At 50.5% G+C, this 115343-nt stretch carries 106 protein-coding genes and 1 other RNA gene (2 of these 107 only partly in view); 54 read left to right on the plus strand and 53 right to left on the minus strand.

Going from position 1 to position 115343, the window contains the following annotated elements; genetic code table 11:
• From ABDW72_RS00915 to ABDW72_RS00930, 4 genes are all read right to left on the minus strand, one after another.
• On the minus strand, positions 1-866 hold the 5' portion of the coding sequence (locus ABDW72_RS00915) for a proline iminopeptidase-family hydrolase (RefSeq protein WP_347156553.1). It extends 193 nt beyond the left edge of the window; only the first 866 of its 1059 coding nucleotides appear in the window; its start codon is at positions 864-866; its stop codon lies beyond the left edge, outside the window.
• 248 nt (positions 867-1114) lie between these two features.
• Complete coding sequence (locus ABDW72_RS00920) at positions 1115-2557, minus strand: amidohydrolase family protein (RefSeq protein WP_347156554.1); 1443 nt, start codon at positions 2555-2557, stop codon at positions 1115-1117.
• A 93-nt stretch (positions 2558-2650) separates the two neighbouring features.
• On the minus strand, positions 2651-3130 hold the full coding sequence (locus ABDW72_RS00925) for a GNAT family N-acetyltransferase (RefSeq protein ID WP_347156555.1): 480 nt from the start codon (positions 3128-3130) through the stop codon (positions 2651-2653).
• Between the two features lie 106 nt (positions 3131-3236).
• A complete protein-coding gene (locus ABDW72_RS00930) occupies positions 3237-3530 on the minus strand; it encodes a DUF1330 domain-containing protein (RefSeq protein ID WP_347156556.1) in 294 nt (97 codons plus the stop codon).
• A 279-nt stretch (positions 3531-3809) separates the two neighbouring features.
• Here ABDW72_RS00930 and ABDW72_RS00935 point away from each other — a divergent pair, with 279 nt between their 5' ends.
• Positions 3810-4922 carry a DUF3667 domain-containing protein gene (locus ABDW72_RS00935; RefSeq protein ID WP_347156557.1) on the plus strand — a complete coding sequence of 371 codons (1113 nt, stop codon included), beginning with the start codon at positions 3810-3812 and terminating at the stop codon, positions 4920-4922.
• Between the two features lie 206 nt (positions 4923-5128).
• Here ABDW72_RS00935 and ABDW72_RS00940 read toward each other — a convergent pair whose 3' ends face one another.
• A complete protein-coding gene (locus tag ABDW72_RS00940) occupies positions 5129-5347 on the minus strand; it encodes a VF530 family protein (RefSeq protein ID WP_347156558.1) in 219 nt (72 codons plus the stop codon).
• Positions 5348-5497: 150 nt separating this feature from the next.
• On the opposite strand from ABDW72_RS00940, the gene ABDW72_RS00945 reads away from it, so the two are divergent.
• On the plus strand, positions 5498-6442 hold the full coding sequence (locus ABDW72_RS00945) for an NADP-dependent oxidoreductase (RefSeq protein WP_347156559.1): 945 nt from the start codon (positions 5498-5500) through the stop codon (positions 6440-6442).
• Positions 6443-6526: 84 nt separating this feature from the next.
• On the opposite strand, the gene ABDW72_RS00950 is transcribed toward ABDW72_RS00945, so the two are convergent.
• The gene (locus tag ABDW72_RS00950) at positions 6527-7672 is read right to left on the minus strand and encodes an outer membrane beta-barrel protein (protein ID WP_347156560.1); all 1146 of its coding nucleotides are present in this window, start codon (positions 7670-7672) and stop codon (positions 6527-6529) included.
• A 132-nt stretch (positions 7673-7804) separates the two neighbouring features.
• Here ABDW72_RS00950 and ABDW72_RS00955 point away from each other — a divergent pair, with 132 nt between their 5' ends.
• A complete protein-coding gene (locus tag ABDW72_RS00955; RefSeq protein WP_347156561.1) occupies positions 7805-8320 on the plus strand; it encodes a DinB family protein in 516 nt (171 codons plus the stop codon).
• Between the two features lie 83 nt (positions 8321-8403).
• On the opposite strand, the gene msrB is transcribed toward ABDW72_RS00955, so the two are convergent.
• Both msrB and ABDW72_RS00965 read right to left on the minus strand, forming a co-directional pair.
• Positions 8404-8961: a peptide-methionine (R)-S-oxide reductase MsrB gene (msrB, locus tag ABDW72_RS00960; RefSeq protein ID WP_347156562.1), complete on the minus strand. Its 558-nt coding sequence runs from the start codon at positions 8959-8961 to the stop codon at positions 8404-8406.
• A 550-nt stretch (positions 8962-9511) separates the two neighbouring features.
• Complete coding sequence (locus tag ABDW72_RS00965) at positions 9512-10711, minus strand: phosphoglycerate kinase (RefSeq protein WP_347156563.1); 1200 nt, start codon at positions 10709-10711, stop codon at positions 9512-9514.
• Between the two features lie 891 nt (positions 10712-11602).
• Here ABDW72_RS00965 and ABDW72_RS00970 point away from each other — a divergent pair.
• The 5 genes from ABDW72_RS00970 (at position 11603) to ABDW72_RS00990 (ending at position 18120) form a co-directional block, all read left to right on the plus strand.
• Entirely contained in the window at positions 11603-14305 is a 2703-nt protein-coding gene (locus ABDW72_RS00970) for a D-alanine--D-alanine ligase family protein (protein ID WP_347156564.1), read from the plus strand.
• 191 nt (positions 14306-14496) lie between these two features.
• Positions 14497-15273 carry a PASTA domain-containing protein gene (locus tag ABDW72_RS00975; protein ID WP_347156565.1) on the plus strand — a complete coding sequence of 259 codons (777 nt, stop codon included), beginning with the start codon at positions 14497-14499 and terminating at the stop codon, positions 15271-15273.
• A gap of 211 nt (positions 15274-15484) precedes the next feature.
• Positions 15485-17299: a T9SS type A sorting domain-containing protein gene (locus ABDW72_RS00980; protein ID WP_347156566.1), complete on the plus strand. Its 1815-nt coding sequence runs from the start codon at positions 15485-15487 to the stop codon at positions 17297-17299.
• Positions 17296-17601 (plus strand): rhodanese-like domain-containing protein, encoded by a 306-nt coding sequence (locus tag ABDW72_RS00985; RefSeq protein ID WP_347156567.1) that lies wholly within the window; start codon positions 17296-17298, stop codon positions 17599-17601. Before ABDW72_RS00980 ends, ABDW72_RS00985 begins: the two co-directional genes overlap by 4 nt.
• 234 nt (positions 17602-17835) lie before the next feature.
• Complete coding sequence (locus tag ABDW72_RS00990; protein WP_347156568.1) at positions 17836-18120, plus strand: antibiotic biosynthesis monooxygenase family protein; 285 nt, start codon at positions 17836-17838, stop codon at positions 18118-18120.
• Between the two features lie 245 nt (positions 18121-18365).
• Here ABDW72_RS00990 and ABDW72_RS00995 read toward each other — a convergent pair whose 3' ends face one another.
• The gene (locus ABDW72_RS00995) at positions 18366-18698 is read right to left on the minus strand and encodes a tetratricopeptide repeat protein (protein ID WP_347156569.1); all 333 of its coding nucleotides are present in this window, start codon (positions 18696-18698) and stop codon (positions 18366-18368) included.
• Positions 18699-18763: 65 nt separating this feature from the next.
• Here ABDW72_RS00995 and ABDW72_RS01000 point away from each other — a divergent pair, with 65 nt between their 5' ends.
• The 4 genes from ABDW72_RS01000 to ABDW72_RS01015 all read left to right on the plus strand — a co-directional run bounded on the left by ABDW72_RS01000 (position 18764) and on the right by ABDW72_RS01015 (position 22527).
• Complete coding sequence (locus tag ABDW72_RS01000) at positions 18764-19504, plus strand: electron transfer flavoprotein subunit beta/FixA family protein (RefSeq protein ID WP_347156570.1); 741 nt, start codon at positions 18764-18766, stop codon at positions 19502-19504.
• Positions 19505-19508: 4 nt separating this feature from the next.
• Positions 19509-20489 carry an electron transfer flavoprotein subunit alpha/FixB family protein gene (locus tag ABDW72_RS01005; RefSeq protein WP_347156571.1) on the plus strand — a complete coding sequence of 327 codons (981 nt, stop codon included), beginning with the start codon at positions 19509-19511 and terminating at the stop codon, positions 20487-20489.
• 15 nt (positions 20490-20504) lie between these two features.
• Complete coding sequence (locus tag ABDW72_RS01010) at positions 20505-21122, plus strand: bifunctional nuclease family protein (RefSeq protein ID WP_347156572.1); 618 nt, start codon at positions 20505-20507, stop codon at positions 21120-21122.
• A 100-nt stretch (positions 21123-21222) separates the two neighbouring features.
• Entirely contained in the window at positions 21223-22527 is a 1305-nt protein-coding gene (locus ABDW72_RS01015) for a NupC/NupG family nucleoside CNT transporter (RefSeq protein WP_347157067.1), read from the plus strand.
• A gap of 136 nt (positions 22528-22663) precedes the next feature.
• Here the strand turns inward: ABDW72_RS01015 and ABDW72_RS01020 are convergent, their stop codons facing one another.
• Both ABDW72_RS01020 and ABDW72_RS01025 read right to left on the minus strand, forming a co-directional pair.
• Positions 22664-23452 carry an ABC transporter ATP-binding protein gene (locus ABDW72_RS01020; protein WP_347156573.1) on the minus strand — a complete coding sequence of 263 codons (789 nt, stop codon included), beginning with the start codon at positions 23450-23452 and terminating at the stop codon, positions 22664-22666.
• A 15-nt stretch (positions 23453-23467) separates the two neighbouring features.
• The gene (locus ABDW72_RS01025) at positions 23468-24199 is read right to left on the minus strand and encodes an MlaE family ABC transporter permease (protein ID WP_347156574.1); all 732 of its coding nucleotides are present in this window, start codon (positions 24197-24199) and stop codon (positions 23468-23470) included.
• A gap of 113 nt (positions 24200-24312) precedes the next feature.
• Here ABDW72_RS01025 and ABDW72_RS01030 point away from each other — a divergent pair, with 113 nt between their 5' ends.
• From ABDW72_RS01030 to ABDW72_RS01085, 12 genes are all read left to right on the plus strand, one after another.
• Positions 24313-25020: an SDR family oxidoreductase gene (locus ABDW72_RS01030; RefSeq protein ID WP_347156575.1), complete on the plus strand. Its 708-nt coding sequence runs from the start codon at positions 24313-24315 to the stop codon at positions 25018-25020.
• A 170-nt stretch (positions 25021-25190) separates the two neighbouring features.
• Positions 25191-25844 carry a phosphoribosylanthranilate isomerase gene (locus ABDW72_RS01035; protein WP_347156576.1) on the plus strand — a complete coding sequence of 218 codons (654 nt, stop codon included), beginning with the start codon at positions 25191-25193 and terminating at the stop codon, positions 25842-25844.
• Between the two features lie 201 nt (positions 25845-26045).
• Positions 26046-26966 carry a gliding motility-associated ABC transporter ATP-binding subunit GldA gene (gldA, locus tag ABDW72_RS01040; RefSeq protein ID WP_347156577.1) on the plus strand — a complete coding sequence of 307 codons (921 nt, stop codon included), beginning with the start codon at positions 26046-26048 and terminating at the stop codon, positions 26964-26966.
• A gap of 140 nt (positions 26967-27106) precedes the next feature.
• Positions 27107-27253: a hypothetical protein gene (locus ABDW72_RS01045; RefSeq protein WP_347156578.1), complete on the plus strand. Its 147-nt coding sequence runs from the start codon at positions 27107-27109 to the stop codon at positions 27251-27253.
• Positions 27254-27333: 80 nt separating this feature from the next.
• Complete coding sequence (gene gldF / locus ABDW72_RS01050) at positions 27334-28062, plus strand: gliding motility-associated ABC transporter permease subunit GldF (RefSeq protein ID WP_347156579.1); 729 nt, start codon at positions 27334-27336, stop codon at positions 28060-28062.
• On the plus strand, positions 28056-29747 hold the full coding sequence (gene gldG, locus ABDW72_RS01055) for a gliding motility-associated ABC transporter substrate-binding protein GldG (RefSeq protein WP_347156580.1): 1692 nt from the start codon (positions 28056-28058) through the stop codon (positions 29745-29747). Before gldF ends, gldG begins: the two co-directional genes overlap by 7 nt.
• Positions 29748-29853: 106 nt before the next feature.
• Positions 29854-30978: a DNA polymerase III subunit beta gene (dnaN, locus tag ABDW72_RS01060; protein WP_347156581.1), complete on the plus strand. Its 1125-nt coding sequence runs from the start codon at positions 29854-29856 to the stop codon at positions 30976-30978.
• A gap of 276 nt (positions 30979-31254) precedes the next feature.
• Positions 31255-31794, plus strand: a complete 540-nt coding sequence (locus ABDW72_RS01065) for a hypothetical protein (RefSeq protein WP_347156582.1) — start codon at positions 31255-31257, stop codon at positions 31792-31794.
• Between the two features lie 77 nt (positions 31795-31871).
• Positions 31872-32354 carry a hypothetical protein gene (locus ABDW72_RS01070; RefSeq protein ID WP_347156583.1) on the plus strand — a complete coding sequence of 161 codons (483 nt, stop codon included), beginning with the start codon at positions 31872-31874 and terminating at the stop codon, positions 32352-32354.
• Between the two features lie 192 nt (positions 32355-32546).
• A complete protein-coding gene (locus ABDW72_RS01075; protein ID WP_347156584.1) occupies positions 32547-33245 on the plus strand; it encodes a hypothetical protein in 699 nt (232 codons plus the stop codon).
• 137 nt (positions 33246-33382) lie between these two features.
• Complete coding sequence (locus ABDW72_RS01080) at positions 33383-33949, plus strand: dihydrofolate reductase family protein (RefSeq protein WP_347156585.1); 567 nt, start codon at positions 33383-33385, stop codon at positions 33947-33949.
• An 87-nt stretch (positions 33950-34036) separates the two neighbouring features.
• Positions 34037-34444: an RDD family protein gene (locus ABDW72_RS01085; RefSeq protein ID WP_347156587.1), complete on the plus strand. Its 408-nt coding sequence runs from the start codon at positions 34037-34039 to the stop codon at positions 34442-34444.
• Between the two features lie 167 nt (positions 34445-34611).
• Here ABDW72_RS01085 and ABDW72_RS01090 read toward each other — a convergent pair whose 3' ends face one another.
• On the minus strand, positions 34612-35664 hold the full coding sequence (locus ABDW72_RS01090) for an endonuclease/exonuclease/phosphatase family protein (protein WP_347156589.1): 1053 nt from the start codon (positions 35662-35664) through the stop codon (positions 34612-34614).
• 76 nt (positions 35665-35740) lie between these two features.
• Between ABDW72_RS01090 and gldC the strand changes: the two genes are divergently transcribed.
• Positions 35741-36079 (plus strand): gliding motility protein GldC, encoded by a 339-nt coding sequence (gldC, locus tag ABDW72_RS01095; RefSeq protein WP_347156590.1) that lies wholly within the window; start codon positions 35741-35743, stop codon positions 36077-36079.
• Positions 36080-36146: 67 nt separating this feature from the next.
• Here gldC and ABDW72_RS01100 read toward each other — a convergent pair whose 3' ends face one another.
• The 5 genes from ABDW72_RS01100 to guaA form a co-directional block, all read right to left on the minus strand.
• Positions 36147-36599, minus strand: coding sequence for a DUF4890 domain-containing protein (locus ABDW72_RS01100; protein WP_347156591.1), 453 nt, complete (start codon positions 36597-36599; stop codon positions 36147-36149).
• A 172-nt stretch (positions 36600-36771) separates the two neighbouring features.
• A complete protein-coding gene (gene dcd / locus ABDW72_RS01105; RefSeq protein ID WP_347156592.1) occupies positions 36772-37308 on the minus strand; it encodes a dCTP deaminase in 537 nt (178 codons plus the stop codon).
• A 291-nt stretch (positions 37309-37599) separates the two neighbouring features.
• A complete protein-coding gene (gene hemL / locus ABDW72_RS01110) occupies positions 37600-38916 on the minus strand; it encodes a glutamate-1-semialdehyde 2,1-aminomutase (RefSeq protein ID WP_430438136.1) in 1317 nt (438 codons plus the stop codon).
• A 16-nt stretch (positions 38917-38932) separates the two neighbouring features.
• Positions 38933-40633, minus strand: a complete 1701-nt coding sequence (locus tag ABDW72_RS01115; protein WP_347156593.1) for an ABC transporter substrate-binding protein — start codon at positions 40631-40633, stop codon at positions 38933-38935.
• Between the two features lie 167 nt (positions 40634-40800).
• Positions 40801-42330 carry a glutamine-hydrolyzing GMP synthase gene (gene guaA / locus ABDW72_RS01120; RefSeq protein ID WP_347156594.1) on the minus strand — a complete coding sequence of 510 codons (1530 nt, stop codon included), beginning with the start codon at positions 42328-42330 and terminating at the stop codon, positions 40801-40803.
• 337 nt (positions 42331-42667) lie between these two features.
• On the opposite strand from guaA, the gene ffs reads away from it, so the two are divergent.
• From ffs to ABDW72_RS01140, 4 genes are all read left to right on the plus strand, one after another.
• Positions 42668-42764, plus strand: an RNA gene (gene ffs, locus ABDW72_RS01125) — signal recognition particle sRNA small type.
• A 104-nt stretch (positions 42765-42868) separates the two neighbouring features.
• Positions 42869-43525: a fructose-6-phosphate aldolase gene (fsa, locus tag ABDW72_RS01130; protein ID WP_347156595.1), complete on the plus strand. Its 657-nt coding sequence runs from the start codon at positions 42869-42871 to the stop codon at positions 43523-43525.
• A gap of 105 nt (positions 43526-43630) precedes the next feature.
• Positions 43631-43834 (plus strand): fructose-6-phosphate aldolase, encoded by a 204-nt coding sequence (locus ABDW72_RS01135; protein WP_347156596.1) that lies wholly within the window; start codon positions 43631-43633, stop codon positions 43832-43834.
• A 5-nt stretch (positions 43835-43839) separates the two neighbouring features.
• Positions 43840-44550: a cell division ATP-binding protein FtsE gene (locus tag ABDW72_RS01140; protein WP_347156597.1), complete on the plus strand. Its 711-nt coding sequence runs from the start codon at positions 43840-43842 to the stop codon at positions 44548-44550.
• Positions 44551-44560: 10 nt separating this feature from the next.
• Here ABDW72_RS01140 and ABDW72_RS01145 read toward each other — a convergent pair whose 3' ends face one another.
• A complete protein-coding gene (locus ABDW72_RS01145) occupies positions 44561-45226 on the minus strand; it encodes a hypothetical protein (RefSeq protein WP_347156598.1) in 666 nt (221 codons plus the stop codon).
• Between the two features lie 155 nt (positions 45227-45381).
• Between ABDW72_RS01145 and ABDW72_RS01150 the strand changes: the two genes are divergently transcribed.
• Positions 45382-46500 carry a DegT/DnrJ/EryC1/StrS family aminotransferase gene (locus ABDW72_RS01150; RefSeq protein WP_347156599.1) on the plus strand — a complete coding sequence of 373 codons (1119 nt, stop codon included), beginning with the start codon at positions 45382-45384 and terminating at the stop codon, positions 46498-46500.
• A gap of 29 nt (positions 46501-46529) precedes the next feature.
• Here ABDW72_RS01150 and ABDW72_RS01155 read toward each other — a convergent pair whose 3' ends face one another.
• From ABDW72_RS01155 to pseB, 10 genes are all read right to left on the minus strand, one after another.
• Complete coding sequence (locus ABDW72_RS01155; protein ID WP_347156600.1) at positions 46530-48020, minus strand: oligosaccharide flippase family protein; 1491 nt, start codon at positions 48018-48020, stop codon at positions 46530-46532.
• 87 nt (positions 48021-48107) lie between these two features.
• Positions 48108-50111 (minus strand): LamG-like jellyroll fold domain-containing protein, encoded by a 2004-nt coding sequence (locus ABDW72_RS01160; protein ID WP_347156601.1) that lies wholly within the window; start codon positions 50109-50111, stop codon positions 48108-48110.
• Positions 50112-50157: 46 nt separating this feature from the next.
• Positions 50158-51438, minus strand: a complete 1281-nt coding sequence (locus ABDW72_RS01165; protein ID WP_347156602.1) for a hypothetical protein — start codon at positions 51436-51438, stop codon at positions 50158-50160.
• A 3-nt stretch (positions 51439-51441) separates the two neighbouring features.
• A complete protein-coding gene (pseI, locus tag ABDW72_RS01170; protein WP_347156603.1) occupies positions 51442-52485 on the minus strand; it encodes a pseudaminic acid synthase in 1044 nt (347 codons plus the stop codon).
• A 3-nt stretch (positions 52486-52488) separates the two neighbouring features.
• Entirely contained in the window at positions 52489-53976 is a 1488-nt protein-coding gene (gene pseG, locus ABDW72_RS01175; protein WP_347156604.1) for a UDP-2,4-diacetamido-2,4,6-trideoxy-beta-L-altropyranose hydrolase, read from the minus strand.
• Positions 53966-54793 (minus strand): cytidylyltransferase domain-containing protein, encoded by an 828-nt coding sequence (locus ABDW72_RS01180; RefSeq protein WP_347156605.1) that lies wholly within the window; start codon positions 54791-54793, stop codon positions 53966-53968. The genes pseG and ABDW72_RS01180 overlap by 11 nt, the downstream gene beginning before the upstream one ends.
• A complete protein-coding gene (locus ABDW72_RS01185) occupies positions 54787-55575 on the minus strand; it encodes an SDR family NAD(P)-dependent oxidoreductase (RefSeq protein ID WP_347156606.1) in 789 nt (262 codons plus the stop codon). The genes ABDW72_RS01180 and ABDW72_RS01185 overlap by 7 nt, the downstream gene beginning before the upstream one ends.
• Complete coding sequence (locus tag ABDW72_RS01190; protein ID WP_347156607.1) at positions 55572-56462, minus strand: aldo/keto reductase; 891 nt, start codon at positions 56460-56462, stop codon at positions 55572-55574. Before ABDW72_RS01190 ends, ABDW72_RS01185 begins: the two co-directional genes overlap by 4 nt.
• A complete protein-coding gene (gene pseC, locus ABDW72_RS01195) occupies positions 56459-57670 on the minus strand; it encodes a UDP-4-amino-4,6-dideoxy-N-acetyl-beta-L-altrosamine transaminase (RefSeq protein WP_347156608.1) in 1212 nt (403 codons plus the stop codon). The genes ABDW72_RS01190 and pseC overlap by 4 nt, the downstream gene beginning before the upstream one ends.
• Positions 57671-57754: 84 nt before the next feature.
• Positions 57755-58774, minus strand: coding sequence for a UDP-N-acetylglucosamine 4,6-dehydratase (inverting) (gene pseB / locus ABDW72_RS01200; protein WP_347156609.1), 1020 nt, complete (start codon positions 58772-58774; stop codon positions 57755-57757).
• Between the two features lie 298 nt (positions 58775-59072).
• On the opposite strand from pseB, the gene ABDW72_RS01205 reads away from it, so the two are divergent.
• The 6 genes from ABDW72_RS01205 to ABDW72_RS01230 all read left to right on the plus strand — a co-directional run bounded on the left by ABDW72_RS01205 (position 59073) and on the right by ABDW72_RS01230 (position 63646).
• Entirely contained in the window at positions 59073-60083 is a 1011-nt protein-coding gene (locus tag ABDW72_RS01205; RefSeq protein ID WP_347156610.1) for a glycosyltransferase family 61 protein, read from the plus strand.
• A gap of 398 nt (positions 60084-60481) precedes the next feature.
• Positions 60482-61048 (plus strand): hypothetical protein, encoded by a 567-nt coding sequence (locus ABDW72_RS01210; protein WP_347156611.1) that lies wholly within the window; start codon positions 60482-60484, stop codon positions 61046-61048.
• A 76-nt stretch (positions 61049-61124) separates the two neighbouring features.
• Complete coding sequence (locus tag ABDW72_RS01215) at positions 61125-61757, plus strand: hypothetical protein (protein ID WP_347156612.1); 633 nt, start codon at positions 61125-61127, stop codon at positions 61755-61757.
• Positions 61758-61909: 152 nt separating this feature from the next.
• A complete protein-coding gene (locus ABDW72_RS01220) occupies positions 61910-62455 on the plus strand; it encodes a VanZ family protein (protein WP_347156614.1) in 546 nt (181 codons plus the stop codon).
• 118 nt (positions 62456-62573) lie between these two features.
• Complete coding sequence (locus tag ABDW72_RS01225; RefSeq protein ID WP_347156615.1) at positions 62574-63143, plus strand: DUF1572 domain-containing protein; 570 nt, start codon at positions 62574-62576, stop codon at positions 63141-63143.
• Between the two features lie 38 nt (positions 63144-63181).
• A complete protein-coding gene (locus ABDW72_RS01230) occupies positions 63182-63646 on the plus strand; it encodes a hypothetical protein (RefSeq protein WP_347156616.1) in 465 nt (154 codons plus the stop codon).
• A gap of 130 nt (positions 63647-63776) precedes the next feature.
• On the opposite strand, the gene ABDW72_RS01235 is transcribed toward ABDW72_RS01230, so the two are convergent.
• Positions 63777-65111, minus strand: a complete 1335-nt coding sequence (locus ABDW72_RS01235; RefSeq protein ID WP_347156617.1) for a glycosyltransferase — start codon at positions 65109-65111, stop codon at positions 63777-63779.
• Between the two features lie 142 nt (positions 65112-65253).
• Positions 65254-66804, minus strand: a complete 1551-nt coding sequence (locus tag ABDW72_RS01240; protein ID WP_347156618.1) for an FG-GAP repeat domain-containing protein — start codon at positions 66802-66804, stop codon at positions 65254-65256.
• Positions 66805-67133: 329 nt separating this feature from the next.
• Here ABDW72_RS01240 and ffh point away from each other — a divergent pair, with 329 nt between their 5' ends.
• On the plus strand, positions 67134-68471 hold the full coding sequence (ffh, locus tag ABDW72_RS01245) for a signal recognition particle protein (RefSeq protein ID WP_347156619.1): 1338 nt from the start codon (positions 67134-67136) through the stop codon (positions 68469-68471).
• A 247-nt stretch (positions 68472-68718) separates the two neighbouring features.
• Here the strand turns inward: ffh and ABDW72_RS01250 are convergent, their stop codons facing one another.
• On the minus strand, positions 68719-69195 hold the full coding sequence (locus ABDW72_RS01250) for a nucleoside deaminase (RefSeq protein WP_347156621.1): 477 nt from the start codon (positions 69193-69195) through the stop codon (positions 68719-68721).
• A 131-nt stretch (positions 69196-69326) separates the two neighbouring features.
• Here ABDW72_RS01250 and ABDW72_RS01255 point away from each other — a divergent pair, with 131 nt between their 5' ends.
• Positions 69327-69800, plus strand: a complete 474-nt coding sequence (locus ABDW72_RS01255; protein ID WP_347156622.1) for a hypothetical protein — start codon at positions 69327-69329, stop codon at positions 69798-69800.
• Positions 69801-69951: 151 nt separating this feature from the next.
• On the plus strand, positions 69952-70557 hold the full coding sequence (locus tag ABDW72_RS01260; RefSeq protein ID WP_347156623.1) for a hypothetical protein: 606 nt from the start codon (positions 69952-69954) through the stop codon (positions 70555-70557).
• A 2-nt stretch (positions 70558-70559) separates the two neighbouring features.
• Here the strand turns inward: ABDW72_RS01260 and ABDW72_RS01265 are convergent, their stop codons facing one another.
• The gene (locus ABDW72_RS01265) at positions 70560-71171 is read right to left on the minus strand and encodes a hypothetical protein (protein WP_347156624.1); all 612 of its coding nucleotides are present in this window, start codon (positions 71169-71171) and stop codon (positions 70560-70562) included.
• Between the two features lie 137 nt (positions 71172-71308).
• Here ABDW72_RS01265 and ABDW72_RS01270 point away from each other — a divergent pair, with 137 nt between their 5' ends.
• Positions 71309-72262, plus strand: a complete 954-nt coding sequence (locus ABDW72_RS01270) for a PhzF family phenazine biosynthesis protein (protein WP_347156625.1) — start codon at positions 71309-71311, stop codon at positions 72260-72262.
• On the opposite strand, the gene ABDW72_RS01275 is transcribed toward ABDW72_RS01270, so the two are convergent.
• The 3 genes from ABDW72_RS01275 to ABDW72_RS01285 form a co-directional block, all read right to left on the minus strand.
• The gene (locus ABDW72_RS01275) at positions 72216-73049 is read right to left on the minus strand and encodes a polysaccharide deacetylase family protein (protein WP_347156626.1); all 834 of its coding nucleotides are present in this window, start codon (positions 73047-73049) and stop codon (positions 72216-72218) included. The two genes, ABDW72_RS01270 and ABDW72_RS01275, sit on opposite strands and share 47 nt — an antisense overlap.
• A 353-nt stretch (positions 73050-73402) precedes the next feature.
• The gene (locus ABDW72_RS01280; protein WP_347156628.1) at positions 73403-74104 is read right to left on the minus strand and encodes a VIT1/CCC1 transporter family protein; all 702 of its coding nucleotides are present in this window, start codon (positions 74102-74104) and stop codon (positions 73403-73405) included.
• Between the two features lie 80 nt (positions 74105-74184).
• Positions 74185-74718, minus strand: coding sequence for a DinB family protein (locus tag ABDW72_RS01285; RefSeq protein ID WP_347156630.1), 534 nt, complete (start codon positions 74716-74718; stop codon positions 74185-74187).
• Between the two features lie 230 nt (positions 74719-74948).
• On the opposite strand from ABDW72_RS01285, the gene ABDW72_RS01290 reads away from it, so the two are divergent.
• Positions 74949-75674 (plus strand): class I SAM-dependent methyltransferase, encoded by a 726-nt coding sequence (locus ABDW72_RS01290; RefSeq protein WP_347156631.1) that lies wholly within the window; start codon positions 74949-74951, stop codon positions 75672-75674.
• A 216-nt stretch (positions 75675-75890) separates the two neighbouring features.
• A complete protein-coding gene (locus ABDW72_RS01295; protein WP_347156633.1) occupies positions 75891-76799 on the plus strand; it encodes a YihY/virulence factor BrkB family protein in 909 nt (302 codons plus the stop codon).
• Between the two features lie 697 nt (positions 76800-77496).
• Here ABDW72_RS01295 and ABDW72_RS01300 read toward each other — a convergent pair.
• Both ABDW72_RS01300 and ABDW72_RS01305 read right to left on the minus strand, forming a co-directional pair.
• Positions 77497-78480, minus strand: coding sequence for a pyruvate dehydrogenase complex E1 component subunit beta (locus ABDW72_RS01300; protein WP_347156634.1), 984 nt, complete (start codon positions 78478-78480; stop codon positions 77497-77499).
• A 73-nt stretch (positions 78481-78553) separates the two neighbouring features.
• Complete coding sequence (locus ABDW72_RS01305; protein ID WP_347156636.1) at positions 78554-80338, minus strand: tetratricopeptide repeat protein; 1785 nt, start codon at positions 80336-80338, stop codon at positions 78554-78556.
• A gap of 138 nt (positions 80339-80476) precedes the next feature.
• Between ABDW72_RS01305 and ABDW72_RS01310 the strand changes: the two genes are divergently transcribed.
• Positions 80477-80695: a PspC domain-containing protein gene (locus tag ABDW72_RS01310; RefSeq protein WP_347156637.1), complete on the plus strand. Its 219-nt coding sequence runs from the start codon at positions 80477-80479 to the stop codon at positions 80693-80695.
• 192 nt (positions 80696-80887) lie between these two features.
• Here ABDW72_RS01310 and ABDW72_RS01315 read toward each other — a convergent pair whose 3' ends face one another.
• The 6 genes from ABDW72_RS01315 to ABDW72_RS01340 form a co-directional block, all read right to left on the minus strand.
• A complete protein-coding gene (locus tag ABDW72_RS01315) occupies positions 80888-81898 on the minus strand; it encodes a glycosyltransferase family 2 protein (RefSeq protein ID WP_347156638.1) in 1011 nt (336 codons plus the stop codon).
• 1 nt (position 81899) lies between these two features.
• Positions 81900-82235 carry a YbaB/EbfC family nucleoid-associated protein gene (locus ABDW72_RS01320; RefSeq protein ID WP_347157069.1) on the minus strand — a complete coding sequence of 112 codons (336 nt, stop codon included), beginning with the start codon at positions 82233-82235 and terminating at the stop codon, positions 81900-81902.
• Positions 82236-82423: 188 nt separating this feature from the next.
• Entirely contained in the window at positions 82424-84352 is a 1929-nt protein-coding gene (locus ABDW72_RS01325; RefSeq protein WP_347156639.1) for a T9SS type B sorting domain-containing protein, read from the minus strand.
• Between the two features lie 125 nt (positions 84353-84477).
• The gene (hutH, locus tag ABDW72_RS01330) at positions 84478-85968 is read right to left on the minus strand and encodes a histidine ammonia-lyase (protein WP_347156640.1); all 1491 of its coding nucleotides are present in this window, start codon (positions 85966-85968) and stop codon (positions 84478-84480) included.
• A gap of 9 nt (positions 85969-85977) precedes the next feature.
• A complete protein-coding gene (hisS, locus tag ABDW72_RS01335) occupies positions 85978-87375 on the minus strand; it encodes a histidine--tRNA ligase (protein ID WP_347156642.1) in 1398 nt (465 codons plus the stop codon).
• Positions 87372-87623: a hypothetical protein gene (locus ABDW72_RS01340; protein ID WP_347156643.1), complete on the minus strand. Its 252-nt coding sequence runs from the start codon at positions 87621-87623 to the stop codon at positions 87372-87374. Before ABDW72_RS01340 ends, hisS begins: the two co-directional genes overlap by 4 nt.
• A gap of 502 nt (positions 87624-88125) precedes the next feature.
• Here ABDW72_RS01340 and ABDW72_RS01345 point away from each other — a divergent pair.
• Complete coding sequence (locus ABDW72_RS01345) at positions 88126-88554, plus strand: hypothetical protein (protein WP_347156644.1); 429 nt, start codon at positions 88126-88128, stop codon at positions 88552-88554.
• Positions 88555-88753: 199 nt separating this feature from the next.
• Positions 88754-89743: an L-glyceraldehyde 3-phosphate reductase gene (gene mgrA, locus ABDW72_RS01350; RefSeq protein WP_347156646.1), complete on the plus strand. Its 990-nt coding sequence runs from the start codon at positions 88754-88756 to the stop codon at positions 89741-89743.
• A 70-nt stretch (positions 89744-89813) separates the two neighbouring features.
• Here the strand turns inward: mgrA and ABDW72_RS01355 are convergent, their stop codons facing one another.
• A complete protein-coding gene (locus ABDW72_RS01355; protein WP_347156647.1) occupies positions 89814-91244 on the minus strand; it encodes a sugar MFS transporter in 1431 nt (476 codons plus the stop codon).
• Between the two features lie 414 nt (positions 91245-91658).
• Positions 91659-92981 carry a glycoside hydrolase family 2 TIM barrel-domain containing protein gene (locus tag ABDW72_RS01360; protein ID WP_347156648.1) on the minus strand — a complete coding sequence of 441 codons (1323 nt, stop codon included), beginning with the start codon at positions 92979-92981 and terminating at the stop codon, positions 91659-91661.
• A gap of 311 nt (positions 92982-93292) precedes the next feature.
• On the opposite strand from ABDW72_RS01360, the gene ABDW72_RS01365 reads away from it, so the two are divergent.
• Together ABDW72_RS01365 and ABDW72_RS01370 are read left to right on the plus strand one after the other, a co-directional pair.
• The gene (locus tag ABDW72_RS01365) at positions 93293-95443 is read left to right on the plus strand and encodes an FUSC family membrane protein (protein ID WP_347156649.1); all 2151 of its coding nucleotides are present in this window, start codon (positions 93293-93295) and stop codon (positions 95441-95443) included.
• Positions 95444-95510: 67 nt separating this feature from the next.
• Entirely contained in the window at positions 95511-96134 is a 624-nt protein-coding gene (locus ABDW72_RS01370; RefSeq protein ID WP_347156650.1) for a hypothetical protein, read from the plus strand.
• Between the two features lie 172 nt (positions 96135-96306).
• On the opposite strand, the gene ABDW72_RS01375 is transcribed toward ABDW72_RS01370, so the two are convergent.
• Together ABDW72_RS01375 and ABDW72_RS01380 are read right to left on the minus strand one after the other, a co-directional pair.
• Positions 96307-97380, minus strand: a complete 1074-nt coding sequence (locus ABDW72_RS01375; RefSeq protein ID WP_347156651.1) for an NADH:flavin oxidoreductase/NADH oxidase — start codon at positions 97378-97380, stop codon at positions 96307-96309.
• A gap of 564 nt (positions 97381-97944) precedes the next feature.
• Positions 97945-98661: a DUF8091 domain-containing protein gene (locus ABDW72_RS01380; protein WP_347156652.1), complete on the minus strand. Its 717-nt coding sequence runs from the start codon at positions 98659-98661 to the stop codon at positions 97945-97947.
• 227 nt (positions 98662-98888) lie between these two features.
• On the opposite strand from ABDW72_RS01380, the gene ABDW72_RS01385 reads away from it, so the two are divergent.
• From ABDW72_RS01385 to ABDW72_RS01400, 4 genes are all read left to right on the plus strand, one after another.
• Positions 98889-100139: a glycosyltransferase family 1 protein gene (locus ABDW72_RS01385; protein ID WP_347156653.1), complete on the plus strand. Its 1251-nt coding sequence runs from the start codon at positions 98889-98891 to the stop codon at positions 100137-100139.
• Between the two features lie 21 nt (positions 100140-100160).
• Positions 100161-101408: a UDP-galactopyranose mutase gene (gene glf / locus ABDW72_RS01390; protein WP_347156655.1), complete on the plus strand. Its 1248-nt coding sequence runs from the start codon at positions 100161-100163 to the stop codon at positions 101406-101408.
• Positions 101365-102897 (plus strand): glycoside hydrolase 5 family protein, encoded by a 1533-nt coding sequence (locus tag ABDW72_RS01395; RefSeq protein ID WP_347156656.1) that lies wholly within the window; start codon positions 101365-101367, stop codon positions 102895-102897. Before glf ends, ABDW72_RS01395 begins: the two co-directional genes overlap by 44 nt.
• 215 nt (positions 102898-103112) lie before the next feature.
• Positions 103113-103997: an alpha/beta fold hydrolase gene (locus tag ABDW72_RS01400; RefSeq protein WP_347156657.1), complete on the plus strand. Its 885-nt coding sequence runs from the start codon at positions 103113-103115 to the stop codon at positions 103995-103997.
• 730 nt (positions 103998-104727) lie between these two features.
• Here the strand turns inward: ABDW72_RS01400 and ABDW72_RS01405 are convergent.
• The 4 genes from ABDW72_RS01405 to ABDW72_RS01420 form a co-directional block, all read right to left on the minus strand.
• The gene (locus tag ABDW72_RS01405) at positions 104728-105267 is read right to left on the minus strand and encodes a hypothetical protein (RefSeq protein WP_347156658.1); all 540 of its coding nucleotides are present in this window, start codon (positions 105265-105267) and stop codon (positions 104728-104730) included.
• Between the two features lie 4 nt (positions 105268-105271).
• Positions 105272-106774 carry a PQQ-dependent sugar dehydrogenase gene (locus tag ABDW72_RS01410; protein WP_347156659.1) on the minus strand — a complete coding sequence of 501 codons (1503 nt, stop codon included), beginning with the start codon at positions 106772-106774 and terminating at the stop codon, positions 105272-105274.
• A 391-nt stretch (positions 106775-107165) separates the two neighbouring features.
• On the minus strand, positions 107166-107690 hold the full coding sequence (locus ABDW72_RS01415; protein WP_347156660.1) for a DUF2911 domain-containing protein: 525 nt from the start codon (positions 107688-107690) through the stop codon (positions 107166-107168).
• Positions 107691-107807: 117 nt separating this feature from the next.
• Positions 107808-108638, minus strand: coding sequence for an MBL fold metallo-hydrolase (locus ABDW72_RS01420; protein ID WP_347156661.1), 831 nt, complete (start codon positions 108636-108638; stop codon positions 107808-107810).
• A gap of 393 nt (positions 108639-109031) precedes the next feature.
• On the opposite strand from ABDW72_RS01420, the gene ABDW72_RS01425 reads away from it, so the two are divergent.
• From ABDW72_RS01425 to ABDW72_RS01435, 3 genes are all read left to right on the plus strand, one after another.
• Complete coding sequence (locus ABDW72_RS01425) at positions 109032-110099, plus strand: fatty acid desaturase family protein (protein ID WP_347156662.1); 1068 nt, start codon at positions 109032-109034, stop codon at positions 110097-110099.
• Positions 110100-110509: 410 nt separating this feature from the next.
• Entirely contained in the window at positions 110510-112198 is a 1689-nt protein-coding gene (locus tag ABDW72_RS01430) for an ArnT family glycosyltransferase (protein ID WP_347156664.1), read from the plus strand.
• Positions 112199-112557: 359 nt separating this feature from the next.
• Complete coding sequence (locus tag ABDW72_RS01435; RefSeq protein WP_347156665.1) at positions 112558-112983, plus strand: transmembrane 220 family protein; 426 nt, start codon at positions 112558-112560, stop codon at positions 112981-112983.
• A gap of 36 nt (positions 112984-113019) precedes the next feature.
• Here ABDW72_RS01435 and ABDW72_RS01440 read toward each other — a convergent pair whose 3' ends face one another.
• Positions 113020-114420 (minus strand): alkaline phosphatase family protein, encoded by a 1401-nt coding sequence (locus ABDW72_RS01440; protein ID WP_347156666.1) that lies wholly within the window; start codon positions 114418-114420, stop codon positions 113020-113022.
• Positions 114398-115343: the 3' portion of a metabolite traffic protein EboE gene (gene eboE / locus ABDW72_RS01445; RefSeq protein ID WP_347156667.1), read on the minus strand. 293 nt of this gene lie beyond the right edge of the window; the window shows 946 of its 1239 coding nt (coding positions 294-1239); its start codon lies beyond the right edge, outside the window; its stop codon occupies positions 114398-114400. Before eboE ends, ABDW72_RS01440 begins: the two co-directional genes overlap by 23 nt.

The raw sequence follows: 115343 nt of genomic DNA on the forward strand, positions 1-115343 counted from the left end.
GCACCCACCGTTAAGGTAGGCACCGTGATCTGCTTCAGGTCATTCCAGCGGTCCCATTTTTGCAGGATGCCGCCGGGCACAAATTCGCTCGGCCCCTGCATGTACTCGTATACTTTTTGGTTCACATGGCCCAGGCTGCGCATCACCGCTTCCGGCCACACCGGCAGGCGGCACAGGTGCTTGCGGTAATAATTGTCGAATACCAGCTGCTGGTAAACCGGGTTCATAAAGTCATTTTTCTGCTCGTATACTTCCAGCGAGTCGATGAGCGAAGGCCGCATCTCGGCCCGTAGCTTGGCATTATATACCGCATACTTCGGGAAGCTGGCCGTCATGTTGCAGATGATGAGGCCTTTGAGCTGGTCCTGGTGCTTTAGCGCGTACTCCATGGCCAGCATACCGCCCCAGGAGTTGCCCAGCAGGTAAAAGTTGTCCTTGTTCATGCCCAGCTGCTGGCGCACCTGCTCTACCTCTTCTACAAAGCGGTCGATGTTGTAGAGGCTCATGTCGTCGGGCTGGTCGGAGTAGGCAGAGCCAAGCTGGTCGTACTCGTAAAACTCGATGTTGGCCTGCGGGAAAAAGCTTTCGAAAGCTTCCATGTACTCGTGCGTCATGGCGGGGCCGCCGTGCAGCAGCAGCACTTTCATGGTGGGGCTGTTGCCAAAGCGCTTGGTCCATACTTTGTAACCTTCTTTTAGTTGCACCATCTGCACGCCTCCTGCCTGCACGTCGCCAGGTGTTTTAAAGTTGAGGTAGTCCGCTGTAGGTGCTTCTGCTGTGGCAGTATCATCCATCCGCTGGCAGCCAGAGGTTGAAAGCGCCAGTGCACCGAGTAAAGCGGCCAGCAAAGAAAAATGCTTTTTCATGTATACAATGTAAAGTGCAATTGATTTGAAAGGTACCGCTACCGCTCAAGGCCAACGGAAGATAAAAGATACTACTATTTTGCTTCACTTAGCAGTAGTGCAGGTAAATTTTACTTTGGAAATGGAGTAGCGATCAAATTCTGAAAGGATGGAGCCGGGGTTGCACGTATCTGCCAACATAAGGCTGCGTAGGAGCCCGCTTGTGCTTCGCTTCTGAGTGACTGCAGCGGCGACAGGATTTAGCGCTGTTACTTTTTCAGCCAGCTCAGCAACTGCTTCAGCTCGGCCGAAGTATACAGTTTTCCTCCAAACACCACCGCCTCGATAGCCTCCGTATTTTTGATGTCGGCCAACGGATTTTTGTTCAGCAGCACCAGGTCCGCTACTTTTCCAACAGCTACGGTGCCATACTTGTCGGCCCGGCCCATGGTGGTGGCGCCATTAATGGTAGCTGTGCGTAAGGCCTGCGCAGGTGTCAGGCCGGCCTGCTGCAGCATCTCCAGTTCCTTGTGCAGCGATTGCCCCGGGTATACGTAGGAGTTGTAGGCGCCTGCATCCGAGCCGGCAAGTATGGTAACACCTGCTGCCTGCATTGCCGGGATCATCTGCTGAAATTTCATTTCCAGGTTGTGTATGAATGTAACTGCTTCCGGCGATTGTCGTTTGGCGCTGTTGATTCTGCCGGCATAGGTTTTAATGATGCCGTCGTTGATGTAAGCTAGATACGCATCGTGGGTATGGTCCTGCTGTTGCAGGTTGCTGAGCACGCTGCCGATGTATAACGTAGGGGTAACAGCCGTATGATGCGCAGCCATTTTACGGTAAAAGCGTGCAGCAGTGGCCGTGTCGAAGGAGGCGTCGAGCCAATGTAGTGCCGTATAGAAGCCGACGGGCTTGTCTGTTCCCTCGCTGGCACGGATCACATTCGTAATGCTGTCTTCTTTGGTTGAGCCAGCTTTAAACGTATAGTACAGGTGTTCGGTAATGTCGAGGCCGTTGTCAATCGCATCGCCGAGCTTTACGCTGAAGGGCATGTGCCCCGCTGTTAGCATGTCCCGGGCTTCTGCCTGTTTGATAATCGCCAGAAAAACGTCACCGGAAATAGTGCTGTCATAGATCTTCACAAAATCAACACCGATCTTTTGCAGTGAGTCAAGTGCTGCGGGTACGTTGGCAACGGTGGCTACTTCAATAGAGCCTGCCCAAGTTGGCGTCGGACCGTCCAGTTTCGGGCCGGCTGAAATAATGTGTGGCCCCACGAGCCGATCGGCAGCGATATCTTTTTGCCATTCCTGTACAGCAGGATATAGGTCGCCGCCGGCGTCGCGCACGGTTGTGATGCCATTCACGATGTAGAGCGGAAGCAGGTTTTTAGTAGCTTCTTCCAGCTCGGGGCCACCGCGCAGGTGTATATGGTTGTCCCACAAGCCCGGAATCACATACTTGCCTCGCGCGTCTACCGTGTTACCAGCTTTATACTTCTTGCCTTCGCTGCTTTTGCCGATCTCTTTGATCAATCCATTGTTGATCACAATCGTCTTGTTGCGGAGCAGCTTGCCTTGTTCTACGTCTACTACATTGGCATGCGTTAACACCAGGTCAGGGGTATGTGCCTGCTGTAGCGTCGTACAGCTGTAGAAAGCGGTGCTCAGCAAAAGGAGCAAAGTATAGCGTAACTTTAAAAGCGTCATCTGGAGGCGTTGTTCGGGTACAGTATACGCAAGATAACAAAAACGAAAGAGGAGAAAATTCAGGTAGAATAAAACTGTTGTAGCAGTGGGCTGCTACTTTTTACGCGCAGGAGGCAGCTCCAGCACCATGTGTTGCGTGGAGATGGTGAAGCCCTGCGCCTCCCAGAACCGGATGCCCGATGTGTTCCTGATAGATACTTGCAGTTCCAGGTGATCAGCACCACAGTCGGTCAGCCATTTTTTGGCCGCCTCAAACAGCTCCTTGCCAACGCCGGTGCCCCTGTATTTCTCCCGCACCACTGTTTCAGCAATGTATCCTTTGTGGGCGAGTTTAAACCCGGGTGCTGCCTTGCGTATACTTGCCACCAGCAAACCCTGCCATTCGTCCTCCTGCACAAAAGCAAAAACGCGGGTATCCCTGTCTTTGAGCCTGTACAGCAGTTCAGCCTTCAACGCCTGCGTTTGGTCCGGCTTGTAGGCAAATACCCGGTGCAGTGGCTGGTGGTAGTCCAGCAGCTCGCGCCATAGGTCAAAAACATCTTCCAGGTCATCTGGCTCCGCTACGCGTATCATGGCAAATTGGTCTATTCTACAGCTGTGCTAACGCGGACAGTTGCAGAAAGATACTCTGGATAACAGCAACGCAGGGTAGGCGTGAGGAGGAAAGCTTCTACTTGTTCTAACCGGGATAGCCCTCCACCAGCAGCATGTTTGTAGTAGCCGCCTGCTGCCGCATGGCTTTGGCCGGGGCATACTCCGGTGAGTTCCACCAGGCCTTTGCCAGTTCTACGGTCGGGAACTCCAGCACTACCAGGCGGCTGGGTTGCCAATCGCCTTCCAGCGGTTCGGTTTGGCCGCCACGCACAATAAATCTGCCCTGGTAGGCCACCAGCGAGGGGGGCGTTAACTTTTTATAGTCTTCGTACGTGGCAGGGTCTGTCACATGGATATCCACAAGTATGTAAGCCGGCATAAGCGAACTTTGATAAAGATTTATATTTGTTTATTTGTATATATATAATGCAGCTGAATTATCTTAGCTGGACAAAGTACGAATATCGAAAAACTCCGCAGCAATCAAAAGTGCCTGCAAAAAGGCAGCTGCTGCTGAAGCGACTTTTTATGATGCTGTTGCTTTTGTATTGATTCATTTTTATTTAAATTTTAACTTTATAAGGCACACAGTGGTGTATGTGGTTTTATTTTCAAGAAAGTACTTTCAGAAGGCAAGATCCGGTATTTGATTACAACTATGAAAAAACATTATCGTTCTGAGAACAACTGCCTGAACTGTGGCGCTTCCATTTCCGGGAATTACTGTTCGAACTGTGGCCAGGAGAACCTTGAACTGCACGATAGCTTCTGGCACCTGGCTGCTCATGGCATAGGCCACTACTTCCACTTCGACTCCAAATTTTTTAACAGCATTATTCCACTACTCACAAAGCCTGGTTACCTGACGAAAGAGTATTTTGCCGGTAAGCGGGCCTCGCACCTGCACCCGGTAAGCATGTATCTTTTTATCAGCGTTACGTTCTTTTTCCTTTTTTTAAGCGATATCAATAGCGGTGATAAGAACGAAGAGGCCGATACAGAACAGGTACAGGAACTAAGCAAGGCGGACCTGCAGAAAGAAAAGGAGCAGCTAGCCCGGGCAAGAGAAAGTATGGCGCAGGCGAAGCAGAAAATGCCCGCAGCTGTTGCTAACTCGGGCGTCGCCAATCTAACGACTAACATCATTGACAAATCATTAGACTCGAGCCGCTTTGCTGGTCTGGATGGAAATGAGGCTGATGCTGTGGTGCTAAAGAAAGAGGCCGACAAGCAAGTTGGTGAATTCTTCGGCTTTGAACTTACGTCTGTAGAAAAATACGAGGCAAGGCAGCAGGCTTTACCCGCGAAGTCGCGCGACAACATGTTAGTGCACTATATTAATAGAAAGCTGCTGAAGATTTTTAACGACAAAGAAGCTGCAGCGGCCTTTAAGGAAACACTGGTGCACAACGTCCCGAAAGTGATGTTTATCCTGCTGCCGCTTTTTGCGCTGATCATGATGGTGGCCTTTCCGCGATCGAAGAAATATTACATTGAGCACCTGGTTTACTCTATTCATATCCATGCGTTCATCTTCCTGTTCGGCTCTATCCTGATCGTGTTTGCGATGATCTTTCCGTCGTTGGAGGATTACCTGCAGACGTTCGGCTTCTTTGTTATCCTGTGGTACATTTATCGCTCTATTCGGGTGGTATATCAGAACTCGCGGCGCAGAACCATCTTTAAATTCATTGCCCTTTCGCTGGCTTATTCCTTTGTGCTGTGTGTCAGTGTTCTCGTGTTGGTGTTCGCTACCTTTATGTTAGTTTAATTGTCTAATATACAGTAAGTTACAAAATTATATATCCACAATACTAGCTTAGGGATTGTAGTCTGCGCCCGTACAATGACCGGCGTAATCAAGTATAGCTATATCTGATTTGGCGCGAGCGGGGATGTCGCTCCAGTGACTACTATCCTGTGGCTGGCAGAAGTCTTTTTCCAGGTTTTTAGCTAAATAGATAAGCGTATACTATACTAGCGGCGGACGGTTTTCAGGTACAGTTCTTCCACTTTCTGGCGTGCCCAAGGCGTTTTGCGCAAAAACGAGAGGCTCGATTTTATACTTGGATCATTATTAAAACAGTTGATATTTATTTTGTAGCCCAGGTGTTCCCAGCCATAAAAATCGACGAGGTACTCCAGTATCATCTGGAGCGTTTTACCATGCAGGGGGTTGTTCTTCTGATCTTCCATGAGCTGCAAAACTAGCAAATCCTGCTGATAATACGCACGCCACCCAGGCGCAGGTTCTGCTGGAGGCTGTTACATGACTAGGGCTAAAACCTTTTGCGCTGGCTGAAGTTGAATAAAATATACAGAAGACCAACATCCAACCAAGATAAAATGAAAGCAATTGTTCTGACTGAGCCGGGCGCACCGGACAACCTGCAGCTGAAAGAAATAGAGAAGCCATCGCCACAGAAAAAGGAGGTGCTGGTACGGGTAAGAGCCGTTAGTGTAAACCCGGTAGACACGAAAGTGCGTGAGGGAAAAGCCCTTTATACTTCGTTGAAAGATGAGGACCCAATCATACTTGGCTGGGATATTTCGGGCGTGGTAGAGGCGGTAGGCGATGAGGTGGAATATTTTAAAGTGGGAGATGAGGTGTTCGGGATGGTTAATTTTCCGGGGCATGGCAAGGCGTATGCCCAGTATGTAGCAGCCCCGGAAGCGCACCTGGCGCACAAACCTGCCAACATAACGCACCACGAAGCTGCAGCGGCTACTTTGGCTGCGCTGACCGCCTGGCAGGTACTGGTGCATCAAGCGGGTATAAAAGCTGGGCAGCGTGTGCTCATACATGCGGCGGCAGGCGGGGTAGGCCATTTTGCTGTCCAGATCGCCCGGTATTTTAATGCCATTGTAATCGGTACTGCCTCTGAAGAAAACCATGAGTTCCTGAAAACCCTGGGTGCCGATGAGCAGATCGATTACCACAAGTATAACGTGGAAGACGTGCTGCAGAACGTAGACATTGTGCTGGACTCGCTGGGAGAGGAAAACACGCGGCAGTCGCTTCAGACGCTGCGACCGGGCGGTAAAGTGATATCCATACTTGGTGGCGCCAAAGAGCAGGTGCAGGCAGCGGCAAAAGCAAAGGGAGTGGAGGCCAGCAATTACCTGGTACATTCCAGCGGTGAAGACCAGAGCCAACTAGCTGATCTGATGCGGCAGGGGCACCTCCGGTCTCACGTGTCGCATGTATTTGATTTTAAGGATATGGCCAGCGCCCACGAACAGGTAGAAACGCACAAGACCCAGGGCAAAGTAGTGGTTACGGTGGATTAAAACACAAAGCTGCCGCCGTCAACACTTACGGCGGCAGCTTTGTTATCTGATCACGCTGCAGCGAATGCTGCGTTGCCTTAGTGCTTAAAAGCTGATGCTGGCCAACAGCTGGCTCGAGATTAGGGTACCGCAGGCGTTTACACCGGTATACAGCGTGGTGTGATTGTAACGCCCTTCCAGCTTCAGCTCGCTTTTGTTTGCAAATGGCGAGAGCGCCATGCCCAGGCCACCGCTCCAGCCTGCAGCCAGTTTGTTCACATCAGGCGAGTAGCCAAATTCGATGTTGCTATACTTCCGGTTGCCGCTCTGTGAAATTCGCCGGTCAGCATGCGGACCGGCATTTGCAAAGAACTTGATCTTTCCGGTGGTGGTATACTTGAACAGGAGCGGCACCCGGACATACTTCATGGCGATATGAATTTCATCCGGATAAAATGCATCCGGCGAAAGAAGCTCTCCCTTGTAGCTGTGGTACTGGAACCCGAGAATGGAAGATAGGTGCAGGCCCACGTGAAGCTCTCCGAACACACCAGCATTAGGGTTGATGTACGTGCCGTAGTTGTCAGGTTTGGCCACCACGTTGTTTAGCTCCACGGTGCTGCTTGCCATACCTGCTTCTATCCCTTTGGTAAAGTAAAACTGCGTTTTGTTGCGGTGCTCCACAACAGGGGCATCAGGGGTGGCGCAGGTGTTGTAAGCAATAAAAAACTGCGATAGCCCCCTGGCACCGTAGCTGTACTGCCGCATAAAGTTAGAATCGTCGAATTTAATGGAAGGGCAATCGGGGAGACTGACTTTGAGGCGGCCACTATACGTTTGCTGCTGCAGGGGCTGCAGTTCGCCTTCCGCTTTCTGAAACAGGAAGTGTGCTTTACCATCTTTATCCGTCATTTTATAGAGACTCACGTTGCTCTCAATCAGCTGCTTCAGAAACACCTTTTCTCCCGAAGCTGCATTTGGCAGGGAAGCAGCGACAAAGCGTTCGTTGCCGTAAACTACCACGTTTACATCCTCAGGCCTTAGCTCTTGCTGCACTTGCCCCTGCTGGGCATTATTGTAGTAAAAGCGGTGGGTGTTCTTTTTGTCACTTCCTCGCAAAATAACTGCTTGCACCGTGTCACCTTGCAATGTTACGTAGTAAGAAGGCTCTCTGGTCTGTGCCTGGGTATGGCGGGTTGCGAAAAGCAACAGGCTGCTCACAGCAAGGACAATCGTAAAGTTCATTTTCATGTATGGCATTTAATAGAGGTTAAGCAACAGGATGTAGGGCTTCCGGTATACTACTAACACCGAGGGTGCCTTTTTGTGGGTAAATATAAGGATATTGTTATAAAGTAATATAAGTGAATAATCTATTCGGATATGGAGACTAAACCAGCGCTAGAAGTATGGCTGCGTGGGCCGCTGCCGGACATGCCGCCTTTGCTACAGCCGATGGCACACGCCCTGCTGCAGGCCAGGGAAGAGGTAAGAAGTTTGATGGCTGCTTTTCCGGAAGACAAGCTGTGGCAACGGCCGGCTGGGGTGGCCTCAGCAGGTTTTCATCTGCAACACCTAACCGGCGTGCTGGAACGGCTCTTTACCTATGCGCGGGGCGAACAACTAACGCCCGCGCAATTGAGCGCACTAGCCGCTGAAGGAAAACCGCCGGAAACAGGAGGAAGTGTACCGGTATTAGTGGAGGCTTTTGCGCGCCAGGTAGACCAGGCGCTGGAGCAACTGCGCCAAACCGATCCGCAGATCCTGACAGACCCGCGCGGGGTAGGACGCGCGCAAACCCCATCAACGGTGGTTGGCTTGCTGGTGCATGCCGCCGAACACACCATGCGCCACGTGGGCCAATTGCACGTAACGGTGCGGGTGCTGCAGGCAAGCTAGTCCGACGCGGCTAAGTATAACGGGAGTATAAAAAAGGCAGCTTCCGATCAGAAAGCTGCCTTTTTTATAAGATTGAAGGAGACTCAGAAGCCCAGTGGCTTGCCTGGCTCAAAATCCAGCGCGATGGAATTCATGCAGAAACGCTTGCCGGTTGGTTTCGGGCCATCATCAAAAATATGGCCGAGGTGTCCGCCACAACGGCCGCACAGTACCTCCGTGCGCTCCATGCCGTACGATCTGTCTTCTTTATACACAACGCTGTTTTTACGGATGGGCTCATAGAAACTAGGCCAGCCGCACTCACTCGCAAACTTGGCATCGGACTTGAACAGGGCATTGCCGCAGGCCGCACAGTAGTAGGTGCCAATGCCGGTGGAGTTCCAGTACTTGCCGGTAAAGGCGCGCTCCGTCTCGGCATGCCGGGTCACCTCATACACCTCTTCCGGCAGCACCTTTTTCCAGACAGCATCCGACAGGTGCAGCTTGGTGGTATCCGTGCGGGAGTAGTAAGGGTTATTCGGGTGATCAGCTTGCGTCGTGGTCTGGCTGCTTGGCTTTTTAGCAGTAGGTTGTCCCTGGCTCTGGCAGCTCAGTAGTGAGAAGCTGGACAGGGTAAGTATGAATAGCAGGTATCGTGTCATAGTGTTTTGGAAAAGCTTTCTGTGTAACAAACGATGTAGCAGCAGAGCTGGATTGCCTGCCTTGAGGTTAGATTGCAAAAACTGTGCGGGAATGTAAGGCAGCAGTTTGATGCTCCCCATTAGAATCTTCAAACTCTGGGTAAATCATGAAAAGCATTCCTTTGAGATGCTCTTGATGTCCGTGCCAAAAGCCCTATCTGATTCCTTAAATGGGAGCTGATACCTTCTACCTGCTTCTTGAGAATAAATGCTGTATGTGATCCAAAGTCCGGCTTTCTTTTTGATACTTCTTCGTAGATTCTATACTTTTTAGGGCTGCCAACTACCTAAAATACTAAACTTACGACGCTTAGCGCTACGTGCGAAGAAAATTTTGCTTCTTCAGAGGCGCTTGCCGGAGTATGAATGGTATCGCTTCAAGCATCAATATAGCATTCCATACCAAAACCAGGAGAAAGCAACAACTGCAAGTATAAATAACGCTATCTTAAAACAAAAACGCCCCTGCTTTCGAGGGAGAGCAGGGGCGTTTTTGTTTTAAGATAGCGTCTTAGTAATCGTCGCGTTCGATGGCGGCTACACCGGGCAGTGTTTTGCCTTCCATATACTCCAGCAGTGCGCCGCCGCCCGTGGAGACGTAGGACACACGGTCGGCATAACCCAACTGGTTTACAGCCGCCGCAGAATCACCGCCGCCAATGAGCGAGTAAGCACCGCGGCGGGTTGCGTCTACTACGGCATCGGCAACAGCTTCTGTGCCTACAGAGAAATTAGACATTTCAAACACGCCCATTGGGCCGTTCCAGAGGATAGTTTTAGAGTTGCGGATCACATCGGCGTATAGTTCGCGAGCATCGGGACCGATGTCCAGGCCCATCCACAGCGGGGGAATGTGGTGGCTCAACTTTACGTCTACATTGGCGTCGTTACTGAACTCATCGGCTACCACCGAGTCGACGGGGATCATCAGGTTTACCCCTTTTTCGCGGGCCATGGCAATCAGGCGTGCTGCCAGGTCTACTTTGTCTTCTTCGAGCAGCGAGGACCCCACATTACCGCCATCCGCCTTCACAAAGGTATAAGACATACCCCCGCCAATTAGCAGGTTATCTACCTTATCCATTAGTTTTTCGATGATCAGGATCTTGTCAGATATCTTTGCGCCCCCCATGATCGCCGTGTAGGGGCGCTCAGCGTGCTCGATCACGCGCCGGGCGTTTTCCAGTTCTGCCTGCATCACGTACCCCACTACTTTGTCTTTCGGGAAATAACGCGCAATTACTGCCGTAGAGGCATGTTCGCGGTGGGCAGTGCCGAACGCATCGTTCACGTACACATCGCCCAGGTTGGCTAACTGTCGGGCAAATTCTGCATCGCCTTTTTCCTCTTCCTTGTGGAAGCGTAGGTTTTCCAGCAGCAAGATCTCACCGGGTTTCAGATCGCGGGCCAGCATGGCGGCTTCCGGACCGGTGCAGTCGCTGGCAAAGCCTACAGTGGTGCCAAACTCCCGCGACAGATGATCAACCAGGTGCACGAGCGAATACTTCTCTTCCGGTCCGTTTTTAGGGCGGCCCAGGTGCGACATCAGAATGACAGCGCCGCCATCTTCTAAAATTTTACGGATAGTAGGTACGGCAGCCCTGATCCGGGTATCATCCGTAATATGGTGGTGCTCGTCGAGGGGAACGTTGAAGTCCACGCGCACCAAAGCTCTTTTGCCGGCAAAGTTATACTCGTCTATGGTTCTCATCTGATATGGTTATAGTTTCAGGTATAGATATTCGTTTTTCGTGATTCGTGAGATTTTGTTGCTGTTTCGCAAGTATAAGCAAATATAGTGAAACAGGTATAACCCCGAAAACAAGCTGCACGTTGGGCACCCTTGTGTTTTTGCTTAGGCATGGGGAAAGTCGCTGTTGGTTTAAAAAGGAGTATAAGCGTTGTTGTGCCGGGTCCAACCACCCCTGCTCCTCAGAGCTACGCTCGCAAGCTTCGAACTCGCGTTCTCGCTTATCCAAGGAGGGGAGTTCTGTAGCTGCTTTGGCTGGAGCAAGTGCGTTGTAGTTCTAGCTAATCAGGAACACCTTCCTTGTAATAGTTTATACTTCAGCACAAGTATAAGCTTAAGCTATGAGAATGGATTCCAGTCCTTGGGTTGAGCGCCTCGAGAGTTTCCGGTGCCGAGCTTTTTAGCGAGGCAGCCCGAGGCACGAGGGCAGGAAACGAAAGCAGCGCGATGCCCTTGTCGGGGGCCCCTGCACCCCCAGGACGTGCCCTCGCGGGCTTAGAGCGCACCAAAGCCAAAGATGCAACAGGACAGTATAAAACTGCGCATCAAACAGCTACTAGTACGTATAGCCTGCCTGATAAAGTATAAACTACGGCTAACAAGTATAGCTTGCCAGATAAAGTATAAACCTCATCTACCAAGTATGAACTGAAGTATGAGCAAAGACTTGGAAGTGGCAGCAACCGGTAAACACAGCAAGTGAGGAACTGCCATGACTGCAGCTAAAGGCAACAGCAGAAATCATCCTGAACTCAAGACAAGCAAAACAGCGAAACATCCTACAAACCCTGCTGCTTGCAAACTAAACTTTTAACGCTTCACTTTATCCCGCTGTTTATTACCTTTGCATAGATGAAAGTAGGAATAATTTTCGGTGGACCATCCCGGGAGCGTGAGATCTCTTTTGCAGGTGGCCGTACGGTTTACGATAACTTAGACAAGGCACTGTTCGAGGCTGTTCCCGTGTTTGTGGACAGCCTGGGCAACTTCATACTTCTGGACTGGCAGTATATTTACAAAGGCACGATCCGGGACTTTTACCCGCCAGTGGCAGCCTTGCCGGAAACGGAACATGGCCTGCAGATCTACATGGAATCGCTGGGCGCGCTGAGTATAGCCGAGCAGGACGAGATCATTGCAAAGGCGGGTAAGCGCCTGCAGCCAAACGAGTTTCAGAAGCACTTCGACTTTGCGTTTCTGGCGCTACATGGGCCTTACGGCGAGGATGGCAGCATTCAGGGCCTGCTGGAGTGGTACCACATCCCATACTCCGGCTCGGGCATACTGCCGTCGGCCATCGGCATCGATAAAGCGGCACAAAAGGAGATGCTCCGGCAGAATGGCTTCCCAACCCCTGATTACCGGCTGATACAGTATAACGATTGGTCGGATAGGGAGCAGCGCGAAGCAATATTCCGGCAACTTGTAGCTGACCTGGGGCTGCCGCTGGTGTTAAAGGCGCCGCACCAGGGTTCTTCCATTGGCGTGTCTATCATCAAAGAGGATAACTTTGCCGCTTTTGAGACAGGGGTAGAACGTAGCTTTTTCACCAAAACTATTTACAAGAGCCAATGGCTGGCACTTAGTGAGGAAAAGCAGGTGACCAGCATGAAGCAACTCGTGGACATCCGCGAAGGCATTGGCATGCCGGTCCTGCTACCCGACGGCACCATCGTATATCACCCCGAAGAGCTGCTGCGTCACATCAACCAGACATTCAACCAATCCGCAACAGACAGCATCACCCTGACCAATATAGAGCACGAGCAGCAGGTAGTGGTCGAGGCGTTTATACAAGGCAAGGAGTTCTCGTGCATTGTGGTGCAGGAGGAAAACGGCAATGCCCTGGCGCTGCCGCCGACTGAGATTGTGAAAGGCAGTGAGGTGTTCGATTACCGTTCCAAGTACCTGCCAGGCCTGAGCCGCAAGATCACGCCGATTAACCTGCCCACTGAGCAGATACAGGAGATCCGTCAAGCGACAAGCAAGCTGTTCAAGGCTTTTGGGTTTAACGTATATGCGCGCCTCGATGGCTTTATTACGGAGAGCGGAGACATATTTTTAAACGACCCGAACACGACTTCCGGCATGCTGCCTTCGTCGTTTTTCTTCCACCAGGCCGCAGAGATTGGACTTAACCCTTCACAGTTCCTGACCTACATCATCCGCACGTCGGTGGCGGAGCGCCTGAAGTCGGGTAAGGACACGGTGAAGCTCACGCGCCTGCTGCAGCAACTGGATAAAGCCATCAAAGACGAGCAGACGCACCGCCACGATAAGATCCGGGTGGGGGTGATCATGGGCGGCTATTCCTCTGAGCGCCACATTTCGGTGGAGAGTGGCCGTAACATCTATGAGAAGCTGTCGTCGTCGGTGAAGTATGAGCCGCTACCCATTTTCCTGACGGGCAGCAACGAGGCGCATCGCCTGTACACCATTCCGGTGAACATCATGCTGAAGGACAACGCCGACGATATCAAAGAAAAGATACAGCATTTTGAGCAGGGCGGGAAACCGCACCCGGTGCTGGCACAGATCATGCAGGAGGCCGAAAGCATCACCCGCAAGTATACGGGCCACCCGCTGCAGGAACCGCAACGCATCACCTACGCCCAACTGAAGAACCTGGTGGATGCCGTGTTCATTGCGCTGCATGGCCGCCCGGGCGAAGATGGCGCGATGCAGGCCGAGCTGGAGAAACTGCATATTCCGTACAACGGCTCCGGTATCCGCTCCTCGCAGATCACCATTAACAAGTATGAAACCAACGAAATATTAGCCACACACGGGGTGCCGGTGGCCAAGCATGCCATGGCCCTGAAGGAAGACTGGCTGCAGGACAAAGAAGGTTTCTACCAGAAAGTAGAGGCTGATTTTCCGTATCCCTTTATCGCCAAGCCAGCCGATGATGGCTGCAGTTCGGCGGTGAAGAAGATCAAGAACCGGGCGGAACTGGAGGCATTTAGTACGCTGATGTTCCGTGAAATAGAGGAGCTGGACACCGCCTGTGCCCGCACGCTATCGCTGGGCTTTAAAGAGGAGTTCCCGAACAAAGCAGGTTTTCTGGTGGAAACGCTGATCTCGCGGGACGGCGCGAAACACTTCCTGGAGATCACCGGCGGCTTGCTGACCAAGTATGGACCGGATGGCAATGTAGATTACGAAGTGTTTGAAGCGTCTGAGGCGTTGGCGGAAGGAGAGGTACTGTCGCTGGAAGAGAAGTTTCTGGCAGGCGAGGGGCAGAACATCACACCGGCCCGCTATGCTGTAGATCCGGAGCGCCGGCAGAAGATATCAGATAAGGTAAAGGAAGACCTGAAGCGGGTAGCGCAGATCCTCAACATCGAGGGCTACGCGCGCATCGATGCTTTTGTGCGGGTGTTTGAAAACAATGAGGTGGAGACGATCATTATCGAAGTGAACTCGCTGCCTGGCATGACACCGGCCACCTGCATATTTCACCAGACGGCCATCAACGGGTACAAGCCGTACCAGTTCATCGACCGTATTCTGCAGTACGGTATTGAGCGTACCCGCATGAAAAATATGGAGTAGTTTATTGTTAAATGGTTTGATGGTTACATTGTTAAATCAATATTAGAGAATTAGAGGTGTCTTAGCGCATACCTGAAGTATAAATTAAGGGAGATGAAGCAAAAGCTCTTATTCTAGCGCTTCGCAACCATTTATCATTTTAACAATTCAATCATCCAACAAGTAAGCATCAAGGAATCAACAAGTAAATAATGTTCAGAGCAAGATCATTTTTAGATGTTATCAAACACCTGCTGATCATGGCAGTGCTGGTAACAGCCCTCATCTTCGGGTTCTTTTACCTGTACCTGCCTGCTACCACCAATCATGGCGAGAGCATTTCGGTGCCTAAAATTTCAGGCATGCAGCTGCAGGATGCCGAAGCGCTGCTGGACGAGCAGAACCTTCGCTACTATATCAACGACTCCAGCTACGAGGTGAGCAGAAAGCCGTTTGAGATCCTGACGCAGGACCCGGCACCCGGTGCCAAGGTGAAAGAGGACAGGAAGATCTACATCAGCGTGAACATGAAAAACCCGCCGATGATCAAAATGCCGAAGCTGATTGATGGTTCGGTGCGCAACGCGGAACTGATCCTGAAAAGCTATGACCTGAAGAAGGGAAAGATCACTTACGTGCCAGACCTGCAGCAGAATGCAGTGCTGAAGCAGTTTGTAAATGGCAAGGAAATAAAACCGGGCGACATGATCCCGAAGGGCTCGGTTGTAGATTTAAACGTAGGCGATGGCCTGGGAAATACAGAGTTTGAAGTACCGAAAGTAGTGGGAATGCCTGTGGATGAAGCCTCCGTGCTGCTGGTAGGGCAGGGGCTGCAGATTGGCACCATTATTTATGTGCCGGGCAGCCAGGAGCCGGAAGGCACCGTAATCAAGCAGCGGCCCTTTGCTGATGTGGGCGCTAAAATACGCGTAGGCGAACTGGTAGACTTGTGGGTAGCAGGCGAAGAGCCGGTGCAAGGGATAGAGTAATGCTCCGCAAATTAGAGAAAGCGCCTGCCAGTGATGGCGGGCGCTTTCGTTCCGCGTATTGGAGCTCAGCCGATAACAAACTCAGGACGTGTTGTTTGCAGGGAAGCGGCAGGCAATAACATAGAGCTGTTTGTACGTTGTTGCTGTAAGCAGCAGGCAAGTTTAATGATCATCTGGAACAGCAGGAGCCGATTCTGCCATAAATAAATGTATGAAAAAGCTGGCGCTTATACTTGTAATGCTTCTCGGTGGCGTGGCGGCCAGGGGGCAAGTGGTGCTGCATCCGTTGCAGCAGGAGGTGCGCCAACTGCCGCAACATACTACCCAACTGAGGAAACAGACTTTAGCGGCCCTATCGCTGCCTTTTTTTGATGATTTTGCTAATGCTGGTGTACTCCCGGATCTAACCCATTGGCAGCAGAACGGAGGCGTGTACATCAACAGCCGCTATGCGTTTGAGCCACTCACAAAAAATGTTGCTTCCTTCGACGGGCTGGATGCCAAGGGACAGCCGTATGCGCCTGGCTCAGTAGCGGCAGGTCCGTCCGATACCCTCACCTCCCAACCCATTCAACTGGGCAATCTGTCTCCTTCCGATTCGGTTTACCTGAGCTTTTACTGGCAGTCGGGTGGCTTGGGCGATGTACCCGATAAAACAGCCAGCAACCTGGTATACCTGCAGCTGGAGTTCAAAGATGCTTCAGGCAACTGGCAGCAAGTATGGCGGCAACCCGGAATCGGGCAAAGGTCAGACTTCCGGCAGGTGTTTATCGGATTAAAAGAGGCCCGCTATTTTCATGAAAATTTTCAGTTCAGATTCCGAAGTGTGGGCGTTCGCAATGGCCTGGCTGATGTATGGAACATAGATTATGTGGAGTTGGACCGCAACCGGCGCAAGGGACAGAATACTACCCGCGACATTGCCATCAGCGAAGGTATAAGCCGCCTGTTGCAGCACTACACGGCAATGCCATACAAACAGTTTTTACAGAACCCTGAAAGCGAGTTAGCCCCTGAAGTAACAGCAACGGTGAATAACCTGGGCGGTCTGCCGGGAGCCATCAGCTGGCGGGGCTATGTGCAGCGGCTGGGTAGCGCCACGGCCGATACGTTTCTGCGTGGGCAGGCCCTGGTGCCGGGTGACGCCCGCCAATATGCTATAACAGGTACGCCCCGCGTGCAGAACCTCAACTTGCCGGCAGCCCCCTTCACCCTCGTGCACGGCATCAACCTGATCACAAAAGAGACCAATGCCCTGCAGCGGGCCAACGACAGCACACAACGGAAAACGGTATTTGCCGATTACTTCGCCTATGATGATGGCTCGGCCGAAGCGGGCTTTAGCTTTGTAGGTACCGGCAACACGCAGGTGGCCCAGCGCTATACCCTGCAACTGCCGGACCAGGTGCAGGCTTTCCGCATCTACTTTCCGCACGTTAACCAGGACCTCTCTAACGCCGGTATCACGTTTAAAATATGGAAAGATGCCAAAGGGGTACCCGGAGAACTGCTCTACCAGCAAAACTTTAAGATACAGTACAGCGACACCCTGAATGAGTTTTACGAAGTGGAGTTGAACAAGCAAGTGGCAGTGTATGATACCTTTTACATCGGGTGGTCGCAGCCGGGTAACCTGTTTGTCAATGTCGGATTCGACCGGAACGAGAATGCCACCGGCCAGCGCCTGCTTTTTACCGGGGCTAAAGACTGGCAGCCGGATACGGTTACCGTAGGGGCTCTGATGCTGCGCCCAGTTATGACAGGCAACGTGCTGGGTATAAAAGAAGACCAGGAAGCCGCAAAAATAAAAGTTTACCCAAACCCCGCTGTTAATAACGTATACATCACCGGAGAATACCAGTACTTGGTTCTGTATGATGTAACCGGTAAGCAGGTATATCAGCACACGTTTAGAGATACAGCAACACCTTTGCAACTCGGCGGTCTGCCACCAGGACTATACACCTTGCGTATTACAACCAGGAAATCAATTGTTACTAAGAAACTAATATTGCTAAACCCATGATTGCAGCATCAGATATTACGGTAGAGGAATTAAAGGAGCGCATGAGCAAAGGCGAAGCGCCGGTTATTATAGATGTGCGGGAAGACTGGGAATACCAGGAATCCAGGATTGAAGGCTCCCGTAACATACCCTTGGGTACCTTGCCGCAGCGGCTCGACGATTTGGATGATCTGAAAGACCAGGAAGTAGTGGTACAGTGCCGCTCCGGCAGCCGTTCGGCTAATGCCAAAGCATACTTGCAGCAGCAGGGCTTTACGAATGTACGTAACCTGTTGGGCGGTATACTAGCCTATAATGGCTGATCCGGACTGCAGAAACAGCGCCGCCGCGGAGCATCTGCAGTAGCTTAGTTGCCTGCAGCGGGCATGTTCTATTCTGTTGCGAAGTGGCAGAAAACGACAGTTCGTTGCTGGTGTCGGAAATAGTAAAAAGAAGCATACGATGATACTGGGAGGGTATGTAGCTTTAGGGAAAGATCATTTATACTTCGGCGTCTCAGGGCCGGTTAAGCAAGAATTTACTGCATGTTTATTGCGATGAGTACCTTTGAGATAGCCAACGACATGGCATCTGATGTAAGAGAAGCTTTTATCAACAGGCCGCATTTTGTTGACAATGCGCCTGGGTTTGTGAAGATGGAAGTGCTGACGGCACATGATAACCCACAGGTAATCTGCTTGCTGACGTACTGGGAGAACGAAGAACTGTTTAAAACCTGGTACAAGCACCATATGAACGAGTCGCATAAGGATATACCCAAAGGCTTGAAATTAGTGCCGAAGAGCACCAGGGTGAGCTACTTCAATTATATCTGCAATTAAGGCCTGTCGGCTCGCCATACTGCATGTGCAGGCCCAAATGCCTGCACATGCAGTATGGCTGATATCCTCATCAGCAGCAAAGCGTTTGCATCCGCTGCTGTATAGCTAGAGGTAGCAGTGCCGCGCATAGCCAGGTGCCTTTTACAGAATAAACGCAACAAATTGTGTTGCGCAGCGGTTTATACATATATCGCTTGCTAATATGCTGCATGCATACTATTTTTGAACAAGCTGGTAGAGGGCGTTTAATCATCCTCGTAGTCAAGGCCCATCAGTTTGTTGTACGCCTGCTGCAGTTCTGAGAAAGCGTGGAGGTTGCCTTCCTGGCGGCTGATCTGCATTCCTTTCTTATAGGTGCGCTCCGCTACTTCAGCCTTGCCAAGTACTTCGTATAGTTTGGCAGCGTGGTAGTACGTGCCGACATAGGTCTCATGGTCTGCCAGTAATTTCTCATAATATTCCATTGCCTTTTCCGGGTCAGCGGAGCGGTATTCAGTGGCAATGGCGTATAACGTGAAAGGGTCGTTAGGGTCCTCTGCCAAAAAGTGGAGGAGTTGCTCTAATCTGGTTCCGTTCATTTCAAATTGGCTATATTTTAATTAAATTCGCACAAATCTAAATTTAAAAGCTAACATTTCTAACCATGAAAATATTAGTTTGCATCAGTAACGTTCCGGATACAACGTCCAAGATTAATTTTACAGCTGACAACACGGCATTTGATAAAAATGGCGTACAGTACGTAATCAATCCCTGGGATGAGTATGCGTTAACAAGAGCTATTGAGCTGAAAGAGGCTAAAGGAGGCTCCGTAACCGTATTAAACGTAGGTGAGGCCGATACGGAGCCAAATATTCGTAAAGCACTGGCAATTGGTGCCGATGACGCCATCCGGGTGAACGCACAGCCGAAAGACGCTTTCTTTGTAGCACAGCAAATTGCTGCCGTCGCTCGCGAAAACAACTATGACATTATCCTGATGGGCAAGGAGTCAATAGACTACAACGGCTTTCAGGTGCACAACATGGTAGGCGAGTTGCTGGGCATTCCGGCGGTAACGCCAGCCTTTAAGCTGGACATGGTAGATGATACCACTGCCCGCCTGGAGCGTGAGATTGAGGGTGGCAAAGAGATTGTGGAGGTGGCATTGCCTTTTGTAGCCAGCGCACAGCAGCCCATGGCAGAGCCCCGCATTCCCAACATGCGCGGCATCATGACAGCCCGTACCAAGCCCCTGAAAGTAGTGGAGCCAACCGGCGCTGAGGCAAAATCGGATTACGTGAACTATGCCAAGCCCGAAAAGAAGGGCGGCGTAAAGATGATCGACCCGGAAAATGCCGGAGAATTAATAACATTATTACGAAACGAAGCTAAAGTACTTTAACGATATGTCTGTATTAGTATTTGTAGAAGGACTGAACGGCGAGATCAAGAAATCATCGCTGGAGGCGGCATCTTACGGCAGCCAGGTAGCCAATACCCTGGGCACAAGCGCCACGGCTGTGGCTATTGGCGACGTGAACGAGGCGGCCCTGACCAAACTGGGCGAGCAGGGCATCAGCAAGGTGTTGTTTGATTCTGATGCTCGCCTGAAGCAGTTTGTGGCCGATGCATATGTAAAAGTGATTGCGGCGGCGGCGCAAAAAGAAAGCGCGAAGGTGCTGGTGTTCTCTAACACCAACATTGGTGCGGCTGTAGGCTCTAAGCTGGCCGTGCGCCTGAACGGCTCGCTGGCTACCAACGTAACGGCACTGCCTAAAACAGAGGGAGGTGCTTTTACGGTTACCCGCAGCGTTTTCTCGGGTAAGGCCTTTGCCGACGTAGCGCTCACGGCAGACGTGAAGATCATCGCCGTAAAGAAAAACGCCATTGACTTCAGCAGCAATGCCGGCGCTACGGCTTCAGTAGAGAACTTCTCTGCCGATCTGAGCGATGCAGACTTCGCCGCAGCACCCAAAGAAACGGTGATGCAGGATACAGAAGGCGGCGTACTGCTGCCCGAAGCGGAGGTGGTAGTATCAGGAGGAAGAGGCCTGAAGGGACCGGAAAACTGGCACCTGGTAGAGGATCTGGCCAAAGCGCTGGGAGCAGCTACTGCCTGTTCCAAACCTGTGTCGGACCTGGACTGGCGGCCCCATCATGAGCACGTAGGCCAGACCGGTATTACAATCAGCCCGAATCTATACATTGCTATTGGCATCTCCGGGGCCATTCAGCACCTGGCAGGGGTTAACTCTTCTAAAGTGATTGTCGTTATTAATAAGGATCCGGAAGCGCCGTTCTTCAAAGCCGCAGATTATGGCATTGTGGGCGACGCTTTTGAAGTAGTTCCTAAATTAATAGAAGCTGCCAAAGCTTTAGACAAATAGACGTAGAAGAAAACTGTGAAGAAAATTCAGCTAGAGATTCTCGGACTCTCCTCCAGCCAGTCCCAAACGGGATCGTTTGCACTTGTATTGGGTGAGAGAGATGGAAACAGAAGGTTACCGATCATCATCGGTATGTTTGAGGCGCAATCCATTGCTATTCAGATAGAAAAAATAAATCCCAACCGGCCACTTACCCATGACCTGTTCAAAACATTTGCAGAGCAGATGGATGTAAGTATAACCGAGATTGTGATCTCTGATCTAAAAGAGGGCGTATTTTACTCCAAGATCATGTGCACCAATGGTACCAAAGATTTTGAGTTGGATGCGCGCCCTTCTGATGCCATCGCCATTGGCTTGCGCTTTGGGGTGCCTATTTACACGGTAGAGAGCGTGCTCTCAGAGGCCGGCATCATTCTGAGCGACCTGGAAGATGAAGAGGAGAACGAAGAAGTGTCGCTGAAGAGCAGCAGTTCCAGCAGTTCTGCCTTATCTTCAGGTAGCTCCGGAACCAAAGAATCTCTGAGCCAGACACCGATCGATGAACTGAATAAAATGCTCAACGAAGCACTGGAAAAAGAGGATTATGAACGTGCCGCCAAAATTCGGGACGAGATAAATAAGCGTAATTAAATCTAACACCACGTAAACAACCAAAGTCCTGCACCCAAACGTGCAGGACTTTTTGTTTTATGAGATAATCCGTTTACTTTTGGCAAATTTTGCCGCTAACATGTTCGACATTCTCAGAGGGCTCGGAGGCTTGATAGCCTTACTTGCTATTGCCTTTCTCTTCTCAAAAAACAAAAAAGCTATCGACTGGAAGCTTGTAGGATTTGGGGTCTTCCTGCAGGTTTTTTTCGGAGTACTGGTGACCCAGGTGCCTTTGGTAGCTGATGGCTTTGCCGCCGTGAGCCGGGGCTTTGTTACCTTCCTTGATTTTTCGCAGGCAGGGGCCGAGTTCCTGTTCGGCAACCTGACTAAACCTGACAATAACGCTGGCCTGGGTTATATTTTCGCCTTTTCGGTGCTGCCCACCATTATCTTCTTCTCTACTGTTTCCTCCGGTTTATACTACCTGGGTATTTTGCAGAAGATCGTGTTTGGCATCGCCTGGGTTATGTCGAAGGGTATGCGCCTGTCGGGGGCCGAGAGCTTGTCTGCTGCAGGCAACATCTTCCTGGGCCAGACCGAAGCGCCGCTGCTGGTGCGCCCTTTTATACCTCGTATGACACAGTCAGAACTCATGTGTTTGATGACGGGTGGTATGGCGACGCTGGCAGGAGGGGTGTTGGCCGCTTACGTTTCTTTCCTGGGCGGCAACGATCCGGCATTGAAGGCGGTCTTTGCCGCGCACCTGCTCACCGCCTCCATCATGAATGCACCAGCTGGTATTGTGCTGGCTAAAATGCTGGTACCTGAAACCGAGCCGGAGAAGATCAACACGGAACTGGAAGTAAACAACGAGCAGCTAGGCGTAAACCTGATCGATGCTTTATCGCGTGGTGCCGGCGATGGCTTGCGGCTTGCAGCAAACGTAGGAGGCATGCTGTTGGCCTTTATTGCGGTAATTGCCCTTGTAAACTACATGCTGACAGACATGCTGGGCGCCTGGACAGGCTTAAACGGCTGGGTTGTATCTTCTACCAGTGGTCAGTTCGACGGATTTTCGCTGCAGTACATCCTGGGACAAATATTCCGGGTATTTGCCTTTATCATGGGCGTTCCGTGGCAGGATACGTTGCAGGTAGGTAGCTTGCTTGGCCAGAAGACGGCCATCAACGAGTTTGTAGCTTACCTGGACCTGGCACAGATGAAGAATGCAGGCACGTTGTCCCCCAAATCTATTGTGATGGCCACTTACGCGTTGTGCGGCTTCTCTAACTTCAGCTCTATTGCTATCCAGATCGGCGGCATTGGCGGCATGGCACCTAACCAGCAGGGCAACCTCTCTAAGTTGGGCTTTATTGCCTTGCTTGGCGCTTCGCTGGCTTGTATGATGACGGCTACTGTAGCCGGGATGCTCTATACTCTATAGTCTATAACATTTGTAAGTATACTTAAACAGCACGGCCTGCCGCTAAGATTAGTGGCAGGCCGTGCTGTTTAGAAGGTTATCAGACAAGTATGAATTTGTCTCCCGAATAAGTATGAGAGAAGTATAAGAAGTATGATCAGGAGAGTTTCTGCTGTTCTTCCTGCTCCTCCTGTTCTTCTACCTTCTTGGCATCGCGCATCAGGCGGTTGGCAAAAATAAAGTCTTTCAGCTCCCGCACGTCGTTATCCATGATATCATGGCTGGTTCCTTCCCAGAGCTTTTGGCCCTCATAAAGGAACATGATCTTGTCACCGATCTCGATAACCGAGTTCATGTCATGCGTTACCACAATGGTAGTAATGCCATACTCCTCGGTGATCTCGTGAATCAGTTCGTCGATTTTTATGGAAGTCTGCGGGTCAAGTCCTGAGTTGGGCTCATCGCAGAAAAGGTACGTACAGTGCGGGGCAATGGCGCGTGCAATACCAACCCGTTTCTTCATGCCACCACTCAGCTCGGCCGGCATTTTGGTGTTGGAGTTCTCCAGTCCCACGCGCTGCAAACAGAAGTTCACCCGGTCCAGGCGTTCTTCGCGACTCATGTCGGTGAGCATCTGCAGCGGAAACTCCACATTTTGCTCTACGGTCATAGAATCAAAAAGGGCCGATCCCTGGAAGAGCATGCCAATTTTGCGGCGGATCTCCTGCCGGATGTCGAGCTTGTTGTTGGTGAAGTACGTACCGTCGAAGGTGACGCTGCCCAGATCAGGCTTTACCAAGCCCACAATGCACTTAAGCAGCACACTTTTACCAGTGCCGCTGGAGCCGAGCAGCAGGTTGGTTTTACCTGTCTCAAACACGCCACTGACACCATCCAGCACCTTTTTACCGCCAAACGATTTATGTATATTGTGAATTTCTATCATAGTATAAAATTAACTTTACAGCAGTAATTGCGCGCATACAAAGTCTGCAATCAGCACGGCTATCACGCTGTTGGTTACAGCGGCCGTACTGGCTGCGCCCACTTCTAAAGCTCCGCCCGAGGTAAAATATCCCCGGAAAGAAGAAATAGTGGAAATCAAGTATGCAAAAACCACTGATTTGATCAGCGCAAACAGGATGTTGTATCCTATAAAATCTTCGCGAATACCAGTGATATACTCCTGTGCGGTCAGCTCGCCGGATAAAGTACCCGCTACATAGCCACCGGCAATAGACAGGAACATGGCCAGAATTACCAGCATAGGAAAAACCAGCAGCGATGCCAGAATTTTAGGCAGCACCAGGTAAGAGGACGAGTTGATCCCCATCACCTCCAGCGCGTCTACCTGTTCCGTGATTTGCATGGTACCCAATCCGCCGGCTATACTGGAGCCTACTTTACCGGCCAGTACAATGGACGTGATAGTAGGAGCCAGTTCCAGGATCGTCATCTCGCGCACCATAAAGCCGATCGTAGACCGCGGGATAAAGGCATTGTTCAGGTTGTAGGCTACCTGCACACACGTTACCGCCCCAATGAAAGTAGCCACAATAGCCACGATCATAATAGAGTTGATGCCGATCAGGATGGCTTCATCTATGGTTCTGTTAAACAGAATGCGGGGCGACTCCCCTCGTGAAAACAGGCTGGTTATAAAGAGTAAATACTTTCCGAAAGGTTGCAGCATAAAGGGTTTAAAGGAAGTTAAATCAAGGGTTAATAACGTGATTCCAAACAAAAATACTGTTTAATACCTATATTACGTTTAAAATTGTAAAACATACAAACACGTAGATTTTTATGCAACGATACATCCTGGTAACCGGCGGTACCAAAGGGATCGGCAAAGCAGTGATTGAACAGTTTGCCCGCGAAGGCTTCCACATCATCACCTGTTCCCGAAACGAAAAGGACCTGCAAAAGTTAAAGTTAGAGATGGAGCAGAGCTATACTTTCTCCAAGCTGTTTTACCGGGAGGCCGATTTAAGTGACAAGCAGTCGCTGCAGGAGTTTGTGCGCTACGTGGAAGGACTTAACGTGCAGGTGGACGTGCTGGTGAACAACAGCGGCCTGTTTATACCAGGTAAGATCACGGAAGAAAACGAAGAGGCGCTTCCTTTTATGATTCATACCAACCTGTACAGCGCCTATTACCTAACCCGCGCGTTTGTGCCTGCGATGATCGCGCGCCGGGCGGGGCATATATTCAACCTTTGCTCCACAGCCAGCATTACGCCTTACATCAATGGCGGCTCCTACTGCATCTCCAAGTATGCGCTCTATGGCATGACCAAAGTGCTGCGTGAGGAACTGAAAGAACATAACGTCCGGGTAACTGCTATACTTCCGGGGGCCACCCTTACCGCCAGTTGGGACGGCATAGACCTGCCGCCGGAGCGCTTTATAAAACCTGAGGATGTGGCGATGGCTATCTACAACGCCTACAGCCTATCAACCCATAGCGTGGTAGAAGAATTATTGATAAGGCCGCAATTGGGAGATTTGTAAGGTAAGTATGGCAAAGCGGTGTAATAGCTATGGCACGAAGCCTGGCAAGGAAGTATAGTTTGCCTTTGCTGTCTTACGCCAGAGTATAACATTTAAGATGTTTTACCGGCTCTAGAACAGTTCTAAAGTATACAGTAGTATAAAATGCCGAAGGATAAGCTGTGTTACATATGAGGCCGAAAGTGAAGATCTGCTGCATCAGCAGTATAGAAGAAGCCCAGATAGCTATACAAGGCGGTGCTGCTGCCTTAGGCCTGGTAGGCGACATGCCCAGCGGGCCTGGTATGATCAGCGATGAACTTATACTTGAGATCACCCAAACCATACCGCCGCCTATCGCTTCGTTTCTGCTTACGCGGCACACGGAGGAGGCTTCCATTGTAGCACATCATCATCAGGTGCATACCAGTACCATACAGTTGGTGGATGCAGTAGCGCCGGCAACATACCGCCAGTTGCGGCAGGCACTGCCCGGCGTAAAACTGGTGCAGGTGGTGCATGTGCTGGGCGAGGCGAGTGTGGAGGAGGCGCAGCAGATGGCCGAAGTAGCAGACGCCCTGCTGCTGGACTCTGGCAACCCGCACCTGCCGGTGAAGGAGTTAGGTGGTACCGGCCGCATCCACGACTGGATCGTGAGCCGCAGGATTCGGGAAAGTATAAACAAGCCTGTTTTTCTGGCGGGCGGCTTGCATGCCGGCAATGTGCGGGAGGCAATAGAGGTAGTGCAGCCTTTTGGTGTAGACCTGTGTAGCGGCGTGCGCACCAACGGCCACCTGGACCCTTACAAACTGGAGAAGTTTTTTGAGGCCGTGGAGAAAGTATAAGCATGCTCTCAATACCTGAAAACCATAAAAATTTGTGCTGATAAGTAAGCAGTAATTTCTGAGGAAGTTCTAAACAAAAAGGAGGAACTCTAGCAGGAACAAGTATAGAATGGCTTAGCTTTTGTAGCTTTACGCCAGAAGAAACAATCCTGCAGGTTTTCAGAACCTACCAGTTTAGTTAATACCTAACGCAGCAATAACTTGTCTATAGAAGTAAAGCATCTTACGAAAGTGTTTGGCACGCAGCATGCTGTGGAGGATATCTCCTTTACGGTGGAGCAGGGGCAAATCCTGGGTTTTCTGGGGCCGAATGGCGCCGGCAAATCCACGACTATGAAAATTGCGACCTGCTATCTGCCGCCCAGCACCGGCACTATACTAGTAGACGGCTACGATGTAGTGCAGGACCCGATAACAGTGCGCCGCCACGTGGGCTACCTGCCGGAGCATAACCCCCTTTACCTGGACATGTATGTGCACGAGTACCTGTATTTTACTGCCTCAGTGTATGGCCTGAAAGGGAAAGCTGCCAAAGCGCGGGTACAGGAGATGGTGGAGCTGTGCGGCCTCACGCTGGAGCAGGGCAAGAAGATCGGAGCGCTCTCCAAAGGATACCGGCAGCGGGTGGGGCTGGCGCAGGCGCTGGTGCACGATCCGCCAGTGCTTATACTAGATGAACCTACCACTGGCCTCGACCCGAATCAGATCGTGGAGATACGCTCACTTATTAAGCGCGTGGGGCAAAACAAAACGGTGATCTTCTCTACCCACATCATGCAGGAGGTTGCCGCCATCTGCGACCGCGTGGTTATCATCAACAGGGGCAAACTTGTTGCGGATAGTGATGTGGCAAGTCTGCAGGCCGGTAACCGCCACCAAAAAGTAACGCTGGTGGAGTTTGAACAGCCGGTAGAGGCCAGCGCTCTGCAAAATATACCGGGTGTGTTGCAGGTGGAAGCTGCGCCGGGCCATACCTGGCGCGTTACTTCAGATACCGATGCCGATATTCGCTCCAGCGTGTTCCGTATTGCTGCCGAGCATAACTGGCCCCTGGTTGGGCTGCGCCAGGAAGAAAACTCACTGGAAAAGATCTTCCAGGAGCTCACGAAAGGAAATGTCTGAATCAGGATTTAAAGGATATGCAGTTGTTTAAAGCAGAACCTTACATTAAGCAGCGGTACTGATTTCAATTCGGCTTAATCAGTCCTGAACATTTTTATATCCTGCAGCTCCTGACTCAGACAAACAATTATACACTATCAATGGAAAAAAAGAACGACCTATACCTGAAAGCAGTGCTAACCGTTGGTGCCGTAGCACTTGCCGGCATTTTTGTGCAAAATCAATTTCTGTTAAGCAAACTCAAAAAGAAGCGGAAGTATTACAAAGAAAAGTACTTTCGTGCCTAACTATTTGCCTCAGGCAAAAGAGGAGGAGCTTTGTGTTTTTCCACAGCTTTCCTGATTTCGAATTCCTAATTCAACTGAAAGTGTTATCCATTTTAAAAAAAGAAATCAACGGCTTCCTGAACTCGCTGATCGCCTACATCGTCATTGCGGTGTTTCTGGTGGCGACTGGTATGTTTATGTGGGTGTTTCCGGAGAGCAGTGTGCTGGAGTATGGCTTTGCCGACATGCAGACGCTCTTTAACATGGCGCCCTGGCTCTTCCTGTTCCTGATTCCGGCCATCACGATGCGTACCTTTGCTGAGGAGAAACGGGAGGGAACCATTGAACTGCTGCTCACCAAACCCATTACCGACCTGCAGCTGATACTAGGCAAGTATTTCGCGGCGCTGTTGCTGGTTCTGTTTGCCCTGATGCCTACCTTGCTATACTACTTTTCTGTTTACCAACTCGGTAGTCCTACAGGCAACATCGATTCGGCTGCGGTGGTGGGGTCATACATCGGGCTGATGTTTCTGGCAGGTGTTTTTGTGGCTATCGGGGTGTTTGCCTCATCCGTCTCAGACAACCAGATCATTTCTTTTGTGATTGCGGTGTTTTTCTGCTTCATCATTTATACGGGCTTCGACTCCATTGCCTCAATACCTTTCTGGGGCAAGTATAGCTACCTGATTAGCCAGCTTGGCATCTCCTACCATTACACGGCTATCAGTAAAGGGCTGATAGACTCCAGAGATGTTTTATACTTTCTGAGTGTGATTGCGGTGATGGTGCTGGCCACAAAGCTTGTATTGAGGAGCAGAAAATGGTAGCAGCACACAACAAAAGCAGGCGCCGACACGATCTGCTGGTATTTCTGGGCTGGGTAGCCGGTATTGTCCTGCTGAACCTGGTAGCCGCTAATTTCTTCTTCCGGCTGGACCTGACCGAGGACAACCGCTATACTATTGCGCCTATAACCAAGCAGATGCTCGGTAGCCTGCCCGACGAGGTGGTAGTAGATGTTTACTTGGAGGGCGATTTTCCGGCCGGCTTTAAACGCTTGCAGCAATCGGTGCAGGAAACGCTGGACGAGTTCCGCATCTACTCCAATGGCAACCTGCGTTACAACTTCATCGACCCGAATGAAATTACTGATGAAAAGCAGCGGACTGCTTTTATCACCAACCTGGCAAAAAAAGGCATCATGCCCACCAACCTGCACGCCACAGAAGAGGGCAAACAGGTGGAACGGCTGGTGTTTCCCGGCGCTATTGTGAAGTATAAGGGCAAGGAAACAGCCGTGAACTTCCTGAAAGGTAACCTGGCCGCTACACCTGACGAACGCCTGAATCAGTCGGTAGAGGGCGTGGAGTATGAACTGGCAACGGGCATCCGTAAGTTGGCTTTCCAGGGAAACAAAACCATTGGCTACCTGACCGGGCAGGGAGAACTGCCGCTGCCGGAAGTGGAGGACCTGCTAGGCTCCCTGCAGCAGTATTACCGGGTTGCCCGCGGCGAGTTGTCGCAAATCCCGTCGCTTAAAGGGCTTGACCTGATCATCATCGCCAAACCGACAAAGCCGTTTACGGAGGCTGACAAGTATAAAATAGACCAGTTTATCATGAACGGGGGCAAGGCTGTGTTTTTTGTAGATGCCCTGAATGCCAACATGGAAAGTGTAGGGGCTGGCGGTATGTTCGCGCTGCCTTACAACCTGAACCTGGAGGATATGCTGTTCCGCTATGGCGTGCGCCTGAACCCCACGCTGATCATGGACATGAATGCAGGCTTTATCCCGATGGTGACGGGCTATATGGGCGATAAGCCGCAGACGGAGATGCTAGCCTGGCACTTCTTCCCGCTGCTTAACACCTTCAGCAAGCTCCCCATTACGCGCAACCTGGATGCCGTGTATGCCCGGTTTGCAGGTACAATTGATACAGTTCGGGCTGATGGCATCCGGAAAACGCCGCTGCTGTTTACATCTAAGTACTCGCGGGTGCTGCAGGCGCCGGTGCCGCTCACACTGGAGGAAGCACACATGGAAGTAAAGCCGGCGCAATTTCAGGCGGGGCCGCAGCCGGTAGGCTACCTGCTGCAAGGGAAGTTTACGTCGTTGTTCCGTCACCGCCGGGCACCGCAGGGTGTACCCGATACAAAGGTGCGCGAGCAGGGGGCAGCCTCTGGCATAGCCGTATTCTCTGACGGTGACCTGGTGCGCAATGAGATCGACCCGCGCAGCAACCGTCCCTTTGAACTGGGTTTCGACCGCTACAGCAACGTGAAATTCGCTAATAAGGAACTGGCAATGAACACCATTCACTACCTGCTCGACGCAAATGGATTAATTAACGTAAGGAGTAAGGAGATTGTGCTGCGGCCACTGGACAAGATTCGCCTGCGCGAAGAAAAGACCTACTGGCAACTGCTGAACCTGGTAGCACCCATCGTGCTGCTGGTGCTTTTTGGAGTTATTCGGTTCTACCTGCGCCGGCGCAAGTATGAGCGATTCTAAATTTATTGCGCTAAATGCCAGTAAAGAGCGAAAAACCAGAAGGCAATGAAGTAGCATAAATGCGAAATATTTATAACTTTGTCCAAATCACATTATAGGTAGAATAATGAAATTTATCGTCTCTTCATCTGCTCTCCTGAAGCAGCTCGCCAGCATAAACGGGGTAGTTACCAACAATCCGGTGGTACCAATCCTCGAAAACTTCCTGTTCGAAATAAACAACAGCACCCTCACCATTACCGCCAGTGACCTGGAGACATCCATGATCACGGAGCTGCCGGTAGAGGCGCGCGAGAACGGCCGCATTGCTGCGCCAGCCCGTATCCTGCTGGACACGCTGAAGAACCTGCCCGACCAGCCGGTGACCTTCACGATAGACGAAGAGACTTATACGATCGAGATCAGCTCCTCTAACGGCCGCTACAAGCTGTCGGGCGAGAACGCGACAGACTTCCCGCGTGTACCGGTGGTGCAGGGCGCGAATGCGATAGAGATCCCTTCTAACGTGCTGAGCCGCGCAATTAATAAGACCATTTTCGCGGTAAGCAACGACGAGTTGCGCCCCGCTATGACAGGTATTTACGTGCAACTGCGCAAAGATAACGTGACCTTTGTTGCCACAGATGGGCACCGCCTGCTGCGCTACCGCCGCACAGATATTTCTACCAGCCAGGAGGCTTCCCTGATCATTCCGCGCAAGGCGTTTACCCTGTTGAAGTCCACGCTGCCTTCTGAAGGAACAGCGGTGCGCGTGGAATTCAACCAGTCGAATGCATTTTTCAGCTTTGACAACATCCGGATGGTTTGCCGCCTGATCGATGAGCGTTACCCGGACTATGAAAACGTAATACCGGTGCAGAACCCTAACAAGCTGGTGATCGATCGCCAGGACCTGTTAAGCTCCGTGCGCCGTATCTCTATCTATTCTAATAAAACCACACATCAGATCCGCCTGAAGCTGAATGGCTCTGAGTTGCAGGTTTCGGCTGAAGACCTGGACTTCTCAAATGAAGCCAATGAGCGCCTGACTTGCCAGTATGAAGGCGAAGACATGGAGATCGGTTTTAACGCCAAGTTCCTAACCGAAATGCTGAACAACCTAGACTCGGATGAGATCACCTTTGAACTCTCGACACCGAACCGTGCCGGCTTGCTGATGCCGCTTGCCAACGAAGATAACGAGAACGTACTGATGCTGGTAATGCCGGTGATGCTGAACAACTACGTATAGTATAACACATAAAGATAATACAAGAAAGGCGGGCTGAAAGGTCCGCCTTTCTTGTATTATAGGGCCGCGGCTAGTTAATAGGATGTGCACTGATAACGAAGCAGTCAATATATATACTTAGCTGGGAAGTCTAGCAAATCTGTTATATTAGCTAAATCTTATATATGTATAACGGCAACGGAAAAGTAAAAGCCTGCTTGTAGGAGCAAAAGAAAACACCACCCTAAAGGCCAACTGGAATAACTCCCTATTAACAATAGTTAGCAGCAATATATAATGGAAAGGAACACGTCAAAAAAAAATGCAATAATACTAGCTCTTATAATATTGACTTTATTGTTTGGAAGTATGTTTTTAGCAATAATAGCTTTTCAAGATATTCCAAAATATAACAGACCATACTTGTTTGCTGCTGCTATAAGTGCAATCGGTATATTAATAGGGTACTTACTATGGAAAAAAATAAAACCCGTTATTTTGCGGTATAGCTTACAAAGTTATGATGAAGGAGCAATTGGTTTTGCTGTGATAATGACAGTTATTGGAACATTATTATTTGTTGTTAACGAATTAAACACTTCTTCGGCATATAAAACAAGTTGCAGTTCATTTTTTATTATAAACAAGTATCGGCAAGAAAGTGGGTTTAGAAGGCCTGAAGTTAATACTCTTGTGGTTAACGATGGGAATAAACATGAAACGATTGTATGTGACCAAAATTTATGGTTAAATAAAAAGCTCGGAGACAAAATTAGCCTATGCTTTTATGAATCATTTCTGGGATTTGATTATATCGAAATAAATGAAGGAAATTAAGCTGTTAGCAATGCGTAAACGTCAGCTTCGGCTTACAGCCTCACAGTCGTTTTCACCAGTACATTAATACAAAAAAGATGGAAAAATTTTATTTAAGTGATATAAAGCTAAAAGAAGAAAAGAAAAGGCTTTATTTAATGAGTTTCATAGATATCGGGGTTTTTCAAGCAATAATTTTCTATTGTTTATTCATTGGGAAAACTATGGCTTTCGATACCAGAGATGCTATTGTGCTTTTTTTCACCTTGATTGTTGTTGGGCTTATTGCCTCTGAACTTGTAATTAGAGGTAAAATAGAAGCAATGAAATCATTTTCCTTTGCATTTACAGAACATAATATATTGAAGCTGAAGGATGAACATACCATTGATGATACGTTAATGCTAAACCAGATCACAGGTTTTATTGAGTTAAATAGGGGCATTATGCTAAATTCATTAAGTAAACAAAAGTTCTTTATTCCAAAAGCAGTTGAGAACTATGAAGGCATAATACTGAAATTAGAAGCAATAACTAGTGCAAACAACACCCATAAATCTATTTTGACCGAAGTACAATAGCAAAACCTTAGCATTATTATTAATCAGGCTACTTCTTCATTCTACATGCAGCACCTACTCCAGATGTCATATAGTAGGATGTATGCTTTAAATGCGGCTATGGGTTAGAAAATCAATCCTTTGGCTAACCACACCCTTACGTTAGCTTCGCCACGGCATAGCCAAACCCATTAGGTTCAATAGAAAGTAAAAATGAAAAGGACAATTTACATTCTGTTTATGTGTTTGTTTGCTTGTAGCCAGAGTGAAAAGCTACCTAAAGATGATATTGTTGAAGAAGGAAAGGTACAGGCTTCTGAAGAAGTGTTATTGTCTGCTGGCGGTCCAGAATCTATAAAGTCAGAAGCGCCACAAGAAGCGCTACAATATGATACTTGGACTTTTAAAAAAGTGGATGGCAGTAACCTGATATTCAAAGAAGGACCTGTTTTTGATACAGAGCTTCACGAACTTGAGTACATCGGGCAAATTGACATTGACGGTAAAGCTCCGTTTCTAATCTTTTCAGGCAGGCATTGTGATGAATGTGACGCTAATACATCTATTTACTTCCACTCCCCAAGAAATAGGTTTCAAAATGTAAGCTATGGTGAAAACAGGTATTTGTATCCAGGCAAAGAAAGAGACTATGAAACTGACTCCTTGCTCTATGAAGCCCGAGCATTCTATGGGGAAGTCCTCGATGGTGTTAAAGGTGTGATTTGGTTTCAGAAGACGCTTTTAGAAGATAACAGCTTTCAAAATTCTGTATACTTAGCTAAGATTGATGGAGGTAAAGTAGTGGCTGAAGAAGTGAAAGACTTTTATGGCAGACTAAAAAAAACTTTGGCGTTGAATAAAGTAGGCAAGAACAAGGAAATCAAAGGGCGGGAGTACACGAGTGAGCCATAAAACTACAAAACCCAACGGTACTCGTGCATAACATAGGTGAGGCATAGCCAAAACCAAAGCTTATATTATGCACGAGCACCATTAGGTTCATTGTAAAATGTTCGCAAGTAACTAAAAGCTACTAATTGAAATCAGGTATGAGAAGAATAGTTGCGGCGATTAATATGACTCTTGATGGGTTTTGCGACCATACAGTATTAATGCCAGATGAGGAAATACATCAACATTATACTGAACTGTTAAGGGAAGCAGATGCCATTCTGTACGGCAGAATAACATTTCAACTTATGCAGTTTTGGCAACCGCTACTAGAAGATCCTTCAGGTGATAAATCAATGGACGATTTTGCCAGAGCTATAGACGATATCCCAAAAATTGTTTTTTCGCGTACACTGAAAAATGCAGAATGGGAAAGTGCTAAAGTGTCAGACCGGCCGATTAAAGAAGAAGTTTTAGAACTTAAACAACATTCCGATAAAGACATTCTCGTGGGCAGTCGGAGTTTGATCATACAACTGATGAAGCTTAATATGATTGATGAATACCAGCTTTGTGTACACCCAATTGTTGCAGGAGGCGGATTGCCATTATTTGAAAATACAAACATCAGGACTGTTCTTAAACTTACAAAGACTAAAGTATTTCGTGGTGGAGCTGTAATACTTTATTATGAACCGACAAACGAAGAAACAACGAGCCGCTAGCATTGCTTAAATACCTTTCTTTGGCCGGATTGGCCTTGCACGTTGATCTTATGAAGCCATTCACATTCGTTTTAAAGTTCAGGGAATATGGCAGGGGAAAATTATCCAGGCGTTTTTGACAGAGCCAAGGCCATAGTTGTTGATGGGGTAGTCATTGTCATTTTCATGTTTGTAATTTCTTACATCTTCTCGCTCTTTAGCAGCGTGCCAGACAATGCTCGGATTATAGCATTCATATTCATTTTCTTTCTCTATGACCCAATTTTCATTAGCCTTTTTGGAGGAACTATCGGACACCTGCTCATTGGAATCCGCGTTAAGAGAGAGTCAAATGAACAGAAGAATCTGCTATTCCCTGTAGCCATTTTAAGATACATTGTGAAAGTCTTTTTAGGCTGGATTTCGCTGCTTACAATCACAGGCAACAAGAAAGGGAAAGCTATCCATGACTACTTGGTTGATTCTGTTGTGGTTTATGCAAATTCAAAAGCATAATAAAACAAATGCAAACAGTTGTGATGCCCACCACCCTTGCAGGAGGGGAATATCCCGCAGAATGTTTGTAGTAAGTGACAGTGGCAAATTCCTCAAAACGGCTACCAAGCATAGCTGCCTAACATTAATCTTGAAAAATTTTAGAACGTTGCCTTGGAGTCAGGGTTTTAGCGTTCCTTCACTTTCCGCAGCTGGATGTATACCGGGAAATGGTCGGAGTAGCCGCCGAAGTAGGTCGTGCCGGAAAAGGTGCTAAGCGGACTATTTTTATACTTGCCATACAAAAACTTGATGCGCTCCGGGTCGAATATTTGCGCTGAGCCACGGATATACTCCAACCCTTCGCCGTCGATCAGCGATTTAGAGACCATGATCTGGTCCAGCATCTTAAAATCCCCGTGGCTAAAGTAGGTGCCCAAGCCATTGACGTAGGGAAGGTAAAATGCATTGAAAAGCTCCTGATCGTAGTAAGGATTAGGCCGTCCGGAGGCCTTCAGAACTTTCTCCAGCACATCCGTACGTGGCTCGGTATCAAAATCACCCATTACCACAATCCGCACCTTCTTATCAGCAGCCTGCAGGGCATCTATTTTTTTGCGCAGGGTAGCTGCTGCCGCACGTAAATGGCTGTCGTCCTGCATACCCCGGCGGGTGCGGGTGCGGGGTGGCCAATGGTTAACAAAAAGCGTGATCGGCTGTCCCTGCAACAGGCCACTTACCTGTAGTATGTCGCGTGTTTGCAGGTTGGAGCCGTTCGCGCTGATCGGGATACGTTGCTGCGCTGTCGGTTTAAAGGCTTTTGGCTTATACAGCAGGGCAATGTCAAGGCCCTGCTCATCAGCCATGTCGTAATGGATGAAGCTATACTTACTTTTCCGCAGTTCCGGGCTGTTAACCAGATCTTGCAGCACCTGCTTGTTTTCCACTTCGGCCAGTGCTATAACTGCGGGGCCGTTTCCGTCACCAATGGTACTAAGCACGGAGGCGATGTTGTGCACCTTGCGGCTATACTTTTCCTGTGTCCATTCCATTTCGCCAGCAGGGGTAAACGCATCGTCGCTGGTAGCCGGATCGTCGGCTGTGTCGAAAAATTTTTCTGTATTGTAAAAAGCAATGGTCTGCGGCTTCCCCTTTTTAGGTGAGCTGACAGGCAATTTAGCACAGCCGGCCAGGAAGATGACAGTAAAAAGAAGAAAGAGGGTTTTAATTCCGTGGTGCATCGTGTAACTTTGTACCTATATATGTCCTAAAACATATTACGAGATATAGATACTACAAAGTTTAAAAATTACGAAAATGAAGAAATCAGAAATATACTTTAGCATTGCCCTCGACGATAACAGTGTACCGGAGGCGATTAGCTGGCGGGCAACAGATGCGGGCGAGAAGATCCATTTTGCCAAAGCGATCAACATCTCCCTCTGGGACCGCGACGAAGCAGGCACGATGAAAATAGACCTCTGGACGAAAGATATGCCGGTGGACGAGATGAAATATTTTTATATTGATACCATCGGTGCTATGGCCCAAAGTATAGCCACCGCTACCAGCGATGACGTGATGGCGCAGAAAATGCGGGCGTTATGTGCCGAACTTTCGAAGCATGTGGAGGAGGAGCAACAGAAAAATAAGTAATGCCTCCATCAAAAAGGCCGCTCTGCAGAGCGGCCTTTTTCATTGAAAGGGTAAAAACTTCCGGTAATTAGTTGATGCTAGCTGTAGCAGGAACTTCCAAGGTAGTATTGCTGGCCATAAAATCCTGCTCAGCCTGGTTATAGGCGTTGCGTGATCCAAAATAGTGGTTATACTGCACGGTACTAAGCACATGCTCCAGCAGGCGATCACGCGTGGCGGTAATCTCTTTTGTTTTCTGGTCGATCAGGTTCTGATTGCCAGCAAATTCGCGCTCTACGGCCATTTTCTTGTTAACCACGTCCAGGTTAATGGCACGCACTTTTCGGGACTGGTATTTATTAAGGCGTAGCTCCCGAATCATCATGTCCGAAAGGTTCTCCGCTCTTTTCTCAACAAGGGCTTCTTTACGGTTTTCCGTAAGCTTGCTTGTGTTAGTTTCAGTTGGACCTGTCATGCTGCTGGCCTGGGCTGCAAAAGCTCCTCCGAACAGCATACAGGTTATTATCAATAGCTTTTTCATAGTCTTTTCCTTTCCTTTTAGTTTGTTTCCTTGCTATCGTCTTTCCTAACATCTCAGTTAAGCAAAGAATTCAAGCAGTAGGTTAAGTTGCGCTTAATATAGTGCAGAAACTATGCCAAAAAGGCCTCAGAATAGCTATTCTGAGGCCTTTTTTAAGATTTTTATGACGCTACTACCACTCATTCTTCCACATCATCGACTCTACTGGCGTGATGGTGCGGCGGTTGTATTTTGCGTCGTTTTTGGTGTTATAGTAATTCTCAATGCCACCGCTAACTTCAAAGTAAATCAGTTGCCCGATAGGCATGCTGTAGTAAACGCGCACCGGGTGCGATACCGATATTTCCAGCGTCCAGGTGTTGCAGAAGCCTACGTCCCCTTTGCCTGCAGTGGCATGGATGTCGATGCCCAGACGGCCAACACTCGATTTTCCCTCCAGGAACGGCACATGCGCGTGGGTTTCAGTATACTCCAGCGTTACACCCAGATATAAAGTGCCGGGGCGCAGCACAAAGCCCTCTTCCGGTATTTCAAACACATCAATCTCGTTGTGTTTACGGGCATCCAGCACTTCGTCTTTGTACGTGGCCAGGTAGCGGCCCAGGTGCACATCGTAAGAGTTGGTGCCGAGGCAGGCGCGGTTAAAGGGTTCTACCAGGATCGTGCCCTTTTCAATCTCAGCTAAAATCTGTTTGTCTGTTAATATCATGGAATAGGAAGGAAAACTTCTGTAAAAGTAATGAATATGACCACAGATGTAAACTGAATTTTTTATTTAGCCGATTTTATACTTCACCTGCCCATTTATGTGTGGCAACAGCTTTCAGGATAGCAATGCTCTAATAAGGAGGGCCTGAGCTGAAATGAGCTTGCGGACTGACTTCGGAGAATCAAAGTATAAGTATAAACAATGCCTTGGAGCTAGCCTTGTTTATACTTATACTTCTTTAAAGAAATCTGCGGGATCTATACTTGCGAGCTCGTGATGATAGCAGGGGAGTTAGCTTTGCGCTGTAGCTAAAGCAGCTTGCAGAGATTCCATATTTGCCTGAACATACTGCGCTACCAAGTCATCCGTAACAGCAGTAGATACAAAAAGTGCCTCGTATTGCGAAGGCGCCAGGTAGATGCCCCGCTGCAGCATATGGTTGAAGTATAGGCCAAATAGCGCCGTATCAGACGTTTTAGCTGATTCGAAGTCTACGACGGGCTGCGAAGTAAAAAATAAGCTGAACATGGAGCCTACCCTGTTGATTGTATACCGTAGCCCCAGTTGCTGCAAGTTCTGCTGCATGCCGGCTTCGAGGCAGGAGGCCGTGTGGTCTAACTGGGTGTATACTTCTGGGTGCTCTTTCAGGTACGTGAGCATGGCCATTCCTGCTGCCATCGCAATCGGGTTACCCGACAGCGTGCCGGCCTGGTACACAGGGCCAGCCGGAGCAACATAGTCCATCAGTTCTTTTTTGCCACCATAAGCACCTACGGGCATGCCACCACCGATGATTTTGCCCAGCGTGGTCATGTCCGGTGTTACGCCATAGAGCTGCTGCGCCCCACCTGGCGACAGACGGAAGCCCGTCATCACTTCATCAAAGATCAGCACAATGCCTTCTTTGTCGCACAGGTCGCGGAGGCCCTGCAGAAAGCCCTCCTGCGGCGGCACCAGGCCCATATTGCCCGCTACAGGTTCCAGGATAATAGCGGCTACCTGGCCTTTGTTGGCTGCGACCAGTGCCTCTACGGTCGCAAGGTTGTTGTAAGGAGCCGTGAGGGTGTCATTCGCAGTGCCTTTGGTTACGCCGGGGCTGTCGGGCACTCCCAGGGTAATAGCGCCACTACCCGCAGAAATAAGGAAGGAGTCGCCATGCCCATGATAGCAGCCTTCAAATTTGATGATCTTATCGCGCCCGGTATAGCCCCGCGCCACCCGTATGGCCGACATGGTGGCTTCGGTCCCAGAATTAACCATGCGCACTTTCTCGATGCCCGGCACCATACTTACTATCAGCTCTGCCATTTCTACTTCTTTGCGCGTAGGAGCGCCAAAAGAGAGGGAGTGCGGTATTGCCTGCTGTACTGCTTCCTGCACCACCTCGGAGGCATGGCCCAGAATCATTGGCCCCCAGGAGTTGATCAGGTCCAGGTAGCGGTTGCCGTCTTCATCATACAGGTAAGGCCCTTTGGCCGATACCATGAAACGGGGATTGCCGCCCACTGCCCGGAAAGCTCTTACCGGAGAGTTAACGCCTCCGGGTATGCTGCTTTGCGCGCGCTGAAAAAGTTCATTGCTCAAGGGTGCTTGTATCATCGGGTTCATCGTTCAGAGATTAAAATTAATAAACAGGATTAACCACAGTAAGTTGCAGGTTATCCAGTTTAGTGATGGGTACATACTGGTTATCCGGGTACAGCTGCATCCGGTGTGTACGTTCCGCATAGCCTATGCCGGGGTAAAAGGCGCCGGGCAGTATACCCGAAGTAGCCAGTTGCTGGTTAAACTGCGGCCCGTAGTTCTGCAGCATCGTTCCGAAGTAGTAAAGCATTTCGAAGCCGGCATAAGCATACATGGAGGGCGGCAGGTTGTATTGGCTACTATATTTTTTGCGGAACCAGTCGTTTACAGGATTCTGCTTGTCCACAAATTTAGGGCTGATAAAGTATACTTCCAGGTCGTCAAGCTGCCGTAGCGTGATCTGGTTGATGTCGAGCCAGCTTTCATACGTCATCAGGGGCAGCTTGGAGGCACTGCCTTGCAGCAGACTTGTTGCGTTTACGGCAGCCGTCATTTTATCAGAGAAAACGGCCAGGTGCCCCACTTCTTGCAGGTTCAGGCTGTTAAAAGCAGCAGCTGTTTCCGTGGTCTGGCTGGAGCTGATCTTTTTGTATACCTTCACTTTACCTCCCAACCGAATAAACTGGCGGCGGTAATTACCGGCAAAGGTAGTATCGTCCTTAGTGTTCTCGTAAAGTATAACGGCCGTTTTAGGACTGAAATTCTGATAGGCATACGTTGCAGCCTGCCGTGCCTGTGTTTCTGCAGACGACTGAAACAGGAACACATGATTGTTGCCACGCGCCATGTCCACATCCTGCGACAGTGGGTTGATGACGTTGATATCATTCTGCGAAGCAAAACGCGCCGCGACTTTGGCCGTTGCTTTGTAGATAGGGCCGATCAGCAGGTCCATTTGCTTCAGTTCAGGCAATTCCAGCACGCGCACTACGCTCATCGTATCGGCGCTGGTGTCATAAGTATACAGGTTGATGTTGATGCCCTGTTGCTTTAAAGAGTCCTGCGCTAGCTTCATGCCGGCATACATATCAGTCACGAACTGATTCTTGCGGGCTGCCTGTGCAGGTGGTTGGTTAAGCTGGAAGGGCAGGAGCAGGGCTACGTTATAGCCTTTGCCAGCCAACGCATTTTTACTCAGGTAGCGGTTGCGGTCCAGGTTAAAGTGTTGCACAATACTTTCCAGCGCCTGGCGGTCTTCCGGCCGGTACCAGCCCCCGATCAGCTTATCAGCATACGCCTGGGCTACTATTTTGTCGGAGTCAAAGCGCTTTAGCAATTGCTCATATGCCGCCCGATTGTTTAGTTTATTCAGGTAAAAGCGCTTCAGGCCATCTGCATCATTTGCTAAGGGTGTACCTCGTAGTTCTTCCAGCTTGCTCAAAGCACGCTCATACTCCCCCTGTTCAAACAGCACGTTGGCCAGCAGGTAGTCTGCATCAGCCATTCCGGTCCAGTCCGGGTGCTGGTTCTGCAACTGCAGCAGCATCTGGTAGGCTTCCTTGGGTTTGTTGCTTTTCAGGGCAGCCAGGGCATAGAAGTAAGACGCTTCCGGCGCATAGGGTGATGCCGCATCAGTAAGAGGTAAAAACTCGGCCATGGCCTGGTCGTAGCGCTGTTGCTGCAGCAGCACTTTGCCATTGCTATACGTGGTAGCGGCATCCTGCATCTGTGCTTGGGCAGGCAGGGCAAGCAAACCCGCCAGCAGCAAGCCGGCCATACTTCTCCAGAAGCTTTTTATCATACAATTGGTTTGAAACTTTGCTGAAAGACAAAGCCTATAAGACCGGCAAGCGATCTTATAGGCACTTACCCGCTGCCGCCCCGGAGCTCAAAAGCGAAGCCTTCCGGAAGAGCGGCAAACAGGTACTTATACTTTATCTTTTACCCGTCTTACGTTCGTCAGAATAATTATTCCCACTCAATAGTAGCTGGCGGTTTGGAGCTGATGTCGTACACCACGCGGTTCACGCCTTTTACCTTGTTGATGATCTCGTTCGATACATCTGCCAGAAACTCATACGGTAAACGGCACCAGTCGGCGGTCATGCCGTCCAGGCTGGTTACAGCGCGAAGCGCCACCACGTTCTCATACGTACGTTCGTCGCCCATCACACCCACCGACTGCACCGGCGTAAGGATGGCACCGGCCTGCCATACTTCGTCATACAACCCGGACTTTTTCAGGTTGCTGATAAAGATATGATCCACCTGCTGCAGGACACGTACTTTCTCAGGGGTAATATCGCCGAGGATACGGATTGCCAGGCCGGGACCCGGGAAAGGATGGCGCCCCAGAATGGTGCTGTCGATGTGCAGTGTTTTGCCCACCAGCCGTACTTCGTCCTTAAACAAGGTCTTCAACGGCTCTACAATCTTCAACTTCATAAAATCAGGCAATCCACCCACGTTATGGTGCGACTTGATGGTAGCAGAAGGGCCTTTTACGCTCATTGATTCGATCACGTCAGGGTAAATGGTGCCTTGTGCCAGCCACTTTACATCCTCAATCTGGTGCGCCTCGTCATCAAACACTTCAATGAAAACACGGCCAATGGCTTTGCGCTTCTGCTCCGGATCGGTTAGGCCAGCCAGTGCCGCATAGAACTTCTCTTTTGCATCCACGCCCTTCACGTTCAGGCCCATGTGCTTGTAGGAGTCTAGCACGGTTTCAAACTCGTCTTTGCGCAGCAGGCCATTATCGACAAAAATGCAGTACAGGTTTTTGCCGATCGCATGGTGGATGAGCATGGCAGCTACGCTGGAGTCTACGCCCCCGGAGAGGCCCAGTACCACCTTGTCGTTGCCGAGTTGCACCTGTAGGTCAGCCACGGTGGCTTCCACGAATTGCTCCGAGGTCCAGTCTTGCTGACAGCCGCAGATGTGCACCACAAAGTTGCGCAGCAGCGTCTTTCCTTCATCCGAGTGCGTTACTTCGGGGTGAAACTGGATGCCGTACGTTTTCTGGCCGCGCAGTTTGTAAGCCGCCACACGCACGCTCTCGGTGCTGGCAATTACTTCTATGTTATCCGGTATTTCTTTAATGGTATCGCCATGCGACATCCACACCACAGCGCCCGGGGTAAGTTCTTTGAGCAGGCGGTCGGCGGTGTGCAGTTCATTAAGGCGGGCGCGGCCATACTCCCGAATGGTGGAAGGCGTTACTTCGCCGCCATATTCGTGTGCGATCAGTTGGGCACCGTAGCAAACGCCCAGCACGGGTTGTTTGCCCAAGAGCTGGTCCAGCGCAATGGTAGGGTGTTCCTGGTCGCGAACCGAGCAGGGGCTGCCCGAGAGGATCACGCCCTTCACATCTTCTGTAAGTTCTGGTATGTTATTGTACGGGTATATTTCGCAATATACATTCAGCTCACGCACCCGCCTGGCAATGAGCTGGGTATATTGCGAACCAAAATCGAGGATAAGAATTTTTTCTGGCATGCGCAAAGGTAAGGTGCTTTTATAGTTTTGCCAATTCTTTACAGATGATTTTCAGCCATACGGCTTACAGCAGGACGCTCTGTGCCGTAATACAGGCGTTTGATTCCAATGCAAGCGCCTGCGGCAGTTGCGGCAACACGGTGTGGGAGCAGGAGCCATCTGCTGTGGCAGCCATACCTTGCAGCAGGCCGTATGCTCCTGAATATGATCACTATACCTGGTGGGGTGAGCGGCACAGCCTTCTATTAGGAAAACCTGTCTTCCGCTGATTCTATACTTGTAGCAGAAATTTTTTGCGTTTTCGTTTGTGCTGAAATAAAATTCAGCTACTTTTGCAACGGCAAATCGGCACGGCCAGCTCCCGCCGAACTCCCCCAGGCACGGAAGTGAGCAAGGGTAGGCGGTTGAGCGGCGCGATGTTGGTTTGCCACTTTTTTTTGCCCTTTCCTCAAAGGCCGCTCCCGGCAATTTTATCCGCATTGCTTTCCGCTTTCTCATTTATTGCGTTAGATTTGTAGGCAAATCTATATCCCACTCTATGAAATTCTTTATTGACACTGCAAATCTGCAGGACATCCAGGAGGCACACGACTTAGGTGTGTTAGATGGTGTTACCACCAATCCGTCGCTGATGGCGAAAGAAGGTATTTTCGGCCATGACAACGTTATCGCGCACTATAAAAAGATCTGCGAGATTGTGGATGGGGACATCAGTGCGGAAGTAATTGCTACAGATTTCGAAAATATAGTGCGGGAGGGAGAGTTTCTGGCAGAGTTGCACCCCAATATTGTTGTAAAAGTACCGATGATCCGCGATGGTATAAAAGCAATTCGCTATTTCAGCGACCGGGGCATCAAAACAAACTGTACGCTGGTGTTTTCGGCCGGACAGGCGCTGCTGGCTGCGAAAGCAGGCGCTACATACGTATCACCGTTTGTGGGCCGCTTAGATGATGTGTCTACGGATGGTCTGCAGCTGATTGAGCAGATGGTGCAGATCTACGGCAACTATGGCTACCAGACGCAGGTGCTGGCTGCCTCCGTGCGCCACGTGATGCACCTGGTGCAGTGTGCCGAAATTGGCGCTGACGTAGTAACTTGCCCGCTTTCTGTAATCACCGGCCTGCTGAATCATCCGCTCACCGACATCGGCCTGCAGAAGTTTTTGGCCGATCACGCTAAAGGCAACAAATAAGCTAATTATGAATGAAGAAGTATGAAACGGTAATGCAGCAGCATGTAGAACATTCTGCGGCGTTTCTGTTTCATACTTCATACTTACTAATTCATAATTCAGAAAATGTACATCATTAAAGTAAAAGGCAAGGCCAAGATTCCGGATTATATCCAGCTGCGCGATGATAATTTTGTGCTGATTGCGTATTTTAGAGCAGATCGCCCACTCAAGAACCTGGACCGCTATGGCCTGGAGGGCAAAGAAGAGGCCCTAGCCCAGCTTATTGAGTCGCTTGCATTTGGCAAACTTCAGAAATTAGAGCTTTAATCTTTATGAGTTTTTCCGCTTCTCCCGTTGTGTCGCTGCGCGACGTAGCCATTTACCAGGACGTGAACACGATCCTGAGCAATGTAAACTTTGATATTGAGAAAGGAGAATTCGTATACCTTGTTGGCCGCACCGGAAGTGGTAAAAGCTCGCTGCTAAAAACACTTTATGCTGACCTGCCGCTGCTGGCCGGCAATGCGTCTATCGCAGATTTCCGGCTTACCAAACTGCCCCGTAAGCAGGTGCCTTACCTGCGCCGTAAGATCGGTATCATTTTCCAGGATTTCCAACTGCTGTTTGACCGGACTGTGGCCGAAAACCTGAGCTTTGTGCTGCGGGCCACCGGCTGGAAAGATAGCTCGAAAGTAAAACAGCGCATCTCCGAGGTGCTGATGCGTGTGGGCCTGGATGCCGCTGCAAACAAAATGCCCCATCAACTGTCGGGCGGTGAGCAGCAGCGCATCGTTATTGCCCGTGCCCTGCTGAATGAGCCTGTCATCCTTTTTGCCGACGAACCGACCGGTAACCTAGATCCGATAGTAGCCGATGGCATCATGAAACTTTTCCTGGAGATCAACAACAGCGGCACGGCTGTACTGATGGCCACGCACAATTACGAGATTATCAACCATTACCCGAAGCGGGTGCTTAAATGTGAGAATGGCAAAGTGCTGGACTCGCAGGTAGAGCAGTTTACACTTACAAACGGCTATTAAGATTCCTTAGCTATTTGGCTTTACGGGCTATCAACTGCTGGTACTGCTTGGCAGCTGCTTCCACAGCGTTTTTATCTGCGGCCGAAAGATTGTCGGCTACCTCAAGCCGGCGGTTATTTAGTGCATTCCACCATCCTTCTACCATTTCCCAGCTTCGGTTGTCCAACTGATCGGCTTTCTGTGCTAACGTTTGTACAAACTGCTGGTAAACCCCGGTAATATTTGCTGCCGTAATTTCGCTCAGGTCATCGGTGCTTACCTCCAGCCCCAGTAGCTCGTTGCGCAGCATATACCTGCGGCTCACGTCATCGTATTGTTGCTGGTGTTTTTCTTCCGCCTGGTTATACCGCTGCTCCAGGTCCAGGATCTCATTGCGTTCTCCCGGCTCGTAAGCTGCTGCGTTTGTCTGCACGTTATCTTTCAATTGTTGAAACTGCTGCTGTCGCATTTGCTTCTGTTCGGCCCAGGAAGTGCTGTCCTTATCTGCCTGCTGCATGGCACGGAGTTCCACTTCAGAAAGAGAGTCCTGCTCGAACTGGGTTACGAAGTTCCGGTATTCGGTAAGTGCCTGCTCCCGTTCGGCGGTTTGTTGGTCCTCTTTGTCAGCTTGTGAACAGGACAGCAGGAACACCGCTAAAAACAGGCTAAGGAAAACGGCGCGAAGAAATGCTTTCATAGTATATTTTGTAGGTTATACTATAATTGTACCCTCACCAGTGCCTTCAGGTTACAGGCCGGAGAGGCAGGCATCGCTCCTTTACTGCGATGCAGCCCGGCTTATTGCGGGCCGGAGTTTTCTTATCTTTGCTGACATATGACGGAAAGGAACGCATGGAAGACATCAAAATGACTGCCCAAAAGGCGCAGTATGCCTGGCTAAAGCCGGAACTGGACGCTGCTTTCAGTGCCGTGATGGGAAGTATGGATTTTACGGGTAGCAGCCAGGTGGCGCAACTGGCGCGACAGCTGGAAAATGTTTTGCAGGTAAATATCGCGGTACCCTGTGCCAGCGGAACAGCGGCCTTAGTGCTAGCCTTAAAAGCCCTGCAGCTGCCTGCTGGCGCAGAGGTCATACTGCCCGCTTTTGCAGACGCTTCTCTGGTAAAGCTGTTGCTGGGTATGGGGCTTATACCTGTATTGGCCGATGTGCAGCCCGGCACTTTCACACTGGATGCGGCTTCAGTGATAGCAGCTATTACGTCTGCTACAGCAGCCATACTTCCGGTGCATCTTTTTGGGCAATGTGCTGCCATGGCGGAGCTGCTGGAGGTAGCCACGAAGTATAAATTGTGGCTGTTGGAGGATGCAACACAGGCATTTGGAGCCGTTTATACCTGGCCCAACGGCCGCAGCCAATCAGCCGGATCGCTGGGGCACGCTGCCGCCACAGCCTTTTACCCGGCAAAGCCGTTGCTGGGGGAGGGAGAGGGAGCCGCATTGCTCCTGAACTATCCCGAACTGGCTTCCACGTTCGGCCTAGATATGCTACACTCACTACCCGCTTTGGACGGTGATGCTCCTGAACTGAATGCCTTGCAGGCGGTGATGCTGGAAGTAAAGGTAAAGTACATTGAAACTTTTAATGCGGCGCGGCAGCAAATTGCCGCATACTATAACAAAGCCTTTGCCCAGATGCCACAGGTGCAGGCGCCGCAGCGGGTACCTTATAGCACGCATACGTATCAGCAATATGCGATTACAGTCGCACCGGAACTTCGGGATGCCTTGCAGGCGCACCTGCGCACGCACTTTATTCCAAGCATTGTATACTATCCGCAGCCCCTGCACCTGCAAGCAGCCTTCACAGAATCAAAGAATAAGCAGGGAGATTTTCCGATGGCGGAACGGCTAAGCCAGTCCATTCTATCGCTGCCCATGCACTCGGAACTGAAAGAGGAACAGCTGCAGTATATCTGTGACAACATACAAGCATTCTTTGCTCAGGTATAGCCTCACAGGTAAGTATAGAAACAGCTGACCTAAAGCTTTATACCCGTAAAGCTATACACGATTTTTTTGAGCCAGGCATTCATTTCCGGGTATACCTGAAGCTGAAGCAGCAGGCCGCCATACACCAGGATGATCAAGCTGGAGCGTACCACAATGTCCAGGATGACATGCCGGAGATGGGGCAGGAGGTAAGATATTCCGAGTGCTGCCGCCGCAATAGCCGTTATCGAGACAGCGCTCCAGCTAAAAGGCTGCATTTTGTACATCCACTGCACAAAAAACAGCCGCGCCAGGTTAATGAGCACGTACGAGAGCATGGACGCGAAAGCGGCGCCATTGATGCCATACCGTGGAATAAAATAGTAGTTGGTAAATACGGTAAGACCGGCCAGCACTACGTTAAACAACAGATCCCACCGATACTTTTCCGAAGTTGCCAGTATGATGCCGTTGAGGCCCGTCGCCAGGTCTACAAGGCGGGCAACCGACAGGAACAGCACCACATACTTGCCAGCACGGTACGAGGCGGGCATAAAGGAAAACACGTTATCGATGTTAGCCCAAATGCCGATGAATAGCAGCAACCCTACAATCATGTTGATAACGGTAATCTGCTGGTAGAGCTTTTCCATTTTCGGCATGTTCTGCTCTTTCCAGTACTCAGCCACCTGCGGCAAAGCAATCTTGAGCACCGACCGCGACGGAATCATGATAGGGCTGGTGATGAAAAAAGCAGTGGTATAGATGCCGTTGTCACCCATGCTATAGGCGCTGATCATGATCTGGTCTACCGTAGTAATGATGGTGACGGAGATGTTGCCCATAAATGTGAAAAAGCCATACGTCAGCATTTCACGCAGGGGAATTAATCTAAGACCTGCCTTTGAGGGGAATAGGAATAGCTGTTTCAGCCAGAATGTATAGCCAATCAGCACCAGCGCAATAATGGAGTTGATGCCAATGTACAGCAGCACAAACGCATGGAAATCCATCCAGCCTAGCGCATACACCGAGATCAGCAACGTAGTGAGCAGGCGCAGCAGAAAATCCTGCACAAACGACGAGATAATCGTCTTGAAGAGTGATCGCAGGTATGCCGTAAAGAGGTTGAAGAGCAGCGTGAACAGCGACAGCGGAATAATATAATAGTAAAACTCCTGCAGCAGCGAGGAGCCGTTGCCGCTGTAATAGTCCATCACCACGGGCCTGAACAGCAGGAAAAGCACCGTAATAACTGCAAAACCCAGCAATGGAATAGCCAGCAGCAGGAACAGAAAGCCGTTATGCTGCTTTTCGCGGTTGCGGAAGTATGGGAAATAGCGCCCGCTCATGTTCACGAAGCCGAGGGCTCCGAATTGCGCAAACATGGTAGAAATGGTGATCAGCAGCCGCGTTAAACCCACCTGCTCCTCATCCAGAAAATTGGGGAATAGGAGAATGGTGTTCACATATCCGATCGCAATACCGGCGTAGGAAATGACGGTGTTCCAGATACCTTCGCGTTGAAGCTGCTTACTCATGGGTTGAAATCAGAACTGCAAAGGTAATCCTAAAAAGAACATCGGGCTGATAGAACATAAGTATAAAATGCGGCTCCGGTGCTGCACTTACTTAACCACCTCTAACCAGCCCTTGTAAGCTTTACCTGTTCGGCTACTGGTAAACAGGTAATAGTAAGTACCTGTTGTTACCCCAACTGCAGCCCAATCGTTAGCATAATGCGCACTTTTATAGATGGACTTGCCCCAACGGTTGAAAATCTCCAGTTGCAGGGTGCCGGGTTCAACGCCATTTACCACAAACGTATCGTTCTTGCCATCGCCGTTCGGAGTGATGATGTTCGGAATTTCCGGGCATTCGTCTGCCGTAACCGCGATGGAGAAGTTGTAGGTGCAACCACTCACAGTATAGAATACCTCATAAGCTCCGGGAGTGCTAACCTTAATTTTTGGCGTGGTTTGCCCGACATTCCACTGGTAGGTGGCGCCGGCTACTTCTGCACCGATGGTGATCTCCTGCCCATAGCAGGTATTCACTTCTTCCGGAAAAACATAGGCCGGCGTTGGAATCTTGGTTATGGTCACTTCGTCGCTGGCCTCGCAGCCGGCGTCGTTGGTAACCGTTAAGCGATAGGTTCCCGGCAGGGTTACAGCAATATTTGGAGTGGTAGCACCGGTGCTCCATAAAAAATGCTTTGTTCCCGGAATTCCTTTTGGAACTGTAAGCATAACCACCCCGCCGGGGCATACGGCTATATCTGGTCCTAAATCCACTTGAGGCGGTGCCACTTCCTGTACTTGCAAGGTGCTCTTGCTGGTGCAGCCATTAGAGGTTCTTACGACTTCATACGTCCCTCCCTGTGTAATTTCTATGCTGTTGCCGGTGGCCCCATTGCTCCAGCTTACCTGTCCCTCCGCTGCATCTATCGACAAAGTAGCTGTAGCGCCGGTGCAAAGGACAGCAGGACCGTTGATTTTAATTGAACCTTCCTGCAGGCTGGTTGCCGCATACTCGCCATAGTTAGCTGTAGTTTGATAGAGCAGGATAGGTACAGGAGTGATAGTCGTGTCAGCCACCTCGGTCCAGGTCGGATCAGCATTATCCTGCCGGTTGAACAGCTTTGGGGCGCAGGAGAGCGAATACTGCTTTAGCCTAAGTTTATACTTACTGCCAGTACTGCCTACTTTAAAAATGCCGTAGTACTCTTTTACTTGACCTGCATTCGTTATTCCGTTTACGGATGCCGGAGCAGCAGCAATCTGGTACAGATGAAAGCCTTTAATGGAAGATTCTGCCTGCCAGAGCGAGAAGTTAGCTATGCCAGTTACTAATTCCAGCGACGATTCCCACTTAGTAGGATATCTGTAAACACTTTTGTCCCCAACAGGCGCTCCTGACAAGGTCCACGCTGTAGCAGGATTCATGTTGCGGAAGGTGCCATTGATGCGCAGTGGACTCAAGTCCTCCGCTATATTTCCGGTGGCATCATCAAACCTATAGTACGCTACCAAACCGGTTTGCTCGTTAGAGGTAAGTTTATGGCACATGTGTTGGCGGATTTCCTCCTGTGTCAAGGCCCTGTTCCATACCCTTACTTCGTCTTCGGTGCCGCTGTAGTTTTCGTTATTGGAGACAAAGTCTTTACCTAAAGCAAACGGGGCCGTGTTGGAAAGCAAGGTACTGGTATAACCCGTTACGTCCTGACTCTGTAGTATGCCATCAACATAGATCTGCCAGGTGCCATTGTTGCAAACGCCAGCTAAATGGTGCCAGTTGTTATCATTTACATATTCCTGCGAGTATCCTGAATTTCGGTATACGCCGGAACCGTCTCTTCCTGCAAAAGCTGCTTTGCCATACTTGATGATCAGGTGATAACCTCTTTCAGAATCTCTGTCATACTTCCCTAGAATCCAATGGTATTTATTGGAACCCGTCTTTACCCAGGCTTCGGCCGTTACCGCGTTAGTGATGCCACGATTACTGCTCGTGCAATCTACATAATCCTCATAGCCATCAAAGTGCAATGCATAGCCCGGGCCTTGCGCAAAACAGGTGTTAATTGATATGAAAAAGAGAAGAGAAAAGGTAATGCGTAGAGAGGTTTTCAAAGCTATAGCAGGAGTTATTATTAATCCTTAAATATATAGCTTATTGCTAATGCGGTACAATAAAATTCTTGATTAATCTGGCCGCTAATTCACTGCTGTGGCCCTCATCAGGCGTGCCGATGGTGGCGTTGTAGTACTGTGCCCGCAGGTATACGTCCGGCTTTTGCTGCTGGTGTTGCTGAAGCAGGTGCGCCAGTGCCGCATAATCTGCAGCTGAATCCACCAGGCCATGTGTTATAAACCCATAGTAGTCGTGCAGCGCCTGCGTTGTGGAAAAGTTATAGTATACAGACCAGACGTTGAGGAGCACAGCTTCCAAGTGAATGCCGGAGGTGCCGCTGATCTGCATGTCCAACTTCCGAAGATAAGCAAAGGTTTGTTCCTGCGCTGCTAACGACAGGCTGATTTGAGGAGAGATAGCCTGCAGCGAAGTAAAATTCCGCGTGTCGCGGGGATGGGGGCGTAGTATAAAGCTGATACCCGGAAAGTCGCGGGTTAGCTGGCGAAGCGTCTGCGCTATCACTGCCATGTCGTCCAGCTGGTTGCAGCCTAAGCCAACGGTGCGGATCGTGTTATGCTGGTTTCGGAAATGTACAAAAGCATCTGCTTTGGGCATGCCGATGAGCTCCACATGCCCCTGTACCGGGCCGCACATTTTATACTTGTCTAAAGAATCCTGGCCTTCGAGCAGGCTTAATCCAAAGTGCAGCGGCGGGAAAATAGGGCTGACACTGGCATGCTGGATGTAGATGGTTTTGATACCTAGTGAATTTGCCGCTAGAAGCATGGCCCGCGCATCCGCATTATGATCGTTGGCAAACACGATAGCCGCCGGTTTATACTTGCGGAGCTTTCGCCGATATACTTCATAGAAGCCTACTGCATCGTATAAAATATCATAAAAGCGCAGCGTGGTATGTGGCTTTTGCTTCAGGAACCGGAAATACAGCGGCAGAAATTTATAATAGTAGAAGACCTTACGGCGCAGCGACAGTCGTTTTACCGTGCTGTTGTAGCGGCCGATCTCTTTGTTTTGTCCGGCTACAAAAACAGCGTCGGGTATACCTTCCTGCACCAATTGCAGGCTATCATAATTGTTCTGGCTCACCACGTATAGCCACACCGCGCCCTGCAGCTTTGTAGGTTGCTCTACCCGTTGCAACAGGTTTCCAAACAGCCGCACGACGGTATAGCCTGCCACCTTCAGGAAACGCTTCAGGGGATTAGTAGGCGAAATTGTATTCTTGGCACTCTCCGGCAGCTGGTAATAACCAGTTGAGAAGTGCAGGTGCAGGATGTTGCTGTAAAGCCTATACCACTCGTTCATGCGCTATACTAAGTCCCAGCGGAGTGGAGTCCCGGCTTTGATGTTCTGGGAAGCCGCTTTGCCGAGCAGCGCTTCATAATGCTTGGGCGCTAATCCGAGGCCCGGACGAATAACCCGGATGTTTTCTTTGGTGAAGACCTCGCCAGCAGTAATATCTTGTGCCGCATACACTGAGCGTTTAAACAAGCGGCTTTTCTCCTCCGCCCGCTGCACGCCATACTGCACGTGCCCCAGAGCCAGCTGCGCTCTTTCAGATTCTACTACCAGTGCACGCAACTCTTCGGGCTCTAAAGAGAAAGCGGAGTCCACCCCGCCATCGGCACGGCGTAACGTAAAATGCTTTTCAATTACGGTGGCGCCTAAGGCTACGGCCGCTACGGCTGCTCCAATGCCCATCGTGTGATCGGAGAGGCCTACCTGCACTCCAAAGAGTTCGCGCATATGCGGAATGGTGACCAGGTTGGTATTCTGAGGTGTGGCCGGGTAGGTGCTGGTACACTTGAGGAGGATAAACTGCTCACAACCAGCTTTGCGCAACACCCGCACCGCCTCATCCAGTTCTGAGATAGTGGCGGCACCCGTGCTGACGATCACTGGTTTGCCGGTGGCCGCTACCTTGCGCAACAGCGGGTGGTCGGTGTTCTCGAAAGAGGCGATCTTGTAAACAGGTGCTCCCAGTTCTTCCAGGAAATCTACAGCCGTTTCATCAAAAGGAGAAGAAAAAGCAATAAGACCATGTTCTTTTGCCCGCTCGAATAGAGGCTTATGCCACTCCCAGGGCGTATAAGCTTCCCGGTACAGATCATACAGCTCACGTCCCTGCCAGAGTGAATTCTCATCCTCGATAGTCAGCGCGCCGGGCAGCGTCATGGTATCAGCCGTATACGTTTGCAGCTTGATGGCGTCTGCCCCGGCGGCAGCGGCAGCGTCCACAATAGCCAGTGCCCGCTCCAGCGAGTGGTTATGGTTGCCCGACATCTCGGCAATGATGAACGGTTTTTGTGCCGGCCCTACGAGGCGACCTGCAATGGATATGTCGTGTTTCATAGTTTATACTTCTTTCGGGGGCGTCAGTTCGAGAACGTAACGATGTGCCCCAGGGTGCTGTGGTGCCGCCGTACCGTTTAAAAATCCGGCTTTTTCGAAGGCACGTATCGAAGCGGTATTTTCTGGCTGTACCAGTCCCTCCACTATCCGGAGGCCGGGACGTTGGTGGTTCAGCTTTCCTATTCCTTTCAGCAGCAATGTATGGCTTAGTCCTTTACCTCGATAGGCTTTGCTGATCAGGTAACTGATGGTAGCAGTCGTACTGTTCAGCTCAAAGCGAAGCTGGGCAGCAGGTTCTCCTTCTACTATTGCAAGGTAAATGATGCTGTTGGGATCGGCAAGTTTAGCCGTAAACCAATGGCTATGACTTTCCAGGGAAATGGGCTCAGGATTAAAAGAACGGCTACGCACCTCTGGATCGTTGTTCCACTGGTGGAGGAGCAACATGTCATTTTCGGTTGCTACACGGAGGCGCAGGCTGGTTTGCAAACGAAGGGCATCAAACACCTGTTTCAGCCGTATGTCGCTTTTACCATCGAAATGCTGCCGCTGTACCGCTACTTGTTCATCAAACACCTGCTTTTCAGGAAGCGTTGTTTGCTTTTCGAGGTGCTCATACGGGCGGGCTATGCCGGTGCTGGTTAAAAAATCATAAAGCGCCTGCTGGTTAGCAGCTGTTTGCAGGATGTAGAGCATGCCGCCAACCGCTGCGTACTCGTAGGCGATCCCACTGGCCGAGGTAACTGCCAGGGCACATACCTGCATCAACTGGCACATGGCGGTGGCGCTCAGGTTTTGGTGTAGTATACAGTTCGGTTGTTGGCCCAGCCACTGCTGTAGTTCCTGCCGGTGTTTATACGCACTTCCAACCACTACTTCTATCGTTGAGATACCAGGCCATTGGGATATGGATTGCGCCACTCGCAAAGTATGATTTTCAGGATCAGCACCTCCCATGTTGAGAAGCACGCGCAACGGAGCAGCAGGAAAGGTTCTAGTGGCCTTGGCTGCCTGCAGGAATGGATGCCGCAAAAGCGCATACGTAGGGCCCAGCAGCAGTTTGGTGTAAGTAGCCGTGGTATACGCGGCAGCTTCTACGCCTCCGGCCTGGTTCAGGACCACATCTGCTACAAAGGGATAGGCGTGAATATCGTCAATGCAAATCAGTAGACAGCCCTTGCTTTTTAGATTTTGCTGATAAGCCGTACCAAAGGTATAACCATCCAGCACCACCAGCACATCGGGGGCAATATAAGCCTCCAATTCATGTATAAAGCGATCTTCTTCGGGGGTACAGGCGGGCAGGATGATGAGGCCGTGGCATACCTGTTTTATCTGCTCCTGCAGCGCCTGGCCCGGCTGCTGTATGGCAAACACACATTCAAATTCCTCCCGCAGCATCTGTGCTAACGCCAGCGAGCGCACCACATGGCCCAGCCCGATCCGGCTGTTGCCATCTGCCCGGAAGATGATACGTGTCTTATTTGTCATGCGTGTTCGATTCTAACTTCTGCAGTACCCTGGTATAGCCTCCCTGCTTCAGAATACGTTTCGCTTCCGCAACTTCTTCCTGCTCACTGGCAAAAGCTTTTCGTTGCGTAATTTCTTCGTTTATGGCAGCCAGCCATGGATTTTCCTGCACTACTTGCTCAAGTTCTGCAAAATCAAAGTTATAATTCTTTTTATACAGCTTACTGTAGAGAAGGGATGCAAGTGCATAGTCTGCTGGATAGTCGATGGTGAGCCGAAGCTTACTAATTGCAGAGACAACGGGCAGCACCTGTGTTGTAAAGTTGCTGCCGCGTTTCATGAAAGGGGTTACATGCTCCCGGTCGGTTGTTTCGGTGGCTTCTTCCATAGCCTGCTTTAAGGCTTTAAAACTAACTACCTCTATGTTTGTGCCCAGGGGAAGGCCTTCTGTTATACTATAATCAACCTGCTTACGAAGGTGCTGCTGTACTGCTTCATTTATAGTTGCAGGCATAATGAACGGATTGTCACCTGTCAGCCGGACTACAACTTCTAACTTGTGTGCAGCAGCAGCCTGCACAAACCGTTCCAGCACATCATCTACAGAACCCCTGAAGCATGTGATCCCGTTTTTATGGCAGTAAGTTTCAACCGGATCATCCGAAGCCAAGATTGTGGTAGCCACAATCACCTGTTGCACCGCTGCCGCCGCTGCTGCTCTTCCGACTACGTGTTCTAACAGGCCAGGACCTCCGCTAAAGGGGAGAGGTAGAAGCGCTTTACCCGGCAAACGCTCTGAGCCTAAGCGAACCTGTATGACAGCTCCCACTTTTACCATGCCGTCCAGCCTCCGTCCAACACTAAGTTCTGACCTGTCATATAAGCTGAGGCATCTGATGCTAGGTAAACGAATGCTCCTTTCAGATCCTGGGGAGTGCCGATCCGTCTTAGAGGGTTCTTCTTCTCCAGACGCGCTATAAAGGCTTGGTCCTGCTGCACCTTTTCATTAGGGAAGGGGCCTGGAGTTACTGCATTGACGTTAATGTTATACTTGCCCAAATAGCAGGCGAAATAACGGGTTAACTGTAACACGCCCGCTTTTGCTGCGCCATAGTGCGGGGGATTAAGAGAAGCCGGGCTTTCCTCATAAATGCTGAAATCCGGCGAAACCAGGCCATACATGGAGGACACATTAATAATCTTTCCGCCCTGTTCCTTTAAAAAAGGTATTACCTCTCGAATGCAACGGTACACGCTATTCAGGTTACCGTCTATCCCGTAAGCCCATTCTTCATCCGATAGCTGTTCTGGCTGTTGCCCTTTCGAGTAGAAGGCATTGTTCACTAATATATCCAGTTTTCCTGCTTGCTGCGCAATGTTTCTGAAAGCCTGCTGCACGCTTTCTGTGCTGGAAATATCGCAATGCTCAAAAGAGATTTTACCTGCAGTGATATATTTAAAAGCTTCCTCAAATTTATCCTGACTTCTACCTAGCACGTATACTTGTGCCCCGGCTTCCACCAGACTTTCTGAAATGGCTGTGCCCAGATAACCATAGCCACCAGTAACTAAAGCAACTTTGTTTTGGAGGGAAAATAGCGCGTTGATGTTTCTGTTCATGTATTCGGCCAATGGTACGGCAAAAGGATAGCCTCGTTTTCTTCCTTAAACTGGTATAGCTGCTTTAGCAAGGTTTTATTAAGGTTCGTTGTGCTATAGTTGACATTTTGCTGCAGCGTCTCCAGACTTTCTACGCCAATCACCACATTTGTGATGTCTGGATTGGCTAATGCAAATCCTAGCAACAAAGCTGCTAAAGGTAGGTTACTGTCATGGGCGAGTTGTTGCAGTTGCGTAAGTTTTGCCTTGACGGGAGCAAAATACGCAGGCAGCTTATCGGGAGCTAGAAAGTATAAGCCCTGCAAGTATACGGACCTGACGTGTGCCTCCATACCCTGCTGTCGAAGACGAGGGAGCACCTCTTCAAACCGCCTGTCGAAAATGCTGTAAGGAAACTGTACAATATCTATTGGTGCTTGCTGCGCCAGAAGTTCTTCTGCCTCCTGCGGGTGGTAAAGTGATATGCCGATTTTATCAACTAACCCTAATGCTTTTACTGCTTGCAGTTCGTTTAGCACCTCTGGGTTTTGTTGGTAGGTGCTGTAGCTGTGTAGCAAATAACCATGAAGCCGCGCTATGCCAAGCCGCTCCAATGATTCTTCCAGTGCTTGTCTTATACTTGTTTGTGGACGATCTGGCGGAAACTTGGAGATGATACAGAATTCTGCTGAATCACTTTGCAATGCGTCACCTATGTTTTGCTCACTTTCGCCATAAGCAGCGGCCGTATCAAGCGTACGGATACTTGCCCTATATGCTTCGTGCAGGATCTGTTTAATTTCCTGCTGCTGTAATTGCCCATACTGGTTGCTGATACCATAGTTCAGGCCAAACTGTACGGTACCAAGTATGAGCTTTTGTGTCTTTCCTTTAGCTGCTAACGTCACTTTTGCACAAACTCCTTTACCTTTTCTATTACAAATTCCTGTTCCTCCTGCGTCAGACTGGGGTACATGGGTAGGCTGAGGCACTGGCTATAATAGCTCTCCGCTTCCGGAAAGTCTCCTTTAGAATATCCCAGGTTGCGGTAGTAGGGCATTGTGTGCGTTGGGATATAGTGGACCTGCGCAAAGATATCTTGCTCCCGCAGAAAGTCGTAAAGGCCTTTTCGATCTGCTACTTTGATGACGTAAAGGTGATACGCATGGCCGGTTTCACCGTTCGGCCCCAGCGCAGCAGGATTGGTTTGCAGCACGCTTATACCGGCTACATCGGCAAAGGCTTCGTCGTATACTTTCGCGATGCCTTTGCGGCGGGCCAGGTTTGCATCGGCGCGTCGCAGCTGTGAGAGGCCCAGGGCGCAGAGCATATCCGGAATCCGGTAATTGTAGCCCAGGTTCTGCATTTCCATGTACCAGCCGCCGTGGTTTTCCTCCAGCAGCTCCGGGTCGCGGGTGATGCCGTGGGTGCGCAGTTGCAGGAGCTTTTGGTATAGCTCCTCGTTGTTAGTGGTGATCATGCCGCCCTCACCCGTTGCAATGTGCTTTACGGGGTGAAATGAGAAGATGGCCAGGTCAGCAAATTGCCCGTTGCCGCACAGCTGTTTGGTACCCTTGCTGTTGTAAAAAAAGCCGCCTGGCGAATGGGCCGCATCCTCTACAATCCAGAGGCCGTATTCATCAGCCAGTTGCCGGAACGCCTCCAGGTTTACGGGGTTGCCCCCGAAATCCACGGGAATGAGGCCGCTGTAGTAGCCCTTAGGCTGGCGCTCTAATAGCTCCCGCACTTTTTGCACGTCGAGCAGCGCTGTGTCGGGGTCGATGTCGGCAAAAGCCACGGTGCCGCCGCAGTAGCGCACGCAGTTGGCCGAAGCGGCAAAGGTAATGGGCGTGGTGATGACGCGGGAAGTTTCGTTTACGCCCAGCGCCAGCGCTGCTAGGTGCAACGCGGCGGTGCCGTTACTAACGGCCACAGCATACGTAGCGTCCACATATCGGGCAAACGCCTGCTCAAACTCAACTACCTTCGGCCCCTGCGTCAGGTAATCCGACTGCAGTGTTTCCACGACGGCATCGATGTCGTCCTGCGTGATGTGCTGCCGGCCATAGGGGATAGGCTTGTGCTGCGACGGTTCTGAAGGTACTGGCGTGGGCATCTGAGTTAGAAAATTAGAGAGTTAAAGCGTTAGAAAATATGCGTTGAGCTCAGGTATCGTTCTAAGCCTTTGAAGGAACATTCCTTAAACTGCAAAGTTCGGATCTACATGCTGGCGGATCTGGTCGCGCAGCTGCTCTACGTTCAGCCACTCGCTGTTCGTGCCGGAGTTATACTTAAAGCCCAGCTCCACCAGCTTGCCCTTGTGCGTTTCCAGAAACTCTTCAGTTGTCCAGGTAGGCGTGGAGGGAAGAATCACATAATACTTGTCCAACTCTACAGTGTTTAGCGAGTCTGTTTCAGTGATCATTTCTTCGTGCAGCTTTTCGCCCGGACGGATACCAACGATCTCCTGCTTGCAGTCGGGACCAATCGCTTCGGCCAAGTCGGTGATCACATAAGAGGGAATTTTAGGCACAAAGATCTCGCCGCCCCAGTGGTGCTCCAGTGCATGAAATACCAGTTGCACACCTTCCTCCAGCGAAATATTGAAGCGCGTCATGTCAGGGTGCGTGATCGGCAACACGCCTTCAGCCCGCTTCTTCAGGAAAAAGGGAACCACCGAGCCGCGGGAGCCGATGACGTTGCCATAGCGCACCACCGAAAACCGGATGTCGCGCTTGCCTTTCATGTTATTCGCGGCTACAAAAAGCTTGTCGGAGCAAAGCTTGGTAGCGCCATACAGGTTGATAGGAGCAGCCGCTTTGTCAGTAGAAAGCGCCACCACGTCTTTCACGCCGCAGTCCAATGCGGCGTTGATGATGTTTTCAGCGCCCAGTACATTCGTTTTAATGCACTCCATGGGGTTGTATTCGGCGGCTGGTACCTGCTTCATGGCGGCAGCATGCACAATGATGTCGATGCCTTCGCAGGCTCGCTTAAAACGGGCGCCATCGCGCACATCACCAATAAAATAACGGATAGAGTTATACTTGCTGTGCGGAAAAACCTGCGACATTTCGAACTGTTTCAGTTCGTCGCGGGAGTAGATCACCAGGCGCTTCACATCCGGGAAACGCGCGTAAACCATCTCCACAAATTTTTTGCCAAACGAGCCCGTGCCGCCCGTCACTAATATAGACTTATGATTGAGGTCTAATGCCATGCTTTCTGTTATACTTGGGGACTATTGCTGCCCATTTGTGTTGCAAGATACTTAATTTAGATACAAGAGATGAATTGTTTGCCGGCGGAATGGTTAAATTGTTATACTTGCAGGTGTGCCGGAAGGGCGAGCCGAGGGATCTGTCTAGGCAGTCTCCTTCACACCAGGAATACTTATCTTTGTACCTTTCGGTTATACTTGCTCCCGTATGCTTAAAATGCTTCTCTTCCGGCTGCTACATGCTGCTGGTTATTATTTTCGCACAGTTTCCGTGTTCCATCATTCATCCAAAAAGATAATGGCTCCCGGTTACCTGGTCAGGTTTAATAAGGAGGAGACCACTTTCCTGGAGCAGGCGGCGGCCAGTTTTAACTATAGCATTGATTATAGCCTGGGGTACCGGCAGCGTGAGCAGTACCTGGTGCCCCTGCAGGATGTAGCGTTTCTGGGTAATTCCGGGGCACTGGTGCAGCAGGGCCGCATTGTGCTGGAGTCGGTGTTTGATGGGAGCCGCCTGGCCAAATCTGCTGCTTTCAAAACACCTGCGCTGCTGCTGCCCAAGTATAAACAGGGCCTTTATACTTCTGTGTTGCACCTGCCCTGGTCGGGCAACAGCAATTACCACTGGTTTATAGATTGCCTGCCGCGGCTCTTCTATGTGCTGCAAACAACCCAAGCACCCCTTTATATTATTATGCGGCAGGACCTGCCGGCCTACCAACTGCAAACTCTGCAATTTATACTACAACCGTACCGTCATGCCTCTGCGGTATTTATCGGCAAGTATGAGAAGTGGCAGGTAGAAGAATTTATACTTCCCTCTTTTGTGGCCGGTGCGCAAAGCGGTTATTTGCCTGTGGCTATCAGCAACTGGCTGCGCGAGAACATCTGGCGGGGTTTTGCTGTGCAGGGCCATACTTCCGGGCGCCGGCTCTATATTAGCAGAGCAAATGCCTCTAAGCGACGTGTGCAGAATGAATCCGAGCTGCTGCCGGTGCTGGAACAGTATGGCTTTGAAGTGGTGCGGGCCGAGGAACTGAGCTATCAACAGCAGGTGCAGCTATTCTACAACGCGGAAGCAGTGGTGGCTCCGCACGGCGCTGGCCTAACCAACCTGCTTTTTGCTGCACAGTGTCAAGTATTGGAGCTTCATCCGGCCAGCCAGATCAAAACGCATTACTTCCTGCTCTGTAAAGGGCTGGGCTTTGGCTATTCGGCAGTAATCGGCTCGCCAGGAGATGCACAGGAGAACTTTACGGTGTGTGTATCAGAAGTGGCGCACTGGCTGCAGGAGCAAGTAAAAGGGTAGTATATAAAAAGCCCAGCGGATTGATACATAGTTCAGCGGATAATGTAATCGGCACTTCCTGCAGCTAAGTATAAATACTTGTTTGAAGCTCCATTTAGCAGGTTTTGGAGGAAAGTATTCAAGGCTACTTCCTATGTTTCACTACTGCTTACGGCTCCATCACTACTTGGCTTTATTCCACCAAACCATCTATTCACTGTAAGAGATCATCAGGCATCTTGAAAACCTGTGATTAATCTTTATATTAGTTAAAGAATATACTAAGGAGAGGATAATTTTGAGAAACAGGCGAAGGATAATCACAGAATGTCTGTTAACAGATTCCCATACGTTCGCACACAATGTCAATAACCGTATGTTCACGCTTTCCTAGTAGTTGGCAAAAATGTAATAGATGAATGAAACAGGTAATTACAGCGATTTTAGTCATGCTAACTCTGGTTGGATGTACAGACGAAGAATCGTTTGTAGAATCTGATAAGTACTATCAGGAAGAGTTAAGGGCATACAATGATGTGTTCAATGAAATTGCGGATACTACTTTCTACTATAGAAAGTTAAGGGAGCAAAATGCTGAGCAGGCTGTCTTCTTTCTTTATAGAAATCTGGAAGCTATAGATAACAGTGGAAAGGAGAAAGAGCCGTTAGAAGAGTTCGTCACAGTAGCGTTGGAAGAGCGACCTCATAATATTACAAGGTTCGTAGATTTCCCCAGGTATAGGTTTACCCCTGCGGCAGAAGAGAAGCTACAGCAGCCTATCCGCTTGGACCTGCAAGAAGGTGAGGAGTGTATGTATAGATGGTTCACGCTATCAAGAGTTCTCTTCGATTCAAATTTCAGGGAAGGGATACTTTACTACAGAAAGTGGTCTGGAGACATGGCTTCTGGTGGTGGAACGCTAAGAATAAAAAAAGTAAAGGGGAAGTGGGTGGTGATGGAAAAAACACTTGCTCCTGTCGCTTAAAAAACAATTGTGCCAACCATAGCTATAAAGTAGCTATGCCACTTCATAGCCAAATCCGTTAGCAGCAATAGAAACGATGAAATTGATTAAAAACATTTTACCCAAAAAATTTGAAGAAATCATCGATACAGGTGAATTCCAAGATGAAGGCGGAATTAAAATCATATCCCTTGACTATTATGCTGATGACCTTAAAGTAGAGTTTTCTCTTGATTTAGGGGATGAAGATAAACCTAATCAATTGTGGGAGCTACAGATAGATGGATTAAGAGACCAGAAGATTGTTGTGGATTGGGCAAATAATCTGGAATTCTATTCTGACCATTTCTTACTGTGGGAGTTCACCCAAAACCATACAAGTCTATACTTCAAAAAGAAAGCTGATAATCCAGATAAGCTTATAGCCGACATCTTTAAAACCCATAGAGCAATTTTTGAGAAGTGGTTTGATGTAGAAAAATATATTAGCTCATTCTTCTTCGGACTTTGTAACGAGAGTAACGGGCTTTTTGCAAATGGACCTATGGAAATACTTGATTACTATCATAGAGTCCTCAAAAAGAATAATACGGAGCCGTATTACTATGGTAGCTCTGAGCCGAAAAGATGGGATGGTGAACAGTGGGTAGTTGAAGATAAAGATTTGAAACTCCTAATTATGGGCGATAGCTACTTTGTCGGAAAAGGATTCACCTTTCAACAAGTATGAAAACTATAACTGCTAACACTGCACAGGTTCCATGTTCGGCTTTGCCTCACTCATAGCCTATACCAATCGTTATGAGCAATTTTTCGAAAACAGAGTGAAAGCTCAAGGTTTTCCTAAATAAGCAATTATAAAAAGCTGAGATATCCATAAACATGAATTTGCAGGACAATCGAACCGATAATACTATAGCGAACAGGTTGACGCTTGTGTTATTTGTTATTTACCTGCTTGCTTTATTTTGGATCTTAGTATTAAAGCTAGGTGTCCGTTTTTCTTATATGGAAAACAGGAGTGTAAACCTGATTCCGTTTCATGAGCCTTTAATCTTAAACGGTAAAGTTGATTTTAGCGAAATGATTCTGAATGTCCTGATTTTTATACCACTTGGTATATATGCAGGCATTTTGTTTAAGCGATGGCCTTTCTGGAAGCAGCTTTTCTTCTTTTTCTTGGTTAGTTTAACATTTGAAGGACTTCAATATATCCTGAAAGTTGGCGCTTTTGATGTTACCGATCTTATTACAAATACTGTAGGTGGTGTTGTTGGATTACTGATATTGAGAGCCATTGAAGCAATCTTTAAAAGTAGCGTGAAAGCACAAAAATTCGTAAACATTGTGGCAGCTACCGGCACCGTATTGATGATTGTATTGCTCTCTCTACTAAAAATGGACATGCTACCAATACGCTATCAATAAGGATGAAATCGTGTTTTAAGAACATGCTGAAAACAAGAATAACGATGCACAACTCTGTGTAAATGCCTGCTTCTTATACTATCCACGAGTACCTGTTTTCGTTTAAATAGAACTTACCATGACAGCAGAGTATCTGATCAGCGTTAGAAAGCAATTCGAGTATTATAAAATGCTCGGTGATAAAACATTTGAACAATTGACAGATGATCAGCTATTCTGGCAGTATAATGAAGAGAGTAATAGCATCGCTGTTATCGTGAAGCATTTATGGGGGAATATGCTGTCTCGGTGGACAGACTTTTTAGCTACAGACGGAGAAAAGGAGTGGCGTGATAGAGAGGCAGAATTTGAGAACAGCATTAAAAGCAGGGCAGAACTATTAGCCAAATGGAATGAGGGGTGGAGTTGCTTATTTAGTGCACTTGGGTCTGTCAATGAAGATAATTTTGGCACTACCATTTACATCCGGAATCAAGGACACACGGTGATGGAAGCTATAAACAGGCAGCTTGCCCATTACCCCTATCATATAGGGCAAATTGTGTTTATAGGGAAAATGGTGCGCAACGCGCAGTGGACATCGCTCTCTATTCCGCGTGGAAAGTCAAAAGCTTTCAACCAGGAAAAGTTTTCGCAGCCAAAACATAACGAACATTTTACGGACGAGTCTCTCCACAAAGAAGTATAATGGGTGCTAACTCTGTTCCAAAATCCATAACCCACAACATGAAAATAATAGCTTCTTTGATCGTGCTTAGTACCGTCCTCCTGTCCTGCGGCACAGAAGCGAAACAAAGTGCGATGAAGCCGTCACCTATGTCGATGGTAGGGACATGGCAGCTCCTGAACGCCACCTTAATAGAGAAAGGTGATACCACAGTGACGGATTACACAAAAAATCAATCTTTTATCAAGATCATCAATGAGACACATTTTGCTTTTTTACAGCATGATCTGGCTCAGGGGAAAGACACAGCTGTCTTTGTTGCCGGAGGAGGTGAATATGCGCTCAAGGATAGCTTGTATACGGAGCATTTGCAGTATTGCAGCGCCAGAGACTGGGAAGGAAATGATTTTACCTTTCAGGTTAGCATTCAGAATGATACCCTCGTGCAGCGCGGCATTGAAAAGGTGGCAGAGGCAGGTGTAGACAGAACAACAATTGAAAAGTATGTTAAGGTGCATCAATAGCTTTCAGTAAGGTGTACCTGAGCAGTTGATCAAAGAACCGGCTTTCCCTATAAAATAGCCGCAAAACTGTAAGCGAACGCATTTCAACAAATCGCCATCAAAGCCATACTTGCTACTCATATTTAACAGCTTACATTCCTTTCACCAACCGCTTGATCACCTCGGCCAGATCCCCGGCCAGCGCCCTTCGGGAGAACCGGGCATAGTTGATGTAGGGGAGGTCCAGGTTAGGGTTCACCTTCCAAGCTTTGCTCAGTTGTGTCATGTGGTCCAGCATCAGGTCATAGGCGGCGTAGTGGAAGAGGCGGCCGGCTCCACATTCGTCTATGATGTGATCCGTGTCGGAATGCACCGGGCCGATGGCCACAATGGGCTTGTTGGAGGCCAGGTACTCGAATAGCTTACCTGGTATCGGAACATTGGCGTATTCGTTTGCCACATCCGGAATACCCAACAGGAGGATACTACTTTCCATCAGGTACTTGATCGCTTCCCCGTGCGGCACATAAGGTACAAACTCCGTAATGCCCAGCACCCCGGCTTTTTCTATGCGGTTTCTGACCCCGTCTGGCACAGCGCCCACAAAGCGTAGTTTATAGTTGATCTCGCTGTGCACCGACGTTAAATGCGCCAGCACCTTCAGGAAAATATCGATGTTGTAGTTCTCCGTAATGGTGCCGGTATACGTAATCAGCAGCGTATCCTTCGGCGGGGCAGAAGGGTACTGGAAGTCGTCTTCATCGTAGCCATTCGGAATTACCAGAATCTTACTGGCATCTACCGCTACAGGCTTGTTCAGAAACAGGCGCTTGGTATCCTCACTGGTCACGATCACGGCATCGGCTTGTTCCAGTACCTGGTGCTCATACTTCTCATCTATGCGTTTGGCTAGCGCTGTGTGGTAAAGCTCCTCATAATAGTAAATGTTTGTCCAGGGGTCCCGCAGGTCAGCTATCCAGGGCAGCTTATACTTCTTTTTAAGTTCCAGGCCGATCAGCTGCGTAGAATGGGGCGGGCTGGTGGTTACAATAGCTTTATACTTGCCGTTGGGCAATAGCTCCGCCGCTTTCTGCAGGGCATGCTTTTTCCAGCCGATGCGGGCATCCGGAATAAACAGGTTGCCACGCACAAATTTAAAGGCTTTGTCCAGCAGCGTGTCTTTGGCTGTTTGGTTGGCAAAGCCGCCATAAGGGAGCTCCTTTTTGCCCGACAGCTTTTTATAATATTCGAATGGCTCCGAAGTAGCTGTGCGGAAAACTTCGAGGCCAGCAGGTACTTCCTCTTGCAACGACGGGTCCAGCAGGGGGTAGGAGGCCTGGTTTTCATCTACTGTAAGTATACTGGGTTGTATACCAAACTGGGGCAGGTATTTGGCAAACTTAAGCCCCCGCTGCACACCAGAGCCACCGGAAGGTGGCCAGTAATAAGAGATATAAAGGATGTTAGTCTGCTTGTCGTTCTTCAATGCGGTTTGTTTTGGTGCTTATATTTCAAATATAGAAAGAATCTTTCAGTTTAGGATTTTACGGTAAAAACCTGTAAACGTATAGCGGCATTAACAAGGGCAGTGTTTACAGGCTGCCTGTATTCTCCGGAGAAGCTACTTTCTACTGCATAAAGCCAAGTAGTTTATCCCAGAATGTTTTTGACTGTCGTTTCTCTGAAATGTTCTTGAAAGCAGTATATGAGATCTTATGCTTGCGCCATTTTTGTTGTAAACTATCCGGAACAGGCATGGTAACCATCGTATTGGCACCTACCACAATGTCTTCGTCACCATCCTGGTCTATATCGCCTGCATCCATTAAAAACCACTGAGTCGATGGCGTTTTTTCGAGGTAAGAGGCTTTAAACTGCAGGTCGCCCTCGTTCTCGAGGTAAACCAGTGTTTCCTGTGCTCTGGAGAATAGGTTCGGGAACATTGCCAGCACGACCAGATCCGGGTCGCCGTCTGCGTCAAAATCGCGGGCTACTACTTTAGCTGCCCCATTCACATGAAAAAAGTACTTTTCCTGAAATGCATTATGCCCGTTGTTTATGAAGATCCGGACGCCATGGTAGGGTTTGTAAATAGTGGAATAGTCGGAGTTGTCGCCATTGGTAAAGATGATGTCCAGGAAGGAGTCACCGTTGATATCTACCAGGTCGAAGCTGTTGGATCCGTAGACTGGCGGGAACTCCAGCAACTGTTTTTCCTCGAAATTTAAGTTTCCTTTGTTGAGAAACAGCAGGATTGACTCTTTGCCCTGGGCAAACAAAGCCATAAAATCGAGTCTGCCATCGTGATTAAAATCTCCTGCCACCGCTTTGGTAGCTCCGGGACTTTCTTTAATAATTTTCTCTTTATACTTGCCTCCCTGCTTGTAAAACAGCGAGAGCCTGCCGGAGTTAACCTTACCCATGGTGGAGCCGAAAGAGGAAATGAGGTATTCCTGATCACCATTACCGTTAAAATCCCGGGCAACGAACTGTACCGGCCGCTTCAGGCTGTCGGCAATCGTCTGCTGATTACCGTCAGCATTGATGGCAACTAGTTTTCCTTTCATCTCCTCAGAAGGGAAGAAATTGCCTAAACCCAGCACCAGCAGTTGATGGTTTGTGCGGTCTTCCTGTACGTCAACGGGCAGTTGGTCCGTATGCACGGTCCTGGTCAGCTCACCTTTTCTGATAATAAACAGGTTGCCAGTGGCATCGCCTATAAAAAACTGTTTGCCCGCTGCGTCATACTTCACCAGGGTGGCGGCCGACTCTTTAGGCAGCACTACTGTCAGGCTATCTGTTTTCCTGAAAATGGTAGCTTGCTGCGTTAAAGTTTCCGGGCCTGGCTCTGTTAGCTTTGCAGGGGCGGCCTGCCTGTAGGAATCCTGAATAGCCAGCCATTCGAAAAGTTTAATCTGGATGCCGCTTTTATCCATCTGCTTCTTCATTTCTGGCAGCACGTTGTTCCAGCTCTCTTTATTTAATAGCTCCGGCTGCGGGTATAAATGGCAGGCGCTACAATACGTTACCGCCAGCTGCTTCCCGGCCAGCACTTCCCCGGTAAGGTTTTTCTGCGAGGCAACAGAGGCAGCCTTTTTGTTCTCGCAGGCTGTCAGCAGTGCGAAACAGAAACAAATCAGCAGGCTTATGGCGGCAATTAACGTATTTCTTGGGCTCATACTGGGGCTACGGGTGCAAAGCGGCGCAGCGCTTAAAAACAAGCGCATCAAAGTTTAACGCTGCAAAGTAACTAATCTTAGACCGGTTTAGTACTGCAGCTGACATACAAGCTGTTCAGATTCTGTATAAGCTTTTGCAAAACCAGGCTTTTATCCGAAATGCTGCTGAGAACCGGACGGATTACTAGCTCTTACAGAAGTTTTTAGCCAAAATGAACTTACAACCGCTTTAAAACACTGAGAATAGAAGAGCAGCAATGGATTTTAGAAGCACTGTTATTAAGTGTAATCTAAAATACGTATTTTTGTAGTGTAAACTGAGAAAAGAGATGTTTGATAATTTAAGTAACAAGCTAGACCGCGCCTTTAAAACGCTGAAAGGCCAGGGAAGTATTACCGAGATCAACGTGGCTCAGACCATCAAAGAGGTACGACGTGCCTTGGTGGATGCCGACGTTAACTATAAAGTTGCCAAAACTGTTACCGATAAGATCAAAGACGAGGCCATGGGCCGCGACGTACTCATCGCTGTTTCTCCGGGGCAGTTGATGGTGAAGATCGTGTATGAGGAGCTGACCGAGCTGATGGGCGGCGAAAAGCAGGACATCAGCATCAAAGGCGATCCGGCTGTGATCCTGATCGCTGGTCTGCAGGGATCAGGTAAAACCACGTTTACGGGTAAGCTGGCGAACTACCTGAAAAAGCAGAACCGCAATGTGCTGGTAGCTGCCTGCGACGTGTACCGTCCGGCGGCGATCAACCAGCTGCAGGTGCTGGCTCAGCAGGTAGGCGTAGAGGCTTACACGGAGCTGGAGAACAAGAATCCGGTGCAGATCGCCCTTAATGCCATCGAGCATGCTAAAAAGACAAATAAGAAAGTAGTCATCATCGACACTGCCGGCCGTTTGGCCGTGGACGAGGCGATGATGAAAGAAATAGCCGAGATCAAAGCAGCTGTAAAACCAACTGAGACGCTGTTCGTGGTTGATTCCATGACGGGTCAGGACGCGGTGAACACGGCCAAGACCTTCAACGAGCGCATCAACTTCGACGGCGTGGTGCTAACCAAGCTCGACGGTGACTCGCGTGGTGGAGCGGCCCTGTCTATCCGTGCAGTGGTGGAGAAGCCAATCAAGTTCATCTCGACTGGTGAGAAAATGGACGCGCTCGACCTGTTCTACCCTGATCGTATGGCGCAGCGTATCCTCGGCATGGGCGACGTGATCTCGCTGGTAGAGCGCGCGCAGCAGGCCTTTGACGAAGACGAAGCCAAGCGTATCAACAAGAAGATCCGCAAGAACCAGTTTAACTTCGACGACTTCCTCACGCAGCTGGAGCAGATTAAGAAGATGGGCGATATCAAAGACCTGGTAGGTATGATCCCGGGTGTTGGCAAAGCCTTAAAAGACGTGGAGATCGATGAAAATGCTTTTAAACCGATAGAGGCGATTATCAAATCGATGACGCCGCACGAGCGGGAGAACCCGGACGTGATCAGCGGCAGCCGCCGTGCTCGTATTGCCAAAGGCAGTGGCACCGACATTACGCAGGTAAACAACCTGATGAAGCAGTTCAACGACATGCGCAAAATGATGCGCTCGATGAATAAGATGTCCGGCAAGCGCGGTGGCCTGAGCAACCTGGCCAATATGATGAAGCAACGCTAAATGCCCATACAGTATAAACGAAAAGCGCCTGTATCGCAAGTACAGGCGCTTTTCGTTTATACTTCGTTTATACTTCGGCTTAGCGGTTTTAAAACGAATGCATTAGCACCGGCATTCAGGCACTTCTCAATTTCAGTGGAAGCGCAGCAAAGGTGCATTTCAGAGGCTAGATTCTTCTTTTGCTGCGTCGGGATATGCAGATGCAGCTAAGTTATAGCTTTGAAAATGCCGGAGCGGGCGCTTAAAGCTAATAATCAGGTTTATCTTCTTTCTGCTTCCACGCTTTAAAGGCTTCCAGTGCTTCAGAGGGCAACAGCTGCTCCATCGGTATCGCTCTCTTGGATAGGTCTTTGTTTAACTGCTGATAGATAAAAGCGTCGTCAAAGCCAATGGCTGCAGCATCGTGTTTGGTATTGCCATAGTATACTTTCCGAAATTTAGCCCAGTAAATAGCGCCCAGGCACATCGGGCAGGGCTCGCAACTGGTATACAACTCACAATCCGATAGGTCCGGGGTATGGAGCGCCTGACTGGCTTTACGGATGGCATCCACTTCGGCATGCGCCGTGGGATCGTTGGAGCGGAGCACATTGTTATAGCCCCTGGCAACTATCTCGCCCTTGCGCACGACCACAGCCCCGAAAGGCCCTCCGTAACCTTCTTTCATCTTGGTAAGCGAAAGCTGTATAGCCTCCCGCATAAATACTTCTTGCTCCTCTTTCATAAACCTGTTTCTGATCTTCTGCCTGCTGTTCCAATTGCCTGCTACACCTTACGGGTTAAGCTGAAATCTGCCTACCACCGTATATTTTAAGTATAGAACCATAGCGAAACTAAGAAACTCTCAGACCAATTATGTTACTGCCAATTATACTACTGAGTTGCCGCCTGCTGGCAGGTGCTGGCGGCGGCAATATACCACCGGCTTACACAACGCACCATACCTTGCTGCCTGCGCTTGCCGATACGGCGGCTATGCTCCATGGCGATTGGGTGTTGCAGCAGCTACTAGTGCAGGAGCAAGACAGCCTAAAACCAGTGCCACCGGTGCAGAAAATGGAGCTATCGTTTGCACCGGATAAAACGTACAAGCTGCTGCGGCACAACATCCCGCCCGGCGCTACCGTTGCCGAAACCGTGATGGAGCAGGGCGACTGGTTCCTTAACCCGTCTTCTGGAGTGATTAATGTGAAAGTACGGCAGATAAACAAACGCCGCATACAGACGCTGCCGGCCAACCGCTGGCAAATTATGAAGTTACAGCCTGACCATCTGGTGCTGCAGTATGTGGGTCAAGCGCAGGTGTACCTGGTATTTGAAAGAAAATAGCAACCACTTCTACAAACTAGTTATTGTGTTTACCGGCAGCTAGCTTGAGGTATAGTCAGGGCCCGGTATTGCCCGGCTGGGATAATGCCTTTTATATCCTATAGGTGATGCCTCTCGTATCTTGGGTAAACGTGAAAAAACAATAGACGATATGAGAAAGCAAATGAATTTATGGATTACCCTGTTGCTGTTTCTGACAGTGCTCGGCGGATGTTCTACCACCAAAGAAGTAGAGAATGATGTGCAGAACGAGCTGGGCGATTTCGGGGATTGGGTAAATAACACCACCGCAAACGTAGCAGACAGAACAGCGGAAGACTGGCAGCAAGCCAAGGAAGATTTTAAGAAGCGCACCCAGGAACTGGACCAAAAGCAGAACAGCTTTTCGGATGATGTGAAACAGCAATATCAGGATTTGAAGCAGAAGTTTACCGAAGCAGACGAAATGTATCAGCGCAGCCACATGGAAGCAGAACGTGCCGAGTGGCAACGCCGGCTACTGGGCCGCTGGGCAGACCAGGCCTCCATTAATGAGAGCAATGTGCAGGAAGCTTATACTACGTTTATGGAAAATGTGCGGGCACTGCACGACAACTGGACTGACCAGGATTGGGAAATGGCCAAAATGGTGCTGAATACGCTCAATGAGCGACGTAAAACAATCACAGGCGATGTCCCGACAGATACAGAAGTGAAGATAAAGGCCCTGCAGATGGAGTTCAACACCCTGGAAACCGCTGCTGATATAACGGATTAAGCTTATACGATAATGCGCCCTTCAGTGGCATCCCCATACAAATGTGCCTCCCCCCGTAAATGGCGGTAGCCGCTGTACCAGGCCAGCAACCCATCGAACTGGTGCCAGTTACGGGGCTGCTCCAACAGCGGAAAAGGCAACAGGTGCTGCAGTGCTTCGGCAAACGCCGGAAGTGCTGCAGCATTCTTTTTATAGCCGTTGAGGTGCGGGAATAACAACTTTACCAGCTGAGTAGGGTACGTTTCAAGCAGGGCAACGCCCTGAGCCGCTAACAAGGTCCGCAACCGGATGGCTCGAGCCGTTAAGCCGCCGATAAACAGCGGCGACATTGCCTGCACCTCGCGGTCAGCGGCCCGGAAAAAGAAATCGGAAGCAGGCGTGGCCTGCACCTGGGCATAGACAGAAGGCAAGGTAAGTGGGGCATCAATAAAGATTAACTTTGTATTGAGTTGATTACTTATGTTAAGTATAAAAGTATCGGCATCTTCGTTCGGCTGGCTTTGCCATACTTGTAACTGGCCATCTACTGTAGCGGCAATGGCGGTGGTGCCAGCTAGTTTGGCGCCAAAATCTATTCCGAGGTGTTGCTGCGGGTTCTGCATAGGTGCTGTCATGAATTGCTATAAGCTACATACGGCAAAATTCCTATCACAGGGCGTTACCTGTATACTAACCGGCCGATTGTCATTTCTCTTGCCGGTCTTGTATGTACGTGCATAGCTTTCGCGTGGGAAACCCGTGGTAGCAAGGTATGGCGATTCAGGCAGCCTCCCGTATCTTTATACTTCAACCACATACTTGTTGTGCCATGACATCTACTACTCCTGCGTTATACCTGGTGAAGGCTTTTACAGAATCGGTAGCTGGCGGTAACGCTGCCGGCGTGGTGCTTAATGCTGATCGTATGACGGCACCACAAAAGCAGGAACTTGCTGCGCGCCTCGGTCTATCGGAAACAGCTTTTGTTTCTGCTTCGGCTGTTGGCGATGTGAAAGTGGAGTTCTTTACGCCTAACCGCCAAATTCCGCATTGCGGGCATGCAACGGTAGCTACCTTTGGGCTGCTGCTGCAAAAGGGACTGGTACAAGAGCCGGGTGCCATAAAGGAATCAATCGAAGGGCCGCGACAGATAGACCTGGTGAACGGAAAGGTATACCAGGCGCAGCTGCCGCCAACGTATACCAGCTATGCAGCAGCAGGCGTAACGCAGGCTCAGATCGCTACGTCCCTGCACTTGCCAGCAGACTACAATTTCCCTTCCGAACTCCTGATCGCGCATACAGGCCTTAGCTTTTTGCTGGTGCAGCTACCCGATGAGCAATCATTACAGGCCCTGCAGCCTGACCAGGCAGGTATAGCCGCTATTTCCGAAAAACTGGGCTTGGTAGGCTACTACGTTTTTACCAGGGCAACCACAGCAGCGCATGCCACCACCCGTATGTTTGCGCCTGGCTATGGCATACCCGAGGAAGCAGCTACCGGAATGGCCGCCGGACCACTGGCCTGCCACCTGCACGACCACCTGGGCTTAAGGCAGGAGCAATTCGTTATTCACCAGGGTTACCTGATGCAGCCACCTTCGCCAAGCCAACTGGAGGTGCAGCTCGAAACAGATGCTGCGGGGCAGATCACCGGCGTGAAAGCCGGTGGGCCGGCCGTTATCGTGCAGCAATTGCCTCTGGAGGCGTCTGGTTCTTCAATTTAAAACTATTCGTCATGCTGCGGTATAGGGTGGGAGCAGTCCAGTTGCCACTAGCAATCAGGCGGCGGATGGTAAATAGCGGCTCCGCTTCGTCCTGGTGCGTAGATAGCTGGAAAGCTGCTACCATGCCGCGTTTCTTCAGCTCCGGAATAGCCTGTGCATTCCACAGTCCGAAAGGATAAGCGAAATACGTAACAGGCTTGCCTGTGATCTCTTCCAATTGCCTGGTAGGCTTGTCTACCTGTATTTCCCAGTCTTTGCCTTCATACTTCTTTACATTGTGGTGGTCCCAGGTGTGGGAGCCGATCACATGGCCTTTGTCAGACAGCTCTTTTACCTGTGCCCGTGTCATGTAGTGTGGCCTTCCCAGCGATACGGTCATCACAAAAAATACGCCTTTATAACCATACTTTTCCAACACTGGCAAGGCGGTTGTATACTGGTCCAGGTCGGTGTCATCAAAGGTGAGCATGACAGGTTTTGCCGGCAGCGCTTTCCCATACAGGAGGTATTCCTGCAGCTGATCGGGCAGGATAGTATGATAGCCACTGTCGGCCAGCATTTGAATCTGCTCTTCGAAGCGGGCTACCGGTACAATATAATCTTTGGCCTGCTTCGAATCGGAACTGCGCCAATCCCGAACCTGGTGATAGCACAATATAGGAACCTGCGGACGGGCTAAGATCGTAGCCGCATCAGCAGGAGTTGCTGTCACAGGAGTACTAGCCTGTGGCGAAGCAGGAGATGTGCTCTCTGAAGCAGGAGTATTGCGGACCGTTGTAGCTTCCACAGGAGCAGTGTCTGACCTATCAGATTTTTGCGATAAGGATGGTTTATTCTGTTCACAGGAAAACAGGGCAACTGCTGCGCCAACGAGCAGCAGGGGTGTAATGCAAAATCGGGTAAGCATAAGGGTGGTATGGATTTGCCCTCAAAATACAAAAAAGAAGTATAACAGCAGGTAATAAAGCAGCTCCAGCAAATTTTTTTTCGGGAGGGGCAGGATGCCTCTGTAAGTATGAGGCGAGCCATACTTGTTCGCGGGTACAAGCGAAACATACCTTGTTCTCCGGTAGAAAATGCAAGTAGCTAAAGTACAATTAATTAAGTTGAGTTGCGGAGGGAGCTTTCAGGCAGCAAGCGCTACAGCAGGCCATCAAATGCTTTGGCGACCATAAACGCAGCAACTGCGGCGGCTACCCCAATGAAAGTAACTTTGAGGGCGCCGGCCACGGGTGGCTGGCCTGTAACTTTGCTTTTGAAATATCCGAAGAGCAGCAGGCAAATGATCGTCAGGATAGCGGAAGTGAGCAAACCCTGATCAGGTGTAGAGGTCAGGATGTAGCCCAGCAGCGGAATCAGCCCACCGACAGCATAGGAGAAGCCAATGGTGGCTGCGCTGTTGCGTGCCCGCATGGGGTGCGGCTCCTCCAGGCCCAGTTCGTAACGCATCATAAAATCGACCCACTGATCTTTATCTCTGGCAAGTTCCTCGGCAATCACCTCCTGCGTGTGCGGGCTCAGGCCATAGGTTGCAAAAATTTCCTTTATTTCAGCTTTCTCCCGCTCCGGTACACGTTCTACTTCCTCATACTCCCGCCGCAGTTCCGATTGGTAATGCTCCTGTTCTGTTTTGCCGGCTAGGTATCCGCCCAGGCCCATGGCAATGCTGCCAGCCACAATCTCGGCAATACCTGCTGTAATGATGACCATGTTACTATCTACTGCTCCGCTCAGGCCGGCGGCCAGTGCAAAAGGCACGGTTAATCCATCCGACATGCCAATGACTACATCGGTGATAAAATCAGAGCTGCGGAGATGCTCTTCCTGGTGATGTGCTACCATAAGGGAAAGTTCGCTGTTTGTATCTTTTTACTGACCCAGCGCATACTTGTTGCGGAGAAGCAGAAAAGAGTGGAAGAGCGCTATTTCAGGAAAGAGCGTTCAAGCTGGTGAAGCTGAGAAAGGTGATGATCAAAATGATCTTGCAGAAAAGTGAGTGTCTGCTGTATGGTAAGCGGCCCCGCGTACGGGTGCTGAAACAGGCATTTGTTCAGCAGGGAGTGGGGAAGATCAGTTAATACATCCTCCAGCTTGAAGCGTACTTCATCCCAAGCTACGCGCAGATCAGCCAGGGCTGCCGTCTGCGGCACAGATGCTACGGAGGCCGGCGCTTTATACTTCTTGCCAGATTTCAGGGCCAGTTTGAGCAGCACAGACCTGATTTCGTTGAAAAAAGTGGAGCTTGGAAGCTCCTTTTGTCCGTTTATCTGGTGCTCTACAACCTTTACTATCTGCTGCTCTACCAGTACCAGGTGGGCTACAATCTGATTCAATGACCATTTCCCTTCAGCCGGAGAGGTGTTCAACAGCTCATTGTCAAAGCCTTCGAGTTCGTCTAATAGGCGGTTGCGGGACTGTTCCAGCCGCAGGTACTTTGCTTCTAGGACTGAATTCATGGAGTGAACATGGCTATAAATGGCAGATTTCATCAACTTTTATAGGCTATTACAAGGATAAAGCTAATCAAAATTTTAATAAATACAACTTGTTCGGCTGCCTAAAGCAGTATAATTAGCTGAGGTATACCTCTGTGCCGGTTTAAGCGATGCCTGTTGTAATTGGATTTGTTTAAGCTGCTGGCGCCTTACGGCTTTTGTTGCTTACTTTGTCTTCTGAACTGATAAAAATGAGCGAAATAAATGACCCCATGGGCACTGCGATGCTGGACTACCTGCAAACCGCGCAAGAGATAGAAATCAGGGTGGAAAGCAACCTGGCAGAAGATGATGTAATTCCTGTGCCTTATCTGTTCCGCCAATGGGATGCGATGCCTGAACTGGAGCGGGTAGCCCTGGAAACATGCTGTGGCAGAGTCCTTGACATAGGCGCTGGTGCCGGTTGCCACACCCTGGTACTGCAGGAGCGCTATTTCGATGTCACAGCACTTGACCAGTCGGTAGGAGCCGTGGAGGCAATGCAGCGGCGAGGCGTAAAGCAGGTGCTGCACCAGGACATTCTGGCGTTGCAGCCGCAGCCGCAGTATGACACCCTGCTGCTGCTAATGAACGGCATTGGTATTGCCGGAAATCTGACTGGCCTGGAGCGATTGCTAGAGCAATTGAAAGCATTGCTGCTGCCGGGCGGGCAAGTGCTGCTGGAGTCTTCCGATATTCTGTATATGTATGAGGAGGAAGATGGCTCAGTGGTGCTGGACCTAAATGCCGGTTATTACGGCGAGGTGAAGTATAACATGAAGTACAAGGAACAGGAAAGCGGCTGGTTTAATTGGCTCTTTATTGATGCTGCCATACTCCAGGACTATGCCGCCAAGCATGGCTTTGTAATGGAAGTGCTGCACGAGGGCGAGTTTGGCAACTACCTGGCAAAACTGACCATAGCCCCGTCATCCTAACTTACCCGGCCCTCTCTTCCAACAGAACAGGTAGGTCTGCTACTGCATCATATTTATGCCTTGTCAATGGGGGTGCAGCCACTGTTCCTGAGCTGCAGGATAAGCCACTGAACAAAGCGGCAGCATGAATCGCCAGCGGGAATGTACCGTATGCTAAAGGAAAGGGGCTTGCTACCAGGACAGCAGCTCCTGTAATGAGCTAAAGCATCCCCACGCATGAAAAGTAAATATTCCTATACCTGGAACCTGATAAAGCATACTTTCAAGAAGTTTATCAATGATAATCCGCTGGACTATGCAGCAATTATCGGGTTCTACACGATCTTCTCCCTGCCCGCTATTCTCATTATTATGATCCGCATCGCCGGCGCCGTGTTTGGGCAGGAGGCGGTGCGGGGCCAGCTGGTGAAACAGATCAGCGGGGTAGTAGGCCATAACAGTGCGCAGCAGATACAGGGCATCATCGAAAATGCCAGCCTGTCGCCAGCCAGTACGCTGGGCACCGTTGTAGGCGTTTGTACCATGATCTTTACAGCCACCACGGTCTTCGTGGCCCTGCAGGACTCGCTGAATGCCATGTGGGAAGTAAAAGCAAAGCCGGAGAAAGGCTGGCTCAAACTGGTCATAGATCGGGTGCTGTCGCTCGCTATGGTGGTGAGCCTGGGCTTTTTGTTGCTGGTCTCCCTCACCATTGATATTCTGCTGGGTTTTGTGAATGATTTTTTGAGGGACAAATTTTCCGGCATCGCTGTCTACCTGATTAATATTGGCAATGTGCTGGTGTCGGTCGTGGTGGGCATTGTTATTTTTGCAGCTATATTTAAAGTGCTTCCTGATGCCAAAATCAAGTGGCACAATGTATGGGTGGGCGCTTCCGTTACCGCTGTGCTCTTTGTGATTGGCAAGTACCTGCTCCACATCTACATGCAATACGATACCATGTCTGATTCTTACGGCGCAGCCGGCTCACTCATCCTGATCTTTGTATGGGTATACTACACGTCCATCATCTTTTTGCTGGGCGCTGAGTTTACGCAGGTCTACTCGCTTAGACACGACCATGGCATTGAACCCGAAGATCATGCGGTGAAAGTAAAAGTAAAGGAGGTAGAAAAGGATAGCTGAGTATTCCGCTCTAGGTCGTCTGCTGTAGTTTTTTTAGAGAGTGTTAGTGTTATTGGTTTAGGCCTTTTTCCTCAAGTATAGGTTGTTTGTTTTCGTAGGCAGCTTGTGAAGTAAATTCCGGCTCCAACCACCCCTGCCCCTCAGAGCTACGCCCGCAAGTTTCGAACTCGCGTTCGCACTTGTCTAAGGAGGGGAGCCTGTAGTCGCTTTGGCTCGAGTATAAGCGTTGTAGTTCTGGCTAATCAGGATTTCCCTTCTACCAAGACCTTTCCAGGATAACAGGAGAAAAAAGGAAAGAAGTAGAAGTATGAGATTTATACTTGAGCTTAAGTAAAAACAGCAGCTATGAGAAAGATTCCAGTCCTTGGGTGGAGCGCCTTGGCGGGTTCCGGTGCCTGCAAGGCAGCGCGCCAGCGCTGGTTCACGCCACCGTGCAATGCCCTTGTCGGGAGCCCCTGCACCCCAGGACGTGCCCTCGCGGACTTAGAGCGCTCCAAAGCTTAAGATGTAACAAGACAAGTATAAAACTGAGGAAGAACGGCAACTAGCAAGTATAGCTTAATAGATAAAGTATAATCTATAGCTAAAAGTATCCACCCGAGCGCAGCTACGACGAGCAAGTATAGTCAGTTCAGCAACAAAAAAGGCGAAGCAGTTAAGCTTCGCCTTTCGGTTTTAAAGTATAAACTAGTAAGGTTTAAGCTTTAGTATACATCACCTGCTTCACAGCGTCAATGGTGCGCTGAATGTCAGGCAGCGATGCTTCGATCAGAGTTGGTGCGTATGGAAGCGGCACATCGCGGCATGTTACGCGCTTTACCGGAGCATCCATGTAATCGAAAGCATTGCTTTGGATATGGTAAGCCAGCTCGGCAGAGATAGACGCCAACGGCCAGGCCTCTTCTACCACCACCATGCGGTTAGTTTTCTTTACGGATTCTACCAGTGTTTTATAGTCGATCGGGCGAACCGTGCGCAGGTCGATCACTTCGGCGTTCACGCCGTCTTTGGCCAACTCTTCGGCAGCGGCCAGCGCTACTTTCATGATCTTACCAAACGATACGATTGTCACATCAGTACCTGCACGCTTTATGTCCGCTACGCCGATCGGCAACAGGTATTCTTCTTCCGGCACTTCGCCTTTGTCGCCATACATCTGCTCCGACTCCATAAAGATCACCGGGTCGTTGTCGCGGATAGCGGCTTTCAGCAGGCCTTTGGCATCGTATGGGTTCGATGGAACTACCACTTTCAGGCCGGGCGTATTGGCAAACCAGTTCTCGAAGTTCTGAGAGTGCTGCGACGACAACATGCCGGCACTACCTGTGGGGCCACGGAAAACCATGGGAGCGCCGTACTGGCCACCAGACATAGACATCAGTTTAGCGGCCGAGTTGATCACCTGGTCGATGGCTACCAACGAGAAGTTGAACGTCATGAACTCGATGATAGGGCGCAGGCCGTTCATGGCAGCACCCACGCCAATGCCGGCAAAGCCAAGCTCGGCAATAGGCGTATCGATCACACGCTCCGGGCCAAACTCATCCAGCATGCCCTGGCTCACTTTGTAGGCACCGTTATACTCCGCCACTTCCTCACCCATCAGGAACACGCTTGGATCACGGCGCATTTCCTCTGTCATAGCTTCGCGGAGGGCTTCTCTAAACTGTATACTTCGCATATAGATGTTAATTCTCGGTTCAGGAGGTAAAATTAAAAGAAGTCTGCCAATTTACAATGTACTTCCCGGATTTCTACCGGATGAGTGTGGCCTTATATGCCGGCGAGTCGTGGTAAGCTTCAAACTCCAGGTCGTTAATGGCGCGCTGGGTAAAGCTGCTATCGGCTTGTACGGCCTGGCGCAGGTGCTGCTCCAGCATGGGTTCGTTGTGGGTGCGGGCGCCAATCAGGGCCAGGCTGTAGTGGGCCAGGGCCTCCTGCGGCTTCAATTCCAGGGCGCGGTCATAAAACTGCTCCGCCCCCTCGTAGTTCTCCTTCAGCAGGTAACTCAGGCCCAGATTCATGTTGGTCTGGTAGCTGTCGCCGGCATAGCGGAGGCTCTCGATAGCATCGTCATACTGACCAACCTCAATTTCCAGGGCTGCTTTATCAGCGAAAATATGCTGTAAAATGTCTTTGTCGCCGCCCAGTTTGATGGCATAATCGTAATACTGCAGCGCTTCCAGGCGGTCGCCGCGCTCGTGGTAAGCGCTGGCCAGGCTGTAGTATACTTTGGCCGTAGGGTTGCGGAAGCCGGCGTAAGACAAGTTGTGAATGGCGCGGGCAAGCAGCGCCTGCTTTGCGGCAGGGCGATAGTCTTTGCGGGCCATTTCGTTGTAAACCACGCCCAGGTTGTAATAGGCCGGCCACTTATCGGTAGTTTTAATGGCAGCCTCGTACAGTTTGCGCTTCTCGGCCAGCAAAGGAGTAAGGGTGGCGGCATACTGCAGTTCTTCCTCCGTCAGCACGTCGGCATCCGCTTTTTCTTCGGCTATCTTTTTCGCCAGCAGATAAATTTCGTAGTCAGCTTTGCGGGTACGGTTATAGTTGATCTGAACGGTGGCCGTGCGCAGGCTTGGGTACACGTACTGCTGCAGGTAATCGTATGCTGCTGTTTGCTCCAAGGCTTTTGCTTGCTCCGCCAGGCTTTTATCGCTGCTCAGAATCTCCATGACGGCCTGCACTTCCGCCTTCGGCAGGGCAGAGGCTTTCAGTTTGTCCAGCAAGGCTGCCGTGTAATCGTGCTGCACAGCTGTGTTAATCTTTACCTTTTTGCCGGAGTAATCCAGTGTCTGTACTTTGTTGCAGTAATAGGTTTCCAGCGCCTTAGCCCGCTGCTGTGCCAGTTGGGTTCCCGCCTCGTCCGGCGACTGGCTGGCAGTGATGTGGATGTTTTGCTGCGTCACATTATCGAGTACATACTGGTCGAGCACCTGCAGGTTGGAGCCCAGGTAACTGCGGAGCTTCGCCTCGCCCTTCTCGAAATAAAAAGTAAGGGTAGCGGGTTTATTAGCCTCCTCCTCGTAAGTTGTAGGTGTAAAATCAAAGTCGTTGCTGCGCACCAGCAGCAGGGGTGTGGTAACAAGGCCTATCGCCACCTGCTTAGGCTTCGTATACTTCACGTCGTCATCTTCTTTGTCGATGGCGATGCCCTGCACCATCAGGCGGCCCTTGTTTTTTGGGGCAGCGTAAGGGAAGGAGAACTGGCTGATGATCGTAGGTTTGCCATGTTCATAGGTGAAATTGCCGAACTCAAAGTTAAGGAAGCCGATGTTTTCGCGCTGCAATTCCGGGCCATACTCATAGTATACATCCAGTTTGTAGCGCTGCTTGTCGCGGATCAGTTTCTGCGGCACCTGCGCTTTTATCTCAAAAGCGACTTCTTTTCCGTTTGCCACCAGCGGATTGGGGCTAACCGTGATTTCCTGCTCTTTTTCGGCCAAGTGCACCATGCGGGTAAGGGTGCAGCCGGTGCCGGACATAACGAGTGCCAGAATAAGGGGGTAAAATAACCGTTGAAGGCTAAACTGCTGAAGCATATCTACTTGTAAAATTTCATCGTAAAAGAACACACCAAAAACTTTTTGCTTTCGTTTGCGGTTATAGTCTCATCCTGCTGATTAAAATTTGGCAGAAGTATAAATAACGGTAAATTTATAGTCTAATTACCTAATCAAATGAAAAGGCTTCAGTACTTTATCGAATCGCAGGCATTTGGTGTTTGCACGATGCTGGGCGAAAAACTTGGCTTCGCAACCAGCAGTATTCGCCTGTCATTTATTTATCTCTCGTTCCTGACGATGGGCTCTCCAGTTATCATTTACCTGATGCTCGCCTTCTGGATGAATGTGCAAAAGCACCTGCGCCGCGAGCGTAGCACCGTCTGGGACCTGTAGTTTTTTGGCCAAAGCGCTTTTACCTAAGATTAGAAAGCAGCACAAAGAAGTATGATTTGCCTTATGGCTATCAGAAAACCTGCTTCATAACATAAGCTTTCCTGTTTATACGCAGCCATTACTTTATACTTGCCGGTCTGCTCTCCTCCGGTAGCGTGTTTGCCATTTGGCAAGCCACCCTTTAGCTATAGCTCACAGTTCCTGCGCCGTTTTCTTTTTCTTGACGAAATACGCCCATACTATACTGCCCTTGTAAACGCCTGGCATGTGCTTGAAATCTCCTTTGCGGGGCTGCTCTTTGCGACGGCTGCGCCAGTAATTCCATTTAAGCAGCACGTCAGCCTGCGCTTTCAGCACCATTCTCGCATCTGCCACCTGGCCGCCTATCAAAAAACGAACAGCTGCCAACCAGTCGAGTAGCACCCGCAGGCTCAGCGTTGGCAGCAGCTCCTGTGAGGGCAGATTCTTGTAGAGCAAAGCCAGCCCGTTCCTAAAATTAAGGTAGGTTTTACGCGGGTTGGATTTGTGCAGCGTACCGCCTCCTACATGGTATACTTGGCTGTGGCCATTATACAGCACTTTATACCCGGCATTGCGGGCACGCCAGCAAAAGTCTATTTCCTCCATGTGGGCGAAAAATCCGGGCTCTAGTCCTCCAAGGGCATGATAAACGCTGCTGCGTACAAACATGCAGGCACCGGTGGCCCAGAAGATTTCCTGCAGGTCGTTGTATTGCCCGTGGTCTTCTTCCAGCGTTTCGAACAGGCGGCCGCGGCAAAAAGGGTATCCCAGCGCATCCATCATGCCGCCGCCAGCGCCGGCATACTCAAAAAAAGCAGGCTGCTGCTGCGACAGGATCTTAGGCTGGCAAACGGCAACAGAAGCATCGGATTCCATCAACTGCAGCACCGGCTCCGTCCAGTTTGGCGGCACAGCCACATCAGAGTTGAGCAGCACATAATAGGTTGCCTCTACCTGCCGCAGTGCCTGGTTATACCCCTCACAAAAGCCATAGTTGCTGGGTAGTAAAATACGCCTTACCTCCGGAAAATGCTCCTGCAGAAACGCAACAGAGCCATCGGTGGAGGCATTGTCAGCCACGATTACCTCGCAGCTGCCACTGTTTGCTATTGCCGATGGCAGAAATTCCTGTAAAAAGCGCAGTCCGTTCCAATTAAGTATAACAACGGCTGTGTGGGGCATGTTAGAGGCCAAAGCTGCCGAGGTCCAGGCCCGGTATGTTTGGCAAAAGGCCTTCTGTATTTTTCTTCATCTCTTCCTGGGCGCGCTCACCGGCCGTCAGCATGGCATTGTTCACAGCAGCTACTACCAGGTCGTTCACCATATCCTGGTCGTTGGCGTTCAGGATAGATTCGTCGATTTCGATTTTGAGGAGTTTACGCTGTCCGTTTACAGTAGCTTTCACCAGGCCGGCGCCTGATTCTGCCGTTACCGTAATATGCTGCAGGTTGTCTTGTGCTTCTTTTAACTTGGCCTGGACTTCTTTCATCTTGCCCATCATGCCGAACATATCAAACATAGCTTTTTCTTTTAAATAGGTGTACGAGGCGGTGGTCTCTTTGCCGCTAATGGCAGCAAATATACGCATCAAATTTATACTTTACGGCGCAGGGGCAAGAGCAGCCAAAAGGCCATCTTTCATCCTTTTACATCCGGCCCCGTGCGACTGCCGGTAAAATAAAGCAGCGGTGCAACAAATTAGCAGTGCTACCGGAGCAAGGTCACAGTGCCGGTGCGATGGCTGGGTGTACCGGCAGCTGTGGTGACGCTAATATCATAGGAGTAAACGCCGGCTGGCATCTGCTTTCCCTTAAAAGTGCCATCCCAACCTCCCAGCGGGTCTGTAGCGTCATACAACACATTGCCAAGGCTGTTGTAAATGCGGATCTGGTAGTTGCTGAAGAAACGACCCTTCACCTGTAGCACGTCATTCAGCCCATCGTTGTTGGGTGTGAAAGCGCTTGGCACGAACAGCAGCAACGGCTGCTCCAGTGTTTGGATGTTAGAGTACGTCTGCCCCACGCCACTTTTAGCGGTGGCTTTGATGCGGTAAAGCAGGAGCGGTTCATTTCCGAGGGTATGATCAGTATAATTGGTGCCGCTGGCCGCATAGCTGGCGAGCAACTGTTTGTCCGGGCTCAGCAACTCGACGGTATACTGGCCCACACCGCTGGGGAAGCTTTCATACTTGGTCCAGCTTAGATTTATGCTGCCGTCGGCTGCGCTGCTGGCCTGCAGCAGTATGGGGCAGGTGCTGTTGCTGAAGCCCGAGCTGTTGCCGCAGGTATTCGTATAACTTGCCCGGTAGCAGGTGGGGGTAAGTATATCAGGCGTCGCCGCGGTAAACAAGGGCTGCGGCGTAGTAGTAAGTTCTTTGTAAGCGCCTCCGGCTATACTTTGCTCCCAACGCACCTGCTGTGTTTGCTGGCCGGCTGGCAAAGTAAGCGAGAGCTGCAGCTGATTGTCCAGATCAAAAGTGGATGCCAGGTAGCCGGCTTGGGGGATGGCTGTGGAAGTTACCGCCACTTGCTGCTGCACCGAAACAGATTGAACAGCCGCAGCATAGGTATTGACAACCTGGTAGGTATACGTCTGGCCGCAGCTGACGTCAGTATCGGTGTAGCGCGACGTGTTCTTAGCCATACTTTGAAGGAGACTGCCGTTGCGGTACAGTTCCGTTTGCTGCACAGAAACTGGTGGCGCAGTCCACTGCAAGGTTACTTCCTGCTCAGCGGGGATAGAGGCCAGAGTGATGCTTTGTATGGTGTTGGACACTTCGTTCAGGTGCGAGAGGCATTCATCGGTAGGTGTGATGCGGTAAGAAGCGGCTTCGGTGGTGTTGACATCCGCCACCGTATAGGTCAGTTCCGCCTGGGTTACCTGACGGAGAGTATCGATCGTTTGAAAGCTGCTGCCTGCATGCTGCTGCCGTTCGAGGGTATAGCGGAGGCCGGACTGCAGGTTTTGCAGGGTAAACCGGAGCTGTCCGGCCGCAGCCTGCTGCAGCACCTCGAGCTTCGCCAACTTCGGCACCGGCACAGCGCCCTGCACTGTTACCTGCTGCTGCGTAATGCCCTGGCAAGGCGCGCCTGCAAAAGTGCCGGTGAGTGTCAGCGTGAAGGTGCCCTCGGCGGCGTACGTATGGCTGACCTCCTGGCCCGCTTTCATCAGTTGCTGCTTTCCATCTCCAAACGCAAGGGTATAAGTATCGTAGCGCTTGTCCGTAACAGTGACGTGCAGCAGGCGGTTGGCGCAGGCTGTAAAAGCAAGGGTGGGCGGAAGGGCTTCTTTCACCTCATATACCTGCGAAACCGTATCGGTGAGGGTGGCGCCGCCATAGTTGGCAATCTGCAGTACCCGGTATTTGCCTGCCTCCGTGTATGTATGCTTCTTTTCGGGCGTGGACGGTGTTGGGATCTTGCTGCCGCTTTTATAGTCGAAGACGTAGTACTCGTTCTCGTCCGGTACCTTGTTGCCGCAGTCCTGAAAAGTTACTTCCTGGCCCACACACAGCGTTGTGATCTTTTTGCCCTGGGTATCAAACGCCTCAAAACACCCGGGCGTACTGCTTCGCGCCATCGCCGAAAAGCCAGGCACCAGCCCAAGTATAAAGTATAAGGTCAGGAGGTAATTCACAGGTTACAAGTTGACTTTCACTATGAAGCTGTTTATATAATGCTGCACCGCAGATTTTATTGTGCTATAAAGCAAAAGGCCCCGTCATAGTACTAGGCATTTTGTATGCTGCTGTAACAAATGCTTTATAAGGTATAACCTCTCAGGAAGCTGATGCTTTGCATAATATCATCGTGCAGCACCCTGTCTGTAGATACAAAGGGCACCTGCTCGCGGTAGGCAGCTACCAACTGCTCTAGTACGGGCGAGGTTTGCAGCGGCCGCCGGAAGTCCAGCGCCTGCGTGGCGTTCATCAGCTCAATGGCCAGCACCCGCTCGGTGTTGTGCACCACCTGGTATAATTTGGTTGCCGCATTCGCGCCCATACTTACGTGGTCTTCCTGGTTGTTGGACGAGGGGATAGAGTCAACAGAGGCGGGCGTGCACAGCTGCTTGCTCTGGCTCACAATGGAAGCGGCCGTATACTGGCTGATCATAAAGCCGGAGTTCAGCCCTGATTCAGCTACCAGAAAGTCCGGAAGCCCGCGCAGGCCGGAGATCAGCTGGTAAGTGCGCCGCTCCGAAATGCTGCCCAATTCTGCTAATGCAATCGCTAAAAAGTCTAGTGCCAATGCCAGTGGCTGCCCATGAAAGTTGCCCCCCGAGATGATCTCATCCTCCGCCGGAAAAATATTCGGATTATCAGTTACTGCATTGATTTCTGTCAGAAATACCTGCTCTACGTAACGTAGGGCATCTTTGGAGGCACCGTGCACCTGCGGCATGCAGCGGAAGGAGTAGGGGTCCTGCACATGCTGCTTTTCCTGCGCGGCCAGCTGGCTGCCCGCCAGCAACTCCCGCACGGCCTGCGCCGTTTCCAACTGCCCCTGGTGCGGCCGTATCTGGTGAATCAACGCATTGAATGGCTCCGTGCGCCCATCAAAAGCATCCAGCGAGAGAGCGCCCACCACATCGGCTTGCCGGGAAAGGCGCCGGGCCATCAGCAAGGTATACACCCCATAAGCGCTCATAAACTGCGTGCCATTGAGCAGCGCCAGCCCTTCTTTCGCCTTCAGCACGATCGGTTCCCAGCTAAACATCTCCAGCACGTGCTCGCTGGCCAGTTTATAGCCCTGGTAGTATACTTCGCCCAGGCCCAGTAGCGGCAGGCACAGGTGTGCAAGCGGAGCAAGGTCGCCGCTGGCGCCCAAAGAGCCTTGCTGGTAAACGATAGGGTATACATCGCGGTTAAAGAAGCTGATCAGGCGTTTGACAGTCTCCAGTTGCACACCACTATGGCCGTATGCCAGCGACTGAATCTTAAGCAATAGCATCAGCTTTACTATTTCCTGTGGCACTTCAGCCCCGGTGCCGCAGGCATGCGACATCATCAGGTTGCGCTGCAGCTGCTCCAAACTTGTAGGCGAAACCTGTTTGTTGCACAGCGCGCCAAAACCGGTGTTGATGCCATAGATGCTACGGTCGGTAGTGCTGATCCGCTGCTGCAAGTAGTTGTAGCAACGCACAATGCGCTGCTCTGCCTCTTCCGACAGGGCCAGCGTATATTGCTCTGTCAGGATGGTTTCAATGGTGTCCAGCGTCAGGTATTCGCTGGAGATAGAGTGTACGTGCGGCATGTTGCGGATTTATTTGGTGAGGTAGCTGATCACTTCGTCCACGGCCAGGTCCTGTTGCTCGCCTACCTGCATGTTGCGCAGCTTTAGTTTGCCCGAAGCCATCTCTTCCGATCCGATCAGCAGCACGTACGGGATTTGCTTCTGGTCGGCATAACTGAGTTGCTTCTTCAGTTTGGCCGCTTCCGGGTATAGCTCCGAAGCAATGCCGGCATCGCGCAGTTGCTGCAGTACCGGCAGGGCATACAGCTCCGACTCCTTGTCAAACTGCACGAGCAGTACTTTGGTGCCAACCTGGCTGCTATCCGGGAAGAGATGCAACTCATCCAGCACATCGTAGATCCTGTCCACGCCAAACGAGAAGCCCACACCCGATACATCCGGAAGGCCGAACATGCCCGTCAGGTTATCGTATCGGCCACCGCCGCTGATGCTGCCCATACTTACATTATTCACCTTCACCTCAAAAATGCAGCCGGTATAATAGGAGAGGCCCCGAGCCAGCGTTACGTCCAGCAACAGGCGGGATGCACCCGAAACATTTTGTGCTGTCAGTGCCTGGCTGTTTAGCTTTCGGAGATACGCCCATACTTCCTGCAGGTCCTGCAGGCCGCGCTGCCCTTCGGCCGTTTGCCCAAGTATGGTTTGGAGTTGCTCCAGAATTTCTTCGTTGCTGCCGCTCAACGTATAAAGTGGCTCAAGTTTATCAACTGCCAGCTCCGAGATGCCGCGCTCCAGTAGTTCATTGCGCACGCCCTCAGCCCCGATCTTGTCGAGCTTATCGATCGCGACACAGATATCGCCTTCGCGTCCTTTTTCGCCGATGGCTTCGGCAATGCCAGCCAGCACACCCCGGTGGTTTATTTTGATGGTAAAATCCGTCAGGCCCAGTGTGGTGAGCACCTCGTTGATCATCTGCACGATCTCCGCCTCACACAACAGCGAGCTGGTGCCCACCACGTCGGCGTCGCACTGGTAGAACTCCCGGTAGCGGCCTTTCTGTGGCCGGTCAGCCCGCCACACCGGCTGAATCTGGTAGCGCTTAAACGGGAAGGTGATTTCGTTGCGGTTCATCACTACAAAGCGGGCAAACGGCACAGTCAGGTCGTAGCGCAGGGCTTTTTCGGATACTTTGCGAGTCAGGTGCTTGTAGCCTTCGGCGATGTCTTCAGGTTTGGTTTTAGCCAGAAAATCACCGGAGTTCAGGATTTTGAAGATCAGTTGGTCGCCTTCTTCGCCATACTTGCCTGTGAGCACCGAAAGTTGCTCCATGGCGGGGGTTTCGAGGGGCAGGTAGCCGAACTTCTCAAAGGTGCGCTTGATCACGCCAAAAATATAGTTGCGCTTGACTACGACAGCCGGGCCAAAATCGCGGGTTCCTTTCGGTATAGATGGTTTCTCTTTGCTCATACATTCGCCAGTTTGCCGGCGAAGTTACGAAAAGTGGTGCAAAGGTGGGCGAGGAGTATAGTAATCAAAAATAATCCTAAATGCGAGATGAAAAGAAGTACAATTTTAGATAGCGGAAGCGGCTTCATGCTTAGATGTTTAGTTAAAACCGCTGGTTTTGATAAGTACGTATTTTTATTGCTATAAATACGGATATTAACTTCAGCAGGCGCATCATTAAGAACAGGGGCAGAAAAGACAAAGCTCATAAATATGCAGTTGTCAGTATTTTAGGCCGCAGTAGCTGTAAGTGCGCTGTCGTTGTAGAAAAGCATTTTTTTCTGGTAAACATGACCTAATTTAGAAAAACACGTATTTCAGAAGTTTTTCGCTACAAAAAAGGTCTATTCTCGTATACTATAACACAGTTAAATAGTAGGATATCACCAGAAGATAAATAATGCAATTGCTGTGAGAGCAATTACCCGCGGGTGTATGGCCAGCACCAGCATAGAGCAGGCGCAATACACCAAAAGGCTGTAGCAGATACAACCTGACAATGTAGCAAATAACTGCTCTGATCGGCGCTATTTGTAAGAGTTATCTTCTTCACCAGCATACTACAGAATGTACAACTTATACATAATATACCTATTGACCTGAACTTAACTCAGCAACTATACAACGGCCCTGCCGGTGCATATACCGCCGTCAACGGTTATATGCCTTCTGTAGTCCAGTTATGAAGATACGAAACTCTATTTTAGACATATGAAAAGAATTAACCAGCCCGAAGAAGATGCAAGGTACACCAGAGGGTACCTTTATGAGCAAACTGAAAACAGCCTCCCTTCCAAGGCTCTTTTTCAGGACAGGCCAAACAGCACGCTCGGCCTGAACAAAAGCGGTTATGAACCTGGTAGTGCGGCTCGCGGCTATAGCCAGCCTGCTTCGGCGTCTGCTAACACGCACCGGCGCTATGCCCGCCAAAATGATTACCTCACATACGACACCAACCGGCAGCAGGCTTCTGTTCCGGTAAATCAGCAGAAGGCGGTCGGAAGTACAAGGCCAAACATTTACTTGGGGGGTCGTACCGGTTCTTTTGGCCCTTATGGCTGCAGTGCTGCACAAACGAAGTACAGCTTTGGCAGGTATCCTAAAAAAGAGGAAAATACCGATACGCCGGACGAACAATAAAAACACCACCCGTGCTTAGCCATCGAGGCGAAACACGGTATAAGTATAAAAGAAAAGCCTGCAATCCCTGCAGGCTTTTCTTTTATACTTATACCGTCCGTGTCAATAGGGTGCAGCATTTCCTGCTGTAGGCCACTGGAAGCCAGTTTGTGCGTCCGAAAATTTTCGCCTATTTTCAGGCAACAACGTTAAATCCGCTATGACCTATACTCCGAATCCCGACCGCTACACCACGATGTCGTACCGCCGCTGCGGCAACAGCGGGCTTAAGTTACCAGCCCTGTCGCTGGGTTTGTGGCATAACTTTGGGCATGTAGACGTGATGGAGAATTTCCGTGCCATTTTACATACTGCATTTGATGCCGGCATTACGCACTTCGATCTGGCCAACAACTATGGACCGCCTTATGGTGCTGCAGAAGAGAACTTCGGAAAGCTGCTGCAGCAGGACTTCCGGAGCTACCGCGACGAGCTCATCATCTCGACAAAGGCTGGCTATGATATGTGGGAAGGCCCTTATGGGAACTGGGGTTCTAAGAAATACCTCGTTGCCAGCCTGGATCAGAGCTTGCGCCGCATGGGCCTGGAGTATGTGGATATCTTCTATCACCACCGGCCCGATCCTGAGACGCCGCTGGAGGAGACCATGGCCGCGCTTGACCTAGTAGTACGGCAGGGCAAAGCTTTATATGTTGGTATTTCGAATTACCGGCCCGCCGAGGCTGCCCGGGCGATTGAAATACTGCGGCAATTGGGCACTCCCTGTCTCATCCACCAGCCCAAGTATTCTATGTTTGAGCGCTGGGTAGAGGATGGCCTGCTCGACCTGCTGGGGCAGGAGGGCGTTGGCTGCATTCCGTTTTCGCCGCTGGCGCAGGGGCTGCTTACCGATAAGTACCTGAAAGGCATACCCGCCAACTCGCGGGCGGCCAAATCGCACGGGCACCTGCAGGAGCACGACCTCACCGAAGCCAAACTAGAGAAGGTGCACCAGCTTAACAGGCTGGCGCAGCAGCGGCACCAATCTTTAGCCCAAATGGCGCTGGCGTGGCTGCTGAAAGATGAACGGGTAACTTCGGTGCTGATAGGGGCCAGCTCTCCCCGGCAGCTAACAGATTCCCTGCAGTGCCTGCATCACACACACTTCAGTGCCGAGGAGTTGGAGAAGATCGAAAAGATCCTGAAATAAACCGCCTATACTATAAACAAAAAGCCCCGGCGCAGGCCGGGGCTTTTTGTTTATAGTATAGGCGAATAAGTTATGCCTGTTTGGCGGCAGAAGGCGCCACCTGTTTTACTTTAGAGCCTGCAAAGCCATAGTATACAATGTACGCATAGCACACCATTGGCACCAGAAAAGAGAGCTGCAGATTACCAGTTGCATCGGCAATGTAGCCCTGTAGCGGCGGGATGATGGCACCTCCAACAATCGCCATCACCAGCAGCGAAGAACCCTGGCTGGTATGCACACCCAAGCCTTTAACAGCCAGCGTAAAGATAGTAGGGAACATGATGGAGTTGAACAGGCCGATAGCAATCACAGACCACATGGCCAGGCTACCGGTGCCAAAGCAGGTGATAAGTAACAGTACCAGCACGGCTAGGGCAAAGAAACCTAACGTTCTGTTAGCAGAGAAACCGCCGATCAGCAGCACAACAAAGTTAATGGCAATAAGCGCTAATATGATCAGGGCCTGGTCCAGGCCATAGATGCTGTAAACGGCGATAAACGCTACTGCGGCAACACCTGCTATGATCAGGTACTTTGAGCTCTTTTTACCCCCTTCGGTCAGCGCAGCTGCTCCAAAGAAACGGCCTACCATGGCCCCACCCCAGTAAAAGGCTAGAAAGTGCTTGGCGCTGCTCTCATCCAGCCCTGCAATCTGGGGCAGTTTAAAAAAGCTGATCAGCGTGCTGCCGATCGTTACTTCGCCTCCTACATACATAAAAATGCAGACGATACCCAGCACCAGGTGCCGGTAATGCAATGCACCTGCATCTGGAATGATCTTGCCTTCGCCGGCTACGTGGGGCAAGCGGGCAATCTTAATGAGGACGGCAATCAGCACCAGTGCGCCGGCCAATCCCAGGTACGGAATCTTTACAGAATCTGCGGAGCCGGCTGTTTGTACGCCTTCAAAAATCAGGTAACCTCCGATTACGGGTGCTACAGTGGTACCCAGCGAGTTCAGCGCTTGCGTCAGGTTCAGCCGGCTGGCAGCACTCTCGGGTGGGCCCAGTATAGTTACATAAGGGTTTGCCGCTATTTGCAGGATGGTAATGCCGGAAGCCAGCACAAACAGCGCCAGTAGGAAAAAGCCATAGCTCTGGTAACCGGCAGCTGGGAAGAATAGCACGCATCCGACTGCTGCGACCAACAGGCCCACAATAATGCCATTTTTATAACCGATACGCATGATCGGATCTCCTTTGGTCATCGAAAAGATGAAGTATAGGAGCGAAACGATGAAGTATGCCCCGAAAAAGGCAGTTTGAATAAGCATGGCCTGCCAGTGCTGCAGTGTAAAAACTTCCTGCAGTTTTGGAATCAGGATGTCGTTCATGCAGGTGATAAAGCCCCACATAAAAAACAGCAAAGTAACAATGATGAGCGGCCCCCGGTAACTTTGCGTGTTGTCATACTCCACATCAGCCAGCTCAGTTTTGGTTGTAGGCGAGATTCCTGCCATTTCGGTTAAGTGTTTAAGGTGATTGTTGGTTTTGTGTTAAGTGAGCACCCGCTCTTACAAAGCAGAAAACGGGACTTGTTTAAATAGCCTACAAGATAGTTAAATAAATGGTAGAGGAAACAGGGTTTTCCACCACAATTTAAAGCCCGGAGCCTAATTATGTGAAGTTAGGCTACTTATAAGTATGATAACTGGGCGCCTGCTTTGTGAGATTTACTGACAATAAACATTCGTAGTGGTTGGAGGCAGCGGAGCAGCAACCGAAAGTTTTAGCTCAAAAGTAGCCGCTCACCCACAGCTTTTACAAAGCTGTGCACCTATGCCGCTGCAGAATCAATACTGCCTCTTTCGGAAGTCACCTGGTGCCATAGTCCGGGTTTATGCCTGTAGTTGGAACTACCTGAAATAGCAAAGCTAGGGGCGCACGTAAAACGGGAAGTTCGCCGTTGCGACGTTCTGGTGGCCATCATACGTATAAATGAACAGGCGGTAAGCGCCTTCGGTTGCCGGGGTGGTGAGTGTGGCGGTGCCGGGAGCAGCTTCTGTTACCAATCCCGAAAGGGCTGCGGGCCTGCTTTCGGCATCGCCGCCTTCTCCCAGGTCCGTGCTTTCCGGCAGCAGCTCCCATTTGTAGGTAAGTTTATCCTGATCTGGGTCGGTTACGGCTGCATGGGCAGTATAAGCTTGGCCGGGCTTCAGGTACACGTTATCAGTCGCTTTCTGTCCGTTTATGAGCAGGGATTGCAGGTGTGGGGCACGGTTCTCCGGCCACTGGCCCGACCAGAGGTGCTGCATCACATCCACCACTTCAGATTCTTCTCCGTTGGCGGTAAACAGGCCATACCAGGTCGGCGTCCGCTCCTGCTTCTGCCCCCACAGAAAAACGTAGGAGCCCAGGCAGTGTGCACTGTCTTTCAGAATAGCAGCGTGGTAACGCTGTTCGTAAACGGCTGCTTTTTCGCTGCTGGTTTCTTCTACGGCTGCTTTCCAGGGGGTTTGATGACTTTCCCAATGCCCGGTAGGTCCCCACTCGGTAATGATGTAAGGACCTTCCCAGCCATAATCCTGTACTTTTCGCGGTATGGAGGGCAGGTCGCCGTACGCCTGGATAGACAGCAGGTCCAGAGCAGGGCATTTAGCTTTGATGTACTCCACTTCTTTCCGGCCAAGGCCGGCCAGCATGGTTGTGGCCGGGTGGTTCGGGTCTTCCTCGTGGATCATCCGTGCGATGTCGTTCACCGCATCCCATACGGCCGGGTTGGTATACTGTAGGTTCAGTTCGTTGCCGATTCCCCAGATCAGAAGCGCCGGATGGTCTTTATACTTTCTTACTTCGCCCCGGAGCCGCTCCAGTTGCTGCGCCACTGCTGCTTTGTCGTTGTAGTCGAAGCCGTGGCGCTCGCGGGCCACATCCAGGCCCATGGTAACGGTAAGTCCATGTTGGGCGGCATCGTCCAGCACCTGCTGGCCGTTATGTGTGCTCCACGTGCGGATAGAGTTACCGCCGTAAGCCGCCAGCCGGTCCAGGTAGTTGCTGCCGCCGGCTCCTTTAATAAAGTAGGGCACACCACCACGCAGCAACTGGTACCCTGTAGCTGTTTTTTGTACCTGCACTGTAACAGGTCCGGGTTTGTTCTGCGAGGCTGCCTGCATAGTCTGTTGCGGAGCAGGGCGCGTGCAGGCAGGGGTAAAGGAAATAAATAGCAAACTCAGAGCTTTCAAGTATAAACGCGTCATAACAAAACCATTTTTAAAACAGACAGGTAGTAGCAAGACCGGCAATAGCCATGCTCCAATATCCGTAAACTTCCTGAAACTTTAAAGTACCCGCTGCTTTTACAGGCAACAAAAGGAAGTGAAGGTATTACAAAACCCATAGAAAGCAGGGTGATCGTGGGGCAGGAGTGCAGCCCGCAAGGTGTAGCGGAGGGCTGTGGCAGGAGCAGGTTGCACGGGAGGAGCGCCTGTAAATAAATCGCCGCCTGCTGCTGCGGTACTAAGATCAACCGCAGCATTTTAAATACCTTCGCATTATACTTGAAGAACGCATGAATACCAAGGCCCGGGAGTTACAATATTTTTTCTTCAGCCACTATTTTTCTGATGGGTTACGCATCACGTTGGGCGTGTTGCTGCCGTCGTTGCTTTTCTCCCAACTGGGCGATTTTGCGACCGGCCTCACACTCTCGCTCGGTGCGCTCTGTGTGAGTATCGTTGATTCGCCGGGGCCGGTGCGGCACAAGCGCAACGGTATGTTGTATGGCAGCCTCATCCTGTTTGCCGTAGCCCTGCTCACCGGATATGCCCACATGCACCCGGTTACAATGGGGCTGGAGGTGCTGCTGCTGAGCTTTTTCTTTTCCATGTTCACCCTGTACGGGAGCAGGGCTGCCGCTATGGGCACAGCGGCCCTGTTGGTGATGATCCTGATGATGGACAAGGAACTGGCCCCGGCGCAGGTGCCAGGCTACAGTGCCCTCATATTGGCAGGAGGCGTGTGGTATATGATATTGAGCCTGTTGTTCTTCCAGATACGGCCTTACCGGCAGGCACAGCAGGCGCTTGGCGAGTGCATCCACGAAGTATCCAAGTTTCTGCGGCTGCGCGCCACTTTTTATACTTTAGAAACTAACCTGGAGCAGGACTACAACAAACTAGTGGCGCAACAGGTGGTGGTCAGCGAAAAGCAGGATGCCGTGCGGGAGCTGCTCTTTAAAAGCCGCCAGTTGGTAAAGGAGTCTACCACTGCCAGCCGTACGCTGCTGCTGACGTTTGTAGATGTGGTAGATCTCTACGAGCAGATCACGGCCAGCCACTATGATTATGCGGACCTTCGGGAGCGCTTCGGAGATACCGGCATCATGGAGCAGATCGCGCACCTGATCAGGCAAACAGCCGAAGAGCTGGATAATGTGGGCGTGGCGGTGCAATCGAACATGCGCTACAAGAAGCAAACGGACCTGAACGCCGCCCTGGAACGGCTGAAAGCGCAGATTGATGCCGTAGGAGAGGGCGATAACAGCGTTAGTACCCTGGTATTGAAAAAGATCCTGATCAACCTCCGTAACCTGATCACGCGCATCAACGACATCCTGGCGTACTTTGATCCGGAGCGGGAGCATGGCCTTAGCCGGCGAGCCGACCTGGAGTATGCGCGCTTTGTATCGCACGAAAAATTTGACCCGGGCAAGTTTTTTGATAATCTGACCTTTAGCTCTTCCGTTTTCAAGTATTCCTTTCGGGTAGGGCTGGTATGCCTTTTCGGCTTCCTGATCACCAAGTTTATTAACTATGGCCATCACAGTTACTGGGTGCTGCTCACAATCATCGTTATCCTGAAGCCCGGGTTCAGCCTCACCAAGCAACGCAATTACCAGCGCATAGTGGGTACCATCGTCGGAGGCTTTATTGGCATCTTAGTTTTATACTTCATACCTGATAAAACCGTCCAGTTTGTGCTGCTGCTGGTGTTGATGGTAGGCACCTACAGCTTCATTCGCATCAATTATATCATCAGCGTCATTTTCATGACGCCCTATATCCTAATCCTTTTCAGCTTTCTGGGCATCGGCCACCTGGACCTGGTGGAGGAGCGGGTGGTGGATACATTGATAGGCTCGTCAATTGCTTTTGCCGCCAGTTATATCGTTTTCCCTAGTTGGGAGGCCGAAACGATACATGGCGTTATGGCCGGCATGTTGCGAGCTAATATCAGTTACCTGCGCAAAGTGGGGGAGAGCCTCTCGGGGCGAAACGTGGAAGAAACAGCTTATAAGCTGGCCCGGAAAGATGTGTACGTGAGCGCCGCCAACCTATCCGGGGCTTTTCAGCGCATGCTCTCAGAGCCCAAGCGGACGCAGCGGAACAGCAAAGAAGTGCACAAATTTGTGGTCCTGAACCACATCCTGTCATCTAACATCGCAACGCTTTCTGCTGACCTTACTGAACCGGGCTATAAGCTGGCGCTGGTGCATGAAAACCTTCGGCCGCTGCGCAGAGCACTCGGTATTTTAAACGAAGGGCTCCGCAAACTGGAACCTGCTACGGCAGCGAACACTGTGGATAACCTGCCCATTGTGGTGGAGCCTGCCGGCAATACCGCGGTGCAGGTTGCCGACCCGGCCCTGCGGGACCAGCTGACATTTATCCAGAAACTGAGCAACGACATCTATAAGATCATTGATAGTATGGTCGGTTAAGGATACCATTTGAACAGCAGCCAGCTAGCCTGCGTAAAAATGAATTTACGCAATTCAATCAGACACCATGGCTGCAAATGTAAAGAAGTATACCGAAGGCAAGCTGTACTGCTACAAACTGGTGATACCTGGAAAACCACTAGAAGGTATGGCTGCCAGCCAGCTTGCTTCCTCGCAGGAACGGCTGCACCACTACTTGGATCAAGCTGACGAGCTGCTGCAGGCGCATACCACTTATTGCCTGCTCCGCTATACACCCGAACTGGCGGCCAAGTCTTTCACCGACCACATACTCCCGTCAAACTGGATATATGAAGTGATTTCAAACGACTTTACAGGCTTGGGGATTGACAAAGGGTTTACCGGTTCGCAGCCGGGAGGGAATAACCAGGATGTGCAGAACGGACTATTGTTCCGCCTTGACTCGCTGCAGCAGCTAAAAGAACTTCCAGAAGACCTGTTTGGCGACTTTGCCTCGCACGTTACCTTTGTAGGCTTGAAGCCTGACAGAGCGCAAAGCCTGGAGCAGTTTCTTGCTTCCGGCGAAGCTCGGCCTGAATTAGGCACCTTGCTGCAGGAGCAGGACCGCTTCTTTCATATCACCGTCGGCAAAGAGCAAGGCTACTACGACACACTCCTGATAAAAGCAGGTCAGAAATTGGATGCTGCAGTAGAGCAGCTTTTCTCCTAATTAGGCAGAAACGCGCTGCAACCCCGCTCATACTATAGACCTGCATGTGAACAGAAGTACTTACGCATACGGCCGAGTAGCATTGGGAAGCAACTGATCTTTGTGCTGCTTGTGAAGTGCTATAACCAGCCTTCTTTATACTTTAAATTAGTATGGAGAAGGCTGGTTGTTTTTAGTGGCGGGGTTTGGCGCGTTCATACTGGGGCAGCCACGCCACATCGGCGCCTAATTCCTTTGCGGCATGCAACGGGAAGTATGGGTCGCGCAGCAGTTCGCGGGCCAGTAGCACCAGGTCCGCCTGGCCGCTAGCGATGATTTCTTCTGCCTGCTGTGCGCTGGTGATCATCCCTACGGCGCCGGTTAGCATGCGGGTATGCTGTTTGATGCGTTCTGCATAGGCCACCTGATAGCCGGGCGCAACCGGAATGCTGGCTTTCGGCACATTGCCGCCCGTTGAGCAGTCTACCAGATCCACTCCTTTGTCTTGCAGGATGGTCGCCAGCGCTACCGAGTCCTCGCCAGTCCAGCCGCCTTCCGTCCAGTCAGTCGCGGAGATGCGCACCAGCAGCGGGTAATCCTCAGGCCATACTTGCCGAACGGTTTCTGTTATCTCCAGCAGCAGCCGGATGCGGTTTTCGAACCCTCCGCCATACTGATCAGTGCGCTTGTTGCTGAGCGGCGACAAGAACTCGTGCAGCAGGTAGCCGTGGGCGGCATGCAGCTCGATCACTTGAAAACCTGCTTCCAGCGCGCGCTGGGTGGCCGTCCTGAAATCGGAAATCACTTTGGCGATTCCTTCCAAGGTTAGCTCCTGCGGCAGCGGCTCACTGTCGGTAAAAGGCAGGGCTGAGGGTGCAACTGTTTGCCAGCCGCCGGGCTGGCTTTCAGGTATGGCGCTGCCTCCTTTCCAAGGGCTTTGATGGCTCGCTTTCCGCCCGGCATGCGCCAGCTGTACGCCGGGCACGGCACCCTGGTCAGCTATAAAAGTGGTAATGCGCTGCAGCATTGGGATGTGCTCATCTTTCCAAATGCCAAGGTCATCCGGCGTAATCCTGCCTTCGGGCGACACCGCCGTTGCTTCTGCCAGCACCAATGCTGCGCCGCCAACAGCTCTGCTGCCGAGGTGCACCAGGTGCCAGTCGTTGGCAAACCCATCTACACTGCTGTACTGACACATCGGGGAAACGGCAATCCGGTTTTTTAAGGTGATGCCGCGGAGTTGTAAAGGACTAAATAGTTGTGACATGCTAAATGTTTTTATAATGGCGAACATGTGCAGCCGCCAGTTGCCTGCTGCACATGTCGGTGCTAAAATACTTGCAAGGAAAATATGACTATACGTGGTAAGCCGTTTTAAGGCAATATTGCTGCTAACTAGTAGCCGCCGGTAGCCTCGGAAGCCTTATGTAGAGCAGACTTTCGGAATAACTACAGAGGCTCTCCGTATAAACAATGAAAAGCGCGGGGTTACTACGGGTTTACAGGCTATAACTTATACCTGGCGGGGATACCGGCGTATAGTCATCCAAAGGGCAACACCTTTTATTAAGGCTAAAAGTCGTTAAGCGCTTTGGGTGCTCGTTTAACTTCTTTTAGCCTTTATTGTTTTCCTGTGCAAGGCCTGTTGCAAGCGGTGCTGCAGCAGACAAATACCTAACGGTTTTTTTTATACTTCTGCTTCTGTAATAGGACTGTAAGCAACGCAATTTATTCTTCGCACAAAAGGTAAGCCATACTTCCTGCATCGGCCAGGTACCGTTTGCCCGTGTCGGTAAGGAATTGTACTGAATACTAGGGGCAGCGCAGTTGATTAAGCAGGAGCACATTCGTTTGTAAGCACGCAGTGCAGCAGTTCGTTGCCCTTTTTTCCGGTAACATCCAAAAGTCCCATCTTCCGGAGGCAGTAAGTGATCTGTCGGCAGCGGTGCAATGGCACCTGCAGCGCTTCGGAAAGATCCTTGTTCGAGAAGGGTTGCGGTAGCTCTAGGGGTAAAAAGCACAGAAAATCAACTGGCCGCTGAAACTGGTAAGTTGTTACGACACGTACCAACTGGCGGTCTTTTATACTTTCGCGCTTGCGGTGCTTGCTCCCTTTTCCATCGCGGCAGCGCACTTCATTTTCCTGCACCAGCATTACTTCAAGCGTAAAGTTCTCCTGCAAGATCAAATCGGGTATGCGCACGAGTTCTTCAAAAATATCGGAGAGTTTGCCCCTGAAGGGTGATTTGCGCCGGGATTGCACCTTGTTCCCGGACTTGTCTACCTGCACCACCCATTTTTCGGAGGTGACCGGGTGTAGCAGGTGCACTGGGTGATGCTGCAGCAGTGTTGTCAGTTTTTTGCGGATAGCGGCAAAATTGCGTGTCTGTATCTCAACCAACTGCTCCCCACGCACCAGATCGATCACAAAGTTTCCTACTGGCACTTCAAAGGTATCCCCGGGTAAGGCATACCATTGTTTGATGCCAGCGTGCAGGGAGCGCTCGTTTCGGGTGCCTATCCCATTGCCTTCTGTTGCTGCTGCCACTTAGGTGTTTTCAGCAAAGATATAAAACCACTGCAGCCCTGCCAAACGCCGGCATTCCACTGTTCTAAATAGTATCTTTTTTGAATAGATATTTTTAGAAATTAAGTATAAATACGTATAGATAATTCTGTGTTTATATTACCTACTCTTCATTTGAATGTACGTATGTACAGGAACTGTTGAATTCTTATCAACAGAGGTGTTGCACCGCTTTCTAAAAAAATCATATGCTAAAAACAAAAGCCGAATCTTATAGGACGGAGTCCATCGGAGAACAAAACTTAACTATTTCGCATCGCGATCTATATAACCAGGAAAAAGCAGGCAGCGGCGAGGCAAACGCAGACGCCTTTTTAGAAAATATGCCGGATATTGTCTGCTTTTCACACTTGCGCTGGGACTTCGTGTATCAGCGCCCACAGCATCTGCTATCCCGTTTTGCTAAGTTCGGAAGGCTTTTTTTTGTAGAAGAGCCTGTTTATGACGGAGCCACTACACCCTATCTGCAGGTTGCTGACCGACCAGGCGGCGTGCAAGTGGTATTGCCTCACCTGCCGCACGGCCTGAGTGCTCCACAAACGGAAGCAATACAGAAAGAACTGCTGGATGCCTTTTTCAAAGAACAGAACCTGCAAAGCTACTTGTTCTGGTACTATACGCCCATGGCGATGAGCTTTACGGCGCAGTTTAACCCGGTGCTGACGGTATATGACTGCATGGACGAGCTTTCGGCTTTCAAATTTGCGCCGGCCCGCCTGAAAGAACTGGAAGAGCAACTTTTTAAAAAAGCGGACCTGGTATTTACAGGAGGACAGAGCCTGTACGAGGCCAAACAAGCACAGCACCAGCAGGTGTATGCCTTTCCCAGCAGCATTGACAAAGCCCACTTTGCACAGGCAAAGCAAACACAGGAAGCTCCTGCCGACCAGGCGCAGATTCCGCACCCCCGCATCGGTTTCTTTGGCGTGATAGATGAGCGCATGGACCTGGACCTGCTGGCAGCTGTTGCAACGGCTATGCCTGCCTGGCACCTGGTTATTGTTGGCCCTGTGGTGAAGATTGATCCGGCTCTGCTCCCGCAAAACGAGAACATACATTACCTGGGCAGCAAATCATACCAGGAGCTGCCGGCTTACGTCAGCGGATGGGACGTGGCCATGTTGCCCTTTGCCATCAACGAATCTACAAAGTTTATCAGCCCGACTAAAACGCCGGAATACCTGGCGGCAGGCAAGCCGGTGGTGTCCACGCCCATACGGGATGTAGTGCGGCCGTATGGCGACGCTAAACTGGTGCACATTGCCCTAGGCCCGGATGCCTTTATAGCCGCAACCGAAGAAGCCTTACTACAGGCAGAAGATGCCAAATGGCAAAGTGAAGTAGAGGCGTTCCTGGCAGACATGTCGTGGGACCAGACCTGGCGCCGCATGGTAGAACTGATGAGCAAAGCGCTGCACCAGAACGAGAAGAAAGCATAAGAGAAAGGAGAAGCAACTAAAATGTATATAAAGAAGGATACAGCTATGTTCGACTACCTGGTGGTAGGAGCAGGCTTTGCTGGTAGCGTCATAGCTGAAAGGCTCGCATCACAACTAAACAAAAAAGTACTTATAATAGATAAGCGGCCGCACATTGCCGGTAACGCATTTGACCACTACAACGAGGCTGGCGTGCTGGTGCACAAGTATGGGCCGCATATTTTCCATACCAACTCCAAAGATGTGTTCGATTACCTGTCGCGCTTTACCGAGTGGCGGCCGTACGAACACCGCGTCTTGGCCAGTGTGGACGGCCAACTGGTGCCCATGCCCATTAACCTGGATACCATTAACAAGCTCTACAGCCTGAACCTGACCTCATTTGAAGTTGATAATTTTTTTAAGTCGGTGGCAGAAGATGTAAGTGAAGTAAAAACATCGGAAGATGTGGTGGTAAGTAAAGTAGGGCGTGAGCTCTACGAGAAGTTTTTCCGCAACTACACACGCAAGCAATGGGGAATGGACCCTTCTGAACTGGATAAATCCGTTACATCGCGGGTGCCGGTACGTACCAACCGCGACGACCGCTACTTTACTGATACCTATCAGGCCATGCCGCTGCACGGCTATACCAGTATGTTCGAGAAAATGCTGGATCATCCCAACATTAAGATCATGCTGAATACCGATTACCACGAGGTGCAGGATATTATTCCGTATGGCGAGATGATCTTTACCGGACCGGTGGATGAGTTCTTCGATTACAAGTATGGCAAACTGCCTTACCGGTCGCTGGAGTTTAAGCACCAGACGCTGGAAGAAGAAAAGCACTTGCCGGCAGCCGTAGTCAACTACCCGAACGAGCATGCTTATACCCGTGTTACCGAGTTTAAGTACCTGACAGGGCAGCAGCACCACAAGACCAGCATTGTGTACGAGTACCCCATGGCCGAAGGAGACCCGTATTATCCGGTTCCGAAACCAGAAAATGCCCTTATTTACAACAAGTATAAAAAGCTGGCCGAGCAAACGCCGGGCGTATATTTTGCCGGTAGGTTGGCCACTTACAAGTACTATAACATGGACCAGGTGGTAGCGCAGGCATTAACGCTCTTCAAAAGGATAAAAGAAACGGCAGTTGATCCTGTTCTGGTAGATTGCCAGAAAGTAGGCATAGCTGAAAATAACGGAACCCTGGTGGGTGCTACTCTAAGCATTAGTAAGAATGGAAGCGACAAGTCAGCTAAATCTAAATTTAAACTTTATTGAGAACGATGTAGCAGGTGCTATTTCTGCTGCAAATAAAAAAAAGAGTAAAGTCAAAGCTGTCATCCCGACCCCTGTACCTGATCTGCCATGGGTACAGGTGGCCCCGGATGCTCCCTACTTTATCACAGAAGATGGCGCCGACTGGACGCCGATTGGCCAGAACGATGCCATTAACTGGCCGGACTTTAATAACGCTTTTCGCCGCAAAGATATGCAGCAGGTAGAGGGGCACCTGGCCTGGCTGGCTGATCATGGCGTGACCTGCCTCCGCTTTATGCTGGAGTATGCCCAAACTAAGAGCCGGTACATCGAGCGGCCCGCCGGCACGTTTCAGCCGAATATGGTACGGCTTTGGGACGATCTGTTTGCATTATGTGGCAAGTATAAACTGCGTATCCTGCTTACTCCGGTCGATACCTTCTGGATGTGGATCAAATGGAAGTACCATCCTTACAATAAACTGAACGGTGGCCCCTGCAGCAAGCGCTCGCAATGGCTAACCTGCCCCGAAACAAAAGCCGCTTTTAAAAACCGTTTTACCTTCGTAATCGAGCGGTGGGGTGGTAGTGGCGTGTTGTTTGCCTGGGACCTCTGGAATGAGATTCATCCGGCCCATGCGGCCAACAGCATAGAACCATTTTATGATTTCATAAAAGAACTAAGTGAACACGTGCGTGAAACGGAGCTGCGCCTCTATGGCCGCAGTCATCCGCAAACGGTTTCCCTGTATGGTCCGGTGCTGGATGTGCAGCCGGAGGTAGCAGATGTTATTTTCCGGCACCCGTACCTCGATTTTGCCAGCACACACTTTTATGATGCCGAGACCATAAATTACCCCAAAGATACGGTGAAGTCGGCTATTAGTACCGGCAAACTGGTGCGCGAAGCATTGCAGCATGTAAATGGCAGCCGCCCCTTCTTTGACAGTGAACATGGACCGATCCATGGCTTCAAAGACCGCCACATTACCCTGCCTGAGTATTTTGATGATGAATACTTCCGGCACATGCAGTGGGCGCACCTGGCATCTGGCGGAGCTGGCGGAGGCATGCGCTGGCCCAACCGGCACCCGCATTGCCTCACCCATGGCATGCGGACCGCTCAAAAAAGTATGGCTAAGTTTGTGCAACTGCTGGATTGGAAACGGTTCAAACGGAAGAATTTGAACGAGGAGATCGCCCTCAGTACGCAGAGCTTTGTGCCTTTTGCCTGTGCTGCTACCGACCAGGCTGTGGTATGGCTGCTGCGGCAGGACGCCATGCAGAAAAAAGATCGGAGAGAGATCGTAAATAAGGCAGCCCCGGCTATACCTGTCACGGTTACCATTCCGGGTATGGATGCCGGCAAGTATAGCATCATCACCTGGGATACATTTATGGGCCAACAGGTGGCCCACCAGCAAGTAGAACAGCAAATGGCAGGTGAACTGCAATTCCATCTACCAGGCGTTGTTACAGATGTGGCTGTAGCGGTCCGGAAAGAAGTATAAACGTGCCAACTGCAGTGATTGCCTAAAGGTAATTCCTTACAAAAATAAAACAGCTTCACCAGGGCAAGTATAAGGATTCGTTTATACTTGCCCTGGTGAAGCTGTTTATAATTTAGCTTTTTGCTACAAGCGGAAGATACTTGCATTCGCTTGCGCCTATATACTTGAAAGCCGCCGCTGTCGTACATAAAAGGGGTACATTATAACTCTTGTTTATGAGCGATAACTTAACTGTAGCACAGGTCATTGCACAGCATCAAGCCGCGGGGCGGTTCTTTAATGTGGATGGAGTCAGTAGCTTTGCACTGGATCAGGGTGAAGGAGAGGCCGTGCTTTGTATTCATGGGGTGCCTACTTCTTCGTTTCTGTACCGCAAAGTGGTAGCCTCGCTGGCAACAAAAGGCTTTCGGGCTGTAGCTATCGACCTGCCCGGCCTGGGGCTTGCCGACAGGCCGGAAGACTTTGCCTATACTTTCCCAAATTTTGCGCATTTCTGCGCCGGAGCCGCTGGAGTATTGGAGCTCGATAAGTTTCACCTGGTGGTGCATGATGTTGGCGGTCCGATCGGGTTTGCGCTGGCCGCTCAAAATCGGGACAAGATCCTTTCGCTTACTATTCTGAATACCTGGATTGATGTGGTTAATTTCGAGAAGCCTTTGCCGATGCGGCCCTTTGAACTGCCCCTCTTCGGTGAAGCGGAACTGGCCACCATCACTCATCCAACTTGGTACCTGGCGTTTACTACCCTGGCTGTGTCGGATGCGTCTGGAATACCTAAGGACGAGATCTATGCCTACGTAGACCTGCTGAAACGCGAAGATGGCGGCGCGGCCTTTCTGAAGATAATGCGCCATTTCGATAAGTCCGAAGCTTTCCGAGAATTGTGTTATCGGGCTGTGCAACAGGTGCCTTATCCCATACAGGCTATCTGGGGTGCAGAAGATCCCGGGCTCACGTTCGACCGCTACGGCCGCGAAATTGAGAAAGTGGCTGATCTGCGGGTCCTGCTAAAGCTAAAAGCCAAACACCTGCTGCAGGAGGAAAAATGGGAGGAGATTGCCAACCAGATTGCAGTGCAGGCGCGGCAGTCAAAAGTCTGAGCGAATGGTTTTCGTGTTTGATAGTTTGCTTGCTGCTGTCTGAAAGGCGGTCACTGGATTCCGGTTTTACTTTTTAGTAGCTGTGGTTTATATTTTTGCAGACAAGCTATACTTGCTAGCAGCTGTTCATCTTCAGTTTTATACTTGTCCTGTTGCATCTCATACTTTGGAGCGCTCTAAGCCCGCGCGGGCTCGTCCTGGGGGTGCGGGGGCCCCCGATAAGGGCATCGCGCGGTGGCGTGAACCTGCGTTTGCGCGCTGCCTTACAGGCACCGGAACCCGCCAAGGCGCTCCACCCAAGGACTGGAATCTTCTCATAGCTCCTGCTTATACTTTGGCTCAAGTATAAAAAGAGTACTGATAAGAATGCTGGCGCGAATATCCAGATTCGTGACTTGAGGTGAAAGGGAAGTCTCTGACTTTACTGGCCCGATAGGACAAGTCAGTTCCATGAAGCGAAGCTTATACTATAGTACGTGTCCTTACCTTGCTTGAGGAGAGCAGAGATGTGTTCCTCAACAGCCAATCCTACAAAGCTTATACTTCAGCCAAAGCAATTACAGACTCCCCTCCTTATCTAAGGAGGGGCAGGGGTGGCTGGACCCGGTACTACAACGCTTATGCTTCACCAAAACCGTTACAGAGCTCCCTTTGCTATAGACTAGCAAAAGCCCCTGCAGGTAAGCAACACTGCAGGGGCTTTGAAAATTTATTATGCTAAAGGTTGTGGCTAGAAACTTTCCTTATAAAGGATCGACATGGAGCCCATCTCCAGCACACACTCTTTTAAGAGCAGCTGATCGGTTGATTTCTCTGCCACTATGCCGAAGGCGATCTCCACAATTCGTGGAATGCCTAGCGCCAATCCTAATTGTTCGGCTACGGCCATAGCACCCATTGAGTTATAGTTCGATAGATACAGCTGCTGCAGGTCCTGCCAGGGACCAACTGCACCACCGGCAACGGCAATAAAATCGCCGAGTGCCTGCCGGGCTTTGCCCATCACTTGCCCCAGCAATTTACGCACGTCTGAAGGTTCGCGATCGATGGCAGAGAAAAGCTCGGTGATTTTTTCCTCGTGCTTTCTGGCTTGAACGGCCAGTTCGGCCAGATACTCGCGAATGTGCGGCTCCTCCACTTTCTCTACCGTGTCTTCCAGCAGTTGCCGGTACGACGCTTGTGTGAGCAGCACGTTCTGAAACCAGGCTTGTGCCCGGTCCAGCTGCTTGTTTCGGGTTGTTTCGTCCAGTTCGATCAGTACTGGTTGCATGTTATTAGCCATTGTTGTCCTCCTTTCTGCTTACTTTCCAGAGCACGCCGGTATGCGCATAAGCATACATGCTGCCCGTCGTTACCTGTACTACCCCGAAGTCTAGCACGTAAAGGCTCTTGCCATCAGGGCTAAACTTACATGATACCGGCCGCTCTATACCGCCGGTGCCAAACGAAGAGGCAGGACCCATTTTGCGGTTGTGGAAGAATGGTTCTGCTGTGCCCGTTTCTACATTTACGCGTATCACCCGGAAGCCATGGCTCAGGTCCTCAGGACGAGGCGAGTTGAGCGGAGCCAGCGTGCCCCACTCGGCTACAAACAGTTCTCCTTTGTGGCCGAAAGCATCAGAGCGGGAAAAGTCCATTTTACACATGCAGGAGTGCGGCTGCTCCAGGAACATCGCGGGGCCGGCCCATGGCGGCGGGTTCTCCAGTAGCAGCTCGGCTTTGGTGCCGCGGCTGGGCAGGTGTTTTTCGTGATTTACAGGCAGCCCATCGCCGCATAGATCCGGGAAGCCGTACCAATCAGGTGTTTGAATGGAGCCAAAAGGCTGCCGGGCATTTTTGATGTGCCAGATGCGGTCAGGGTCGTTGGCGATAGCACGTTCGCCTTTTTCCTCAAAGTCGTTATCGGTTACATACAGATCCCCCGCATCATTAATAGCCATGCCAAACGGGTTGCGGATGCCCCAGGCCAGCAGTTCCACATCGGTCCCATCAGGGCGGGATCGCCAGACAGCAGAGTTGCAAAATTTCTCTCCCTTGATCACTTCACCTTTCTGCGCAGGTGTGCCAAATGGTTTAAACGCTCCGGTTTCTACCAGGTAGGGGTATGGCAGGCGAGGGTCACGGGTGCTGACGTTATTGCCTGTCAAGGTAACATCCTGCCCCGGCACGTCGTGCGCATTGGGGTGCTTGGCCAAGTCTACGGTAAAGCCTGCCGGCAAAGGCACTCCCTGCTGCGACACCGAACCGTGGCCAAAGTACATCAAGCCATCCGGGCCGAAAATAGGGCCACCGGGCTCATGCCAGCCCCCGCTCGGAATCTGGTCGATCAACACAGTAAGTTTGCCCGTGGCCAGGTTATACTTCACCACCTGCATATGGAAGCCGCCTTTCAGGGCCATGTATAACTCACCGTCGCGCCAGCTGATGCCGCGGGGCCCCGCCTGTACGTTCATTGTAATAGCTTCTGTTTCGCCATTGGGGTGCCGCACAATAACGCGCGCCGGCATGTAGGGCCGGGTGGGCCAGGAACTGCCGCCTTCGCTCACGAAAACGGTACCATCATCGGCAAAAGTTATATCTGTAGGAAAAGAGAGGCCGGCCATCACCGGTTCTACCACATAGCCCTCCGGCACCACCACATCGCTGGCATCTAGCGTCGGGCGCGCGGGCGTAGGCAAAGTGCGAAAAGATTCGGGTGAAGCCGGACTGCTTTGCAGTTTAGTTTTGGCGATGCGGAAGCCGGTGTTCTGTTGTTTTTCAGCATTGTTTGTTGTCATAGAGTATCTATCATTAGCGTAGTATAAGTGCATGCTTGTCAGGGTGACAGCTAATGCGTGCAGGAGCGAAGTAACCGGAGGCGTCCTGTGCATGGTAAATCCTCAGAGATAATAGCCTGCTGTGGCAGTCGTTGCTGCTATAGGTAAATGTCGGCTCAGAGAAGGGCGCTCTGACTTTTATCAGATAACCTATAAACGATGGTATACATGAAAGGTTAAGTATAGCCTTGTGCATAAGTCAGCCAGGCTGTACTAATTGCGTTGCTTTTGCAGCGAAGCATAAACGAAAGTGTGTAGCAGGAAGAAAGGCTGCTCCTGGTAGAAAAGGCACAAAAAAGCCACTTCCGGAGTGGAAGTGGCTTTCAAGGTATAAAAACCTGTTTAAGGCAGTTTATTTGATCATTACCGGTACTTCTAAATTTTCCCAGCTCATTACCAGGCCATCTTTATTGACATCATACTTCAGTCGCTCGTTCATGGTAGCTGATTTACGGGGCTTTACCTGCACCCGCAGCGCATCCTGCTTCTGATCATACACAGTGCCCCACTGATCCGCGGTTTTGTTGAAGATGATGGTCCACTCGTCCTCACCCGGAATGGTATAGAAGCTATACCGGCCGGCTTTCAGCGGTTTACCTTCTACGGTAACATCTTTGCTGAACTCTACTGTAGTCGCTTCGTTAGCACCCGCACGCCATACGGCATTGTATGGTACCAAAGCTCCCCAGATCGGGCGGCCTTTTACACTGGGGCTGCTGTAGTTAATGGTTATCAGGGCATTGCCTACCTGGCCCGAGGCAATGGCAGGTGGACTGGGTCGTTTTGATTTGTCTTCCTGTTGTGCCCAAGTGGCAGTAGAAAGCAGCAGGCATACCAACAATAAAGTTAGAGATGCGAATACTTGTGACTTTTTCATAAATAGATTGGTTTGGTTTTTAGGAAGATAACGCCCTCCGAAGGAAAGCTACCCCTTAAACGATTTAACAGCTGGAATGTTATACAGGCGCTTGGCAGCGCGCGTTCAAAAGCAAACTTATGTCCCGACAATCGACAGGTACCGGTCGATGGAGCGCCTGACGGCAGCCTGAGCATCTGCCGGGATGATCTGCCCTTCAAAAGCCCCGTAGATCGCGTCATACTGCAATGGCGCCACCTGCGCCTCGATAAATCGGATGGCCTGCTGCCCGAGCGGAATCATGTTTGGATAGCTGTACATGAATGAAACGCTTTTACGGTCGCGGGCCACAAAGATGCAATCGCCGGTAAACAGGGCGCCTTTGTTTTGGAACTGCGGATGGTACAGGATGGTGCCCCCGGCAAAGTGCCCTCCTACGTGTACCAGCGCCATATCATCCCACAGCGGTTTACGATCGCCACGCCAAAACTGGATGCGGTCGCTGGGGTGCATTACCCATTCCCGGTCTGCTTCGTGCAGGTAAACAGGGCAGTCGAATGCAGTAGCCCAGTCCACCATCATACTATAGTAGTGCGGGTGCGAGATCGCGATTGCCTTCAGGCCACCCAGCGAGCGTATGTACGCCACTGCCGGCTCGTCCAGAAACGGAATACAGTCCCACAAAATGTTACCTGCTTCCGAATGGATGAGGTGCGCGCGCTGCCCGATGGCCAGGCTTGGTACCGGCTGTAGCACGAAGAGCATAGGTGTTAATTCTTCAAAACGAATGCTGCGGCCTTTTGCAAGCGCCTGGTAGCTTGTCCATACTTGTCCGTTATCGCCTACATACTGCCGCTCATCCAGGCAGATGGGGCAACTGTCCGTAGCTGTTCTGGCACCGGGATAGCGCGTGCCGCAGGTAGCGCAAATGTCATGCTGCGCACTATTTTCGAGAAAGTTTTTCATCATATGATCGCTCCATGTATATGCATTTATCGCAAAGCATGCTAAGGGCAATGGTCTTTAGACTATTGCGCTGATCAGCACCAGTGCGCTTTTTTGCTTTCATACTGTAAGATAAGGAGGTAGCACTTCATTCTCAAACAGAAGGCGGCAGAGAGGTGGGAGGCACAAACCAGTCTTTGCAGAAGCAACATTTATGCGTTTTCGTGGTTAAATAAGAATAAACTTGCGCTTCTGCGCTGGCAAATCACCTGACGGATTACGTGCCCTTCTATTTTTGCCTTCAGAACTACAATGTATTATTGGCCCGGTTTTTAGTATTACCTTTGTAAACTGGCCCCAAGGTTTTGCCTGTTGCATTACCTGCTAGCTATATTCGTTACTATATATCATCATTGCATGAGTGCACCAAAATTTGCTGTTCAACAAAATTCATTTCACGCCGAGCTTAAAAGGCGCGTCAACACTTACTTCCAGGAAAACCAGATTTCGACCGTAGGGAACTATAAGCTTTTCACAAAAGCTGCGATCCTGTCCGTTAGCCTGGTGCTGATTTACATCCACCTGGTCTTTTTTACACCGCCGGTATGGCTTTCGCTGCTCGAGTGCATTGTGCTGGGTGGCCTGACGGCAGGTATGGGCTTTAATGTGATGCACGACGGCTCACATGGCAGTTTTAGCAAGATCAAGCGGCTGAATGAAGTAGCCAGCATGTCGCTGAACGTGTTGGGAGCAAACGTTTTCATGTGGAATACGAAGCATAACGTCATCCACCATGCCTATACCAACATCGATGGTATAGATGATGATATTGATGCGCGGCCTTTTCTGCGCCTGTGCAAGAGCCAGCGGTTTTACTTTTTCCACCGTTACCAGCATTTATACTTCTGGCTGGCTTATTCCATGCTGTTCTTCTTCTGGGTTTTCTTCTCTGATTATCAGAAATATTTTACCAAGCGGGTGGGCTCTATGCCGCTTAAGAAGATGAACCTGACAAATCATATCTCCTTCTGGACCTTCAAAGCCGTGCACGCCGCCTTTTTTGTGGTGCTGCCTATTTTTATGGTTGGGTTTGTGCCGTGGCTGATCGGTTTTCTGGTATATGGTGTGTTTACAGGCTTCGTGATGAGCATCGTATTTCAGCTGGCCCATACTTTAGAGGAGACAAACTTCCCGGTAGTAGAGCAGCCGCATAACCGCTTAGAGGATGAGTGGGCAGTACACCAGCTGCGTACCACCGCTAATTTTGCACCTAATAACAAGCTGGTGACCTGGCTGGTAGGCGGCCTGAATTTCCAGATCGAGCACCATCTGTTCCCTAAAGTATCGCACATTCACTATCCGCAGCTTAGCAAGATCATCAAGCAGGCCTGCGCCGATTATAATGTTCCCTACCTGGAGTTTCCGAAAATGCGCCTGGCAGTAGCCTCGCATGTTGCTTACTTAAGGCAGTTAGCTCAGGCATAACCACAGCTATTAAGTATAAAGGCCGGCTTTGACTTACGTTGAAGCCGGCCTTTTTTTAGGAGTAGAAGGTAAATACGATGGCGTTACCTAAAGCTTGGGCAGGTCGTGGGTTATCTTGCCAGGTAAACTATTTCGATGATAGGGCCAGCACCAGGAATAGCATTTCGCTGGCTACATCTGTAAACAGGCTCACCAAGTAAAGCACCCATACAGTACGCCTATAGTATAATTTTTTTGATTCATACTTAAGGCGCTTGAATGAGGATGGTAGCCTGGCATGGTGGAGCTTTTCCTCTTAAGAAAGATAAGCATTTTTAGCATTGACGTTCCGGTACAGAAAAATTAAACAGGGCTGATATGCGCATTGTTGTTTAAATTGACGGGTTTAAACCTCTTTGCGTGTATTTACTATGAATGAGACCACAGACAGTGCACAGATTCCGGCGTGGATGCTGAACAGGAGCGTACAGATCGGAATAATCTTGCTTGTGCTTCTGCTGACATTCTTTGTAAACCTGGGCTACCTGGAGCCCAGCCTCATGGAGGCCCGTAACTTCATCACTGCCCGCGAGATCGTGAGCAACGGGCATTGGCTGGTGCCTACTATGAACGGCTACGTACGACTGGCCAAGCCACCGCTGCCTACCTGGATGACAGCCTGGGCAGGAATGGTCGCCGGCGATATCGAAAATGTCGCTGCCTTGCGCCTGCCGGCTGCCCTAATGGATGCGCTGCTCGTGTTCTTCTTCTATGCCCTGGCAGGGTGGCTCACTAAAGACAAACTGCTCCCGTTTATCGCCGCCCTGATCCTGTCTACTTCGTTCCTGGTCATCAACATTGGCCGGCAGGGTACCTGGGACATTTACTGCCACAGTTTTATGGTGGGCGCACTTTGGCTGATGGTCAAAGGCTGGCAACAGGTAAAAAGCAGCTACGGGTTGTTTCTGGGAGCGGGGTTGCTGCTCGGTCTTTCTTTCCTTAGCAAAGGGCCAATTGCCTTTTATACTTTGCTCATCCCTTTTCTGGCGAGCTACAGCTATGCTTACGGCCTGAAGTATACCCACTGGAAAGGGATGGTGCTGCTGGTGGTAGCGTGCGTGGTGGTCAGCGTATCATGGCCACTGTACATTTACCTGTATGAGCCGGAGAGCCTGGCCATGACCATGCGAAACGAGAGCCAGGCCTGGGTGAACCGCCATGTGCAGCCCTTCTGGTATTACTGGATGTTTCCGGTGCAGGCGGGTATCTGGGTGCTGTTTATCGTGGCTGCGCTAGCAGGCCCGTATGCCAGCAAGCGTATTCAGCCTTATGGCAAGTATAAATTTCTGTTGCTATGGGTGGTGCTAACCATCGTGCTGCTTTCCCTCACGCCTGAGAAAAAGGAACGCTACCTGCTTCCTGCCATGGTGCCGATGGCGCTGTTAGCCGCCCATTACGTCCGCTACCTTATCGGGCATCTCAGCCCTATCAGGTATACTAAAGCAGACTTCCGCTTTGTGTTGGTGAATGCCGCACTTTTTGCCCTGGCAGCTTTTGCATTTCCGGTGGCCTTTTATGTAGCTGTTTACAAAACCGGGCAGGCAGCGCTTTGGCAAATGAGCGTGGTGATGGTAGCATGCTGCCTGGCAGGTGCCGCCATTTTATACTTTGCCACAAGCCGCAAAATGCCCGGCTTCTTTCTGGCAGTGATAGCCTTTCACACGGTTGCGGTGCTTGTTGCAGTTCCTTTTCTGGAGAGAGCGGTAAAGCCGCCGGGCAACTTCCATAGTCTCAAACAAGTGCGCGAAATCCAGGCTATCCGCGGAATGGACATGTATGCTGTGGATGGGATGAACCCGATGTATATCTGGGATGTAGGCCAGCCTGTCGATACGCTCAGCATGCGTAACCAGCACCTGGAACTCCCGCCCAAACTTCCGGCTGTTGTCTTCTCCACAAAACCGATCTCGGAATCGCTGCTTCCCCAAGCCGGCATAAGGGTGCAGCAACTTGGCGCTTTCCAATTTAACGCCCGGGAACCAGCCGAACGTTATTACCTGCAGGTGCTGTCTGAAAGAAGCGCATCACCCATAACAACAGGTAACGCTGCGCTGAAATAAAGCAGGTCAAAGCTGATTAAACTTTCAGGACAACAGAAATTAAGATTGTGTACGGCAAAAGATACAGCATTTCGACGGCTCCTGCTACAGTTAGCTTTGGAAAGAAAGAACCTGTTGCGAAGGAGGTACTGACCGGCCGTAGCTCAAGAATTCAACCGAAGCAGGAAGATAATCTGTAGGAAAATTGAAAAGGTTAGAGCAGAGCATAGTACCTGCTTCGCAGCAAATGCGTATAACACAAAGTCATCTGTAATAAATTATCTTATGCCTCTGTAACCTGGGTGTTGTAATTGGCGCTAGGGCGCTTTGCTTAATTTATCGGAAAGTATAACTTTACAGAATACGTATCACCTTTTCTTATGAAGATCTATCGCGTTTTTTTCGGCTTGTGTGCTTTAGTACTGGCATTGTTCACCTACTGGCAGTTTAATGATCCTGATGCTGCCTTTTGGGGAAGTATGTACGGTGTAGCCGCTGTGCTGGCAGGTATGGCAGCTTTCGGTAAGTTTTCGGTACCGCTACTGTTGGCAGAAGCTATTTACTGCCTGTTTGGGTTCGTATATAAATATCCGAGTTCAGTATCTACCTGGGTAAAGGAGGAGTGGATGCAGAAAGATCTCTCGATGAAAACGTATTCCATGGAGCAAGCCCGCGAATCGTTTGGCATGCTGATCGTAGCGGTAGTGATGCTGCTGGCTGTAGCCGCCGCCTATTATGAAAATCGGAAAGCCGCTGCATCTTCCGGCTTTAGAACGGCAGATAAAACAAGAGCAGTAGCGCGATAGCTACTGCTCTTGTTTTCTTTTATACTTATATAGTTTCTAGCGTTCCTGTTGCTGCAGCTGCGCCTTTGCCGGCATCAGGTGCGACAGGATAACAGTGAACACATCGGTAGCGGCCAGCTCCTGCGGTAATTGCGCCGGCTGCTTGCTGTAGAGTACCGGCCATTCGCCTTTATCTTCCGGCACGCGCCCATGTGAGCCTTTCACCAGTTCCGCGTTTAGCGGAATGATGTCCATCACCATCCGGAAACCCAGCTTTTTCTTCAGCACCTTGCCCGCCACCAGCGGCACCAGAAACTTGATATCCGGGTTGGTGAACATCTCTACCGGATCGTAACCGGGCTTTTTATGGATGTCAACCATACGCGCATAGTCCGGGGCTTTGGCATCATCCAGCCAGAAGTAATAGGTAAACCAGGCATTTTTTTCAGCGATAGCCACTAGTTCGCCGCAACGCTCGTGTGCCAGGTTATACTTGTTGCGCTCGTCACCTTCCAGCACCTCCTGCACGCCGTGTACCTGCTGCAGCAGCTGTTTTACTTCCTGTATCTTGCTCTTGTCGTTCACATAGATGTGTGCTACCTGATGGTCGGCCACGGCAAAGGCTTTGCTTGCGCCGGCATCCAGTAGCTCTGTGCCACGCTCTACCCGCACCGCAATGTAGTCATGCTCGCGCAGCACGCGGTTCAGATGCACCGGATGGTCTACATCCGAAATACCATACTCCGACAGCAGGATGACATGGGCGCCTTTGGCTTCGTAAAACCGGATCAGGTCGCCACAAACGGCATCTATTTCCTGCAGGTCTTTGGCGATGCGCTTATCGCTCGGGCCCAGGCGCTGCAGGTTGTAGTCGAGGTGGGGCAGATAGATGAGTGTGAGCGTCGGGTCGTAGAGATCATCCGTAATTTTAGAGGCATCGGCAATCCACTTACTCGATTTGATAGATGTTTTCGGGCCCCAATAGCTGAACAGCGGAAAGGTGCCCAGTTTTTCCTGCAGCGTATCGCGCAGGCTGGCAGGGTGCGTGTAGCAATCGGGTAGCTTACGGCCATCGGCCAGGTACTGCGGGCGCGGCGTCAGGGAGTAATCAGCAGCGGAGTACATGTTATACCACCAGCACATGTTGGCACACGTAAAGGTCGGGTCGGCGGCTTTGGCTACTTCCCAGACTTTTTCGGCCTGAATCAGGCTGTTGGACTGCCGCCAGAATTTTACTTCGTGCTCCTCACGGAAGTACCAGCCATTGCCTACAATACCATGCTCCTCGGGCATTTTGCCGGTGAGGTAAGTGGCCTGCGCTGCACAGGTAACAGCAGGCACTACCGGATGCACTACGGCGCCTCTGGCTTCTGCTGTCCATTTGGTTAAAAAGGGCGTGTGCTCGCCCAGCAGCGAGTTCGTGAGGCCAACAACGTCAATTACGACTGTTTTCTGCATAGTTGCTATGGTTTATCGTTTGCAGCACCCACGCCAGCTCCCGCCGGATGGATTCGTGCAACTCTTTTTTCAGTTCTTGCGGGAGCACCTCCCAGGTATAGGTTTCCACCTCCAGGTGATTGGTAACATGGTATTGCTTTAGCAGCGCCAGTACCTGCTCAATATCACTTTGCGTGGATTGCAGCCCGTTGTAGGCCGCCGTAAACAGCGGCACATGAAAGTGTGTGCGCCACTCACGGGCTTCTGGTTTATGAAGCTGTTGCAGGGCCTGCGGCAGATCAGTGTAATGCGTCAGCTGGTTGTTCTCGCCGCGCTCTACCACCTGGTGCAGGTATGTTGATTCAACAAAGGAAGACAATTGTTTGGCGATGGCGCTTCGCTCTTCCACACGTGTCGGTAGTATAACCTTCAGGGCCGCGCTCAGTTGAATTTTGCCGATGCGGATGCCGGCTTCCTGCAGCTGTGCAAACACCACGGCCGGCTCCTCATAAGCCAGTGCAAAATGGCATACATCGTAGCAAAGCTGGATGTGCGTGCGAATGGCCTCCGCAGCCTCCTCTTTCGAAATGCCTGTAGCTGTTAATTTTTTGATTCCCACCGGCAGCAGCCACTCATTGAAATAGGCAATCACTTCCGCCGTGTTCTCCAGCAGCCCATCCGGCTCCGGCTCAATGTCAATGTGAATCGTTTTGCCTGTCGCGGCTTTGATCTTTCGCAGCTCCTCTACCACCTGTACCAGATGCTCTGTGGAAGTCCGGAATGTGCTTTGAAGTGCTTCCTCCTCCTGGTGCCAGGGCTTATAGGAGAGGGGGGAGGTGGATATGCCCCCATCAATCCCTCTCGGAAGTATGGCCGCCAGAATATGAGCCAGCCGTAGGGTATAGTCCACGCGATCGGTGGTGGTCCAGTCTGGTTTGTGTACG

Origin of the sequence: Pontibacter chitinilyticus (assembly GCF_039748935.1) — a bacterium.
GTDB classification, from domain to species: domain Bacteria; phylum Bacteroidota; class Bacteroidia; order Cytophagales; family Hymenobacteraceae; genus Pontibacter; species Pontibacter chitinilyticus.

Bases quoted from the DNA above. Each gene is read 5' to 3' on its own strand.
- pseB (WP_347156609.1), bottom strand. From the start codon at position 58,774: ATGGCATTAGACCTCAATCATAAGTCTATATTAGTGACGGGCGGCACG.
- ABDW72_RS00950 (WP_347156560.1), bottom strand. From the start codon at position 7,672: ATGAAAATGAACTTTACGATTGTCCTTGCTGTGAGCAGCCTGTTGCTT.
- ABDW72_RS01420 (WP_347156661.1), bottom strand. From the start codon at position 108,638: ATGATGAAAAACTTTCTCGAAAATAGTGCGCAGCATGACATTTGCGCT.
- ABDW72_RS00965 (WP_347156563.1), bottom strand. From the start codon at position 10,711: ATGAGAACCATAGACGAGTATAACTTTGCCGGCAAAAGAGCTTTGGTG.
- ABDW72_RS01370 (WP_347156650.1), top strand. From the start codon at position 95,511: ATGGCTGCAAATGTAAAGAAGTATACCGAAGGCAAGCTGTACTGCTAC.
- ABDW72_RS01415 (WP_347156660.1), bottom strand. From the start codon at position 107,690: ATGAAAAAGTCACAAGTATTCGCATCTCTAACTTTATTGTTGGTATGC.
- ABDW72_RS00970 (WP_347156564.1), top strand. From the start codon at position 11,603: ATGAAAGTAGGAATAATTTTCGGTGGACCATCCCGGGAGCGTGAGATC.
- ABDW72_RS01255 (WP_347156622.1), top strand. From the start codon at position 69,327: ATGTTACTGCCAATTATACTACTGAGTTGCCGCCTGCTGGCAGGTGCT.
- ABDW72_RS01425 (WP_347156662.1), top strand. From the start codon at position 109,032: ATGAGTGCACCAAAATTTGCTGTTCAACAAAATTCATTTCACGCCGAG.
- ABDW72_RS01225 (WP_347156615.1), top strand. From the start codon at position 62,574: ATGACAGCAGAGTATCTGATCAGCGTTAGAAAGCAATTCGAGTATTAT.
- ABDW72_RS01090 (WP_347156589.1), bottom strand. From the start codon at position 35,664: ATGCACCACGGAATTAAAACCCTCTTTCTTCTTTTTACTGTCATCTTC.
- mgrA (WP_347156646.1), top strand. From the start codon at position 88,754: ATGACCTATACTCCGAATCCCGACCGCTACACCACGATGTCGTACCGC.
- ABDW72_RS01215 (WP_347156612.1), top strand. From the start codon at position 61,125: ATGAAATTGATTAAAAACATTTTACCCAAAAAATTTGAAGAAATCATC.
- ABDW72_RS01300 (WP_347156634.1), bottom strand. From the start codon at position 78,480: ATGCGAAGTATACAGTTTAGAGAAGCCCTCCGCGAAGCTATGACAGAG.
- ABDW72_RS00995 (WP_347156569.1), bottom strand. From the start codon at position 18,698: ATGAACGGAACCAGATTAGAGCAACTCCTCCACTTTTTGGCAGAGGAC.
- ABDW72_RS01260 (WP_347156623.1), top strand. From the start codon at position 69,952: ATGAGAAAGCAAATGAATTTATGGATTACCCTGTTGCTGTTTCTGACA.
- ABDW72_RS01085 (WP_347156587.1), top strand. From the start codon at position 34,037: ATGGCAGGGGAAAATTATCCAGGCGTTTTTGACAGAGCCAAGGCCATA.
- hutH (WP_347156640.1), bottom strand. From the start codon at position 85,968: ATGCCGCACGTACACTCTATCTCCAGCGAATACCTGACGCTGGACACC.
- ABDW72_RS01345 (WP_347156644.1), top strand. From the start codon at position 88,126: ATGAAAAGAATTAACCAGCCCGAAGAAGATGCAAGGTACACCAGAGGG.
- fsa (WP_347156595.1), top strand. From the start codon at position 42,869: ATGAAATTCTTTATTGACACTGCAAATCTGCAGGACATCCAGGAGGCA.
- ABDW72_RS01135 (WP_347156596.1), top strand. From the start codon at position 43,631: ATGTACATCATTAAAGTAAAAGGCAAGGCCAAGATTCCGGATTATATC.
- ABDW72_RS00935 (WP_347156557.1), top strand. From the start codon at position 3,810: ATGAAAAAACATTATCGTTCTGAGAACAACTGCCTGAACTGTGGCGCT.
- ffh (WP_347156619.1), top strand. From the start codon at position 67,134: ATGTTTGATAATTTAAGTAACAAGCTAGACCGCGCCTTTAAAACGCTG.
- ABDW72_RS01310 (WP_347156637.1), top strand. From the start codon at position 80,477: ATGAAAAGGCTTCAGTACTTTATCGAATCGCAGGCATTTGGTGTTTGC.
- guaA (WP_347156594.1), bottom strand. From the start codon at position 42,330: ATGCCAGAAAAAATTCTTATCCTCGATTTTGGTTCGCAATATACCCAG.
- ABDW72_RS00930 (WP_347156556.1), bottom strand. From the start codon at position 3,530: ATGCCGGCTTACATACTTGTGGATATCCATGTGACAGACCCTGCCACG.
- dnaN (WP_347156581.1), top strand. From the start codon at position 29,854: ATGAAATTTATCGTCTCTTCATCTGCTCTCCTGAAGCAGCTCGCCAGC.
- ABDW72_RS01360 (WP_347156648.1), bottom strand. From the start codon at position 92,981: ATGACGCGTTTATACTTGAAAGCTCTGAGTTTGCTATTTATTTCCTTT.
- ABDW72_RS01020 (WP_347156573.1), bottom strand. From the start codon at position 23,452: ATGATAGAAATTCACAATATACATAAATCGTTTGGCGGTAAAAAGGTG.
- gldG (WP_347156580.1), top strand. From the start codon at position 28,056: ATGGTAGCAGCACACAACAAAAGCAGGCGCCGACACGATCTGCTGGTA.
- ABDW72_RS01145 (WP_347156598.1), bottom strand. From the start codon at position 45,226: ATGAAAGCATTTCTTCGCGCCGTTTTCCTTAGCCTGTTTTTAGCGGTG.
- ABDW72_RS01140 (WP_347156597.1), top strand. From the start codon at position 43,840: ATGAGTTTTTCCGCTTCTCCCGTTGTGTCGCTGCGCGACGTAGCCATT.
- ABDW72_RS01385 (WP_347156653.1), top strand. From the start codon at position 98,889: ATGCTAAAAACAAAAGCCGAATCTTATAGGACGGAGTCCATCGGAGAA.
- ABDW72_RS01015 (WP_347157067.1), top strand. From the start codon at position 21,223: ATGTTCGACATTCTCAGAGGGCTCGGAGGCTTGATAGCCTTACTTGCT.
- ABDW72_RS01230 (WP_347156616.1), top strand. From the start codon at position 63,182: ATGAAAATAATAGCTTCTTTGATCGTGCTTAGTACCGTCCTCCTGTCC.
- ABDW72_RS01180 (WP_347156605.1), bottom strand. From the start codon at position 54,793: ATGGTAAAAGTGGGAGCTGTCATACAGGTTCGCTTAGGCTCAGAGCGT.
- ABDW72_RS01035 (WP_347156576.1), top strand. From the start codon at position 25,191: ATGAGGCCGAAAGTGAAGATCTGCTGCATCAGCAGTATAGAAGAAGCC.
- ABDW72_RS01290 (WP_347156631.1), top strand. From the start codon at position 74,949: ATGAGCGAAATAAATGACCCCATGGGCACTGCGATGCTGGACTACCTG.
- ABDW72_RS01430 (WP_347156664.1), top strand. From the start codon at position 110,510: ATGAATGAGACCACAGACAGTGCACAGATTCCGGCGTGGATGCTGAAC.
- ABDW72_RS01030 (WP_347156575.1), top strand. From the start codon at position 24,313: ATGCAACGATACATCCTGGTAACCGGCGGTACCAAAGGGATCGGCAAA.
- ABDW72_RS01155 (WP_347156600.1), bottom strand. From the start codon at position 48,020: ATGAGTAAGCAGCTTCAACGCGAAGGTATCTGGAACACCGTCATTTCC.
- ABDW72_RS01080 (WP_347156585.1), top strand. From the start codon at position 33,383: ATGAGAAGAATAGTTGCGGCGATTAATATGACTCTTGATGGGTTTTGC.
- ABDW72_RS01185 (WP_347156606.1), bottom strand. From the start codon at position 55,575: ATGAACAGAAACATCAACGCGCTATTTTCCCTCCAAAACAAAGTTGCT.
- ABDW72_RS01395 (WP_347156656.1), top strand. From the start codon at position 101,365: ATGGAAGCGACAAGTCAGCTAAATCTAAATTTAAACTTTATTGAGAAC.
- gldC (WP_347156590.1), top strand. From the start codon at position 35,741: ATGAAGAAATCAGAAATATACTTTAGCATTGCCCTCGACGATAACAGT.
- ABDW72_RS01025 (WP_347156574.1), bottom strand. From the start codon at position 24,199: ATGCTGCAACCTTTCGGAAAGTATTTACTCTTTATAACCAGCCTGTTT.
- pseC (WP_347156608.1), bottom strand. From the start codon at position 57,670: ATGCCCACGCCAGTACCTTCAGAACCGTCGCAGCACAAGCCTATCCCC.
- ABDW72_RS00945 (WP_347156559.1), top strand. From the start codon at position 5,498: ATGAAAGCAATTGTTCTGACTGAGCCGGGCGCACCGGACAACCTGCAG.
- ABDW72_RS01075 (WP_347156584.1), top strand. From the start codon at position 32,547: ATGAAAAGGACAATTTACATTCTGTTTATGTGTTTGTTTGCTTGTAGC.
- ABDW72_RS01280 (WP_347156628.1), bottom strand. From the start codon at position 74,104: ATGGTAGCACATCACCAGGAAGAGCATCTCCGCAGCTCTGATTTTATC.
- dcd (WP_347156592.1), bottom strand. From the start codon at position 37,308: ATGATATTAACAGACAAACAGATTTTAGCTGAGATTGAAAAGGGCACG.
- ABDW72_RS00955 (WP_347156561.1), top strand. From the start codon at position 7,805: ATGGAGACTAAACCAGCGCTAGAAGTATGGCTGCGTGGGCCGCTGCCG.
- ABDW72_RS01115 (WP_347156593.1), bottom strand. From the start codon at position 40,633: ATGATAAAAAGCTTCTGGAGAAGTATGGCCGGCTTGCTGCTGGCGGGT.
- pseG (WP_347156604.1), bottom strand. From the start codon at position 53,976: ATGACAAATAAGACACGTATCATCTTCCGGGCAGATGGCAACAGCCGG.
- ABDW72_RS01355 (WP_347156647.1), bottom strand. From the start codon at position 91,244: ATGGCAGGAATCTCGCCTACAACCAAAACTGAGCTGGCTGATGTGGAG.
- ABDW72_RS00980 (WP_347156566.1), top strand. From the start codon at position 15,485: ATGAAAAAGCTGGCGCTTATACTTGTAATGCTTCTCGGTGGCGTGGCG.
- ABDW72_RS01150 (WP_347156599.1), top strand. From the start codon at position 45,382: ATGGAAGACATCAAAATGACTGCCCAAAAGGCGCAGTATGCCTGGCTA.
- ABDW72_RS01210 (WP_347156611.1), top strand. From the start codon at position 60,482: ATGAAACAGGTAATTACAGCGATTTTAGTCATGCTAACTCTGGTTGGA.
- ABDW72_RS00985 (WP_347156567.1), top strand. From the start codon at position 17,296: ATGATTGCAGCATCAGATATTACGGTAGAGGAATTAAAGGAGCGCATG.
- ABDW72_RS01265 (WP_347156624.1), bottom strand. From the start codon at position 71,171: ATGACAGCACCTATGCAGAACCCGCAGCAACACCTCGGAATAGATTTT.
- ABDW72_RS01365 (WP_347156649.1), top strand. From the start codon at position 93,293: ATGAATACCAAGGCCCGGGAGTTACAATATTTTTTCTTCAGCCACTAT.
- ABDW72_RS01410 (WP_347156659.1), bottom strand. From the start codon at position 106,774: ATGACAACAAACAATGCTGAAAAACAACAGAACACCGGCTTCCGCATC.
- ABDW72_RS01270 (WP_347156625.1), top strand. From the start codon at position 71,309: ATGGCGATTCAGGCAGCCTCCCGTATCTTTATACTTCAACCACATACT.
- ABDW72_RS01240 (WP_347156618.1), bottom strand. From the start codon at position 66,804: ATGAGCCCAAGAAATACGTTAATTGCCGCCATAAGCCTGCTGATTTGT.
- ABDW72_RS00920 (WP_347156554.1), bottom strand. From the start codon at position 2,557: ATGACGCTTTTAAAGTTACGCTATACTTTGCTCCTTTTGCTGAGCACC.
- ABDW72_RS01295 (WP_347156633.1), top strand. From the start codon at position 75,891: ATGAAAAGTAAATATTCCTATACCTGGAACCTGATAAAGCATACTTTC.
- ABDW72_RS01065 (WP_347156582.1), top strand. From the start codon at position 31,255: ATGGAAAGGAACACGTCAAAAAAAAATGCAATAATACTAGCTCTTATA.
- ABDW72_RS00940 (WP_347156558.1), bottom strand. From the start codon at position 5,347: ATGGAAGATCAGAAGAACAACCCCCTGCATGGTAAAACGCTCCAGATG.
- ABDW72_RS00975 (WP_347156565.1), top strand. From the start codon at position 14,497: ATGTTCAGAGCAAGATCATTTTTAGATGTTATCAAACACCTGCTGATC.
- ABDW72_RS01005 (WP_347156571.1), top strand. From the start codon at position 19,509: ATGTCTGTATTAGTATTTGTAGAAGGACTGAACGGCGAGATCAAGAAA.
- ABDW72_RS01250 (WP_347156621.1), bottom strand. From the start codon at position 69,195: ATGAAAGAGGAGCAAGAAGTATTTATGCGGGAGGCTATACAGCTTTCG.
- ABDW72_RS01340 (WP_347156643.1), bottom strand. From the start codon at position 87,623: ATGAGCTTTGTCTTTTCTGCCCCTGTTCTTAATGATGCGCCTGCTGAA.
- ABDW72_RS01375 (WP_347156651.1), bottom strand. From the start codon at position 97,380: ATGTCACAACTATTTAGTCCTTTACAACTCCGCGGCATCACCTTAAAA.
- ABDW72_RS01435 (WP_347156665.1), top strand. From the start codon at position 112,558: ATGAAGATCTATCGCGTTTTTTTCGGCTTGTGTGCTTTAGTACTGGCA.
- ABDW72_RS01405 (WP_347156658.1), bottom strand. From the start codon at position 105,267: ATGCAACCAGTACTGATCGAACTGGACGAAACAACCCGAAACAAGCAG.
- pseI (WP_347156603.1), bottom strand. From the start codon at position 52,485: ATGAAACACGACATATCCATTGCAGGTCGCCTCGTAGGGCCGGCACAA.
- ABDW72_RS01100 (WP_347156591.1), bottom strand. From the start codon at position 36,599: ATGAAAAAGCTATTGATAATAACCTGTATGCTGTTCGGAGGAGCTTTT.
- ABDW72_RS00990 (WP_347156568.1), top strand. From the start codon at position 17,836: ATGAGTACCTTTGAGATAGCCAACGACATGGCATCTGATGTAAGAGAA.
- hisS (WP_347156642.1), bottom strand. From the start codon at position 87,375: ATGAGCAAAGAGAAACCATCTATACCGAAAGGAACCCGCGATTTTGGC.
- ABDW72_RS01220 (WP_347156614.1), top strand. From the start codon at position 61,910: ATGAATTTGCAGGACAATCGAACCGATAATACTATAGCGAACAGGTTG.
- ABDW72_RS01320 (WP_347157069.1), bottom strand. From the start codon at position 82,235: ATGTTTGATATGTTCGGCATGATGGGCAAGATGAAAGAAGTCCAGGCC.
- ABDW72_RS01305 (WP_347156636.1), bottom strand. From the start codon at position 80,338: ATGCTTCAGCAGTTTAGCCTTCAACGGTTATTTTACCCCCTTATTCTG.
- ABDW72_RS01070 (WP_347156583.1), top strand. From the start codon at position 31,872: ATGGAAAAATTTTATTTAAGTGATATAAAGCTAAAAGAAGAAAAGAAA.
- ABDW72_RS01045 (WP_347156578.1), top strand. From the start codon at position 27,107: ATGGAAAAAAAGAACGACCTATACCTGAAAGCAGTGCTAACCGTTGGT.
- ABDW72_RS01315 (WP_347156638.1), bottom strand. From the start codon at position 81,898: ATGCCCCACACAGCCGTTGTTATACTTAATTGGAACGGACTGCGCTTT.
- msrB (WP_347156562.1), bottom strand. From the start codon at position 8,961: ATGACACGATACCTGCTATTCATACTTACCCTGTCCAGCTTCTCACTA.
- ABDW72_RS01440 (WP_347156666.1), bottom strand. From the start codon at position 114,420: ATGCAGAAAACAGTCGTAATTGACGTTGTTGGCCTCACGAACTCGCTG.
- ABDW72_RS01000 (WP_347156570.1), top strand. From the start codon at position 18,764: ATGAAAATATTAGTTTGCATCAGTAACGTTCCGGATACAACGTCCAAG.
- glf (WP_347156655.1), top strand. From the start codon at position 100,161: ATGTATATAAAGAAGGATACAGCTATGTTCGACTACCTGGTGGTAGGA.
- ABDW72_RS01205 (WP_347156610.1), top strand. From the start codon at position 59,073: ATGGCTCCCGGTTACCTGGTCAGGTTTAATAAGGAGGAGACCACTTTC.
- ABDW72_RS00925 (WP_347156555.1), bottom strand. From the start codon at position 3,130: ATGATACGCGTAGCGGAGCCAGATGACCTGGAAGATGTTTTTGACCTA.
- ABDW72_RS01400 (WP_347156657.1), top strand. From the start codon at position 103,113: ATGAGCGATAACTTAACTGTAGCACAGGTCATTGCACAGCATCAAGCC.
- ABDW72_RS01285 (WP_347156630.1), bottom strand. From the start codon at position 74,718: ATGAATTCAGTCCTAGAAGCAAAGTACCTGCGGCTGGAACAGTCCCGC.
- ABDW72_RS01165 (WP_347156602.1), bottom strand. From the start codon at position 51,438: ATGAACGAGTGGTATAGGCTTTACAGCAACATCCTGCACCTGCACTTC.
- hemL (WP_430438136.1), bottom strand. From the start codon at position 38,916: ATGAACCCGATGATACAAGCACCCTTGAGCAATGAACTTTTTCAGCGC.